Origin of the sequence: Methanoregula sp. UBA64, from assembly GCF_002502735.1 — an archaeon.
Classification (GTDB): Archaea; Halobacteriota; Methanomicrobia; order Methanomicrobiales; family Methanospirillaceae; genus Methanoregula.
In genome coordinates, this window is sequence record NZ_DAQC01000008.1 from 107381 (window position 1) to 221649 (window position 114269).

The 114269-nt window shown below is 57.3% G+C and carries 110 protein-coding genes and 2 tRNA genes (2 of these 112 running past the window's edge); 56 read left to right on the forward strand and 56 right to left on the reverse strand.

Translation table 11 applies throughout. The features are described 5' to 3' along the window. Together BP758_RS11065 and BP758_RS11070 are read left to right on the forward strand one after the other, a co-directional pair. On the forward strand, positions 1 to 868 hold the 3' portion of the coding sequence (locus BP758_RS11065; protein WP_292370943.1) for a nucleotide-binding protein. It extends 383 nt beyond the left edge of the window; only the last 868 of its 1251 coding nucleotides appear in the window; its start codon lies beyond the left edge, outside the window; it ends in the stop codon at positions 866 to 868. Next, the gene (locus tag BP758_RS11070) at positions 869 to 1474 is read left to right on the forward strand and encodes an RPA family protein (protein WP_292370944.1); all 606 of its coding nucleotides are present in this window, start codon (positions 869 to 871) and stop codon (positions 1472 to 1474) included. A gap of 135 nt (positions 1475 to 1609) precedes the next feature. Here the strand turns inward: BP758_RS11070 and BP758_RS11075 are convergent, their stop codons facing one another. After that, positions 1610 to 2362 carry a hypothetical protein gene (locus tag BP758_RS11075; protein ID WP_292370945.1) on the reverse strand — a complete coding sequence of 251 codons (753 nt, stop codon included), beginning with the start codon at positions 2360 to 2362 and terminating at the stop codon, positions 1610 to 1612. Positions 2363 to 2991: 629 nt separating this feature from the next. After that, positions 2992 to 3915: a hypothetical protein gene (locus tag BP758_RS11080; protein ID WP_292370946.1), complete on the reverse strand. Its 924-nt coding sequence runs from the start codon at positions 3913 to 3915 to the stop codon at positions 2992 to 2994. Between the two features lie 175 nt (positions 3916 to 4090). Here BP758_RS11080 and BP758_RS11085 point away from each other — a divergent pair, with 175 nt between their 5' ends. Both BP758_RS11085 and BP758_RS11090 read left to right on the forward strand, forming a co-directional pair. After that, positions 4091 to 5449 carry a hypothetical protein gene (locus BP758_RS11085; RefSeq protein ID WP_292370947.1) on the forward strand — a complete coding sequence of 453 codons (1359 nt, stop codon included), beginning with the start codon at positions 4091 to 4093 and terminating at the stop codon, positions 5447 to 5449. Between the two features lie 332 nt (positions 5450 to 5781). Further along, complete coding sequence (locus tag BP758_RS11090) at positions 5782 to 6621, forward strand: methyltransferase domain-containing protein (RefSeq protein WP_292370948.1); 840 nt, start codon at positions 5782 to 5784, stop codon at positions 6619 to 6621. A 950-nt stretch (positions 6622 to 7571) separates the two neighbouring features. On the opposite strand, the gene BP758_RS11095 is transcribed toward BP758_RS11090, so the two are convergent. Genes BP758_RS11095 through BP758_RS11110 form a run of 4 tightly spaced genes read right to left on the reverse strand, consistent with a single transcriptional unit; the run spans position 7572 to position 12219 of the window. Next, positions 7572 to 9011, reverse strand: a complete 1440-nt coding sequence (locus BP758_RS11095; RefSeq protein ID WP_292370949.1) for an MATE family efflux transporter — start codon at positions 9009 to 9011, stop codon at positions 7572 to 7574. A gap of 8 nt (positions 9012 to 9019) precedes the next feature. Next, positions 9020 to 10231 carry an ABC transporter permease gene (locus BP758_RS11100; protein ID WP_292370950.1) on the reverse strand — a complete coding sequence of 404 codons (1212 nt, stop codon included), beginning with the start codon at positions 10229 to 10231 and terminating at the stop codon, positions 9020 to 9022. Continuing rightward, positions 10228 to 10899 carry an ABC transporter ATP-binding protein gene (locus BP758_RS11105; RefSeq protein WP_292370951.1) on the reverse strand — a complete coding sequence of 224 codons (672 nt, stop codon included), beginning with the start codon at positions 10897 to 10899 and terminating at the stop codon, positions 10228 to 10230. The genes BP758_RS11100 and BP758_RS11105 overlap by 4 nt, the downstream gene beginning before the upstream one ends. 9 nt (positions 10900 to 10908) lie before the next feature. Further along, positions 10909 to 12219, reverse strand: coding sequence for a COG1361 S-layer family protein (locus tag BP758_RS11110; protein WP_292370952.1), 1311 nt, complete (start codon positions 12217 to 12219; stop codon positions 10909 to 10911). 125 nt (positions 12220 to 12344) lie between these two features. On the opposite strand from BP758_RS11110, the gene BP758_RS11115 reads away from it, so the two are divergent. Further along, entirely contained in the window at positions 12345 to 13226 is an 882-nt protein-coding gene (locus BP758_RS11115; protein WP_292370953.1) for a TrmB family transcriptional regulator, read from the forward strand. Between the two features lie 9 nt (positions 13227 to 13235). Here the strand turns inward: BP758_RS11115 and BP758_RS11120 are convergent, their stop codons facing one another. The 4 genes from BP758_RS11120 to BP758_RS11135 all read right to left on the reverse strand — a co-directional run bounded on the left by BP758_RS11120 (position 13236) and on the right by BP758_RS11135 (position 16702). Further along, entirely contained in the window at positions 13236 to 13739 is a 504-nt protein-coding gene (locus BP758_RS11120) for a hypothetical protein (RefSeq protein WP_292370954.1), read from the reverse strand. Between the two features lie 104 nt (positions 13740 to 13843). Next, a complete protein-coding gene (locus tag BP758_RS11125) occupies positions 13844 to 14422 on the reverse strand; it encodes a YIP1 family protein (protein ID WP_292370955.1) in 579 nt (192 codons plus the stop codon). Positions 14423 to 14756: 334 nt separating this feature from the next. Further along, positions 14757 to 15467: a sugar phosphate isomerase/epimerase family protein gene (locus BP758_RS11130; protein WP_292370956.1), complete on the reverse strand. Its 711-nt coding sequence runs from the start codon at positions 15465 to 15467 to the stop codon at positions 14757 to 14759. A 50-nt stretch (positions 15468 to 15517) separates the two neighbouring features. Continuing rightward, complete coding sequence (locus tag BP758_RS11135; protein WP_292370957.1) at positions 15518 to 16702, reverse strand: M24 family metallopeptidase; 1185 nt, start codon at positions 16700 to 16702, stop codon at positions 15518 to 15520. A gap of 157 nt (positions 16703 to 16859) precedes the next feature. Between BP758_RS11135 and BP758_RS11140 the strand changes: the two genes are divergently transcribed. The 5 genes from BP758_RS11140 (at position 16860) to BP758_RS11160 (ending at position 22376) form a co-directional block, all read left to right on the forward strand. After that, complete coding sequence (locus tag BP758_RS11140; RefSeq protein WP_292370958.1) at positions 16860 to 18074, forward strand: ABC transporter substrate-binding protein; 1215 nt, start codon at positions 16860 to 16862, stop codon at positions 18072 to 18074. Further along, positions 18043 to 18828: an ABC transporter permease gene (locus BP758_RS11145; RefSeq protein ID WP_292370959.1), complete on the forward strand. Its 786-nt coding sequence runs from the start codon at positions 18043 to 18045 to the stop codon at positions 18826 to 18828. Before BP758_RS11140 ends, BP758_RS11145 begins: the two co-directional genes overlap by 32 nt. A 3-nt stretch (positions 18829 to 18831) precedes the next feature. Further along, positions 18832 to 19590, forward strand: coding sequence for an ABC transporter ATP-binding protein (locus tag BP758_RS11150; RefSeq protein WP_292370960.1), 759 nt, complete (start codon positions 18832 to 18834; stop codon positions 19588 to 19590). Positions 19591 to 19844: 254 nt separating this feature from the next. Continuing rightward, a complete protein-coding gene (locus BP758_RS11155) occupies positions 19845 to 21068 on the forward strand; it encodes a response regulator (RefSeq protein ID WP_292370961.1) in 1224 nt (407 codons plus the stop codon). 60 nt (positions 21069 to 21128) lie between these two features. Further along, on the forward strand, positions 21129 to 22376 hold the full coding sequence (locus tag BP758_RS11160; RefSeq protein ID WP_292370962.1) for a sensor histidine kinase: 1248 nt from the start codon (positions 21129 to 21131) through the stop codon (positions 22374 to 22376). 5 nt (positions 22377 to 22381) lie between these two features. Here BP758_RS11160 and BP758_RS11165 read toward each other — a convergent pair whose 3' ends face one another. The 5 genes from BP758_RS11165 to BP758_RS11185 all read right to left on the reverse strand — a co-directional run bounded on the left by BP758_RS11165 (position 22382) and on the right by BP758_RS11185 (position 31038). Beyond that, the gene (locus BP758_RS11165) at positions 22382 to 25858 is read right to left on the reverse strand and encodes a hybrid sensor histidine kinase/response regulator (protein ID WP_292370963.1); all 3477 of its coding nucleotides are present in this window, start codon (positions 25856 to 25858) and stop codon (positions 22382 to 22384) included. Positions 25859 to 26076: 218 nt separating this feature from the next. Further along, entirely contained in the window at positions 26077 to 28767 is a 2691-nt protein-coding gene (locus BP758_RS11170; RefSeq protein WP_292370964.1) for a PAS domain S-box protein, read from the reverse strand. 178 nt (positions 28768 to 28945) lie between these two features. Further along, positions 28946 to 29623, reverse strand: coding sequence for a 3,4-dihydroxy-2-butanone-4-phosphate synthase (gene ribB, locus BP758_RS11175; RefSeq protein ID WP_292370965.1), 678 nt, complete (start codon positions 29621 to 29623; stop codon positions 28946 to 28948). Further along, positions 29616 to 30377, reverse strand: coding sequence for a 3,4-dihydroxy-2-butanone-4-phosphate synthase (gene ribB, locus BP758_RS11180; protein WP_292370966.1), 762 nt, complete (start codon positions 30375 to 30377; stop codon positions 29616 to 29618). Before ribB (BP758_RS11180) ends, ribB (BP758_RS11175) begins: the two co-directional genes overlap by 8 nt. Continuing rightward, entirely contained in the window at positions 30370 to 31038 is a 669-nt protein-coding gene (locus BP758_RS11185; protein WP_292370967.1) for a DUF120 domain-containing protein, read from the reverse strand. The genes ribB (BP758_RS11180) and BP758_RS11185 overlap by 8 nt, the downstream gene beginning before the upstream one ends. 136 nt (positions 31039 to 31174) lie before the next feature. Here BP758_RS11185 and BP758_RS11190 point away from each other — a divergent pair, with 136 nt between their 5' ends. The 5 genes from BP758_RS11190 (at position 31175) to BP758_RS11210 (ending at position 35310) form a co-directional block, all read left to right on the forward strand. Continuing rightward, positions 31175 to 31885 carry a helix-turn-helix domain-containing protein gene (locus BP758_RS11190; protein WP_292370968.1) on the forward strand — a complete coding sequence of 237 codons (711 nt, stop codon included), beginning with the start codon at positions 31175 to 31177 and terminating at the stop codon, positions 31883 to 31885. Beyond that, positions 31879 to 32931, forward strand: coding sequence for a hydroxymethylglutaryl-CoA synthase (locus tag BP758_RS11195; protein ID WP_292370969.1), 1053 nt, complete (start codon positions 31879 to 31881; stop codon positions 32929 to 32931). Before BP758_RS11190 ends, BP758_RS11195 begins: the two co-directional genes overlap by 7 nt. Next, entirely contained in the window at positions 32928 to 34094 is a 1167-nt protein-coding gene (locus tag BP758_RS11200; protein ID WP_292370970.1) for a thiolase domain-containing protein, read from the forward strand. The genes BP758_RS11195 and BP758_RS11200 overlap by 4 nt, the downstream gene beginning before the upstream one ends. A gap of 1 nt (position 34095) precedes the next feature. After that, on the forward strand, positions 34096 to 34488 hold the full coding sequence (locus tag BP758_RS11205; RefSeq protein WP_292370971.1) for a Zn-ribbon domain-containing OB-fold protein: 393 nt from the start codon (positions 34096 to 34098) through the stop codon (positions 34486 to 34488). A 135-nt stretch (positions 34489 to 34623) separates the two neighbouring features. Next, a complete protein-coding gene (locus BP758_RS11210) occupies positions 34624 to 35310 on the forward strand; it encodes a hypothetical protein (RefSeq protein ID WP_292370972.1) in 687 nt (228 codons plus the stop codon). Here the strand turns inward: BP758_RS11210 and BP758_RS11215 are convergent. Then, positions 35307 to 36038 (reverse strand): hypothetical protein, encoded by a 732-nt coding sequence (locus BP758_RS11215; RefSeq protein WP_292370973.1) that lies wholly within the window; start codon positions 36036 to 36038, stop codon positions 35307 to 35309. The two genes, BP758_RS11210 and BP758_RS11215, sit on opposite strands and share 4 nt — an antisense overlap. 280 nt (positions 36039 to 36318) lie before the next feature. On the opposite strand from BP758_RS11215, the gene BP758_RS11220 reads away from it, so the two are divergent. After that, positions 36319 to 36519, forward strand: coding sequence for a hypothetical protein (locus tag BP758_RS11220; protein WP_292370974.1), 201 nt, complete (start codon positions 36319 to 36321; stop codon positions 36517 to 36519). Between the two features lie 824 nt (positions 36520 to 37343). Then, positions 37344 to 37562 (forward strand): type II toxin-antitoxin system HicB family antitoxin, encoded by a 219-nt coding sequence (locus BP758_RS11225; protein ID WP_292370975.1) that lies wholly within the window; start codon positions 37344 to 37346, stop codon positions 37560 to 37562. Positions 37563 to 37731: 169 nt separating this feature from the next. Here BP758_RS11225 and BP758_RS11230 read toward each other — a convergent pair whose 3' ends face one another. The 4 genes from BP758_RS11230 to BP758_RS11245 form a co-directional block, all read right to left on the reverse strand. Further along, entirely contained in the window at positions 37732 to 38166 is a 435-nt protein-coding gene (locus BP758_RS11230; protein ID WP_292370976.1) for a hypothetical protein, read from the reverse strand. A gap of 696 nt (positions 38167 to 38862) precedes the next feature. After that, positions 38863 to 39150 (reverse strand): type II toxin-antitoxin system RelE family toxin, encoded by a 288-nt coding sequence (locus BP758_RS11235; protein WP_292370977.1) that lies wholly within the window; start codon positions 39148 to 39150, stop codon positions 38863 to 38865. Then, a complete protein-coding gene (locus BP758_RS11240; protein ID WP_292370978.1) occupies positions 39147 to 39344 on the reverse strand; it encodes a hypothetical protein in 198 nt (65 codons plus the stop codon). The genes BP758_RS11235 and BP758_RS11240 overlap by 4 nt, the downstream gene beginning before the upstream one ends. A 149-nt stretch (positions 39345 to 39493) precedes the next feature. Next, positions 39494 to 39778 (reverse strand): nucleotidyltransferase family protein, encoded by a 285-nt coding sequence (locus BP758_RS11245; RefSeq protein ID WP_292370979.1) that lies wholly within the window; start codon positions 39776 to 39778, stop codon positions 39494 to 39496. 319 nt (positions 39779 to 40097) lie between these two features. Between BP758_RS11245 and BP758_RS11250 the strand changes: the two genes are divergently transcribed. After that, a complete protein-coding gene (locus tag BP758_RS11250) occupies positions 40098 to 40514 on the forward strand; it encodes a hypothetical protein (protein WP_292370980.1) in 417 nt (138 codons plus the stop codon). A 209-nt stretch (positions 40515 to 40723) separates the two neighbouring features. On the opposite strand, the gene BP758_RS11255 is transcribed toward BP758_RS11250, so the two are convergent. Then, positions 40724 to 42190 carry an MDR family MFS transporter gene (locus BP758_RS11255; protein WP_292370981.1) on the reverse strand — a complete coding sequence of 489 codons (1467 nt, stop codon included), beginning with the start codon at positions 42188 to 42190 and terminating at the stop codon, positions 40724 to 40726. A 160-nt stretch (positions 42191 to 42350) separates the two neighbouring features. Here BP758_RS11255 and BP758_RS11260 point away from each other — a divergent pair, with 160 nt between their 5' ends. The 3 genes from BP758_RS11260 to BP758_RS11270 all read left to right on the forward strand — a co-directional run bounded on the left by BP758_RS11260 (position 42351) and on the right by BP758_RS11270 (position 44458). Continuing rightward, a complete protein-coding gene (locus BP758_RS11260; protein ID WP_292370982.1) occupies positions 42351 to 43007 on the forward strand; it encodes a TetR/AcrR family transcriptional regulator in 657 nt (218 codons plus the stop codon). 24 nt (positions 43008 to 43031) lie between these two features. After that, complete coding sequence (locus BP758_RS11265; RefSeq protein ID WP_292370983.1) at positions 43032 to 44264, forward strand: hypothetical protein; 1233 nt, start codon at positions 43032 to 43034, stop codon at positions 44262 to 44264. A gap of 71 nt (positions 44265 to 44335) precedes the next feature. Beyond that, complete coding sequence (locus tag BP758_RS11270; protein WP_292370984.1) at positions 44336 to 44458, forward strand: hypothetical protein; 123 nt, start codon at positions 44336 to 44338, stop codon at positions 44456 to 44458. A gap of 81 nt (positions 44459 to 44539) precedes the next feature. On the opposite strand, the gene BP758_RS11275 is transcribed toward BP758_RS11270, so the two are convergent. The 3 genes from BP758_RS11275 to BP758_RS11285 form a co-directional block, all read right to left on the reverse strand. Continuing rightward, the gene (locus tag BP758_RS11275) at positions 44540 to 46411 is read right to left on the reverse strand and encodes a PAS domain S-box protein (protein WP_292370985.1); all 1872 of its coding nucleotides are present in this window, start codon (positions 46409 to 46411) and stop codon (positions 44540 to 44542) included. A 68-nt stretch (positions 46412 to 46479) separates the two neighbouring features. Continuing rightward, on the reverse strand, positions 46480 to 46995 hold the full coding sequence (locus tag BP758_RS11280; protein ID WP_292370986.1) for a chemotaxis protein CheW: 516 nt from the start codon (positions 46993 to 46995) through the stop codon (positions 46480 to 46482). Between the two features lie 13 nt (positions 46996 to 47008). After that, complete coding sequence (locus BP758_RS11285; RefSeq protein WP_292370987.1) at positions 47009 to 48730, reverse strand: methyl-accepting chemotaxis protein; 1722 nt, start codon at positions 48728 to 48730, stop codon at positions 47009 to 47011. Between the two features lie 319 nt (positions 48731 to 49049). On the opposite strand from BP758_RS11285, the gene BP758_RS11290 reads away from it, so the two are divergent. Further along, positions 49050 to 50564, forward strand: a complete 1515-nt coding sequence (locus BP758_RS11290; RefSeq protein ID WP_292370988.1) for a PAS domain S-box protein — start codon at positions 49050 to 49052, stop codon at positions 50562 to 50564. 92 nt (positions 50565 to 50656) lie between these two features. Here the strand turns inward: BP758_RS11290 and BP758_RS11295 are convergent, their stop codons facing one another. Continuing rightward, positions 50657 to 51460: an alpha/beta fold hydrolase gene (locus BP758_RS11295; RefSeq protein ID WP_292370989.1), complete on the reverse strand. Its 804-nt coding sequence runs from the start codon at positions 51458 to 51460 to the stop codon at positions 50657 to 50659. 36 nt (positions 51461 to 51496) lie between these two features. Then, positions 51497 to 52192, reverse strand: coding sequence for an SOS response-associated peptidase (locus BP758_RS11300; RefSeq protein ID WP_292370990.1), 696 nt, complete (start codon positions 52190 to 52192; stop codon positions 51497 to 51499). A 73-nt stretch (positions 52193 to 52265) separates the two neighbouring features. Between BP758_RS11300 and BP758_RS11305 the strand changes: the two genes are divergently transcribed. Continuing rightward, the gene (locus BP758_RS11305) at positions 52266 to 52934 is read left to right on the forward strand and encodes a YczE/YyaS/YitT family protein (RefSeq protein ID WP_292370991.1); all 669 of its coding nucleotides are present in this window, start codon (positions 52266 to 52268) and stop codon (positions 52932 to 52934) included. Between the two features lie 10 nt (positions 52935 to 52944). Here the strand turns inward: BP758_RS11305 and BP758_RS11310 are convergent, their stop codons facing one another. The 4 genes from BP758_RS11310 to eif1A form a co-directional block, all read right to left on the reverse strand. Continuing rightward, positions 52945 to 53397, reverse strand: coding sequence for a hypothetical protein (locus BP758_RS11310; RefSeq protein WP_292370992.1), 453 nt, complete (start codon positions 53395 to 53397; stop codon positions 52945 to 52947). After that, the gene (locus tag BP758_RS11315) at positions 53394 to 54815 is read right to left on the reverse strand and encodes an amino acid permease (RefSeq protein ID WP_292370993.1); all 1422 of its coding nucleotides are present in this window, start codon (positions 54813 to 54815) and stop codon (positions 53394 to 53396) included. Before BP758_RS11315 ends, BP758_RS11310 begins: the two co-directional genes overlap by 4 nt. After that, entirely contained in the window at positions 54812 to 57136 is a 2325-nt protein-coding gene (locus BP758_RS11320; RefSeq protein ID WP_292370994.1) for an Orn/Lys/Arg decarboxylase N-terminal domain-containing protein, read from the reverse strand. Before BP758_RS11320 ends, BP758_RS11315 begins: the two co-directional genes overlap by 4 nt. A 272-nt stretch (positions 57137 to 57408) precedes the next feature. Further along, positions 57409 to 57750, reverse strand: coding sequence for a translation initiation factor eIF-1A (gene eif1A, locus BP758_RS11325; protein WP_292370995.1), 342 nt, complete (start codon positions 57748 to 57750; stop codon positions 57409 to 57411). A gap of 340 nt (positions 57751 to 58090) precedes the next feature. On the opposite strand from eif1A, the gene thsA reads away from it, so the two are divergent. Both thsA and BP758_RS11335 read left to right on the forward strand, forming a co-directional pair. Then, positions 58091 to 59722 (forward strand): thermosome subunit alpha, encoded by a 1632-nt coding sequence (thsA, locus tag BP758_RS11330; RefSeq protein WP_292370996.1) that lies wholly within the window; start codon positions 58091 to 58093, stop codon positions 59720 to 59722. Between the two features lie 37 nt (positions 59723 to 59759). Further along, entirely contained in the window at positions 59760 to 60053 is a 294-nt protein-coding gene (locus BP758_RS11335) for a hypothetical protein (RefSeq protein ID WP_292370997.1), read from the forward strand. 176 nt (positions 60054 to 60229) lie between these two features. On the opposite strand, the gene BP758_RS11340 is transcribed toward BP758_RS11335, so the two are convergent. Then, positions 60230 to 60385, reverse strand: a complete 156-nt coding sequence (locus BP758_RS11340; protein ID WP_292370998.1) for a hypothetical protein — start codon at positions 60383 to 60385, stop codon at positions 60230 to 60232. A gap of 120 nt (positions 60386 to 60505) precedes the next feature. After that, positions 60506 to 61423 carry a class I SAM-dependent methyltransferase gene (locus tag BP758_RS11345; protein ID WP_292370999.1) on the reverse strand — a complete coding sequence of 306 codons (918 nt, stop codon included), beginning with the start codon at positions 61421 to 61423 and terminating at the stop codon, positions 60506 to 60508. A gap of 48 nt (positions 61424 to 61471) precedes the next feature. On the opposite strand from BP758_RS11345, the gene hmgA reads away from it, so the two are divergent. Then, the gene (hmgA, locus tag BP758_RS11350; RefSeq protein WP_292371000.1) at positions 61472 to 62749 is read left to right on the forward strand and encodes a hydroxymethylglutaryl-CoA reductase (NADPH); all 1278 of its coding nucleotides are present in this window, start codon (positions 61472 to 61474) and stop codon (positions 62747 to 62749) included. 40 nt (positions 62750 to 62789) lie between these two features. Here hmgA and BP758_RS11355 read toward each other — a convergent pair whose 3' ends face one another. Next, positions 62790 to 63188 (reverse strand): carboxymuconolactone decarboxylase family protein, encoded by a 399-nt coding sequence (locus BP758_RS11355; protein ID WP_292371001.1) that lies wholly within the window; start codon positions 63186 to 63188, stop codon positions 62790 to 62792. 325 nt (positions 63189 to 63513) lie between these two features. Next, positions 63514 to 64176 carry a ribosomal protein S18-alanine N-acetyltransferase gene (gene rimI / locus BP758_RS11360; RefSeq protein WP_349680511.1) on the reverse strand — a complete coding sequence of 221 codons (663 nt, stop codon included), beginning with the start codon at positions 64174 to 64176 and terminating at the stop codon, positions 63514 to 63516. Between rimI and BP758_RS11365 the strand changes: the two genes are divergently transcribed. The 9 genes from BP758_RS11365 (at position 64175) to BP758_RS11405 (ending at position 73611) form a co-directional block, all read left to right on the forward strand. Continuing rightward, positions 64175 to 65440 carry a DUF1015 domain-containing protein gene (locus BP758_RS11365; RefSeq protein ID WP_292371002.1) on the forward strand — a complete coding sequence of 422 codons (1266 nt, stop codon included), beginning with the start codon at positions 64175 to 64177 and terminating at the stop codon, positions 65438 to 65440. The two genes, rimI and BP758_RS11365, sit on opposite strands and share 2 nt — an antisense overlap. Positions 65441 to 65495: 55 nt before the next feature. Continuing rightward, the gene (gene hisG, locus BP758_RS11370) at positions 65496 to 66368 is read left to right on the forward strand and encodes an ATP phosphoribosyltransferase (protein ID WP_292371003.1); all 873 of its coding nucleotides are present in this window, start codon (positions 65496 to 65498) and stop codon (positions 66366 to 66368) included. 130 nt (positions 66369 to 66498) lie between these two features. Next, positions 66499 to 67092 carry a PepSY domain-containing protein gene (locus BP758_RS11375; protein WP_292371004.1) on the forward strand — a complete coding sequence of 198 codons (594 nt, stop codon included), beginning with the start codon at positions 66499 to 66501 and terminating at the stop codon, positions 67090 to 67092. Then, positions 67085 to 68161 carry a hypothetical protein gene (locus BP758_RS11380; protein ID WP_292371005.1) on the forward strand — a complete coding sequence of 359 codons (1077 nt, stop codon included), beginning with the start codon at positions 67085 to 67087 and terminating at the stop codon, positions 68159 to 68161. The genes BP758_RS11375 and BP758_RS11380 overlap by 8 nt, the downstream gene beginning before the upstream one ends. After that, positions 68155 to 68694, forward strand: a complete 540-nt coding sequence (locus BP758_RS11385; protein WP_292371006.1) for a DUF7288 family protein — start codon at positions 68155 to 68157, stop codon at positions 68692 to 68694. Before BP758_RS11380 ends, BP758_RS11385 begins: the two co-directional genes overlap by 7 nt. Beyond that, a complete protein-coding gene (locus BP758_RS11390) occupies positions 68682 to 69059 on the forward strand; it encodes a hypothetical protein (RefSeq protein ID WP_292371007.1) in 378 nt (125 codons plus the stop codon). Before BP758_RS11385 ends, BP758_RS11390 begins: the two co-directional genes overlap by 13 nt. A 28-nt stretch (positions 69060 to 69087) precedes the next feature. After that, on the forward strand, positions 69088 to 69498 hold the full coding sequence (locus tag BP758_RS11395; protein WP_292371008.1) for a hypothetical protein: 411 nt from the start codon (positions 69088 to 69090) through the stop codon (positions 69496 to 69498). A 74-nt stretch (positions 69499 to 69572) separates the two neighbouring features. Beyond that, positions 69573 to 70391 carry a DUF7289 family protein gene (locus BP758_RS11400; RefSeq protein WP_292371009.1) on the forward strand — a complete coding sequence of 273 codons (819 nt, stop codon included), beginning with the start codon at positions 69573 to 69575 and terminating at the stop codon, positions 70389 to 70391. A 343-nt stretch (positions 70392 to 70734) separates the two neighbouring features. Further along, complete coding sequence (locus BP758_RS11405) at positions 70735 to 73611, forward strand: vWA domain-containing protein (RefSeq protein ID WP_292371010.1); 2877 nt, start codon at positions 70735 to 70737, stop codon at positions 73609 to 73611. 36 nt (positions 73612 to 73647) lie between these two features. Here the strand turns inward: BP758_RS11405 and BP758_RS11410 are convergent. Next, a tRNA-Leu gene (locus BP758_RS11410) sits at positions 73648 to 73730 on the reverse strand. Between the two features lie 113 nt (positions 73731 to 73843). Between BP758_RS11410 and BP758_RS11415 the strand changes: the two genes are divergently transcribed. Next, on the forward strand, positions 73844 to 75028 hold the full coding sequence (locus BP758_RS11415) for a CPBP family intramembrane glutamic endopeptidase (protein WP_292371011.1): 1185 nt from the start codon (positions 73844 to 73846) through the stop codon (positions 75026 to 75028). Positions 75029 to 75432: 404 nt separating this feature from the next. On the opposite strand, the gene BP758_RS11420 is transcribed toward BP758_RS11415, so the two are convergent. From BP758_RS11420 to BP758_RS11460, 9 genes are all read right to left on the reverse strand, one after another. Next, on the reverse strand, positions 75433 to 79359 hold the full coding sequence (locus BP758_RS11420; RefSeq protein WP_292371012.1) for a DNA-directed DNA polymerase II large subunit: 3927 nt from the start codon (positions 79357 to 79359) through the stop codon (positions 75433 to 75435). Positions 79360 to 79442: 83 nt separating this feature from the next. Then, a complete protein-coding gene (locus BP758_RS11425) occupies positions 79443 to 79979 on the reverse strand; it encodes a HEAT repeat domain-containing protein (RefSeq protein ID WP_292371013.1) in 537 nt (178 codons plus the stop codon). Between the two features lie 80 nt (positions 79980 to 80059). Further along, entirely contained in the window at positions 80060 to 81178 is a 1119-nt protein-coding gene (locus BP758_RS11430) for a DUF1646 family protein (protein ID WP_292371014.1), read from the reverse strand. A gap of 116 nt (positions 81179 to 81294) precedes the next feature. Then, on the reverse strand, positions 81295 to 82461 hold the full coding sequence (locus BP758_RS11435; RefSeq protein WP_292371015.1) for an aconitase X catalytic domain-containing protein: 1167 nt from the start codon (positions 82459 to 82461) through the stop codon (positions 81295 to 81297). Positions 82462 to 82468: 7 nt separating this feature from the next. Next, the gene (locus BP758_RS11440; protein WP_292371016.1) at positions 82469 to 83710 is read right to left on the reverse strand and encodes a UbiD family decarboxylase; all 1242 of its coding nucleotides are present in this window, start codon (positions 83708 to 83710) and stop codon (positions 82469 to 82471) included. After that, positions 83703 to 84260 (reverse strand): UbiX family flavin prenyltransferase, encoded by a 558-nt coding sequence (locus BP758_RS11445; RefSeq protein WP_292371017.1) that lies wholly within the window; start codon positions 84258 to 84260, stop codon positions 83703 to 83705. The genes BP758_RS11440 and BP758_RS11445 overlap by 8 nt, the downstream gene beginning before the upstream one ends. Before the next feature lie 84 nt (positions 84261 to 84344). Then, positions 84345 to 84797: a hypothetical protein gene (locus BP758_RS11450; RefSeq protein WP_292371018.1), complete on the reverse strand. Its 453-nt coding sequence runs from the start codon at positions 84795 to 84797 to the stop codon at positions 84345 to 84347. A gap of 14 nt (positions 84798 to 84811) precedes the next feature. Beyond that, positions 84812 to 85297 (reverse strand): hypothetical protein, encoded by a 486-nt coding sequence (locus BP758_RS11455; RefSeq protein WP_292371019.1) that lies wholly within the window; start codon positions 85295 to 85297, stop codon positions 84812 to 84814. A 76-nt stretch (positions 85298 to 85373) separates the two neighbouring features. Further along, complete coding sequence (locus BP758_RS11460) at positions 85374 to 86579, reverse strand: HD domain-containing protein (protein ID WP_292371020.1); 1206 nt, start codon at positions 86577 to 86579, stop codon at positions 85374 to 85376. A 46-nt stretch (positions 86580 to 86625) separates the two neighbouring features. Here BP758_RS11460 and cofD point away from each other — a divergent pair, with 46 nt between their 5' ends. From cofD to BP758_RS11475, 3 genes are all read left to right on the forward strand, one after another. Beyond that, positions 86626 to 87540 carry a 2-phospho-L-lactate transferase gene (cofD, locus tag BP758_RS11465; protein WP_292371021.1) on the forward strand — a complete coding sequence of 305 codons (915 nt, stop codon included), beginning with the start codon at positions 86626 to 86628 and terminating at the stop codon, positions 87538 to 87540. A gap of 82 nt (positions 87541 to 87622) precedes the next feature. Continuing rightward, positions 87623 to 88558 (forward strand): PEGA domain-containing protein, encoded by a 936-nt coding sequence (locus BP758_RS11470; protein ID WP_292371022.1) that lies wholly within the window; start codon positions 87623 to 87625, stop codon positions 88556 to 88558. A gap of 141 nt (positions 88559 to 88699) precedes the next feature. Next, on the forward strand, positions 88700 to 89887 hold the full coding sequence (locus tag BP758_RS11475) for a HEAT repeat domain-containing protein (protein ID WP_292371023.1): 1188 nt from the start codon (positions 88700 to 88702) through the stop codon (positions 89885 to 89887). A 98-nt stretch (positions 89888 to 89985) separates the two neighbouring features. On the opposite strand, the gene BP758_RS11480 is transcribed toward BP758_RS11475, so the two are convergent. Continuing rightward, positions 89986 to 90651 (reverse strand): flavodoxin family protein, encoded by a 666-nt coding sequence (locus BP758_RS11480; RefSeq protein ID WP_292371024.1) that lies wholly within the window; start codon positions 90649 to 90651, stop codon positions 89986 to 89988. A 103-nt stretch (positions 90652 to 90754) separates the two neighbouring features. Here BP758_RS11480 and BP758_RS11485 point away from each other — a divergent pair, with 103 nt between their 5' ends. Both BP758_RS11485 and BP758_RS11490 read left to right on the forward strand, forming a co-directional pair. Next, the gene (locus tag BP758_RS11485; RefSeq protein ID WP_292371025.1) at positions 90755 to 91129 is read left to right on the forward strand and encodes a cupin domain-containing protein; all 375 of its coding nucleotides are present in this window, start codon (positions 90755 to 90757) and stop codon (positions 91127 to 91129) included. 52 nt (positions 91130 to 91181) lie between these two features. Continuing rightward, positions 91182 to 91850, forward strand: a complete 669-nt coding sequence (locus BP758_RS11490; protein ID WP_292371026.1) for a TMEM175 family protein — start codon at positions 91182 to 91184, stop codon at positions 91848 to 91850. A gap of 71 nt (positions 91851 to 91921) precedes the next feature. On the opposite strand, the gene BP758_RS11495 is transcribed toward BP758_RS11490, so the two are convergent. Next, positions 91922 to 92515: a hypothetical protein gene (locus tag BP758_RS11495; RefSeq protein WP_292371027.1), complete on the reverse strand. Its 594-nt coding sequence runs from the start codon at positions 92513 to 92515 to the stop codon at positions 91922 to 91924. 170 nt (positions 92516 to 92685) lie between these two features. Here BP758_RS11495 and ruvC point away from each other — a divergent pair, with 170 nt between their 5' ends. From ruvC to BP758_RS11515, 4 genes are all read left to right on the forward strand, one after another. Beyond that, entirely contained in the window at positions 92686 to 93156 is a 471-nt protein-coding gene (ruvC, locus tag BP758_RS11500) for a crossover junction endodeoxyribonuclease RuvC (RefSeq protein ID WP_292371028.1), read from the forward strand. Between the two features lie 7 nt (positions 93157 to 93163). After that, positions 93164 to 93769 (forward strand): Holliday junction branch migration protein RuvA, encoded by a 606-nt coding sequence (ruvA, locus tag BP758_RS11505; RefSeq protein ID WP_292371029.1) that lies wholly within the window; start codon positions 93164 to 93166, stop codon positions 93767 to 93769. Further along, on the forward strand, positions 93766 to 94773 hold the full coding sequence (gene ruvB / locus BP758_RS11510) for a Holliday junction branch migration DNA helicase RuvB (protein WP_292371030.1): 1008 nt from the start codon (positions 93766 to 93768) through the stop codon (positions 94771 to 94773). Before ruvA ends, ruvB begins: the two co-directional genes overlap by 4 nt. A gap of 231 nt (positions 94774 to 95004) precedes the next feature. Then, positions 95005 to 96708 carry a histidine kinase N-terminal 7TM domain-containing protein gene (locus BP758_RS11515; protein ID WP_292371031.1) on the forward strand — a complete coding sequence of 568 codons (1704 nt, stop codon included), beginning with the start codon at positions 95005 to 95007 and terminating at the stop codon, positions 96706 to 96708. Positions 96709 to 96801: 93 nt separating this feature from the next. Here BP758_RS11515 and BP758_RS11520 read toward each other — a convergent pair whose 3' ends face one another. Further along, positions 96802 to 97311 (reverse strand): hypothetical protein, encoded by a 510-nt coding sequence (locus BP758_RS11520; RefSeq protein WP_292371032.1) that lies wholly within the window; start codon positions 97309 to 97311, stop codon positions 96802 to 96804. 103 nt (positions 97312 to 97414) lie between these two features. On the opposite strand from BP758_RS11520, the gene aspS reads away from it, so the two are divergent. Together aspS and BP758_RS11530 are read left to right on the forward strand one after the other, a co-directional pair. Further along, complete coding sequence (aspS, locus tag BP758_RS11525) at positions 97415 to 98707, forward strand: aspartate--tRNA(Asn) ligase (RefSeq protein ID WP_292371033.1); 1293 nt, start codon at positions 97415 to 97417, stop codon at positions 98705 to 98707. Next, on the forward strand, positions 98704 to 99606 hold the full coding sequence (locus BP758_RS11530; protein WP_292371034.1) for a methionine synthase: 903 nt from the start codon (positions 98704 to 98706) through the stop codon (positions 99604 to 99606). The genes aspS and BP758_RS11530 overlap by 4 nt, the downstream gene beginning before the upstream one ends. A gap of 721 nt (positions 99607 to 100327) precedes the next feature. Here BP758_RS11530 and BP758_RS11535 read toward each other — a convergent pair. After that, positions 100328 to 100948: an RAD55 family ATPase gene (locus BP758_RS11535; protein ID WP_292371035.1), complete on the reverse strand. Its 621-nt coding sequence runs from the start codon at positions 100946 to 100948 to the stop codon at positions 100328 to 100330. An 83-nt stretch (positions 100949 to 101031) separates the two neighbouring features. After that, the gene (locus BP758_RS11540) at positions 101032 to 102576 is read right to left on the reverse strand and encodes a class I adenylate-forming enzyme family protein (protein WP_292371036.1); all 1545 of its coding nucleotides are present in this window, start codon (positions 102574 to 102576) and stop codon (positions 101032 to 101034) included. Positions 102577 to 102732: 156 nt separating this feature from the next. Between BP758_RS11540 and BP758_RS11545 the strand changes: the two genes are divergently transcribed. Continuing rightward, positions 102733 to 103293 (forward strand): hypothetical protein, encoded by a 561-nt coding sequence (locus tag BP758_RS11545; protein ID WP_292371037.1) that lies wholly within the window; start codon positions 102733 to 102735, stop codon positions 103291 to 103293. A gap of 54 nt (positions 103294 to 103347) precedes the next feature. Then, positions 103348 to 103638 (forward strand): hypothetical protein, encoded by a 291-nt coding sequence (locus tag BP758_RS11550; protein ID WP_292371038.1) that lies wholly within the window; start codon positions 103348 to 103350, stop codon positions 103636 to 103638. A gap of 29 nt (positions 103639 to 103667) precedes the next feature. Here BP758_RS11550 and trxA read toward each other — a convergent pair whose 3' ends face one another. Next, complete coding sequence (gene trxA, locus BP758_RS11555; RefSeq protein WP_292371039.1) at positions 103668 to 104069, reverse strand: thioredoxin; 402 nt, start codon at positions 104067 to 104069, stop codon at positions 103668 to 103670. A 118-nt stretch (positions 104070 to 104187) separates the two neighbouring features. Here trxA and BP758_RS11560 point away from each other — a divergent pair. The 4 genes from BP758_RS11560 to BP758_RS11575 all read left to right on the forward strand — a co-directional run bounded on the left by BP758_RS11560 (position 104188) and on the right by BP758_RS11575 (position 107210). After that, positions 104188 to 104262: transfer RNA gene (locus tag BP758_RS11560), tRNA-Met, on the forward strand. A gap of 159 nt (positions 104263 to 104421) precedes the next feature. After that, positions 104422 to 105090: a YIP1 family protein gene (locus BP758_RS11565; protein ID WP_292371040.1), complete on the forward strand. Its 669-nt coding sequence runs from the start codon at positions 104422 to 104424 to the stop codon at positions 105088 to 105090. Beyond that, positions 105091 to 106242, forward strand: coding sequence for a COG1361 S-layer family protein (locus tag BP758_RS11570; protein ID WP_292371041.1), 1152 nt, complete (start codon positions 105091 to 105093; stop codon positions 106240 to 106242). Between the two features lie 95 nt (positions 106243 to 106337). Then, positions 106338 to 107210: a class I SAM-dependent methyltransferase gene (locus BP758_RS11575; protein ID WP_292371042.1), complete on the forward strand. Its 873-nt coding sequence runs from the start codon at positions 106338 to 106340 to the stop codon at positions 107208 to 107210. A gap of 1187 nt (positions 107211 to 108397) precedes the next feature. Here BP758_RS11575 and BP758_RS11580 read toward each other — a convergent pair. The 4 genes from BP758_RS11580 to BP758_RS11595 are packed head-to-tail and all read right to left on the reverse strand — an operon-like array spanning position 108398 to position 111587. Further along, entirely contained in the window at positions 108398 to 109537 is a 1140-nt protein-coding gene (locus BP758_RS11580; RefSeq protein ID WP_292371043.1) for a pyridoxal phosphate-dependent aminotransferase, read from the reverse strand. Continuing rightward, positions 109534 to 109953, reverse strand: a complete 420-nt coding sequence (gene ribH / locus BP758_RS11585) for a 6,7-dimethyl-8-ribityllumazine synthase (RefSeq protein ID WP_292371044.1) — start codon at positions 109951 to 109953, stop codon at positions 109534 to 109536. Before ribH ends, BP758_RS11580 begins: the two co-directional genes overlap by 4 nt. 45 nt (positions 109954 to 109998) lie before the next feature. Beyond that, positions 109999 to 110460: a riboflavin synthase gene (ribC, locus tag BP758_RS11590; protein WP_292371045.1), complete on the reverse strand. Its 462-nt coding sequence runs from the start codon at positions 110458 to 110460 to the stop codon at positions 109999 to 110001. After that, on the reverse strand, positions 110457 to 111587 hold the full coding sequence (locus BP758_RS11595) for a pyridoxal-phosphate-dependent aminotransferase family protein (protein ID WP_292371046.1): 1131 nt from the start codon (positions 111585 to 111587) through the stop codon (positions 110457 to 110459). The genes ribC and BP758_RS11595 overlap by 4 nt, the downstream gene beginning before the upstream one ends. 55 nt (positions 111588 to 111642) lie before the next feature. Between BP758_RS11595 and purE the strand changes: the two genes are divergently transcribed. After that, positions 111643 to 112035, forward strand: coding sequence for a 5-(carboxyamino)imidazole ribonucleotide mutase (purE, locus tag BP758_RS11600; protein ID WP_292371047.1), 393 nt, complete (start codon positions 111643 to 111645; stop codon positions 112033 to 112035). Between the two features lie 63 nt (positions 112036 to 112098). Here the strand turns inward: purE and BP758_RS11605 are convergent, their stop codons facing one another. Continuing rightward, a complete protein-coding gene (locus tag BP758_RS11605) occupies positions 112099 to 113160 on the reverse strand; it encodes a GNAT family N-acetyltransferase (RefSeq protein WP_292371048.1) in 1062 nt (353 codons plus the stop codon). A 2-nt stretch (positions 113161 to 113162) separates the two neighbouring features. Then, positions 113163 to 113501, reverse strand: coding sequence for an STAS domain-containing protein (locus BP758_RS11610; RefSeq protein ID WP_292371049.1), 339 nt, complete (start codon positions 113499 to 113501; stop codon positions 113163 to 113165). 215 nt (positions 113502 to 113716) lie between these two features. Between BP758_RS11610 and BP758_RS11615 the strand changes: the two genes are divergently transcribed. Together BP758_RS11615 and BP758_RS11620 are read left to right on the forward strand one after the other, a co-directional pair. Beyond that, positions 113717 to 114013 carry a DUF3795 domain-containing protein gene (locus BP758_RS11615; RefSeq protein ID WP_292371050.1) on the forward strand — a complete coding sequence of 99 codons (297 nt, stop codon included), beginning with the start codon at positions 113717 to 113719 and terminating at the stop codon, positions 114011 to 114013. After that, on the forward strand, positions 114010 to 114269 hold the 5' portion of the coding sequence (locus BP758_RS11620) for a TIGR04076 family protein (RefSeq protein ID WP_292371051.1). The gene runs 76 nt beyond the window's last position; 260 of the gene's 336 nt are visible here — the first part of the coding sequence; its start codon is at positions 114010 to 114012; its stop codon lies beyond the right edge, outside the window. Before BP758_RS11615 ends, BP758_RS11620 begins: the two co-directional genes overlap by 4 nt.

Sequence of the window (114269 nt, forward strand, 5' to 3'; positions counted from 1 at the left end):
CCCGAAGATGGAGGAGGGAAAGTGGTACAAACTCGAATCCGCGGTTGCGGACGAGTACAAGGGCGTCACCAACCTCAAGGTCCACTCGGGCACGACCATTACAGCAGTTGATACCACCGAACCGCTCATCCCGGCGCCGGTGCCGGTCAAGGACCTAAAGCCCGGCGTTGCGAGTGTCCGGGCAAAGGTGGTGCAGGAATGGGATACGACCCATGACCGGATGCTCCAGTCGGGGCTTCTGGGCGACGAGACCGGCACGATCAAGTTCGTGATCTGGAAGGAGCAGGGCAAGGAGAAACTCGTGCCCGGTTCGGTGTACTCGATCTTCTATGCACAGGCCGACGAGTTCAACGAGCGGCTCTCGCTCAACATCACCGGCGCAACGATCATGCAGGAGGAAGGCGATATCCAGACTGCGGGCGGGTCCGGCGATGCCGAGGTCCGCGGCGCTATCGTCCACATTGCGCCGGGCTCCGGCATCATCAAGCGCTGCCCGGTGGCGGGCTGCAACCGGGCCCTCTCCCGGCAGAACTACTGCCCGATCCACGAGATCCAGAACGATTTTGCCTACGATCTGCGGATCAAGGGCTGGCTGGATGACGGCGAGAAGACGCACAACCTGCTTTTGAAGCGCGATACGGTCGAGGCCCTCACGGGCATGACGCTCGACCAGGCAAAAGAGATCGCGGAGAACAATCCGCTCGGGATGGACGAAGTATTCCTCCAGATGCGGGAGAAAGTGCTCGGCCGGTACGTGACCTGCAAGGGCCGCGAGATCGAGAACCGGCTGCTCGCTAACTCCTGCGAGAAAGTAGCATTCGATTCATCGGAGCACACGAAGCTGCTCAACCGGGCCGGGGGTGCGTAAATGAGCGCGAACCCCTCGGAAATGGGCGGCGGCCGGCGCGAAGGCAGCTTCGAGCGCGAGCCCGCACGCCGGGTCTTTGCCGCAGAGCTCCGCGAGTGCCGGTACCAGTTCAAGGACGGCACCGATGAGAAGAGCCCGACGTTTGTGCTCTTACCCACGGGCGAGCGCAGTAACCGGATCTTCATTGTCGGGACGCTGACCGAGAAGACCCGGCAAGGCGAGCAGAACGTCTTTTACCGGGGCCGGGTGATCGACCCGACCGGTACGTTCTTTGTGATGGCGGGAAGCTACCAGCCCGAGGCCATGCAGCAACTGGCAAAGATCGAGGCCCCGGCCTTTGTCGCAGTCATAGGAAAGCCGAACCTGTACCAGAAGCCGGACGGTTCGTATCTCGTCTCCGTCCGGGTCGAATCGATCACGGTCGTGGACAAGGACACCCGGGATCTCTGGACGCTCGATGCGGCCGAAAGAACCCTCGACCGGCTCGATGCGCTCAGGGAGGGCACGAGCCCGGACATCGTCAAGGCAAAAGAGCAGTACCCCATTGTAGACCCGGTCGTGTACCGGAAGATGGTGTACGATGCGCTGGCGCAGATTAAGATGTAAAATTTTTTGAAGCAAACGTTTCTCATATTGACGGAGACAGATCTTTGTAAAAAAATAAAATCCCGATCAAAATATCCTGATTTTGATAGTTAAGTTTTTTTAAAGTCTTTGATCATTATAAAAAAATTGGATTAATCAATCTTTATTTTGTATATCCTGCTGTGCCAATTCGGTAAGCATTTGAGAATTAAATTGGATCCATTCTTCCGATTCATATTCGTTGTGTAACTGATCGGTAACAAATCCCTTTAATTCTAAAACTTCACCCACAAGATTTTTTTTGTTTAGAATTATTTTATCCCCAATAAGTTCGAGAACCTCCCAAAGCTCTTTACGATCATTTTGTGCATTTCCTGGATTTACAATGGATGCCATAAAGGGCTTTATTTTCGGCATTACTATCTCCGTAACGGGAAGATCTAGAGTATAACTCAAATTATTTAATGTAGGATTTTTATTTGCCGGTTTTTTTGGTTTGGGTGGAAGATCATATGGAGGTTCTTCATCAAAGTCAATAATAATCCCATTTTTTGTTTTTACACCACATTTATCCAAATAGATTGTCTTTCCACCGGTGTTTACAATTGATACCTCAAAAAAATGAAATTTGTCTTTTTCAATAAATTTCAAATCTACTATAGCGTCCGTTCGATTCTCATACCGACCAATAATAAAACTAATTACGACAAGAACAAGCGTAATCACAGAAATGCTTGCAACAATATTTCCAGTGTAGTAAAAAATGCATATAAAAAGAATAAGTGAGACAATAATCGAGCCTATTATTTGAAGCAGGTATTTTGGTATTGAATGCTTTCCATTTAGAGAGAAATTACAAATTTTCTTTCGTGCAACTTTCATATTTTCAGCAATACTTTTCAGATCCATAACCAACGAGAATTATGTGAGTCTCAATATAAATTCCGGTGGTCCCGGGGTGTGAAAGTAAAAACGATTCCTCCCGCCGCCCCCGAAGGGACGCCCCCGCGGCGGGCCGAACGGTGATCTCAGTAACTCCCCGCCCAGCGAGGCCCCGACGAGGCGGCCGAGCGACCCCCGTCAGGGGGTGGGATCCCTCGTTTTGATCCATGGATAGATAGACTCAGTACCTACTCTTTTCCCTCCCAATCCGGGTCCAATCCGGCCCCCGATTCCCCGTTTCCGGACAGTCAATACAGTCTCCAGTGGAAACCGTGTCCACGCTCATAGAAAAATCCAATATAATCGCGTATTTTCAAAAAATAGCCGTTTTAATCGGGATTAGACCGTGCAATTTAGCGGGCTTCCTGCGGCCGCGAAAACCGGGATCGATAGATTGGTCATCCGGCCCTGAGATCGGCCGCGGGAAGGGCATTATGGGCCGTTTCCCGGAAAAGCGACATTTGCGGTTTTCCGGGGAATCGGGACGCAGAATACGGCGCAATCCTGACCTCTCCCTTCTCCCCGGGAAAAGACCGGACCGGGACAAGCCCTGATAATCGGATTCCTCATCGGTTCCCGGGAAAATGAAGGTGTCTTCAGATCTCCCGGTCGCAGACCACAGCAGCCGCCCCGGTATCCGGGTACGTCATGATAACCATGAGCCGGACAGGAACCGTGCTGTTTCCCGCCGCATCGATCCCCGATATCGTTGCTGTTGCCCCTTCACGGTACGCGAGACCCGCCGGGGGATCGATCGTATCGGCCCGGCCCGATGCATTTATTGAATCCTGGCTTCCCACCTGAACTCCGCCAAGCGTTATGCGTTCAACGTACGGGGCGGTCACAAACGTTGCCCGCAGGTCCGGGTGCATAACAAGAGAGATTGAGTCCGGTCCCGTGCGGGTTGCGACCACGTTATCATTGAACAGATATCCTGCCGGCTGGCCCCAGACAAGACCGGCACTTGTCCCGGCATAGAGACCCAAAGGCGGCAGGATCACGATCGCAAGAAAAATGGCCGCCATGATCCCGTGGATTTTTAATTTTGCCGGATTCTTGTGCAGTCCACCGGCCGTTCCCGGGTCCGGCCCGTGCGCAGACCGGGGCTCGCGGAATTCCGCACAGACTGCCGGGAGGATCACCGATGCCCCGAAAATTCCCATCCATTGCGCAGAGCTCAGCAGGAATGCCGAGGTCCCGGTCAGGATCTCAAGGAACGTGATAATTCCAAAAAATACCAGAGCCGTCACAATCCCGGAGATCATGCCGGCAATCCAGAGCCATGAACGGTCTGCCGCACCGGACCGTTCGCCCACCAAAAGACCGGCAAGCGCTAGGGCCACGGAGAAGTACAGGATCAGATGAAGCCCGTAATACCCGGAAAACCAGCGGGCCTCCGGGAGCAGAACCTGCCACAGCCACGTGAGGAAAAGGTAGCCTGCCGCGAGAGCCGCACCGCTGATGCAGCCGAAGATGAGCGTTTGCCGTACGGGTAGCCGCAATTTTTGTTCCGTATCCATATGCCTCTTTAAAGATCCCGGGCGGGAGAGTGGAAATAATTACCGGCCTGTACCGGTGGCCCCTCCCGATACAGAATTCCGTCAAGCAGCCGCACCGGCCAATCCGTAAAGAACCGGCCCATAACGAATATAATATCCCGGGCCAACGTTAGCCTGACCACGTTTCACTCACGGGTTGGGACGGATAAACACGAAAAAAACCATAACCACCACGGGTATCCACCTCCTGCTTGCCGCACTCCTGGTAATTTTTGCCGGCTGCATCGCAGACAAGCCGCAGGCAAACATAACGCCGGCCTCGTCCGCAGCAAATACCACCACTTCCCAAACGCCGGGAACCGTAACAAGCCCGGTCCAGGCAACGATAACGCCAACGCTCACCGCAACGCCATCGCCAGCCGCCAACATCGCCTCGTTCTCGGACCACGGATCTTTTAACGTCCTGCGGGGCAAATCGTTCACGATCACCGGCACCATGCCCGATAAAACGATGACGACCGTGCAGGTCTGGCTGCTGAACGGCAGCATCTCCACCGTGCTCGTGCCGGTACAACCTGACGGGACCTTCTCGGTAACGCTCGATGCCGGCACAACCGCGGCCCTTGGCAGGAATTTTACTTCGGCAATCATCGCCCAGTACCCGGCCCCGCCCGATCGTTTCGCGGTAAACTACGACCCGGCCTCCGGGCAGATCACCGGGTCAGCGGTCCCGGACAGGATCCTCAAAGGAGTAAACGATAAACAGTACTATCCCACAACACAGCAGGATTACCTCTGCCAGGCGATCGACTCCCCTGGCACGAACAACTCGTGCACCGTGACATTCTTAAACGGAGTCGATGCCTGGCTCGACATTGCGCCCATCCTGCCGGGGCCGCCCGGGACCATGACCGTCTCCGGCACCACCAGCCTGCCGGCCGGGACACCGCTTTCCATCGATGTCATCACGGTCAACACGCACCCGACAACTCGGGAATATGACAGTTCTCACGAGATCGCAGGAGGGACCGCTGTCGTTACCGCGGGGACGGACGGGACCAACCATTATTCCGGCACGGTCAACACGTCCCTGCTTAACACCGGCAGGTATTCTGTCAGAGTATCGACGGGTGATGATAACCTTCAGGCCGATGCAAGCACGTATGCGGACATTATCGCACCCACTTCCACAACGTCCTGCACCAAAAACGAGATCAACTGGTCGGAGCTCGCCCTTCCCGCACTCCAGGTAAACGGGAGCCTCCAGCCGGTCCTCCTTGCCGGGGAAATCAAAATTGTTCCGCCCGGGAATTCGACGCAGAACAACGAGGTGCCGTACGGCACGATCATCGACTGCGGAGCGGGCGGGATCTGCCGGGTGTTCGATTCGTCCGGTATACAGTTCCTCACAGCATACGATTCAAACGAGATGCACCAGATGGAAGTCCCAAACGGCGCGATGATCGACTCTGCATCCGGGGGCAATGCTACCGTCATCAGCCTGAACGGGACCGTGGTTTTGACAAAGATCAATGAATGCGCAAACGGGAACTGACTTTTTTTACCGGTCGGGATCCTCTTTTCCCGGTGAAATTTTTATTTTTCGGCATTGAAAAAAAGTCACTTCATGGTGACCTGGCACTGCCGGCCCATAAAAACCCTGCCGTAAATGCAGGACCCCCCACAGGGTCGCATGGTGCATTTTTGTAAAACAGGCCCGGAAAATATCGCTGCCCGAGCCAGTTTTCCGACGTAAATTTCCCGGCCGCACCGGATCCATCAAAAACACTTTTGCACCATGCGGCCCTCTCATGCCACCCGGACCCGGGCACCGGGCAACAACCTCTTCACCTTGTACCACCCAATCAGAATTACCTGGAACCTGTCATGCCCCGCCAGAAAAAAGTCCCCGCCCCGTACCTCGCGACCGGCTTTCGCAATGTGGACGGCACGGGCGACAGCTCGGCCTGCACCCGCTGCCTCGACCTCCTCTCCGACATCCCGTTCTTTTCCTCAGTCAAGCAGGAGAGCTTCCGGATCGTTGCAGCAGGAAAGCCGCCGCTCGTGCTCGACGCCGGCTGCGGCGCGGGAAAAGATCTCGCGGCACTTGCCGGGCTCCTGCCAAAAAAAAGCCGGGTCGTGGGTTTTGACGCGAGCGAAGCGCTCCTTACAACCGCTGCGGAACGGACCGCACCCTGTCGGGACCGGTGCGATCTGGTCCGCGGCGATCTCCTCCGGCTCCCGTTTGCCACCGGCACGTTCGGCGCCTGCCGGATCGACCGGGTCCTCCAGCACATCCACAACCCGGCTCACGTGGTAGAAGAGCTCGTCAGGGTGCTCGCCCCGGGCGGCACGCTCGTTGCCTTCGACAATGACTGGGACACGCTCTCGATCAGCCTGGGAGATGAGGATAAATCGGCCCGGATCACCCGGTCGTGGAGCGACAGCTTCGCTTCGGGCCGGGTGGGAAAAGACCTTGCCGGGATCTTCCGGGACGCCGGCCTTGCCCGGGTTTCGGCCGAGCCGCGGACGCTTGACCTTCCCGACCTTTCGCTCGCGGAAAAAGTCTTCGATCTCCCGTCGCTCTTTTCCCGGATGCGGGATGCCGGGATCTTCTCCGACAAAAAGATCGCGGCAATCCGGGAGGAACTTTCCGGCCAGGCCCGGGCCGGCACGTTCACATCAGGTTATACCGGCTGGCTGGTCATGGGAAAGAAACCGGAGTAACCGGCGAGCCTGGTTTCCGTGAACCCTTTCGGGTATGCTGCTGCACGGGCGATAAAAAGAGAGTTATTGGATTTTTAAGGAATTTCGTCCCCGGGATCCGGTATGAGAGGATATTATCCACGGATCCTGATAGTACGGTCCTGTTGTCCCGCATGTCCTGTTGCTGGAGGAACCATCAACGGTAGTGACCACTGTGCATCGGGGTTTTTACGTAGGGGGTCATCGCCCGTCTGTTCCCGTATCAGTGTATCTTTTTCGTTAAAGCGCACTTGTTGCCTTTACCTATCTTCTATGACTTGCTTCAACCAAATCCCAGAATCTCCGGGTCTGACGTTCTCAAATCCATTAACCATTACCTCCCGTTCCTGCAAAGATTCGCCCTAAAAAAATTCGTCCCCGGTGCCTTTGTGAGGTAAAGACAGATATGCGTGGAATTACGGCAGTCCTGTCCGGATCATAATAGATCCTGCATGACACGGATACCTGGGGTGGGCAGGGATTATTGTATCACGTCGAAACTATAACCCGGGGGACTATCGTTTGTGGCTATCGGGGCCTCTGCCGGATAAATTTTCAGTGTGGCTGAATGAGATTCCCCCTCACTTTTTTCGGGTCTGGCGTTTTTTAGGGTTCTTTGTGCTTTTTGGAGATTATCAGCTACATTCCATCACCGCCCGTAGCCGGTCCCGCACGGGGAAATTCACGAATGCCGTAGCATCTGCTGAAAATTTTCATGATCCTGCCCTCCCGGTTTTTTTATACCATTTTGTCATGCCTGGCGTTCTTCAATGGTCTTTAGGATCCCTGCAATATCCCGGACATGGTTTTGACAATGCCTGCAATCAGGTTGTTTGAGGTACCCCAGATCCCGCTGGATCCTGGCGATCTCGTGTGAGGTGACAAGATACCACCTGGTAGGCAGAGTCCTGTCGGGCACTTCCCGGTTCGTATCATGACGGGTCATAGTTACCACCGTCCGAATTTTGTGCAACCAGCCGGGACAAATACCGGTACACCCAGGTAAAGGCAAAGAGTCCCCCGGCTATTTCCCCGGCCACCAGGCCCCACCAGATCCCGGTCTCGCCCATACCAAAGATGAACGTGAACAGGTATGCAAAGAGAATGGCAAACACCAGGCTTCGCAGGATCGTCAGGAACAGCGAGGTTGGCCCTTTTCCCACACCCTGGAGGACGGAAGACGAGATAAGTCCCAGCGGCACAAAGGGATAGAACAGGCACATCACCTGGATAAATGCAGCAATGGTCGGATAGAGATGCACCCCTTCCTGAGAATACGAGAATATCGCAGCGATCTGGTAGGCAAATACCCAGGTGATCGCGCTTACGCAGAGTGCCATCAGGACCCCGAACAGGATCGCGAACCGGTGAGTTTCCCGGATCCGGTCAATATGCCGGGCCCCGTACGCTGCACCGACTACCGAAACAACTGCGGTTCCGGTCGCAACGACCGGGACGATCCCAAACGATACGACCCGAAAGCCGACCGAAAAGACTGCAACCGCATCGGTGTTTGCTACGAGAACCAGCATCAGGTTAAGGACAATGCTTAAGATCGACAACGCAAGATATTCGACACTGGCCGGAATCCCGACGGTCAGGATGTCCTGTGCCGCACTCCGGCACGGTGCAAAGATCCGCCAGGAGAGGCAGACGTACAGGTTTCTTTTGACAAAGAACCAGTACAGGAGAACCACGGTAACGGCTGCAAGGGAGATGACCGTTCCCCAGGCAGCGCCTGCAATCCCGAGGCCCAGGCCGTAGATGAGGATCGGGTCGAGGATAATATTCAGGATGGATGCTGCGATCATGGCGTACATCGTCCTTCTGGCATCGCCCTCCGCCCGCAGGATCCCATACGCAGCGTTGACAAAGATGATAAAAAACGTGCCGCCGAAGATGACCTGCCCGTACGATGCAGCAAGACCCGCAGTTGTCCCGGCACCAAACAGGATCGCGATGGGCTCTGCAAAAATAACAAGGGGGATCGTGAGGACGAGGGAAATAAAGACCGCAATAACAATCCCGTGAAGGGCAGTATTGCTCGCACCGTTCCGATCGCCGGCACCGATCTTCCGGGCAATCGCCGAAGTCGCACCTGCCCCTATACCTGTGCCCAGGCCGAGAAGGATCATAAACATGGGGCTTATGAACCCGACTGCTGCAAGAGCATCGGAGCCAAGCCCTGCAACCCAGATTGCGTTTACCACGTTGTAACTGGACATCAGGAGCATGGCGATGATCAGCGGTGCTGACAGGCTGATGATCGCTTTTTTCGGATTGCCGGTCAGGATCCCGACGCCTTCGGTCGTGCCCGTGGCGCATCCCGTGACGGGATCGTTTTTTTTATGTTGAAAAAAGGAGGTGAACATAGGGATGTTCACTCGTGCCTCAGCGCGTCGATCGGGTTGAGGTTTGCTGCCTGCCAGGCCGGGTACACTGCACAGACAATGCAGATGAGGATCCCAAAGCTGACGCCCTCGACCACGTAGTAGAGGCTTGCAAGGGTGAAGATGTACTCCGTGGTGCCAAGCATCATGGCACTTACCACGTACCCTCCGCCAAAACTGAGCAGACCCCCGATCAGGCTCCCGGTAACCCCGATGATTGCAGCTTCATAGATGAACATGCTCATCACCTCTTTTTTCTGGGTACCGATGCTGCGCATGATCCCGATCTCTTTTATCCGCTCATTCACGGACATCATCATGATGTTGAAGATCGAGACACCGGCAACGAGCATTGAGATCCCGCCGATCGCAGTCACGAATGTTGTCACCGTCCCAAACGTCGCGTAGATGGTTGAGAGCGTTGCCTTGCTGTCGGTTACTGAAACGGTCTTGTCTTTCGTGTTCCGGTTGAGCTGTTTTTCGATCGTGGTCTTGACATCGGCGGTATCGCCGTCGCTGACCTTGACGACAACCTCGTTGAGCTCGTCATCGGTCGTACCGAAGGCATTCTCGAACCAGTCCTTGGTTACCACAAGGGCACTGTCGGTGCTGATATCGAAGCTCATGCCCCGTTCCTTGATGATCCCGGATACCCTGAGCGTGCCGTACTCGCCATCCTTACCAATGGTGATCCGCGACCCCACTTTGACATCATGGTCCTTTGCAAACGTCGATCCAACAAGGCAGGCTGAATTTCCGCTCGGGTAATCCCCGGCTTCAAGATCCTTGAGCAGGTCTTTTATATCGTCCTGGGGCAGTCCGTACATGCTCGCAACGATATCGTCGCTGCCCACCCCCACTTTCATGTGGGCGGATTTTTGCATGACCGGAATCGCCACGTTCGGGGCGACTGCCCGTTTGATCTTCTGGTAGTTCTGATCGGTCAGGTACAGATCGGAGGATGATCCGCCACCTCCCCCGCCTCCCGGACCCATGCCCCCGCTGCCAGCGTAGGGAGTTACAATCACGCTGTCCCCGACCGAAGACAGACTCGAACTGATAGATTGCGACATGCTGTTTCCCAGGATTCCCATGGACGCGATGGCGACGACACCAATAAGGATCCCGAGCATCGCAAGGGTCGACCGGAGCATATGGAGCCGGATGTTCCGTTTTGAGATCTCCCAGAATATCCCGCTCATGATACAATTCTCCCGTCAACGATCCGGATCGTCCGCTCGGTGTACTCCGCGACATGGGGATCGTGGGTAACGACAATGATCGTTGACCCGTTTTTGTGCAGATCCGTCATGAGATCCATGATGCTTGCCCCGGTCTTTGAATCGAGATTGCCGGTCGGTTCGTCGCAGAGCAGGATATCCGGCTCGTTGATGAGCGCCCGGGCGATTGCAACCCGCTGCTGCTGGCCGCCCGAGAGTTCGAGCGGCGTGTGGGTGTAGAGGTGCTCGTCCAGCTGGACCGCATGCAGGACCTCGATTGCCTTTTTTTCGTCCACCTGTGCCTGGCTCTTGAGCATCTGGGGGAAACTGACGTTCTCGATGATGTTCAGGAGCGGGAAGAGGTTGAAGTACTGGAAGATGAACCCGATCCGGTCCCGCCGCAGGTTGGTGAGTTCGGTATCGCTCATGTCGCGGGTGCGGAGGCCGGAGATGAATATATCCCCGCTCGTAGGCGTATCAAGGCAACCCATCATGGTCAGAAGGGTGGACTTGCCGGAACCGGAGGGTCCCATGATCGAGATGAACTCCCCGTGGTCTACTTCAAAGGAGATGTGATCGAGTGCCGTCACATCCCCGGACTTGAGCGGGTAGATCTTTACGACATCCTTAAACTGGATGACCGGTGCCATGAAGGGGCCTCACTGCTTCCGGATCTTTCTGGTGTAGACATACCAGCCGCCGGCTCCCAGTACAATCAGGAGGATGATGCCCGGGATGACAAACGATGTGCCTCCCTGCTGGTTCTTTGAATTGGTTACGGTCGCCTGGCTCAGGCTCACCATCTGTCCGGATGAGAGGAGGTTCCCGTCGGAGTCCTTGTAGGAGACCTGAAGCGGAACACTGGACTCTCCGCTGGCGGCAAACGTTACTTCGAAGCTGCCGAAATCGTCAGGCTTTAAAGCACCGATCACGTAGGTTTTGTACGGGTCCTGGGGGACTGCCGGTGAGAGAGATGTTACGGTTACGCCGTTTGCTGTGGTAAGGCCGGCATTGGTCACATCACCGGTGACATGGTAGACACCATCCGTAAGTTTCACTTCGATATTGCTGATCTCGGGACTTGCCTGTTTCTTGTCGGTCCCGAAGATTATCGGAAGAGTCTGGGTCACCGAGTGGTGGTTGTCCCCGTTATCGTAGGTAACCTTCAGGGTAAGTGTAGTCTCTTTATCCGGAGTAACCGCGATTGTCACGTTGGTCGCGGTGTTGGCAGCCAGCCACCCGATGTACTGCTCGGAGGGGGTGACGGTCGCGCCGTCGCCGGTAACATCAAGAACGACATTTTTTACCGAGTTTCCGCGGGGGTTTGCAATCTGGACATTGATCGAGTCCTTCTTGCCCTGCGTGAACGTATCCGGCTGGTTAATGACACTCACGATGAGGGGGGAATTATCCACCTTGACCGGTGTCCGGTAATACAGGCTGCCGGCATCCCGGAAGTCAACCGAGAAGGTTGGGTAGTACGTTCCGTCATTTTCCGTGGTTACAACATCGAACACGTACGTCCGGGTCTGGAGCGGACCGATATTTGACGAGGTGTCGTACGTCCCGCTCGTGAGCTGGATCTCCTTGTTCCCAAAAGATGCATGGTTGACCATGATCCCCTGCTGGGAAGCATCCGATGACGTGGTATTACTGCTGCCACTGTTCGCATTGCCGTTAGTGACCGAAAAGGTCACGGTAGCCTTGTCCCCGGTGAAGAGGGTTCCCGGATCTATAGTGACATTCGATATATAGACTTTGCCCGCCGCGGTAAGCGAATCCGATGTGGTGTACCCGCTTACCGGCAGCACAAGGGCACAGGCGGCAAACAGCACGCACAGGATAACTACGGAGCCGATCCGGAATGTGGTGCGGGAAGGGAGACCGCCCTTCTTCTGGTTACTGTTCAAGAGATCGGCAGGCAGTACCGGTAGAGCCGTTCCTGCCTTGGAGATGTGACATATTCTCATTCGCACTTCCTCAATTGAGTAGTTAATTTTTTTACTACTTTTCCTGTTAAGTGTACCTTACATTGTTATAAATTTTATTGCGCAAGTAGTAAAATTATTAACAACACGGGGATCATAACTAGTTCATGGGCGGCATCTCCTCGGCTCTGGTTAAATCGCTTGGCGAACTCGGGCTTTCTACGTATGAAGCAAGTGTCTATGCGGCACTGGTGATGTTCGACAATGCAGAGGCAAAAGATCTTGTCGAGTACCTCGCTATCTCAAAGCCAAGCGTGTACGAGGCACTGGATCGCCTGGCCGAGAGGGGACTTGCCGTAAAACGGGTTACAAAGCCGGCACGGTACAGCGCCATCTCCCCGCAGATGGCTGTTGACCTGCTCATGGACAACCACAGGAAATCCGCTGACCGGGCGCGGGCGGAGCTGGAAAAACTGGAAAAAGAGACCGCGAGAAGCGAGAAAGAAGATGCACTCTGGACCATCTACGGCGAGAAAAATATCGAGTACAAGATCCGCGATCTCTTCGGGAAGGCAACAAAACAGATCCGGTGCATGATCGGGGAGCGGTATCTTCCCGTCATTGAGACCATCCGGATAGATGATATTTCCCTTCATCTCATGGTGGTATCCGACGCACCGGGGCTCGAAAAGAGACTGCGCAAACAGTTCCCGGGCAGGAATGCAGAAATTTATGTGATCAGCCCGGAACGGTTTGCAATTTCTCCAAAGGATGCATCGCCGGAATTCGAGGAGATCCATAAACTCATGAAAGTCGAAAACCTTCTCGAACTGATCGTTGACGATGAGGAACTCCTGATGGTACCGCCGTTTTTTTCCGGCACGGTATCTGTCCTGAATACCAAAAACAAGGGTGCGGTCTTCCACATGAAAACCATGAGCCGGATCATGTGGAAACGGCTGCTGGAAGGCGAGGGTGAGGGTGCGTTTCCCTTTCCCCCGCCACCATTCTCTCACCGGAAAGACAGGCCGAAAACCACCAAAAAATAACGTTCCGGTTTACAACGCCGCGTTCTGGTACATGATCTTCTCGGCGCCGCTTGCGAATTTTGCCGTAACAATCACGTTGTTCGTGCCCGATGTCCCAGCATAGGTCCCGCTCGCTCCCGCACCGGTACCAAGCGTGCCGGCAGCCGCACCGTTGACCGCGACCGCAAGCGACGATACGTCTCCCGCACTGCAGGTACTGGTCATGACCTGGAGACGGATGGACGAGCCCGCCCGGCTCCCGGTAATTGCAATGGTACAGGTCGGCTGGGTGGGAGCTGCGACCGCGGTGCCTGAAGACGATGAGGATATCGCGGCACTCTCCGGAAGACCCGGGGTCTCCACCGGGGTGGTGAGGACGACTGCGACCAGGATAACGACAACAACAACCAGGACCCCGATGACAAGATACGGGACAAGGGGATTTTTCTTTTTTAGTAGAGCCCGGCAGGTCGGGCAGACCGTACGGGCGGCGTCAAAAGAGGCACCGCAGTGAGGACAGGTTTTCTGTGTCATTTGTCAATCGGTTATATTTCATGATTAATACGGATTGCTGCATGCATCCCGGATGCCGGGCGGCAGGGATGACAGGAAAGCCGAACCATAAAAAAAGAAAATTTTTAGAGGACCGGGCTGACGGACGGGACCTGTGTCATCGTCACGTACGAAGTCAGCAGGTAGGCCGCAAGGATCAGGATGATGACGAGCGGGATGAGGATTGCTATTACAACCGCGGCAATCGCTTTACCCGTGCTGAGCTCGTGGAGGTCGCGGACGCCAAGCGCCCAGAGCACGACCGACCAGAGGCCAAAGAGGATGCTGATAACCGGGATCCAGCCGAGGAGCAGGCTCGGGGTGCTCCCGTAGATGACCGCGTTCATGGTCTGGCCGATTCCTTTCCTGCCGCCAAAGAGATAGACCCAGAGGTGGAGCCAGGCCGCAAAGATGAGCGTGAAGATAAACTCGGCAACGAGCACGATAAAGAAGACGAGGATGGGCAGGGAGACCCCGGCGGGCATGCCGGTATACATCGGGAGGGGCAGGATCGCAGCGACAATCGCAGAAAGGATGGCATTGATCAGAACGAGGATGGCAAAATACGGCAGGGATGTCTCCATGTCGTCTGCCTTCGACTTCTGGAATGTCTCGCCCGGATTCAGGATGAACCCTTTGACTTTCTCCACAAACGAATCTAACATACGTTCCGGGTACAGCACGAATTTATTTAAAATGCGGCGATCCGCGAAAAATCCGTAAACAACGGCAGACATTTTGCCGGGTGGAGGGCGTGTCGAAACCAGAATTTATCCCCATTGAATCCTGCCATCTGTTTTAAAAAAACGCAGAAGAGTCCCAGGAGCCATCATCTACGCGGGGCGGTCCCCCGCTCATGTGCTCCCCCTAGCGAAACGGGTGCAGCCGTGCCACCCGTTGAGCGCGAGGGGGCCGGGGGGCGAGTGCTCGCGTTTGTCAGGACTGTGCGGTTCTTTCTTCGTGAACGAGGGGCCCGGACTTCCCCGGCAAAAACGTCGCTCACATCCGTTCGAGCGCCCGCATGCTTGCGACCGCCCCGTCAAACGTGCTGACCTCCACGACCGCGCTCGCGTTCCTCTCCTTCATTGCGGCAAGCACCGGGAGAAAATCGATCGTCCCCTCCCCCACCGGGCTGTGGCTGTCGGTCTTCCCGTTGTTGTCGTGGAGGTGCAGGTGACAGAACGGGGCCGCGAGAAATGCCGGCAGGCAGCCGTTGAGATACGCATGGCCTACATCGAGCGTGAGCCCGAAATCGCCGGCACCTGCGAGATCGTCCGGTGTCCGGAGCAGAAAGAAGTTCATGCCCGCCATGTTCTCGAACGAGAACGCTGCCGAATATTCCCGGGCGGCAGCGGCAAGGTCTTTGCAGGACTGCCGGAACTGCCGCAGGGCAGCCTCACGCTCGTTTGCCCACGCAAAGTAGCCCGGGTGGATGACAACCGGCGCATCGATCGCAGCGGCAGCGGACAGGCAGTCGGAAAGAATCCCGATGCTTGCCCGCCGGATCGGCTCGAAGACCGAGGCGATATTGAGGCCGTGGAACGGGGCGTGGACGGAGTAGTGCGCCGGGTAACTTTCCAGCAGATCCGTACCGGGGAGAACGTGGAGGCCCTCGTCCATGATCTCGATCCTTTCGTTAACCTCGAGCAGCCGCACCAGGGCCGCATCGAGCGGCGTGTCGCTGAGGCAAAAAGTCGAGATCCCGATCATTACGGTGAACGGTAGCGCCGCGAATACAAAAACATATGGTTCCTGCCCGGTCAGGGAACGAGAAGAAGACCGGGGTGGCGGCCGGTGAGCGAGCGTCCGCCGCCGGGCGTTACGGCAAAGGTGTTCTCGATCCCGACCAGGCCCACGTCCTTTATCCCCTTCTTTGGCTCGACTGCAAAGACCATCCCTTCTTCGAGCGGCTCGTCAAAACCTTTCGCAATGACCGGCGCCTCGTCGATCAAAAGCCCGATCCCGTGGCCGAGGAACTTTACCGTGTCCCTGCCATAGCCCATGAAATTTTCTAAAAATGCCGGTTCGAGGCCGCTTACGATCTCTTCGTAGATCGCGGACGGGACCGCGCCGGGCCGGAGGCGTTGTGCCACCTCGTTCTGGATCTCCACGCACTGCTCGTGAACTTTTATTGCCGCATCCGGGATCGGTTCCCTGAACATGTACGAGAGGGTCTTGTCGGTCTGGTAGCCCTCGACCCCGCAGCCAATATCGATCACCACCAGGTCGCCGGGTTTAAGTTTCCGGTTCCGGCTCCCGGACATCGGCACGGAAGGGTGCAACCCCGCGATCCCGCCGGGCGTGTCCACGCAGGTCGGGCAGATCGAGCTCGTCCCGAAGTTGATCTGGCCAAGGAGCATCTCGTTCCACATCCCAAAGCGTATGATCCCCTGGTGGCCTTCCCGCACCATCACCGCGTAGAGCGCGGTACTGAGTTCCACTTCGTCCATTCCCTCGTGCATGAGGCCCGGTGCAAGGTCTTCGAGCACGCGGCGGTGGATCGCCCCGGCCCGCTCCATGAGCGCAAACTCGTACGGGCTCTTTTTCGCCCGGACCGCGGAGACCTGCATGTCGAGGCCGCGAAACCCTCCGCAGGCGAAATGCTTCTGCATCCGCTGGTACTGGACGAGCGTGACCGTGTCGAGTTCGAGGTGGACGGGTTTCTCCTTTTTACCGCCCGCCGCGGCAATGTCCCGGTAGCTCGTCATCGGCCGGATATCCGGGAATTCCGACTCGGATACTGCCCGCTCGAAACTCTTTCTTACCCAGAAGACCGCGTCGCCATTGCGCGGGATAACCAGAAGGCCGTCCTGGATCGTGCCGGTGAAATAGTAGAGGTTGATCTTTTCGGTGATCGCAGCCGTCTCCCAGTCGGGACAGTCGCTGTCCATCCGGTCCCGGAACCGGGCCATGCGGAGGGAAAGTTCGCTCTGCGGGACGCTCATGTGTGTCAATACTAGTGGCCGGCCGCGGTATTTAGTGGTGAGGGCGCACGGGAAACGGGGGGATAACGGCACGGTTTTCTTTTTCTAATCGTCCCCCGGATAAAAACAGCCGGAATAAATAGGGGAAAATACTTACCTTCCGGTTCGTTGTGCTGCAATGAAAAAATTCCGGTTGCTCGTTATCTGTGCCCTCGCGATCTGTCTCTTTCTTGTGGTTATTGCCCTGAATTTTCCTGACGCAGTCCCGGGCTTTGCCTCACATACAACCCCCGAGGTCTATCTTCTTTATGCCTCGTCGGGCTCCCTGCCCCAGCTGCTCAACACCGGCCAGATCGATGCGTTTTTGATCTGGGAACCAATTGTCTCAAACGCGGAGCTCTCGGGGATCGGAAAACGGATCGCGGTCCCGGCCGATCTTCCCCCGCCCGGGAAATGGAACAATGCCGCCATCAACGTCATGATCCTCAGAAAGGACACCATCGCAGAGTACCCCGATGCCACTTCGCTCCTCTCGGCTTTGACGATTGCAGCGATCAACCGCACACAGGAGGACCCGGCCCTTGCCGAGAACATCTCGGCCGCATGGGTCTTCGGGAACGCACCGATCCTCACCCCGGTCGGATCCCTTGAACCCCTCACGGTGGAACAGCACTCGTTTGAGAACATGGAGTTTACGGCAACCGCTGTTCCCGTGGAGTCCGGTGTTGTGGCAAGCGTGGCAGCGTCCGTGCCGGGGGCAAGTTACAACATGAAAAACATGGTCGATGAGTCCGTTGCCGGGCGGGGCCTTGCCTTCCTCAACGGCTCGGCGGTCCCCGCGATCCCAAAAAAAGTCCCGACCATCAGCCTCGGCTATCTCCCCTCGAGCGATAACTATGCGCCGGTGTACGTGATGGTCAAGGACTCGCAGTACTTCTGCGACCGGTACAACTTCTGCCTCGTGCCCGATACCCCGTCCGCAAGCCGGCCGGTCTCCTGCACGCTTCTGTACAACAACAGCCCGGTAGCCCACGTCAAGCTGATCCCGGGCCAGTCAGGCGGGGGCATCATGACCACGATCGGCCAGGAAGCCCTCCAGGGAGGATACCTGGGATCGGTCCCGGCCGAGCTCGAGATGAGCCTCGGGAACCCCACGGTCATTGTCCAGTCTATTAACACCGGGGGATCCGGGCTCGTGGTCTCCCCGAATGCGCCCTGCAACAACTGGCAGGAATTTGTTCGCTGGGCAAAGGCCCGTTCCGCTGCCGGCAGGCCGGTGGTGATCGCGACCGTGCAGAGCTCCATCCAGGAGGACATGGTGCGCGAGGCATGCAGCTACGAAAATATCACGGTGAAATTCTATGGTACTGATTTCGCGACAAACGCTTCGTGAGTACGGCAAGGGACTTATCGTCATCGTCCTCCTGCTCGTTCTCTGGGAGGTGGCGGCACTCGCCATCAACAACAACTACGTCCTTCCCCGTCTCGGCGAGATCGGGGCGGTGCTCCTTGCCCCGTTCACTCCGCTCCTCGGCGGGGAGAGCCTTGCGGCAGATACGCTGACCAGTCTCAAAGAAGTCCTGACCGGTTTTCTTATCGCTGCTGCGCTTGCTATCCCGCTTGGCCTTCTGATTGGCTGGTCAAAAGAGGTCAGGACCTACCTCAACCCGGTCATCCAGATCCTCCGGCCGGTACCGCCGATTGCCTGGATGCCGTTTGCGATCGCATGGTTCGGGATCGGTTTCCGGTCCATCCTCTTTATCATTGCCCTGGGCGCGTTCTTCCCGATCCTGATCAATACCGTGGACGGCGTGGAGGGGATCCGGAAACGCTGGATCGAGGTGGCGGAAGTCTTCCACGCAACGCTTGCGGAAAAGTTCCGGACCGTCGTGATACCCGGCGCCCTCCCCACGATCTGGACGGGCCTGCGGGTCTCCTTTGGCATTGCCTGGATGTGCGTGGTCGCGGCCGAGATGCTGCCCGGGACAACGGCCGGCCTCGGGTTTTTGATCATGTACGCGTACAACCTCGGGCAGCTCCAGGTGATCGGAGCGGGCATGATCATCATCGGGATCATCGGGCTTGGGGCCGATGCACTCTTCCGGGCCGGGCAGGCCCGGCTCTTCTTCTGGCAGGGGAGGGACTAAGCGATGGCTGACACGGTCCTTACCCTTGACGGGATCACGAAAACATTTGTCGAGAACGGGGCGTCCACCCCGGCACTCGCGAACGCTTCCCTTGAAATTTCGGCAAAGGAGATTGTCTGCATCATGGGCCCCTCCGGGTGCGGGAAGTCCACGCTGCTCCGGATTGTTGCCGGCCTGGAAAAGGCCGATGCAGGTACGGTGCACGGAGCGGGCGGCCATAACGGGGCCGGCCCGGTATCGATGGTCTTCCAGGACCATGCCCTCTTTCCCTGGCTCACGGTAGAAGAGAATATTGTGTACGGCCTCCGGCTTGCCGCACAGAAGGTGCCCGAAGACGAGATCCGGCAGCGTGCCGGCCGGCTCCTGGCGCTCACCCGGCTCGGCGCATTTGCGCAGTCGCTCCCCCACCAGCTCTCGGGCGGGATGAAACAGCGGGTCTCGGTGGCCCGGGCGCTCGCGGTAAAACCTCCCGTGCTCCTCATGGACGAGCCGTTCTCCGCGCTCGATCCCTTTTCCCGCCGGGAGCTGGAGGATGCGATCCTCGATATCCGGCGCGATCTCGAAACAACGATCCTGGTTGTCTCGCACGATCCCGAGGGATCGGTATACATTGCCGACCGGATCGCGATCCTCTCGGAACGGCCGGGAACGGTTGCCGAGATAATCCCGGTCGATCTCCCGCACCCGCGGGACCCGGCAGACCCCGCGTTTATCCGGCTCCGCGAGCTGGTGACAAGAAAAGTGCTCGGGAAGACCGGGTAACGGCCCGGCAGGATCGGCCTCGGCCTCCCGCACCAGTCTCTTTTTTCTCCCGCAAAAGGAATCCGCCCGGCGCCTCCACAGCGTGGCGAACGGATATGGGATATGTCCGTATCAGAAAATATAGAGTTTTACGATTCGGCTATATTCTCAATAATAAAAATATATGACCACGGAAGCACCATCTCTTCTCCAGGCCAGAGCAGCCCATCCATCACCATCGTCCGGCCGCACCGGGGATTCGTACCCGGCGGAGAATGACCATGTTTCCCCAGGCGCTCCTTACCCCCGATGCTTTCGAGAGAGGAAGAATCGCGGGCACTCCCGATACCCGCATCCCGTCCGAACGCAATGGCGCTGCGGTCATCCGCCCCCCGGCTGATACGGACCTGCAAAAAAAAGAGTCCCCGGCCATCTCGCTGCTTCTCGTGGATGACGAACCGGCACTCCTCGATCTTGCCAAGGCATTCCTGGAACGGACGCCCGGCATAACCGTCACGACAAAAGAGTCCGCACACGATGCGCTCGCGTCCCTCGACCAGAGCGCGTTCGATGCGATTGTATCGGATTACCAGATGCCGAAAATGGACGGGATTGCATTTTTAAAAACGGTCCGGACCCGGACGCATACGATTCCGTTTATCCTCTTTACCGGCAAGGGCCGCGAGGACGTAGTGATCGATGCGCTGAACTCGGGGGCGGACTACTATGTCCAGAAAGGGTGCGATACCCGGTCCCAGTTTGCAGAGCTCGCCCACAAGATCCGGCGCGCCGTGGAACAGCGCCGGGTCGAATCGGCGCTGGCACAGAAAAACGCCGTTCTCCAGGCAGTCCTCGCGGCATCCCCGTACGGCGTTGCCTTCACCTGCAACCGGACGCTCCAGTGGGTAAACGCCTCGTTTGCCCGGATGCTCGGGTACGCGATCCAGGACCTCACCGGGAAAAAACTCCTGGACCTGTACGAGAACGCCGGGATCTGCGAGCAGATGGGAAAGCGCATTACCGAAGACCTGAAAACCGCGGGGATCTCGCGGATCATCACCCGGTTCCGCCATGCCGGGGGATTTTTTATCGATGCCGAGATCCATATTGCCCCGCTTTTAGTTGGCGGCCGGCATTTCGGCCACGTGATCCTGATGGCCGATATCTCAAGAAAAGTTGCCGCAGCGGGCGGGATGGCGCCGCCCGCCGGGCTCCCCCATCTCGAACTGGCACCGGTGATCGAGGTGGAGCGTACCGGGAAGATCCGGTATTACAACGAGGCGGCGATCGATGCCATGGCGCGGTACGGGACGAACGGGTCATTAGAGGAATTTTTCCCGGACGATCTTTTCGAGATCCTCGCCCTGATGGACCGGGACACGGTAACATCGGTGACCCGCGAGATCCGGATCGGCAGCACGGCCTTCCGGCTCAATATCACCGTAAGCGCACCGTTCGGGATTGCCCGCATCTCGGCGGTCAGGATCCCGGGGCCCTGACGCTGCCGGGAGACGCCGGGGATTTGCACCAAATTTAAAAAAAAAATACGGGAGGGAATCATGTCGGAAACCAATGATTCGGGGGCGCTCGTCCGGGACCTTGTCCTGATCTTTTTTGCCATGCTTACCGTGATGTTCCTCTTTGAGATGGCAAAACAGGCGCTTTACCCTCAGGCGACCCTCTGGCAGTCCCACACCCTTACGATCCTCTTTACCGGTCTCCTTGCAGTCTTTGTCATGTACTTCCCGCTCCGGGCCCGGCAGTTATCCGAAGAAAAACTCCGCAGGTCCGAGATCCAGTACCGCTCGTTTGTGGAATCGGTCGAAGACTCCATTTATACCGTCGACTGTTCCTGCCGGTACCTGCTGGTCAACCGGCGCCGGGCTCCCTGCCCGGGGAGCGGACAGGTTGCCGAGCTCGGGAAACGCTACCGGGATTTCCATTCGCCGGAGGAGACCCGGGTCTTCGAGGCGCAGGTGCAGCGGGTGGTAAAAAGCATGAGCGTTGTCCAGCGGGAATTCGAGAAGGACGGCCGGTATTTTTTACGGAAATTCAACCCGGTCATCGACCCGGCAACAAACGAAGTGATTGCCATTACCGTGATCTCGTCGGACATTACCGAACAGAAGCGGACAGAACATGCGCTGGCGCTCGCCAACAAAAAACTCTGCCTCCTCTCGGGGATCACCCGCCACGATATCAAGAACCAGCTTCTGGTGCTCTCGGGGTACCTCGAAATCTCCCGGGAATCGCTGCCGGACACGGACCGGACCGGGAGCTTCATTGCAAAGGAACAGAAGATCGTGGATACGATCGCCCAGCAGATCAGTTTCACCCGGGACTACGAGGAGCTCGGGGCAAATGCCCCGGTCTGGCAGAATGTCGGCGCTCTCATGTCCCAGGCCGCGGCCCGGCTCCCGGTCCGGGACGTGACGGTGGACGGCGGCTATCCTTCCCTCGAGATCTTTGCCGACCCGCTGCTCGGGACCGTGTTCTATAACCTCATCGACAATGCCCTGCGGTACGGCGGGCCCGGCATGACCGCGATCCGGGTCGTGTCGCAAAAAACAGACGGGGGGCTGGTCCTGGTCTTCGAAGATAACGGCGCCGGCATCTCCGCGGACGACCGCGAGCGGATCTTTGACCGGGGGTTCGGGAAGAGCACGGGCCTCGGGCTGTTTTTAGTCCGGGAGATCCTTTCCCTCACCGGGATCGGTATTACTGAGAACGGGACACCGGGTACAGGGGGACGTTTCGAGATGACCGTCCCGGAAGGGGGATACCGGTTTGTCCCGGCCCCGGATTGATCAAATTATCCCCGGTCGGCGATGCGGTACGTTCCTTCCGGCACCAGGATCTCGAACCGGACGCCGCTGCCCGGTTGCCCGGTCTCATGGATGGTAATCCCGGTCAGATCGAGGATCTCGCGGACCAGAAACAGGCCAAGACCGGTATTTTTCCCGTACCCGCGCCGGAAGATCAGCTCCTTTTCCGCAGCCGGGATCCCGATCCCGTTGTCCTCCCAGACCACGGCGAGATTGTTGCCTTCCTTTTGGGAGAACACCCGGATCTCCGTCACCTTCCCGCCGTGCCGGAGCGAGTTGTCGGCAAGGTTCGAGAATACTTTTGCAAGCAGCGCATCGGCGTACACGCTGATCCCGGCGACATTGCAGGAGAAGGCAACGGAAGACGGGACCTGCGACCGGGGCATGATGGCATCGAGATCCTCCCAGAGCGGTTCCTGGGACCCGAGGTCCTGGTAGACCCGGGTAAACTCCATGAGCGAGCGCAGGGTCACCACGGTGGCCACGGCCCGGGTCAGGACCTCCTTTGCTTCCGAATCATTGCATTTCAGCGTGATGAGCTTGAGATACCCGAGGATGGCGGTGATCTTGTTGAGCGCATCGTGCCGGGTGGCGCTGCCAAGCAGGGTGAGCTGCCGGTTCGCCCGCTTTATCGCCTCTTCTGCCCGGATCCGGTCCGTGATGTCGCGGGCAACCCCCCGGAACCCGGTGATCCGGCCATGGTGGTCGGTCACCCGGGACGCCCGGATATCGACAGTCATATCGTGGCCGTCCCGGTCGCGGGCAGGGACGGTAAAGGACTGTACCGCCTCGCGCGAGGTGAGGTGCCGGTGCAGTTCCCGTGCCGCCAGCTCCCGGCCCTGTTCGGCAACAAGGGTGGTGATGGGTTTTCCGATCACGTCTTCGGGGAAATATCCCATGAGCGGGGTGACCATGGGGCTGATATACCGGAAATTCCCGGCACGATCGATCTCCCAGATCATATCCGGCGAGGTCTCCACCAGGGCCCGGTACCGTTCCTCGCTCTCGCGGAGCTCGCGCTCGATGCGGGACCGCTCGATCTCCGCCGTGGCCTTGACCGCGATCACCTCCATGATCTCGCACATGGCAGGGACCGGCGGAAGCGGCCGGCGCGACATCACGCAGAAGATCCCGATCACTTCTCCGGAAGAGTTCCGCAGCACCGTGCCGGCATATCCCCGGATATTCAGGTCGGCGAGATCTTTAGCTTCAGGGAAAAACTCCCGGACATGGTCCGGGTACAGGCAGAACCCCTTCTCCCGGATATTCTCGCAGGGGGTGCCTTTGAGCGTGTAGGTAAAGTCCGTGACCTCTTTGTGATCGAGGAGCATGGCAAGGACGTTTACGCTCGCATGGTCCGGCTGGATCTCCCCGATCATGACGCAGTCGGCCCCAAGCCAGGCGCTGACATGTTCCGTGATCTTTTTTAACGCATCGAGACCGGTCGAACCGACCATGCTCGCGACCATGGTACTGAGCGCAGACTCCAATGCCTTCTGGCCGGTGATGTCGCGGACGATCGAGAACATGGTTGCCCGGCCGTCGAGGGTAAAGGTGCTCACGCTGATATCGAGGGTCTTCTCCCCGCCGTTTTTGGGCCGGTAGGGGATCTGGAAGACCGCGTGCCGGTTCTTTTTGAGCTCGTCCATAAACCCGGGCGCCCGGTCCCGGGTCTCGGGGGTATCGAGGTCCGTAAGGGAGATGCTCTGGAGCTCGTCCCGGGTCATCCCGAGGATCCGGCAGGCGGTATCGTTGACCTCGATAAAGGGCCCCGGGCCGGTTTTGGTAAATTCATTGACCAGGATCCCGTCCTTTGCATTCATCAGCATGAGGCGGTAGCGCTCCCGGCTCTCGTCAAGGGCTTTCTCTGTACGGATGCGGTCGGTCACATCGAGATCGGTGCCCCGGTAGCCAAGGAACGTGCCGTCCTCGGCAAGGATGGGGGAGCCGCTTGTCTCGAGCATCACGATATGGCCGTCCTTGTGCACGTTGGGGTTGGAAAAATGCCGGACCGCTTTTTTCTCCGTAAATGCCGCACGCACTGCTTTTTTAAGTGCCGCTCTTGCGCCGGGCTCGAAATAATCGTAGAAGTGCGTCCCGATCATCTCTTCCGGGGTATACCCGAGGATCTTCTCCACGACCGGGCTTGCGTAGGTGTAGCGTCCTTTTGAATCCACTTCCCAGATCCATTCCCCGGCAGATTCGGCAACCTGGGCAAACCGGCGGTTGCTCTCAACGAGAGCCTTCTGAGCTTGTATGCGTTCGGTGACGTCCTCGACGGTGGAGAGGACATACCGCGAGCCATTCATCAGGATACTGCGCGAGAAGAACCGGCAGATCCGGATCTCCCCGGACTTTCTTTTGCAGGCGATCTCCTGCCCGGCTTCCTCCCGATCGCTCAGGCGGTCGGCGACTCTCTTTGGATACCCGGCAGGATCGGCAACAAGCCCGGCAGCCAGTGCCGTCTTCCCGATCACCTCGCTGCGGGTAAACCCGGTGCTTTTGACAAACGCATCGTTGACATCGGCAATCGTCCCGTCGGCAACCGAGACGAGCGTGAGCGCTACCGGGCTGATTTTAAAGAGCTGCGCAAATTTGTTCTCCGATTCGCTGAGCTGCTTGTAGGCTTTCCTGCGGTCCGTGATGTCCATGAACGAGGCAACGCTCCGCAGGGTGCCGGGGATAATCCCGACAAACAGGAGGATCTCCCGGACTTCGCCAGATTTTGTCCGGAACCGGAACTCGTACCGACTCTTCGCGCTCTTTGGATCCGTGCGCCGGAGCCGGTGCTGTTCCTCCATCATGGGGAGATCTTCGGGCATCGCAAACTCGTGCCAGCTCTTTTTCCCCTCGATCTCGGCGGCCGTATATCCCGAGAGTTCCGCAAACCGGGAGTTGACCAGGCTTATGGTGCTGTCCTCTTCGATGATGGAAAGGGCAGTCCCGGTATTCTCAAAAACGGTCCGGTACCGTTCTTCGCTCTCGCGGAGGGCATTTTCGGCTGCGGATAGTTCGTCGAACTTCTCCCGGAGCTCTTCTTCGGATGCCGAGAGTTGTTCGTACGCGGCGCGGAGCTCGGACCGGGTCTGGTGCCGTTCGATGGCAAGCCCGATCTTGTGGGAAAGATCGGTAAACTGCGCCACCGGGTCGCCGCCTTTCTGGACATAGTAGTCCGCCCCCGAGTTCAGCGCATCGATCACCACGTCCTCGCGGCCCCGGCCGGTGAAGATGACAAACGGGAGATCGCCGTATTTTTCCCGGACGATCTTCAAAAACGCGATCCCGTCCATGCCAGCCATCTGGTAATCGGCAACAATGGCATCAAAAGAGGATAATGCCGGGGATGCGAGCGCCTCCTCTGCCGATTTCATCGTCGTTACGCTGAATATCCCCGACAGTTCGAGAAAATATTTCGCCACGTCAAGAAGTGCTGGCTCGTCGTCAACATAGAGTACAGAATACATTGGCGTGTTCCGGGGCGTATGGATAGTGAAAAGAGGAGTATATTCCTAGAAAAAGATTCGCATACGCAGTCCGGCAGAGATTATCACCATACCGGGGCCGGAGTATACGGGAAAGACCGGTTAACTACCGGGCGTTTCCTCATGGTAGTCCGCCGGACCCCGTTTTTCATGGTAACGGGCGAAAACAGGATCGCCTGCTTCGGGGTTATGCGATTTTCCTACGAAAAGCGGTATGCACCCTCCGGCACAATAATCTCGAACCGGGCGCCGGTGCCCGGTACGCCGGTCTCCCGTATCGAGATCCCGGTCAGCCCGAGGATCTCCCTGACCAGAAACAGGCCAAAGCCGGTGTTTCTCCCGTACCCGCGGTCAAAGATCCGCTCCTTGTCGGCTACCGGAATACCGGTCCCGTTATCTTCATAGATCACTGCCAGTACCGGACCCTCTTTTTTTATAGAGATCCGGATTGCCGTGACATGCTTTCCGTGCCGGATCGAGTTGTCGACGAGGTTCGCAAACACGGTTTTAATCATCGGATCGGCACGCAACAGGACCCCGTTTGCTTCCGCAACAAAAGAGATCTGTGCCGGGATCGGCAGGGCAGACAGGCAGATCTCAAGTGCTATCCACTGCGGTTCACGGGACCCGAGGTTCTGGTACAGTCGGGTGAACTCGATCTGCGAGCGCATCGCAACAATGACAGAACGCATTTTTTCGAGGATTTCGTTACTCTCCGGTTCGGAACATCTCTTTGATGCAACCTTCAGGTAGCCGAGGAGCACCGTGATCTTGTTGAGGGTGTCGTGCCGGGTGACACTGCCAAGCAGGGTGAGCTGGATGTTTGCCCGTCGCAGGGCCTCCTCTGCTTTTTTTTGCTCCGTGATGTCGCGGGCCACTCCCCGGAACCCGGTAACGGTTCCCCCGCTGTCGGTAACCGGGAACGACCGGATCTCGACGACCAGATCGTGCCCGTCGCGATGGCGGGCGGGGACTTCGAAGGGCGCAATGGATTGTTCTGCGGCCAAAAATTTCCCAAGCTCCCGTTGTGCCAGCGCCATTCCCTGTTCCGGCACAAGACAGGTCACGGGTTTCCCGACAAGCTCTTCGGGCATGTATCCCAGGATCGTCTGGACGGTAGGGCTGATATACCGGAATACTCCCTCCTTGTCGATCTCCCAGATCATATCCGGGGACGTCTCCACAAGGGCACGGAACTTTGCCGCACTCTCATGGAACCTGGCATCGGCCTGCTTCTTTTCCGTGATATCTTCAAAGATCGTGACAAAACGGTTTTTTTCGGGCGAATAAACCGAGATGGTGAAATATTTTTTCAGGGGCGCAAACCAGGTCTCGAAGGTCTTTGGCCTGCCGGTCAGGGCTACCCGGGCATAGATATCGAAATACGGAGGTTCGCTGACGCCGTACGCCTCCCGGCTGGTCTTTCCCAGGACCGATTCCCGGGAGATGCCAAGCTGCTGCTCGAATGCAGGATTTGCCGCAAGGATGACATAGTCCTCCGGCTCCCCTTTTTCGTTAAAGACCAGCTTATGGAGGGCGGCGCCTTCCCTCATGTTCGAGTAGAGGGCAGCAAACCGGCCTTCGGTCTTCTGGAGATCCTCTTTTGCCCGCAGGTGCTCCGTGATATCCTGGACGATCCCGACAATACGTACCGGGTTTCCTGCGGGATCCTTTTCGAGCCGGGCAACAGAATGCACTACCCGGAGTGCTGACCCGTCGGCCGGGTTGAGGGCATATTCAAGATCGTATTCCTTCCCCACCGTAACCAGATCGACCAGGGCCTGGTGGACCCGCATGCGTTCCGGGATACATGATTCAATGTTCTCCAGAGGAACATCCCGGGCAACCGCGGGATATCCAAAGATGCGGAAGCCCTCGGCAGATCCCCAGATCGTATCGGTCCCGACATTATACTCCCAGCTCCCGGACCGGCCGACCGACTGGGCCATGGCAAGACGGTCCACCTGCCGGCGGAGTTCATCCTTTGCCGCGGCGAGCTGCTCGTTTGTCGCCCGCAGATCGTCGAACTGTGACCGCAGCTCTTCTTCGGTCATCGTGACCTGTTCGTACGCGGCCCGGAGATCCTGCTCGGTCTCTTTTAGTCCCGTGATATCCCGTACGATCTCGATGGCGCCGGTGACCTCCCCCTTCTGGTTGTAGAGCGGGCTTGCCTTTATCATGATATGGATCTGCCGGCCCCGGGGAGCTGCGAGATCGGACTCTGCGCTGATCGCCCGGCCGTCATGCACGATATTGGTGTAATAGTGCCGGATCTTTTCGTTTGGCCACGAGAGCATGTCGAGGAGGAGCGGGCGCCGCTCCCCGTACGGGGAAAGGGCGTATTCGTAGTTGGTCTTCCCAAGCATCATGGACGCGGGAACACCGGTCAGATCCTCGTTTGCCCGGTTCCATGCAATAACGCGGCCCTCCCGGTCTACCGCAAGCATGGCATCGGGAAGAAAATCGATGATATCGGCAAGGCGCCGTTCGGATTCCTGTCGGGAACGCTCGGCTTCATTCCTCCGCACGGTCTGCCGGATCTTGTGCGCAAGTTCGGCAAACTGGGCGGTCGGGTCGCCGCCTTTCTGGACGTAAAAGTCCGCCCCGTTGTTGATCGCCTCGATAACGACCTCTTCCCGGCCCCGGCCGGTAAAGACAAGAAAGGGGATCTCCCCGTACCGTTCCCGGACGGCTTTTAAGAATTCGATCCCGTTCATCCCCGGCATCTGGTAATCGGAGACGATCGCATCGTAGGTGCCAAGGTCCGGCGAGTCCAGCGCCTCCTGTGCCGATGCCATAACGACAACACGGAAATCCCCGGACTGTTCGAGGAAAAATTTGCCGATCTCAAGAAGTGCCGGCTCGTCGTCAACGTAAAGTAGGGAGTACATCGGTTCGGCTCCGGGCCGGTGAATAGTCAAAAGAAGAGTATGAACCTAGAAAAAGATTCACATCTGTCGTTACGAGGGGGAGGGTCACGGGGGCGTTCTCCCGCCACAAGGAGGTGCCCTCAGGGGAGTGTGAAAGGATGCAACAAAAAAAGTGTAGGGAAGGAAAGGGATTTTTGTATTATTGTTTGCCCTTCTCTTGTTCCCACCGGTCGAGCACGTCCTTTCCCTCGACAAAGACAAGGCCGTGCTTTTTTGCGTACGCTTTTGCGCCGGCTTTGGGGAGTGCATACCCGGACTCGTCGTCCAGCATCTCGCAGATGGTGACGGCGGGCGTGATAGTGGCCATCCGGGCCATTGCAACCGAAAGCTCGGTCTGGCCGTGGCGCACATCGAGCAGCGAATCAGCGGCCCGGAGAATGGCGCAGTGGCCGGGGGTCCGGAAATTCTCGGAGAAGTGCGACCCGCCGCCATTTAAGGACTTTTTGACCTCGTCCGCGATTGCCGTGATGGTGAGGGCGCGGTCGTTGTCGGTGATGCCGGTGAACGTTTTCTTGTGGTTGACCCAGAGCGAGAACGAGGAATGGTTCTTTTTGTCGTACGGGATGTCGCCCTGCCGCTCGGCAAAGTGCGTGGATTCGAGCACGTCGCTTGCAAACGGGAGGCCGAGTTTTTCCGCTGCCACCGGGTCGATCGCGGTGCAGATGAGCCCGCCGCCGTCCTTTCTCATGGTGAGGATATCCTTTGGCGTCACCGCATCGGACCGGATCGCAAAATCGGTCTCGCCCTCGCGGTCGTCGAAATCGTAGAGCAGGATCATCTTCCCGTCGCGGAGCGCAGTAAGGGCATCGTCAATCATTGCGGCCCTCCGCATGGACTGCCCGGGCGCGGGCCAGGGGAGCCGAACCTTCCGCGTGGCCGTGGGCCGGGGCGGATGCGAGCGTGCCGGCCCGGCCGTCCCAGGCTTCGAGCACGTCGTTTCCGCCCACAAAGGCAAAGCCGTGCTTCTGTGCGTAGCGTTTTGCGTCGTCGTGCCGGAGAGCTTTTCCCGTCCGGTCGTCCAGGAGCTCGCAGATGGTGACGGCCGGGGTCACGCCGGCCATTGCCGCAAGCGCAACCGAGAGCTCGGTCTGGCCCCGGCGCTGGTGGAGGAGATCGTCGGCTGCCCGGAGGATCGGGCAGTGGCCCGGTGTCCTGAACTGTGCGGAGAAACTCGTGTGCCGGCCGGCCATGGCATCGTTTACCGTGTGGCCGATCTCCGTGATGGTGAGGGTCCGGTCCCGGTCGGTGATGCCGGTAAACGTGTTCTTGTGGTTGACCCAGAGCGAGAACGAGGAGTGGTTCTTGCGGTCGTACGGGATATCGCCGATCTCTTCGGTAAGCTGCGTCTTTGCGAACACATCGCTTGCAAACGGCAGGCCGAGCCGGTGCGCTGCTGCCGGGTGGATCGCGGTGCAGATCAGGCCGCCGCCGTCTTTTCTCATCGTAAGGATGTCTTTTGGCGTCACCGCATCCGAGCGGATCGCGAGATCGGTCTCGCCCTCGCGGTCGTCGAAATCATAGATCAAAAAGAACTTCCCGTCACGTAATGCCTGCAATGCCTGATCAATCATATGCCACCTCAATTACTGCCCTGTCGCCTTCTTTTACGCCTAACGCATCGCGGAGGCCGACCGGTGCTATCACTTCGACAATATCTTCCGGATAATGACTCCGGCCGGGTACCACGATCCCGCAGGGGATGTCGTTGATCCGGCAGGGAAGGCAGCGGACTGCGCCAAACGTCCGGCCGTCCGCGGAGAAACCATGGATCACGACCCAGGTCAGGGCATCGAGTTTCTTTCTCGTGGGAATGTCGGTGCCCGAGAGCCGGAGGTTAAGCGTGCCCGGGTACGGCTCGAAGCCTAAGTGCCGGAGGAACTGTTTTTTGTACGGCTCGAGGCTCATGTAGTACCGGCCCTCGCCAAGGCCGCTGATGACGGTGCCGGGCAGGGAATAGTGGCCGCCGACATGCCCGAAGAGCCGGCAGTACTCCTCGTACTCGCGCCGGAGTTCGTCCTCGCCATCCTTGGTCACGGTGATGTGCTGGCCGTCCGGGTTGATCGCCCGGGTGATGAGCCGCTGGCCTTCGAGACTTTTGAGCCGGCGCGACGCGGTCTGTGGGCTCGTTTCGAGCACTTCGCCAAGCGTCTGCGACGAGATGAACACCGGTTCCCGGATCCCGCCCATGAGCGCGATCGCCCTGAGGCAGTCCCTGTCTTCAGCCAGTACCATGCTCATCAAAATTGAGATGCTTACTATTTATGGATTGCTTTCCTGCGCATTTATTGTAGAGCTCACGTCGGAGATTCGCTTTTTGTCGAATCCGCATTCGTTAGGTATATAATGGGGCGGGTCAACTTAGCTGAGCATGAAATCCGGTCTGCGAAACCAGCTCGCCGAGAAGATGGCGGGCGAGATTACGCTGTCGGACTCACCGGGGCTGGCGCTCAAGAAGTGGCGCCAGAACTTCGAGATACCGCCGGGCATCCTCTCGGACCGCCTGGGGGTATCGCCCTCCGTGATCAGCGATTACGAGAGCGGCAGAAGAAAAAGCCCCGGAACTGCCGTGGTCGGCAAGATTGTCGACACGATCCTCAATATCGATGAGGAATCGGACGGCAGACACATTCACAAATTTTCCTCCATGCTCTTTAGCGGCGTTGCCGATGACGTGATCCTCGACATCCACGAGTACACGAACCCGATTGCATTACAGGAGCTCACCGATGCTATCGGCTGCTCGCTGCTCTGCGGGTCAATGGACCAGACCATCTTCGGTTATACCGTGGTCAATAGCCTCAATGCGATCCTCCAGCTCTCAAGCGAGGAGTTCAACCGCATCTACGGCTGGAGCACGGAACGGGCGCTCATCTTCACAAACGTCTCGACCGGCAAATCCCCGATGGTTGCGATCCGGGTCACGGCCTTCAAACCGCGGTCCGTGATCCTCCAGGGGATCAGTGCCGAGAACGTCCACCCGTTTGTGGCAAAACTTGCGGACCGGGACCACATCACGGTGCTCTGCACAGAGATGGAGATTGACAAAATCGTGAGTACACTGAGGGAGAAAGAATGGTAGGCATCATTACATACGGTGCGTATATTCCGCGATACCGGATCAAGGTTGAGGAGATCACCAAAGTCTGGGGCGCAAATGCCGCAGATATTACCGGGGGACTGGGCGTTTTTGAAAAGTCCGTCCCGGATCTCGATGAGGATGCTGCAACGATTGCGGTCGAAGCGGCACGGAATGCGCTAAAAAGGCGCTACGTTGACCCGGCAGAGATCCGGGCCGTATACGTGGGCAGCGAGTCGCACCCGTACGCGGTCAAGCCCACGGCCTGCACGGTCGGGGAAGCAATCGGCGCAACGCCGGTCATGACCGCCGCGGACTACGAGTTTGCCTGCAAAGCGGGAACCGCCGGTATCCAGACCTGCATGGGTCTCGTGAAAAGCGGGATGATCCCGTACGGCCTTGCGATCGGTTCGGATGTCTCGCAGGGTGCGCCCAGCGATGCCCTCGAATACACGGCAGCGGCCGGCGGGGCGGCGTTTGTGATCGGAAACGACAACCCGATCGCAACGCTCAACCACACCTGCTCGTTTACGAGCGACACGCCGGACTTCTGGCGCCGCGAGGGCCAGGACTATCCCCGGCACGGCGGCCGGTTCACGGGAGATCCCGGCTACTTCAAGCACGTCAAGGGCGCAAGCAACCTGCTCTTTAAGGAGATCGGGACGTCCCCGAAGGACTACACCTACGCGGTCTTCCACCAGCCCAATGCGAAATTCCCGCAGAAGGTGGCAAAGGACCTCGGCTTCAAGCCGGAGCAGATCAAGCCCGGTCTCGTTGTCCCGTGGCTCGGGAACACCTACTCGGGCGCATCGCCCATCGGCCTTGCGGCAACGCTCGATATCGCAAAACCCGGCGACCGGATCTTTGTCTGTTCGTTCGGGTCCGGCGCAGGCAGCGATGCGTTCGATATCACGGTGACCGACGCGATCACCGGAAAAGACTTCCACCGCGATGCAGCCCCAGGGGTCATGCAGCTCTTAAAAGACCCCATCTACCTGGACTATGCACGGTACGCAAAACACAAGGGAAAGATCGTGATGCAATCATGAGAGACGTAGCAGTTATCGGGATCGGGTGCACGAAGTTCGGCGAGAAGTGGGAGAGCTCCTTCCGTGACATCTTTGTCGAGGCAGGCGCCCTTGCACTCGCCGACGCCGGGCTCTCGGGCGAGCAGATCGATGCCATGTATGTCGGGAACATGAGCGCCGGCCGGTTCATCGGCCAGGAGCACATCGGTGCGCTCATTGCCGACTACGCGGGCATGACCGGCAAGCACATCCCCTCGACCCGTGTCGAGGCGGCCTGTGCCTCGGGCGGTCTTGCCTTCCGGCAGGCCGTGATCGCGGTCGCGAGCGGGATGGAGGACATCGTGGTTGCAGCGGGCGTCGAGAAGATGACCGATGTCGGGTCGGACGAGAGTACCGACACTTTGACCGGTGCCGCCGACCGCGAGTGGGAAGGCTTCATGGGCGCAACGTTCCCGGGCCTGTACGCGATGATAGCAAACGACTACATCCACAAGTACGGTATGACCCGCGAGCAGCTGGCGCAGGTTGCGGTCAAAAACCACTACAACGGCGCGAGGAACCCCATCGCCCAGTTCCAGAGCGAGATTTCGCTCGATACCGTGACAAAATCCACGATGGTCGCTGAGCCGCTCCGGCTCTTTGACTGCTCGCCCGTAACGGACGGGGCAGCGGCAGTGATCGTCGCCCCGCTCGAACGGGCAAAGGAGTTCACGGACACCCCCATCAAGGTGCTCGCAACTGCGCAGGCAAGCGACACGATCGCGCTGCACGACCGGCGCGACATCTCGACGCTGGACGCAACGGTCGCGGCCGGCCAGCGGGCGTTTAAGATGGCGCACCTGACCACCAAGGATATCGACATGGTCGAGGTGCACGACTGCTTCTCGATCGCAGAGATCTGCGCCATCGAGGACCTCGGGTTCTGCAAGAAAGGAACGGCCGGCAAGTTCACCGCCGATGGCGAGACTGCCCTTGGCGGGAAGATCCCGGTGAACACGAGCGGCGGCCTCAAGGCCTGCGGCCACCCGGTCGGGGCGACCGGGATCAAGCAGGTCTGCGAGATCGTCCAGCAGCTCCGGGGCACGGCCGGCAAGCGCCAGGTTGACGGCGCGAAGATCGGGATGACGCACAACGTGGGCGGGACGGGCGCGACGGTCGCGGTCCACATCCTCGGGAGGGTCTAAGATGACGGTTGCACGGTTCTGGCGGCACCTGCCCCAGCGCTACAACATGGTGGGAACGAAATGCGAGACGTGCGGCAGGCACTTTTTCCCGCCAAGGACCTTCTGCCCGGACTGCCGCAGGGCAGGCAAGATTGTCGAGCACAAGTTCAAGGGCGAGGGCACGGTTGTCACGTTCACCGTGATCCACACGGCGGCCGAGCAGTATTCGATGCTCACCCCGTACGTGCTCGCGATCGTGAAGCTCGAAGAAGGCCCGCAGATCACGACCCAGATCGTGATGGACCCGGCAAAGGCGAAGATCGGGATGAAGGTCAAGAGCGTCTTCCGCAAGATCGCCACCGATGGCGAGAGCGGGATTATCCACTACGGCACGAAGTTCGTGCCGGTGGAGTGAAGTTTTTTACTTTTTTATTACAAACAATACATTTTTCCGATTCAAGGTTTGATTTAGAATCTAAATAGAACAAAGAAATGCTCCATTAATTAAAGAGATGTTTGTGACAAAACACAATGAATTCAGGAGGAATGGATGACTGAAATTGAACTTCTCGGAATCCTCCTTGCGGTTGTGGGGATAATCCTAACTATTATCTTTGGTCTTCCCGCGCTCCTCCCATGGATTTCTGATAAAATTCCTGAAATCAAAAAGATTAATTATTGGTTAATCAACAAAAAAATTAAAATTAAAATTAATTCTGTTAAAAAATATCCCATTTTCTCCTTTAGTATGCCTGATTTACTACAAGCGATAAATCAAAAAATAATCAGTTCTGATAAACGAATAGAAAACTCCATTTCAGGAAATAACTATATTGAATTATTACTTGCAGGCACTCAAGCGCCATTTCGAATAATTTTGACTCCGGATATTTCAGATGTATCTACTTCTGAAAAAGTGAGTGAACAACTAGAAGTATCGATACGCCTCGTAGGGACTATTAATTTTTATTATAGAGATGACAAAGAGAATCGAGAATATATCAACATAATTGATGATATGTACCAGACAATTGAACAAAAATATAGCGTGAAACCGACTTTCGAAAATCATTCAATAAAATCCACAATTACCGATTTTATAGAATCATGGGATGTGTGTTCAACAAAACAAGAGAACGGGACAATAATACGTATCGGGAAAAAAATACTAGATGTAAATGCGAAACAGCTAATTCGCCTATATGACACATATAAAAAAAATATCCCCTATATTTAGTCAATGATTTGTGCGTACTGTTCAAATCCTTCAATTATATTAAATAAATCAAGCAATTGGGCAGGATCTTCTAAATCGGAAAAGATTGTAATCGATCCTCCTCTATATATCGCAACTTTTGCAATTTCATTGCCAATAGAGCATTCTACGCCGATAAAATTTCTTGGAGCTCCTATTGTTTGACTATACATGGGATCTTGGTTTACATCATTCCCATAAGCATTTCCACTATGAATATTTCCTTGTCGATTTTTGTAACTAAACGTCCACATTCCTTGAAGGGTTCCATTATTAATTGAATTTTCAATTTGCTCAATATTAAATTCTAAACTTTTAATTTTACCACTATCCTCGAATATAATTTCTGATAGGATTTCACGACCATGTATTACAGTATCATCCTTGTGTCTAAATAAAAATAGACCGGGATTTGAAGAGAACCAAAAATCAATAGATTCAGTAATACGTTGAATATGTGGTATTTGGTGGATTTCTCTTGATGCGGTTATGTTGAAATCTGAATACCCTACTTCTCGTTGGAAGTATAATTTCCCATTTAGAGAGGTCGTTCGATCAGCGGCCACAATTTCTGGTTCTAATTCGATCATGCTAACTAATTCATATTCTTCACCAGTCTCTGTAGCGTAATAATTTTGCAATGTTCTACGAACTCTTTCTATATCAAAATCTTCAACAGTTTTACATACCCACCGATTGGTAAATACCATAGATGATCAAATCAGAATACATTGTCTTAATATAAAATACTGTTAGGAACGAATTGTAGGTATTGCGGTTTTTCTTATAGTTTCCATAAGAATAATGCTAGATCTGGATTTAGGCCGGCTTATTTAATTTATAATTTTGATTTATAGAAAAAATCACTGCGCGCCTCCCTTGTTTTGTTTATCCTATTGCATAAAACTGGAAAAAACTGAAAATTTTCGGATAGATATATAATGAGGATTTTTCTGACTTAAGATCTAGCGAAGTTAAAACCGCCAGGAGGTGATAGACACGAGCAGACATATCGACAATATTACAGAATACCGGTGCCCCGAGTGCGGCAGTACCAATACTATTGTTGACGAATATAATCCAGAAGATTGGGAAGGTGCAGGCGATGCTGAGTTGGCTGAAAGGGAACTCGGCAATCATGGAACATTTACTTGCCTAGATTGCGGAACCGTAAGCGAATATGACAACTAACCTTTTTTCCGCATGATTTGCATAGCCTTCAGAATGAATCATACTGAATAAGAATCTCGACATTTGTCGATAATCTATTTCGCATTATTTTAGAGTCCCATCTTCTATCGCATTCTTCTAGATCGGGCATATCTCTTCCACAAATATGTTGCAATAATTCCTCCGACAATCAGAGTAACCTCCAGCAAGAAAAAGTGAATTATCACTTCGTAGATCATCCAAATTAAAAGATAAAATACCGCAAACCAATCCGAAATACTCGGGATAACAATTCCCCCATGAGCGTATTACTGAAAATATACAACAAACGGAGAGAGAAAAAGATAGCAGCACAGAGCGTGAATGTGTTCGATCCATAGCACCCTATCAGATTCCAACCATTTCTCCCAGCACTCGGTACCCCATTCCTAGCACCATCCCCCGGCCGCCCATCTTCCCAACTACCGCCCCGAGCAAGATCATCCCCCACGACCCACACTCCCCAACCCCCCATTCCGGGCCCGTAACTGCCCCGGATTGCCTGCTCTGCCCGAAACCCGACCGGCCGGTTTCGGCATATTTTCAGGGGAGTTTTACGAAAATCCCGGTATCTTCGCAATTCCTGCAGAAACCGGCATATTACGGGGCGGAAAACCGGCCTGTTTAAACCTGTTTGGACGGTCAAGCCCCACATATACGGACGCCTGCACGCAAAAGAAAATGAAGCCCTGTTTTAGGAGAGGGGATCCGGGGAGAATAACAATCGCCGGGCATCTCACGGATGATCTCGCACCCGGCACCCAGAACAGTATCTTTAAGCAGGCACAATTCAAGGAGTAAGTGACATGCACAGGTTCCTGATCGTCATCGAAAAAGCAGGAAAAAATTATTCGGCATATTCCCCGGATCTCCCGGGCTGTGTCGCAACCGGAAAGACCCGTGAGGAGACAGAAGAGCGGATGCATGAAGCAATCGAGATGCACATCCGCGGACTTCTCGAAGACGGGATGCCGGTCCCGAAATCCCATTCATCTGCAACATTTGTTGCGGTCCAGGCAGAGTAAGTGCCAGATCTTTTGCCCACAGTTTCTTTTTTTTCTTGAAGCCACTCTTCCCAATGCCTCCCCCTCCCCCCACATACACAGGCCCACACTCCACCACCCCTTATTCCGGGCCCGTACCATGGAGTGCCATCCAATCTGATACCAGCAGGCGGGTTTCCCAAAGAGGGAGTCATGAGGGGCAGGAGGATTTCGATGTCAGATCGATGACCGAATACGAGATCCACCCGGATTGATTATCTGACGTTATCTCAATGATCGCAATATTTGTCGGGCCGAGCGTTAATCGGGTTTCTGATACCTTTCCGCTACCTGAACTAATCCTGAATGAGTATTCTTCCGGTGTATCTCCCGTTGGAATTTCCGATTCAATCCTCTCAATGGGAGAGAGGGTATAATTATTTGCGAAAATGATCTGACGACTTGAATTGGAAATAATGACTGTCACATTAGATGTCTGGGAATTGTCCTTGTTAAAAATTAAAAAAAACGGGTGTGGCTTACATTCTGTTACGGGTATCCCTCCAAAGAACGGGGAGGCTGTGAGGACTATAAGGATTATAATAAGACCCATACAAATGGCGATAACAAACCCGTTTTTTTTCATTCCATCACCGGTCGAGCTTATTGATTGCTGGGTTTTCAATACGGATATACCGTTGTGCCAATGATTTACTAGGGATTAAGAGAGTGGATATCTCCCGGGCGATCATGTGCCGGACGGGCTCTGGCACGTTGGGGGGAAAAGATGGGCGGGTTTTGAGAAGTGTAATCCGGGCCGGTAACGTACGATCCGACATACCCGGTTCTCCGACGGAGACCTCTTATCGGAAGGTGGCATTTTCCCACAACAGGGGGCCGAAATCCCGAAAACGGGGGTCCAATTCGGGTTCCCGGGGGCATTTTCACGCCGGAGAAAAAAGGGCCTAATTAGGCCCAATTGGAGGGGCGATCGTTTCTTGGATGGGCCTTGGTACACGGAAATGAAATGATGGGCGGTTTTGGGGGGTGCGATCCGGGCATCGGGACATACGATTCGGTGTACCGGTTTCTCCGACGGAGGAGTTCCCGGGAAAGGGTGCCTGGCGATCAAAAATATGCAAAAAATGCTGCACTTTTACACACTTTTTTGAAATGTGCCCTATAAGCAGCCCGATTGCCGAAATACGCCAGAATTGCGGCGCTGTAAAACCCTAATGTACGCTTTTGGGAGGCGGATCTCTGCTCAGATGGGCTTTGGTATGCGGGAAATGAAAAGAAGGGCGGTTTTGGGGGTCGGAATGATCCCGGTCTAAAAACAGGATTATAGCATCTTGTATTTCTTGTGAGCTTCCCTTATGGTCATGACTTCCGTGATATAGACGGTATCGTCTTTGACCCGGTAAAACGCGGTAAACTGGCGGGATATATGGAGGCGGTAGATCCGGATCCCCCGCCGGATAACCAGGAGTTCCTTATCGCCGCCTTTGCCGGGAAACGGATCCTCGGCAAGGATGCTGATCTTTGCATCAACGATACGTTTGCTTTTTTCCGGGAGGTGCTGGATAAAAGGGAGTGCGTCTTCTTCATCTATAAGAAGACGGAAAGTCACAGCTTGTACTCCGCGAATTTTCCCCGCTTGCAGATCCGTTTGGTTTCCCGGACCAGAAGATCCTCGGAATTTTTACGGACAAGATCCCGGATCACGTCATCGTAGGTCTGCCCGGGTTTCTTGAGCTGATGCACGGACTGCCACGTGCTGGAACTCACCGGGATTCTTTTGGTTACGGATCCCTGATCGGTCATATCCGGATCTTCACTTCACGGATATATAATCCTGTTTCTGGTAAACGCATCACCGAAAATAGTATTTGCTTTTTTTGGACGCAATGATCCCTTGATCTGGCTTATACTTGCTTATCGGATCAGAAAGTCAGGCCGCGTTGCGGACGGCCCTACGCATACACGACCTCGCCAAGAATATAGGGCTTAAGCCGCTTCTTTATCGCGCCCTTCATGACGAGATCGACCGGGCGGCCAAAGAGATCTTCAAGATAGAACTTGCAGTCCATGTAGTGATCGAACGTCTCCTCGCCTTTCCTGAAACTCACGAGCACGTCCACATCACTGTCCGGCCGCTCCTCTCCGCGGATATACGAGCCGAAAATGCCAATCGTCGCAACACCGAACCGTTTTTTGATCTCCGGTTCGTGCCTGCGGAGGAGGGTCAGAGGATCCATGCTGATATTTTCCTATATGAACGGACTGACTAAAAACATGTGGGTGGGAGAGGACGCATAAACGCCCCCCTTCTCCATAGCCCCCGGCAGGGCCATACCCGGTAGTACGCCGGACCCACGATTCGGTACGGTCACACCGCCCGGCAAAAAACTATATAAAAAATATAGAGGCATGTTGAAAAATATAAAAACTATAAGAAAACTATATGTTTCTCGATCGCCATAAGATTCCGTGGGCATACGGGCAATGGCATTTGAGATGGCGGGCACACAGGTACCGGCAGTATATTATTCCCCGGGAAAAACACGGTTTTTCCGGTTGCAAACAGTAGGATATGCGCAGCGGGCCGGGCGCCGGGCCGTGGACAGCCGGGGGTTCGAATACGAAGTCCTTGACCTGTACATCCTGGGCACGCGGTACGCAATACGCCTCGAAGATCTCGCCCGGGCAATTGCAGGACACGGGGCGGTCCGGATCGAAGAGATCACCCGGGAATGGAAAAATTTCCTCGGCGCCACGTGCGGTCTCGCACAGGTCTCGGTCTCTAAAAAAGGGCTCAACATCGAAATCTTCGATGGCGGGCAGTACACAACGCCGCTTGCCGCCCTGTGCCGGGTCATCGAAAACCGGGAGCGCTCTGCCCCGGTTGCAAAGATCCCCGGGCCTTCATTGCTTTTGGGAGAGAAGGATCGCAGGATCTTTCCCGAACAGCAGAGGCTTTCCGCATTTGCCTGAACAACCGGGCAGACACCTTATGAGCCGATCCTGTCCCGATGCAGAGAGCAGGCAGCCCGGCACAGTTCATTTTTCAGGTAGACCACCGGCCCGCCTCTGGTAAAACGCCCGAGGCAACCCCCGGGCATCCGGCAGATGAGCAGTATCCCGGGACGTATCGGGGCAAAAAAACAATTTTTCCTCTTCACCATGATCCGGAACCGCCATGCTCATTTTGTCCCGGCAGTCCCGGGCGCATCCGGCCTTGCACGGGACCGGAGCGGAATCTCTTCTAACATCAGCATCAGGAGAATGGCGGCCGCGGCAATCACCACACAGAAGACAAACACCAGCTGGATCCCGTGGGCGATCGTATCCGGGGGGAGGAGCAGGAGGTTGCTCTTGTCGGTGCCGGTCCCGAGCCCGAGATACATCACAAAACCAAAGACCGGGGTCAGGATGGTAGCGCCCATGTTCCGGAAGAACTGCTGCGATGACGTAACAATCCCCAGGTCCTGCGGGGGCAGGGCGTTCTGGGCCGCAATCGCAAGCACGGGAAAGAGTATCCCGGTCCCTGCCCCGACCAGGATCGTTGCAACGACAATAAATGCAAGGGATGAAGTGGCCGACAGGGTCGCCAGCATGAGAACACCCGTGCCCACGATCGCAAAACCCCCCACGGCAACCGGCTTGTACTTCCGGATCGCCGCAATAATCCGGCCGGTCACCACCGAGGCAAGGATTAGGGAGACTATCATCGGCGTCACCAGGATCCCGGCCCCGCCGGCATTTGTCTGTTTAATGTCCTGCATGTACAGCGGCAGGTAGATGATCCCGGCGTACATCAGGGCGTTTGCAAGAAACGAAGCTGCCGCAGTAAACGTGTACACACGGTTGGCAAAGAGCGAAAGCGGCAGGAGCGGATGTGCCGCGGACCGCTCGGTCCTGACAAAGAGAATAATCAGCACCGCAGAAAGGATCAAAAGCCCGGTCACCTGCGGCGAATTCCAGGCAAGCAGGGTACCCCCGCAGGAGATAGCGACAAAGAGCGGCCCCATTGCTGCGGTAAAGAGGGCGATCCCGGCGTAATCGATCGCACAGCGTTCCGGCACTGTTGCGGTCTCGGGAACTTTTGCGAGAACCAGAAACGCGGCGAGCGCCCCGAGCGGGACATTGATGAAAAATACCCAGCGCCAGCCGATCGTGTCCGTGATAATGCCGCCAAGGAGCGGCCCGGCAATACTCGCAATGCCAAAGGCCGAGACAAGGATGCCGATGTACTTCCCCCGTTCCCAGACCGGGAAAAGTTCGGCAACGATGATGAAGGCAAGCGAGGTCAGGATACCGCCGCCGATCCCCTGCAGGCCGCGGAAGACCACGAGCCAGATCATCCCCGGGGAGATCCCGCAGAGCACGGACCCGGCAACAAAGACCACGATGCCGGCAACAAAGATCCTTTTCCGGCCGTACATGTCGGAGCACCGGCCAAAGACCACGGTTGCGATGGTGGCGGTAAGGAGGTAGACCGCAAACGGCCAGACGTAATATTCCATACCCTGGAGATCGTGAATGACCGTGGGCATGACGGTGCTGACGATCGTGCCGTCAAGGGCAGCGACAAGGAGGCCGAGCATCACCCCGGCCATGACAAGGGGGATCTGTTTTGGATCGAGCGTGGGTTGTGTGACGGGTTCCATCGGGTATCACCGGAGAGGAGTCATGAAAGGGAACGGCAGGGCCTGCTCCCGTGCGTTGTTAAAAAATACGCGTTAGTCATTATTAAAACTTACCAGTCAGTCATTTTTATTACGAAAGGGTCAGATTTATATTTCCGGGAACACAAGGTCTGTCAGCAGCATGCCCAAAGTCGTACCGGAATACAAAGAAGAGGCAAGAAAGAAGATCATCGAGGCCGGCCTTTTGGTCCTGTGCCGCAAGGGGTATGCCGGTACCACCATGGACGATATCGCCGCCCACATAGGCGTGAGCAAGGGCGTCCTCTATCTCTACTTCAAAAACAAGGACGACCTTATCGTGGAGATTGTAAAAGCAGCCCATGCACAGACCCACGAGCTGGCAAAAGAGATCTTCCCCAACTCCGCCCCGCTCGATGCGTGGACGACAATCTTTGACAAGAACATCTCGGCCGAACCGGAATACAATGCCCTCTTTTTCGAGATCGCAGCGCTGGCCGTACGGAACGAGAAGATCCGTGCGAGTTATTACGATTCGATGGTGACCGGTATCGATATGGCCGCCCACGGGATCTCGTACCAGCAGCGCGACGGGCTCATCCGGGCCGACGTGGACCCGCGGACCCTTGCCGTAACCATCATCGCCATCTTCTCCGGCATGCGCAGCATGGCAATCTCGGGAGTACCCCGCGACGAACTCAAAAAGCAGTGGATCGACATCGGGCATCTCCTCCTTGGCATTGAAAAAAGTCCCGGCAGTGACCCGGCCCGTTTCCGCGTAAACCCGCTCACCTCCGCCCCCCGCGCTAAACATTTTTAGCCGAGAAAAAACCTGTATTCTGACATGCAGACCCGCGGGGCTTCGGCCCTTGACCTTTTCGTGGACTCGACCCGGCTCATGGGCGATGCCACCATCTGCGGGGTTATGGAATTTTCTGTACGGCTCGACCCGGACCGGCTCGGCCGGGCCGCCCATGCCTGCATCCTTGCCCACCCGGTCCTCCACAGCCGGCTCGTGCGGGGATGCGGCCCGGCCTGCTGGACGATGGAAGAGCCGGGGCCGGCCGCGCCGGTTCCCGTGGAGGAATGCGGAAAAGATTACCGGGCCCGGGTTGCCGGGCCGGTGGATCCGTACGGGCCGGTGCAGGTCCGGGCACGGATCCTGCGGAGACCTTCGGGCGATGTCATTGTCGTCAACCTCGCCCATGCAGCAGCCGATGCCGCCGGCCTCATGGCGTTCATGGGCCAGCTCCTTACAGAATACGAAACGCCCGGCACCATCCGCCCGGCCGCCGGGGGAATCCCGGAACGCGACACCCTCTGGACCCGGCAGCTGCTCACAGGAGCCGCACCGCAGCCGGAAGAGATGGCTGTGATCGACCCGATGTGGCCGGACCCGTTCGGCAGATCGGACGCCCCGCCCGGGTTCCACCGCGAATGCATCGGCGCACCGGAGCTCGCCGCCATCAATGCCTGCACAAAAAACCGCGGGGGCACCATCAACGACGCGATCCTGGCCGCGTACTTCCTCGCGATAAGCGACATTACCGGCTGCAACGGGCCGCTCCCCCTCTTCTTCCCGGTCAACCTCCGCCGCCACCTTGCGGACGGCTCCCGGGTCATGAGCAACCAGGCCGCAAACGTCAGCATCATGGTGGAGCGAAACCCCGGCGAAGGCATGGCAGGGCTCCTCCCCCGGATCGTCCGTGAGACCCGACGCCTTAAAGAGGGATACATCGGCGTCCCTGAGCAGGCCCGGATGGATGCGGCCTGCGACCCGGAGGGCCGGGCCGTGCAGGAGATGGTGGAGAGGATGGCGGCGCTCGAAGAGAGAGGCTTTGCCGACATCTTCATCTCGAATCCCGGGGTGCTTTCCCTCCCGGAGGTCCCGGGCCTTGCCGATGCGTACGTCTGTTACCCGGGAGTCAAAATGCCCACAACCTGTTTTGTCACGAGCACGTTTGCCGGGCACATGACGGTGACCATGGGCTGCCAGGACAGCGAACGGGCACGCGAGGGAACAAAAAAAGCGCTCGGGTTGTTCTGCGGATATCTTCGCGGGCTGGCGGAACCGTAAAACCTCCCCCTCCATACAACCCAGAAACGCTTTAACACGCCGGCCACCATATTTCCCGTGACAGAAGTATCATGACCATCTTTTCCATCATCCAGTCGCAGATCATGCAGAAGAAAAAGCCGGGAAAGAAAAAGGCGCCGGTGACTCCCCCGGAAAACCCGGAAAATAAAAAAGACGACACGCCGGAACCGTAACCGGTAACGATCCTTTTTCTCGTTATCCCTTTAAAAAAAACCCGCTCACGGTCTCACAAAACCGGCCCGGGCACTGGTACATCAGCCCGTGGCAGGTACTTTTGCTCCGGAGAGATGGATTTGGTACCACCCTTCCGGCACGAAAAGCTCAAACCGCACACCTTCACCGGATTTACCCGTCTCGCGGATGGCGATCCCGGTGATCGCAAGGATCTCCCGGACCAGGAAAAGGCCGAGGCCGGTATTTTTGCCGTACCCTTCACGGAATACGGATTCTTTCTCCTTTTCCAGGAGCCCTGTACCATTATCCTCATACACGATCACGACCCCGTTACCCTGTTTCTTGTACGAGCACGAGATCGCGGTCACTCCCTCGCCATGCATCAGTGAATTCTCGATAAGGTTTGCAAAGACCTGATCGAGCAGAGGATCGGCAAAGACGTCAAGGCCTTCCAGATTATTCGTGCACCGAATGTTTTTCAGATTTCCGTCGCAGTGGGAAACCGCGGTCTCGAAACAATCGGAGACATTGCACCAGAGCGGGGACTTCACGCCCATATCCTGGTACTGCCGGGTGGCATCGATCTGCCGCCGGATCGCTTCGGCCGTGGTTTCGATCCGGTCGATACGCTGCATAACCGTCGGCGTCGGCGTTTCGGTTTTGATCAGGTCGAGATACCCGTTCAGGGCGGTCAGCTTGTTGAGGATACCGTGCCGGGTCACCGCACTCATCAGGTTGAGTTTCCGGTTCACCTGCGTCAGCGCTGTCTCAAGGTGCTTATAGGCAGACACATCGTGAATAACGGCAAGTGCACCGGAAATTTTCCCGTCGTGATCGTACAGCGGCGAGGCCTTGATCCAGATATCCATGCATCTCCCGTCAAAAAAGACAACATGCGATTCACTGAGCCGGGTCACTCCCTCGGTCATCTGTACATGTTCGTAGGGAGACAGCTCGGAACTATCAGGATGGAGGACAATATCGACAAGCGTGGGAATCCGTTTGCCATAAAACGGCACTGCGTATTCGCGATCCGATTTGCCGAGCATCCGTTCCGCAGGAACACCGGTCATAAGTACTGCGGCTTTGTTCCAGACGATCACCCGGCCAGAGAGATCGATCGCGTACATCGCGTCGGGCAGGAAATCGATGATGTACTGGAGGGTTTTCTGGGAATCGTGCAGTGCATCCTCGGCGTTTTTCTGCTCGGTGATATCCCGCGCAACCGACTGGTACTCGGTCACCTTCCCGGTTTTATCGAAAATGGCCCGGTCGTTGCACATCACCCAGTGTACCGATCCGTCCGGCATAATCAGGCGCTCGGTCATGCTCCCCCGGGGATTTTCAGGGGAAAGGCTGCACAGGTGCCGTTTGGTGGCTTCGAGATCTTCCCGGGAACCGTTCGGAACAAATTTCCTGCCAATCAGCTCCTCCCGGGTCTTCCCGACAAGAGCGCAGTACGCGGTATTGACAAAGACATGGGTCCGGTCGGGTTTGAACCGGCAGATCGCTTCGGTCTGGTCCTCGACAACGTTCCGGTACCGCTCCTCGCTCTGTTTGAGTTCGGCCTCGATCCTGCGCCGCCCGACCGCCTGGATTAACATATTCCTGAGCTCGGCAAACTGCGCACAGGTGTTGCCACCCTTCTGGATATAATAATCGGCACCGTTGTTGAGCGCTTCGATGACCACTTCTTCCCTGCCCCTCCCGGTAAAAAGGATAAAGGGTATCCTCTGCCCGCTGCTGCGGATCTGTTTGAGGAGTGCTATCCCGTTCATCTCGGGCATCTGGTAATCGGAGATGATCGCATCGTACCGGCCAATCCGGGCCCGGGCGAGCGCGTCTTTTGCCGAGAGATCCGTGTCGATGGCGATATCGTGGGATCGTTCAAGAAAGAGTTTCCCGACTTCAAGAAGTTCTGGTTCATCATCGACATACAATGCGTGGATCATACGGTAACACTTCTTTTTTTTTTGGATCGTGCCCGATCGCAGAGGGTACCGGGCCGGCACTTCTGATTTTATGATTTTATGCAGCCGGCGTCCCTGAGGATCCGGCTGATTCCAATCCAGACAATAAGGTCCGAAATCTCCTGGTCCCGGACCCGGACTTTTTTCCGGATGATGCCTATAACCGCTGCATCGTCGTTGTACAGAGATGCCGACGACCGGTCGACATCAGCCTGATCGAACGTTGAAACGGAGAGAACGTCATCGACAATGACCCCCATTTTGACCCCGGTCAGTTTCTCATCGAGAACGATGATTCGCTGGTTGTCGTCGCCATCATGGTTTTTTTCAGCGGCAACATTGAGCCGTTCCCTGAGATCGATAAGGGTCGTGATCTCCCCTCTCAGGTCCATGATGCCCTTGATGTAGGTAGGGGTATCCGGCAGCCGGGTAATTGTTGTGTAATCCACCACTTCCTTGACATCGTAGAGATCGATCGCATAATGTTCCTTTCCCAGGAGAAATTCGACAACCTGGATCTTTTCCGGCAGATCGGCCGGATCTTCGTGGCGGTTTTCTGCGGGCATGCAGCATTCCACCTTACACGGCAAACTTGGTCATTTCCGTGGTGAGGCTGGAAACAACCCTGCTCACATCGCCCATTGCGGTGTTGATCTCTTCGATAGATGCAAGGGACTCTTCTGTTGCCGCAGCAGTGTCGGATGATTCTTTTTCGGTCTCTTCAAACAGCTTTGTCACTTCGTTGACGCTCGCCGTGATCTCTTCGGTGGTTGCGGCCTGCTCCTGTGTTGCCGCAGCTACTTCCTCGGTATTCCGGGAGACCTGTTCGATCGATTCGACAATCTGGCCAAACACCTTGATCGTGTCCTCGACATCCCTGCTCCCGGTGCTGACTTCCTTTGTTGCAACGGTCACGGCTTCGGCGGCATGGTTCGAGCGTTTCTGGAGATCGCCGATCATGGTCTCAATGTTTTCTGCCGAGGTCCGGGATTCCTGCGCAAGCGATTTGACTTCGGCAGCAACAACCGCAAAGCCGCGGCCTGCGTCACCGGCCCGGGCCGCTTCGATTGCAGCATTGAGGGCGAGCAGGTTTGTCTGGTTGGCAAGATCGCGGATAATTCCGACGATCTTCCCGATCTCGTCCATCTTGGCGCTGATCTCCGTGATGCTTGCGTTTACCACAGACGTTGCATCGTTGATCCGGCCCATGCTGTCGTTTGCCTTCCTCGAAAGGTCGACACCGTTTGTACTGAGGTCCTTGGTCTTTTTTGCAAGGGTCGAGACATTTTCCATGTTTGTGGTGATCTCTTCAACAGCTGCTGCAAGATCTTCCATTGCTTTTGAGATCTGGGAGATCCCATCGTGCCCCTTCTCCATGTTCTCATGGACATGGGTCGTATTTTTGGCGATCTCCTCAGAACCTGCCGATATCTGGGAAAGCCCGGCAGAGGTTTCCCCGGCTTCTTTTGTCAGGTTCTGGACCTGGACATTGACAAGTGCGATCGCCTCGGAGACTTCAGAGCCGATCTTGTCAAGGGAGGTCAGCAGTTCGACAAAATCCCCGGAAAGATTCGCACTGCGGTCGATACGGGCGGTAAAATCGTACTTCGCGTACGCATCCGCAACCCTTGTTATCTCGGAAATTGCTGCCGAGACATTGCTGCCGATTCCGTCCAGTGCGTCACGGAATTTTGCAAGATCGCCGGAAATGTGGATATTCTGGTTCATGCGTGCGGAGAAATTTCCCCGGGAAAATTCATGGGAGACACGCAGGGCCTCGTTTAAGGGGATCGTGATTGCGTCGAGGGTTGCATTGACTCCTTCGATAATGGTCCTGAATTCCCCCTGGTGCCGGGCCACATCGGCACGGACCGAGAGCCCACCTTCCTTTGCAGCGGCTGAAAGACGGTTCACGTCTGCGATCATAGAAGAGATGGATGCCATCATTCGGGTAAACGCCGGGACCATTTCATCGTTGTCGGATCGTTTGCCGATCTTTTTGAATTCCTCAAGGTCCCCGATGTTGCCATCTGCGATATGGGTTGCCGTAGCCGTTAGGTGGAGGAGGCGCTCCTGCACGGTGTTTACTTCACGAGCCGTATCGGCAAGCGAGCCGGAATACTTTCCCGTTACCGTTGCAGTAAAATCGTTTACTGACATCTTTGCAAGAACTGCCTGTATCTCGGAAAGGCCGCGGTCTGTCTCGTTTTGCCGGAGGAACTGCTCGTGTATCCGGTTCAGTGACGAAATGTCGCCACGTTCAGCGTTTTTAAAGAGGGTTTCAATCTCCTGTGTATCCATACCGATCGCCTGATCCTGGGGGCCTGCACTATCCACGATCTGCCAGGCACAAAGGGAATATGCCTTTGTACCGGCACGGTGGCTGCAACCTCATGCGGATGTACCGGGATGCCGATCATTGCAGAGTTTCGTTTGCCGATTCCCTGGATTGTGTATTCCGGTACTCTGGAATGTTATAAACAGGCAAAAAGCAAGAAGGGGAGATCTGGCGCGGTATATACCCATTACGGTCTGCTGTGCATAGGATTGGCAGGCACCGGGCACAATGTTCATGAAGGCTCCCGGGCAAAACTTTTTATAAAAACTTCCGGGAGGTCTTATGAAAAAAAGGGATGACGAGATCGGATATCTTAAAGAGCTCCTCAAAGATCATCCCAAGGGTTTGACCATCGGCGAGGTTGCCGGTGCCCTTTCCCTCAACCGGGCTTCTGCGGCGAGGTACCTCGACACTCTCCTGTTCTCCGGGCAGGCCGAGATGCGGCGGTTCGGCCAGGCAAAGATCTACACGCCCGCAACAAGACTCCCCCTCTCCTCTTTTTTAAACCTCTTTTCTACACCCATGCTGATTGTCGATCAGGATCTCTTTATCCGGGAGGCAAACGATGCGCTTCTCGGGATTTTTTCCTTAACACGCGGGGATGTGCTTGGCCACAGCATCCTCCATTCAAAATTATCTGCAAGTTACTCCGGTACCTTTGAAAAAACCATTAAATCGGTCATGAATGGGAAGGCGCATACTGAGGAGAAATCCTTCGAGCGCGGCGGGAAACGGTACAGTTTCATTGTCAGGATGGTCCCGGTCGTTGACGAGAACGGCGAATCCTGTGCAACGATCGTTCTTGAAGATATTTCAGAACTGAAAAAATACCAGCAACACCTCGAAACGATGGTGGAACAGCGGACAAAAGAATTAGAGGAGATAAACTGCCGGCTGAAAACAGAGAGTGAGGGGCATCGGAGAGCAAAAGAGGCGATCCAGATCAGCAGGCAGAAATACCGTACCGTTGTCGAGGATATGCCGGCATATGTCTGCAATTACGAGCCGGACGGAACGTTTGCTTTCGCCAATGAAAATGCCTGCACGTTTATCGGGAAAGACGCCGGGGATCTCATCGGATTAAACGTATTTTCATTCCTTTCCCCAAAAAACGAGACCCTTATCCGGGAGGCACTAAAAAAGATCAGCCATGATAATTCCGCCGAGACCCTGACACTCGAATTTACCGGAGACGACGGGACGCCGATCTGGCAGCAGTGGACTATCCGGGCATTCTTTGACCGGCGGGGAAAGATCACAGAGTACCAGTCGATCGGCATCGATATCACGGACCGGATCCGTACCGAGGCAAAACTGGAGGAAGAAGAGAGGAAACTCGATGCAATTATCCGGGGGTCCCCGCTGCCCCAGCTGGTGATCGACAGGGATCACCGTATCGTTTCATGGAATACTGCAATGGAACATTTCTCGGGACTTCCTGCCGACAGTATGATCGGCACGACAACGTTTGGCAATATCTTTTACGATCGCGACCGCCCGCTGCTCGCGGATCTGATAATCGAGGGAAAATTCAACCGGATCCCGGAGTATTTCCCGCAAAACTGCCGGAGATCCTCGTACCTCGAAGACACCTGGGAGGGCATCACCTTTTCACGGATCCATCCCGGCGACGGGAGCTGGGTGTTTTTTACGGCTGCGGCAATCCGCAATGAGGATGGCGTCATAACCCAGGTGGTGGAGACCATGGAAGACCTCGTCGGATACCGGACAAAAGACGGGACATCGTTTGTTCTCCGATCGCTCTTCCCGATGATCGATAAAGAAGCGCTCGAATAAAAGACAAAACCGGATCTGGTGAGTTCCCCTAAAATATAACCGGAAATTTTTACCGGATCGCTTAGGGACATTGCCCGAAAGATTGTTTTTCGTCACGTTCGTAAAAACCCGCTCACGGTCTCACAAAACCGGTCCGGGCACTGGTACATCATCCCGTGGCCGGCGCCCGGGAACACGACGAGTTCTGCCCCCGGGATCTGCCCGGCAAGGATCCGGGAATTTTCATACGGGACCACCGCGTCCAAATCGCCGGCGATCACCAGCGTCTTTGCCCGGACCCGGTAAAGCCGGGAGAACGACCCGGGCCATGAGAGGAACGCTTCAAGCTGCCGGGCTGCCGCCTCGTCCCCGGTCGTCTCCATGACCTCGGGGCAGTACGCAAACGGGTTGTGGCCGGCAAGCCACGCAGCCGGAAAAAGAAGGGAAAACATGCGCCGGGCGATCTCAAGCAGCGTCCCGCTCCTGTCGATAAGCCGGGCAAAAACCTCCCCGGACGAACGCACCGCTTCGCTTCCCCCGCAGTCGCCCCCGACAAGAACAAGACGGTCCACTTTTTCCGGGAAGGCAAGCGCCAGTTCCTGCGCAATGCAGGCACCCATGGAAAACCCGAGCACGTGCGCCCGGGCAATGCCGAGCCCCTCCATAAGCCGGGCCGTGTCCTCGCAAAAGAGCGGGATCGAGAACGGCTCGCCCGAATAACCCGAGCAGCCGGTCCCCCGGTTGTCAAAGACAATCACCCGGAAGTGCCGGGCCAGTGCTTCAATGACCGGCGGGTTCCACGTGTCCATGGCGGACACAAGGCCGTTGACGAGAACGAGCGGTTCCCCCGCCCCGTACTCGCGACACGCAAGCGTCACGTCGCCGACAGGAACAGTCCTGATGGGAGGCAGGGCCATGAAACGAACTGGAACGCCCGGCCATATTAGTGTTGTTCACTCCTGCAGGAGCCGGCTCACCGGCCGGATCGCCTGTTCGTCATCGCAGGCCGGGTCGTTAGCCCGGTCCGAAACCGGGTATGCCTCCATCGCCCCGGCAGGAAACGGCGCAACGATCCGGCGCCGGTCCGCATCGGCAAGGGCAGACCCCGAAAGCCAGCAGGCCTCGTCCTCCCGCGACAGGATCACCGGCATCCTCTTGTGGATCGCGGCAACGAGCGGGTTTGGTTCCGTGGTAAGAATCGCAAACGTGGCGAGCGTTGCTCCCGCCGGGCCCTGCCAGCGGTCGTACAGCCCGGCAAATGCAAACGGTGAACCGTCCTGCATCCGGAAGTACCACGGCGATCGCCGGGGAGCCTTCCACTCGAAAAAACCGGTTGCCGGCACAAGGCAGCGCCGGGACTGCACCAGATCGCGGAACAGCGGTTTTTCGTACAGGCTTTCGGCCCGGGCATTGATCGGCCGCGTTCCTTTTGCCGGGTCCGCTGCAGCGTGCGGCACAAGGCCCCACTGCATCATCACCGCCTCACGCGGCCCGCTCCCCATAACCACCAGCGCCCGGTCTCCCGGCGCAATAGAAAAATGCGGCAGGAGATCCGCGGGCAGGATCCGCACGCCAAAGCGGGTGCAGAGATCGTCCTCCCCCCAGGCAAGCGAGAACTGGTGGCACATACCCGGTCTCTCTCGTGCCATGCATCATCAAGCTTATGCACCGGGCTTCCGCTATCCTTAATGTGTTGCGCGGCGCCGGTACTGGGGGAGATTCGTGGTATCCACCGGTCTTGTCAAGCGCTGCCTGGTCCTTCTTTGTGGCCTCTTTTTCATGGGCCTCGGGATCAGTCTTGTCACCCGGTCGGCGCTTGGCACCTCGCCGATCTCGAGCGTCCCGTACGTGCTCTGCCTCGCGTTCCCGGTAACTTTCGGCGAGTTCACCATCATCCTGACCCTGATCTTCTTTGCTGCCGAAGTCTTCATCATCGGGCGGTCGTTCCCGAAACGCCAGTACCTCCAGATCCTCGTTGCCTTTTCCCTGGGATTCTTTGTCGATCTGGGCATGTACCTCTCGGCCGGCGTCCGGCCGGACTTCTACCCGGAACAGATCGCGGTCGTGCTTGCCGGCTCCGCGGTCCTTGCGTTTGGGATCTTCTTACAGGTCACGGCAAACGTTATCTTAAACCCGGGCGAGGGACTGGTCCGGGCCATTGCGGAGAAAACCCACAAGCGGTTCGGGATCGTAAAAGTCTTCTTCGACACCTCGCTTGTTGCGGCCGCAGCGCTCATCTCGCTTGCCGCGTTCGGGACAATCGAAGGGTTCCGGGAAGGCACCGTCATCTCCGCGATCCTGGTCGGGTACATCATCCTCGGCATCGCGTTTGTGTACGCGCGCTACGGTTGCGAGAAGTGGCTCGCGGATGAACCCGGAAGAGACCGGTAAAAAAAGAGAGTTAAGTGGTTGTTTTTGCTGCCTGCTGCAATGCGGGCACGAGTTTTGCAAAGATCGGGCTGTTTGCCGGTGTTGCGTAGATGAGGTACTGGCCGGCCACGATCATGTTCCCTACATGTTTTCCCTTGCCCGGGGCATGGGCATTGTAGAGCCGGACCGCTGCATCGCGGGACTCTGCGCTGTTAAATGCCTGTATTGCAACATACGCAATGTCGCCCTCGGGGTCGGTGAGCGTGTAGGTCTTGCCACCGGTTGCCCCGGCCATATTCCAGAGCGTGCCTTTCACATCGACAACGGAGATGCCCGCGGCATCCGCAGCCGCCTTGACCGGTTCGCCCGGGATTACATGGTACGGTTCCGATTCGTAGATCAGGCCGAGCATCAGGCACGGCAGGATAAACATCACGGCAACGATGAGCACAAGGCAGATCTCGCCGTTCTTGCTTAACGTCATGGCTGTTCACCACTCTTTTGCTTTTTGAGCCATCCGGGATGTTTGAATTTTAAGAAGATCAGGGGAGGCACGGCCAAAAGGAACGTACCGAGCAGCACCGAACCGACATAGACCGCCCAGTTCGTGAAGTACATCGGGGGCATGAGCCCGACGATAAAGGAGAGGACCGTGCCAAAGAGGCCAAGGCCTCCCACAATCCAGACCCCGATCATTCCGCCGGGGATCTTAAAGGGCCGGGGCGTGTCGGGCTTGCTGTACCGCAGCTTGATGAGCGCGGCAAAGACGAGAATGTACACGATACAGAGCAACTCGACGGTCATTGCCGAGAGGATCCAGTAGGCCTGGTTCACGGACGGGAGGAACACGTAGAGCAGCGAGACTACCGAACCGATCAGCGCCTGGATGAGAAGCACCGCGACCGGCGCACCGTACTTGTTGGTGCGGTCGAAGATCGGGGGCATGTTGCCTTCCTCCGCAACGATCCCAAGACCTTTTGCCGGGCCAATCAGCCACGCGGCAAGGTTCACTACACCGCCCAGCGTGATGAGAAGGGCCATGGGGCCGACGAGCCACGCGATCCCGGCCGCATCGAAGAAGTACTGGATCGCCTGCATGACGCCCGAGGCGAGGTTGAGCTGGGACGCGGGGATCACGATCGCAATCGCGAGCGTTGCAAGGACGGTGCAGATCACGATGATAACGGCCGAGAGCGCCATTGCCCGGGGGAAGTCCCGCTGCGGGTTTTTGGTCTCAAGGGCATGGAAGCCGGCCATCTCCATCCCGGCAAACAACAGGACGATCGTTGCAAAGAACGGGAGCGTGGAGAGATTGATGGTCGGCACGGTCTGCGCAAGCGTGAAATGCGGGATCACGATCTTCTGTCCCGAGCCCAGCCACCAGAGGCCGAGACCGATGATCAACAGCGAGGGGACGATGCTCCCGAGGATCACGCCAATGTTCGAGAACTTTGTCGATGTCTCTTCGCCGAAGTAGGCAATCGCGGTGGTGCCCCAGAACACGATCATCATGACCGAGAACATGAACCAGGGGTTGGCCGCAAGGTCCGGCGTGAGCGCGAACGCGAGCGTTGAAGCGGTAAAGGAGAGAACGGTCGGGAACCAGACGAGATTGTTCGACCATTCGCAGAAGAGGGCGACAAACCCGCCCTTCTCGCCGAATGCCTGCTTGACCCAGGCGTACACCCCGCCGCCTTCGGGCCAGCCGGTTGCAAGTTCCGCTCCCGCAAGGGAGATCGGGATCAAAAAGACGATGGCCCCGATGATGTACCAGCCGATACACGACCAGCCGTACACGGCCATCGAGGGGAAATTCCTGATACTCAGCACCGCTGCCACGTTGATCATGGCAAGCGCAAAGAGCCCGAGCACTTTTTTGTTGACTACCGGTGCATCGCTCATCGTTTCTTCTCCTTTGTGTTCTTCTCCTTTAAGCAGATCATCATGTACTCACCTTTGATGCTCTCGATCCCGTGCGTGTCGTGCTCGAAGCCCGGGAACGCCCGGTCAAAGTCCTGCAGCGAGAGCAGGTACTGGATAATGGGGCCGTTCTTTGGCCCGGTCTTCTCGCCCGGCGCAAGGAGCGGGATGCCCGGCGGGTAGGGCACGATCCCGGTGGCAACGATGCGGTTTGCAGCCTGCGAGACCGGGATCTGTTCTACATTGTCCTTCACCAGTTTCGAGAAGGTCTCCGCGTAGGTGACCTTTGGTTCGGGTAAGATCGAGAAGGCCTTCTGGAGCAGGCCGCACATGTCGTGGTCCCGCTTGAACGCGTGCATCCTGGCCACGAGCTCCTGGAGCTTCATGCCGCCATACCGGTCCGGCCATTTCTCCACAAGATCCGGGAAGATATCTTCGACCGGGGCGTTCTCGTCGTACTGGCGTTTGAACTCGAAGAGCTCGGTAATAAGCGTGCCCCACTTGCCCTTGGTCATGCCCATCGAGAACAAGAAGAGGATCGAGTAGTCCCCGCTCTTTTCGTTGATGATGCCTTTCGTGTCCAGGTACTTGACCACGATTGCCGCCGGGATGCCCCATGCCGCAAGCGTGCCGTCTTCGTTCACGCCCGGGGTGAGCACGGTGACCTTGATGGGGTCGAGCATGCAGTAGTTGTCGGGGAACCCGGTAAAGCCGTGCCAGGCTTCGCCCGGGTGGAGCACCCAGCACGAAGGCGTGGAGCGGAGGGTTTCGAGGGGCACGGATTCGAACGGGACCTTCTTTTTTGTCTTCGGGTCCACCACCGTTGCCGGCTGCCACATCGGGAACCACCAGTCGCCCTTCTTTTTGCCGCCCGCAATCTCTTTTGCGATCCGGGCCATGGTGCGCCGGAACCGGATCGCCTCTTCGATCGATTCGGTCGTGAGCACCCGGCCCGATGCACCGTCCATCATTTTCGAGGAAACGTCCAGCGACGCGATGATCGTGTAGAGCGGCGAGGTGGAGCTGTGCATCATGAACCCCTCGTTGAACCGGGCGTGCTCGATGGGCACCCGGCCGTTTCTCACGTGGACCATGGAGGCCTGCGAGAGTGCCGCGAGGAGCTTGTGCGTGGACTGCGTGGCAAAGACGGTCGGGCCTTTTGGATCCTTTGCCCCGTCCCGCATGGCAAACCGGTCCACATAGAGCGGGTTGAACCGGGCGTAGCCGTACCAGGCTTCATCGAAGTGTATGCTGTCCACGCTTTTTCCCAGTTCCTTTTCCACATCGGCTGCAAGATAACAGAGGCCGTCGTAGGTCGAGTTCGTGATGATGGCGTGGACCGGGGTCTTGTCCTTGAGATCTTTCGCCAGCGGGCAGGCAGCGATCTTCTTCTTTATCGCTGCGGGCGTCATGTCGGCCGGCGGGATCGGGCCGATGATCCCGTACCGGTTCCGGGTCGGGATCAGGTACACGGCCACGGAATGCGTCATGGTGAGCGCGTGCTCGGCGGACTTGTGGCAGTTCCGGTCCACGAGCACCACATCGTCTTTGGTGACCCGGCCAAAGAAGACGATCTTGTTTGCCGTGGAGGTGCCGTTTGTCACAAAATAGGTCATATCGGCGCCGAATACTTTTGCCGCGTACCGCTCGGCCTCGCCCACCGGGCCGGAGTGGTCGAGGAGCGAGCCGAGTTCGCCGACCGAGATCGAGAGGTCGGAGCGGAAGAGCTGTTCCCCGAAGAAATTAAAGAACTGCCGGCCGGCCGGGGTCTTGCGGAATGCCGTGCCGCCGGCATGGCCGGGCGTGTGCCAGGAGTACTCGAAGTCTTTGGAGAACTTCACGAGTTCGCCAAAGAACGGGGGCAGCAGCTTGTCCTGGTAGCGTTTGGCCGCAGCGGTGATACGCCCGGCAATAAAGTCGGGGGTATCGTCCATCACGTAGAGGTACTCGTTGACCTCTTTTAAGACATCGACCGTCAGGCCGATGGGGGGATCGTTCATCGGTTCGGCCATTAAAAAGATCGGGATGTCCTCGTTCACGCTGCGGATCTGGCGGATCAGGGTAAGCGTGTCCTGCTGCTTCTTACCCGTTTTGTCGCCGAGGTTCCAGTTGATCAGGATACAGCTGACCGCAGGAAGATTGGCGTATGCGTTCCGGGCATCGGCGGGAGAGGCAACGTCGGCAACAAAGATATCGTATGCCTCGAGATCGCGGACGATCCGCTGCAGGGCCCTGCCGTGAGGGGTTTCGGTGTGGATCGCATCGTCCACGATCCCGACCACCAGGCGTTCCTCGGGTTTCATGGGACGCTCCCGTGCAGCCGGGAGACCGGCATCAGTACATTTCCGGGGTTCAGACTCCTGTTCATGAGTCTGGCTATGATGATACTGGCATTTAAATAATTCGGGATTATGTATTCCGGGCAAAAGAATCCGGTGGATTGCCGGGACAACCGGGAAGAGAACAGCGGCACCTTGCGGATGAATGCGGTACGCAGGTGAGATGCAGCCATGCTCCTGCTCTCAGGTGCGGTTATCGCATACACCCTGCGGGTTACCCCGGAAAGAAAAAAGGATTAAATGTACCGGTTCTTCCGCAGCCAGTCGGTCTGCGGCTTGAGGTACCGGTAAATAATATCGCACTTGTCGTCCTGGATGCTCCAGGGAACGATAATGACCGTGTCGCCTTCGCGGATCCACTGTCTTTTCTTGATCTTGCCCTTGATCCGGCCCATCCGGGAAACCCCGTCGATGCACTGGACGCGGATATGATTTGCCCCCATCATGGTCTCGGCCCGGGCAAACTGCTCGTTATTCCATTTTTTGGGCAGACGTACACGACATACCGGCGTACCGTCCGGGTTTAGTGCATTCGGATCTGCCTCACCTGTATCTACTCGTTTGTGATAACCAGCCATTCAACCAACTACGTTCGCACTATAAATGACTGCTGACCTGTTGAAGGTATGTATTGGAGGATAATTACGCACATGACAGATACACCTTTCAGGTCGCACGCCAATTGAACACTTATCACAGCAGAGCGATGATGGCATAACGGATCAGCTTGTTCACACGCTGGTGGCGCCCCGCAACGGATCATGACGGGGCGGCATTATCCCGGATATCGAACTTTTCTGTCATGGTCGAAACGATCCACGTGCGGCCGTTGTAATAACCGGCACAGATCAGGACCCGGTTTTTCCCGGGAAAAAACGGGAAAAACGACCGGTAACTGTTAAAAAAACGAGGAAGAATATGTCACAACAGCTTGGCGGGCAGCCAATTATTATCTTACGACAGGGAACAACGCGGAACAGGGGCGAGGAAGCCCAGAGCAGTAATATCACTGCCGCCATGGCGGTAGGAACTGCGGTCCGCTCGACGCTCGGTCCAAAAGGCATGGACAAGATGCTCATCGACGGCATGGGCGACGTAGTGATCACAAACGACGGCGCAACGATCCTAAAAGAGATGGACATCCAGCACCCGGCCGCAAAGATGATGGTCGAGATCGCAAAGACCCAGGACGACGAAGTCGGGGACGGCACGACCTCGGCCGTGGTCCTTGCCGGGGAACTCTTGAAAAACGCACAGGATCTGCTCGAACAGCGTGTCCACCCGACCGTAATCGCGGAAGGGTACCGGCAGGCCGCGACAAAGTCGCTTGAGATCCTCGCAAAGATCGCAATTGCGGTAAAGCCGGAAGATCACGCGATGCTTGAAAAAGTCGCGGAGACCGCGATCAGCGGCAAAGGGGCGGAAGCGTACAAGAAACTGCTCTGCAATATCGTTGTCAAAGCGGTCACGAGCGTTGCCGATCCCGACGGCACGGTCGATATCAAGCACGTGAACGTGCAGAAAAAGACCGGGGGCGCAGTCGAGGATACCGTGCTTATCGAGGGCATGGTCATCGACAAGGAACGGGCAAACCCGGGGATGCCAAAGTCTGTAAAAAACGCGAAAATTTTGCTCCTGAACGCTGCGCTCGAATACAAAAAGACCGAGGTCTCGGCAAAGATCAACATCTCCCGGCCCGATCAGGTGCAGGCATTCCTTGACGAAGACGAGCAGATGGTTCACGCTCTGGCAGAGAAAGTGATCCGTAGCGGGGCAAACGTGGTGTTCTGCGGGAAAGGCATCGACGATGTCGCCCAGCACTACCTGACAAAAGCCGGGATCTTTGCCGTGCGCCGGGTAAAAAAGAGCGACCTTGAAAATCTCTCCCGCGCCACCGGGGCTGCGATCCTCACCAGCATCGATACCGTCACACCGGCCGATCTCGGGTCTGCCGGCCTTGTGGAGGAGACGAAGTTCTCCGGAGATGAGATGATCACGATCGCGAAATGCAAAAACCCCAAAGCCGTCTCCATCATTATCCGGGGCGGGTCCGATCATATCATCGATGAGATCGAACGCGCCCTCCACGATGCGCTCATGGTCGTCGGCGTTGTCGTGCAGGACAAAAAGGTCGTTGCCGGCGGCGGGGCGCCCGAGATCGAGCTCTCGCTCCAGCTGCACCGGTACGCGGCAACGGTCGGCGGCCGCAACCAGCTCGCGATCGAGGCATTCGCACAGGCGCTTGAGATCATCCCGCGGTCGCTGGCCGAGAACGCCGGCCTTGACGCCATCGATATGGTCGTTGCGATCCGGGCTGCGCACGAGGCGGGAAAGAGAACCTTCGGCCTCGATGTGTACGAGGCAAAACCGGTCGACATGCAGAAAGCCGGCGTCATCGAGCCCTTAAAGGTAAAGACGCAGGCCATTTCAAGCGCCACAGAAGCGGCGGTCATGATCCTGCGCATCGACGATGTCATCGCATCGTCGCAGTCCGGCAGCCCGGGCGGGATGCCCCGGGGTGGCATGCCGCCGGGAATGGGGGATGACTAGGAATGCCGTATGCATACACCCGCGGACGGGGAGCATAATGAGCGTTATGGTGAAATTCCATCATGTCGGGGTGTTTCACTCCGGCGACTCCCTTTCTATCGACCTTAGCAAGATTACGGAGTTCAAAATTACCCGGCAGCGCAATACCTGCGACCTCCTTGCCATCACCCCGGAAAACCAGCAGCCCGACCGGCCGTACGCGATCGCGACACGGGACCGGGAGTTCCAGCTGCAGGAGATCATCGCCGATCTCAAGAAATTAAAAACCGAGCGTCGGAATCTCGTGTACGAGATCACCGATACCGAAGTCCGCAGGGAGATAACCGGATAACTTTTTTTTAATTTTTCTGCCGGTTCCGGTGGCGTGCCGGTGCGATCTTTTCGGCCGGCAGCCCGATACGCAAGGTTTCTTAAAAACAGTTCCCGCCGGGGAGACGGGGGCAGTGCTTCAGGGCGGATCCGGGCGATGCCCCCGGTCTCGCGTTTTTCATCTGCCCGGATACCGGTTCATGGCAAAAAATACCACAAAAGAACTACGCACACGACCGCAATGCCGCCCCAGAACCACCAGGTCTTCCAGACCGGCTGGGCCTCGGTAAAATTGTACCAGCCCAGGTCGTCGGCGTCCCTTCCCATGAACCATTCCGTGAAGGCGTTTGTCATGACCTGTCCTTTGCATTACTCATGCCTCATTAGGCCTTCAGGAGAAATAGTTTCCCGCTATCGGGAGATAGGAAAAAAAGGAGATTTGCCCGGAATTGTATGGGGCGGGATAGTCGTCCCTTATCCCACGGCGATATCGTACACCGCGTGCCACTGGCCGGGCGAGTAGGACCGGACCTCGCGTTCGGTAACCGTAACACCGGCCCCGCCCAGCTCCCGGATCCGGGCAAGGTGCTCGCCCGTTTCGGATACCAGCGAATAGAAATGGATCGTGCCCCCGGGCCGGACGAGCCGGAAGGCTTCCGGTAAAAATTCCGTGCCGGCCAGCGGGAGGTTCATGACGATCCGGTCGAACTTCCACGACAGGATCTTTTCCAGGTGCCGGGCATCGGCAAGCACCGGGATCACGTTTGCCGCCCGGTTCTTCCGGATATTTTCCATCATGAGCCGGACGGCCTGCGGGTTTAGATCGGCCGCGACAACCACACCCGCCCGGGCGGCAAGCGTGATGGCAAACGGCCCGACCCCGGCGAACATATCGAGCACGAGCTCGCCGTCATTGACCTGATCGAGGATCCGGTGGCGTTCGGTCGAGAGCCGGGCGGAGAAGTAGGCGCCGGCAAGATCGACCACGAACCGGCGCCCGTGTTCGGTCACCTCCGTCCGGGTCGTGTCGGTGCCGGCAAGGACACGGTAGTCCCGGGTCCGGTACTCGCCCGAGACCTCGCTTGTCGGGAAAAGCACCGTGTGGAGCGAGGGCCGGTTTGCAAGGATCTTCTCCGCCCCCGCGGGATCGTTCTCCTGCATGATCGCGATCCCGCCCACGAGCTCGTGGCGGGGAAGTGCCTCGCGGCCGGGCTGCTCCCCGAACTCGTACCACCCGGCGCCGTCACGCTCCGCGAGCACGGCAAAGATCAGGAACGGCCCGTCGTGCAGGACCTTGAGCGTCACATCGAGCGCCCCCTCGCCGATGAGCGCCTGCCGTGTTGCTTCGCCCTCCTGTGCCGGTACCCGTATGCCCCACTGCCCGGTTGTCATTTTTAAAAGACCACTGCGCTCATAATAGTATACAACCAACAGGTATTCATGGCTGGTGATGACGGACACCACAATGCAGAGGGGCAGGGCGGCCCCGGCTGCACAAACGAAGCAGAGATCCGGACCCGGATCAAGACGGGCGAGGTCAGGCTCTACGAACTCGAAAAGATGATGCCGCCGGTCGATGCGGTGCGGGTGCGCCGGGGGTACATCGAGCAGGAGACCGGGACCACCTTAGAGAACATCGGGATCTTCTCCCTCGACGTGGACCGGGCCGCGACCCGGAACTGCGAGAACATGATCGGCGCCGTGCAGGTGCCGGTCGGGGTTGCCGGGCCGGTGCTCGTAAACGGCGAATACGCGAAGGGGAAGTTCTGGCTGCCCCTTGCAACAACCGAAGGGGCGCTTATTGCCTCGGTGAACCGGGGCGCAGGCGCAATAACAAAAGCCGGCGGGGCGGAAGTACGCGTCCTGCACGACGTGATGACCCGGGCGCCGGTCTTTGCGGCAAAAAGCGTGGCGCACGCAAAAGAGATAGCGGACTGGGCCGCCGCCCACGAGAAGGAGTTTGCCGCGATTGCTGCAACGACCACCTCGCACGGGCAGATGACCGGGCTTACCACCTACGTTGCGGGCACGAGCGTCTTTGTCCGGCTCGAATTCGATACGAAAGACGCGATGGGCATGAACATGGTCACCATCGCGAGCGCGAAGATTGCCGACGAGATAGCAAAAGCCACCGGCGCCCGGCTCATCGCCCTCTCGGGGAACATGTGCGCCGACAAGAAGCCGGCGGCTATCAATGCAATCATGGGCCGGGGCCGGAGCGTTGTCGCCGGCATCGCGCTCTCCCACGAGCTCATCGAAAAGATCTTCAAGACCGATGCAAAATCGATGTTCGAGGTCAACTACCGGAAAAACCTCGTCGGCTCGGCCCGGGCCGGGGCCATGGGCTTCAACGCCCATGCGGCAAACGTGGTCGCGGCGATGTTCATTGCCTGCGGGCAGGACGCGGCCCATGCCATTGACGGCAGCACCTGCATGACCACGATCGACCCGACCGACGACGGGGTGTACGTATCCGTCACGCTCCCCTCGCTCCCGGTCGGCACGGTCGGCGGCGGGACAGGAGTGGACACTCAAGCAGAGTGCCTGAAGATCCTCGGCGTTGCCGGTGGCGGGACGCCCCCGGGCGCGAACGCCAAAAAGCTTGCCGAGATCATCGCGGCCGGCGTTCTTGCCGGGGAACTCTCGCTGATCGGCGCACTTGCCGCCCAGCACCTTGCCCGGGCCCACCAGGAACTGGGCCGGGGCGTGAAACGGTAAGCGATAAAAAAAGTATTTTCTCTTTTTCTTTCGGGTTTTTTCAGGGGTATGCTTCGCTAAAATCGCGGAGCGCCGATGCAAGGATCTTAGTCTTTCCCACGAGCGCCGCGATCATGATCGTATCGAAGATCTCGCCTCTGGTGGCTCCCTCTTTTGCCGCGGCCTGGATATGGAACTTCAGGCACGGGCCGGCCCCTGCCGCTGCCGCCGCCGCAAGGGTGACGAGCTCGGCGGTCTTTGCCGAAAGGTTCGGGGGCCGGCAGAGCATATCGTCCGCAATGCACATGAGCGCGAAGTAGTCCGGCCGCTCGTTCTTCTGGACGGGCAGGATAAACGGCATGCTCCCGAGCATCTTCTGTGTGTCTTCGAGCATGTCGTCGCCGATGGAGTCCGCGTGTTTCAAAAATTCGCTGATTGCCTCTTTGTTTGCCTCTTTCATTTCCCAGGCCTCGAAACTGTGATTTTCCCGTTAGTCTGGCGGGGCGATAAACGATCCGAAACAATCTGCCCGGGCGGGGGTTCCTGATCCATCCGCACACTGGAAGGTACGTACGGAAACGGCCACCCCCGATGGGGGTCACAAGGTGCAAAAGTGATCTCCGGGATCCGGGAAGACCGCGGATTTTCACGTCAGAAAAACAAACAATCGTACCGTGGCCCTGTACAAAAATGCACCATGCGATCCTTCGGGGGGTCCCGTATTTTTGCCCGGGATTTGTAAGCAGTGAACCGGGAGCAGGAGTGCCAAAGAGAGCGTTTGTGCCCTAGAACCGGAACCACTTCATCATCACAAGGGCGTCCTCGCCGTTTGCATAATAGCCGCCGACAAAAAAGACATCCTGGTACCCGAGCCGGCGGTAGAACTTCTGGGCGGGGACATTGGATTCCCGGACTTCGAGCTGGGAGCCGGTGGCAAGCTGGAGCGCGAACTGGTGCTCGGTCCGGTGCATCAGCTGGCGCCCGATCCCCCGGCCACGGAACTGCGAGGATACCGCGAAGTTGCAGATGTGGCCGTAGATATTCTCGCCCGTATCCTCGATGGCCCCGATGATGAACCCCGCGATCTGTCCCTCGCAGATCGCGACAAAGAACGTGGTCGGGTAATACGCGAGCGCCTCGGCAAACGTCTGTTTATCCCATGCCTCGACAAATGCCTCGACCTCGATGGCATAGATCGCATCGACATCGGCCGGGCCTGCCCGCCGGATCTGGGCAGGGGTCTTTACCGGGATAGCGTCACGGGATTTTATCATGGGGAAGAGCTCGTTTTTGCAGGTTATCCTGTTGCCCTTCGCGTACAATAAGGCTTTTGCGCCAACAAGCCCGCTTTCGAGCGGGCTTTCGCCGGGGTCTGTGGGTATATATGTGATATCGCCAAACGTATGAGAAAGAACGCCCTGTTTTAATAGGGCGCCGGTTGGTACCATGGTAACGATCTGCCGATTCCCCGCGGTGCGTCCCGCACCCGGCGAGGCCCAGGCCATCGCAGCGGTCCCGTACGATGTCGTGACTGCCGAAGAGGCGCGGGCGATCATCAAAAAGAACCCGGACAGTTTTTTAACCGTCAGCCGTTCTGACGCCGAACTCCCGGACCTGCCCGCAAACGACGACAAAGTCTACGAGCGGGCGAAGACGAACTTTACTGCGCTGATCGCGAGCGGCCGGCTGAAAAAGGATGCACAGCCCGGGATGTACGTGTACCGGATCCGGCAGGACGGGGACACGTTTTTAGGGCTCTGCTGCTGCCTTGAGACGGAAGATTACCGTACCAATAAAATCCGGCGCCACGAGCTGACCCGGTACGACAAGGAAGAGGACCGGACCCGGCACATCGATGCGGTACAGGCCCACAACGGCCCGGTCGTGCTGTTGTACCGGGACAAGGACAGCCTTTTCTCCTACATCGAATCGCTCATTGCGGGAAGCAGAAAACCGGATGCCGAGGTTACGACCCCGCAGGGCGGCATCCACCAGATCTTTGCCGTCACCGATCCTAAGGCACTCGACGAACTGGAGCGCCGGTTTGTTGGTGTTGCAAACCTCTACATCGCCGACGGCCACCACCGGGCAAAGGCCGCGGTGAACCTTGCTGACCGGAAGAAAGCAGCAGGCGAGAAAAGCGATGGCGAGATCGGGCGGTTCATGGGCGTGCTCTTTGCCGAGAACCGGGTGAAGATCCACGGGTACAGCCGGCTGTTGACCGATCTCGGGAAGTACACGCCCGGATCGTTCCTCGCAGAGCTCAAAAAACACTATGCGGTCACCCCGTACGGGACGGTGGACGGGCGCGGGTACAACATAAAACCGCAGATCGCCCGGCCGGAACAGTACCACGTGATGCACCTGTACCTCGGCGGGACGTGGTACGAGTGCACGAAACCCATTGACCAGAACGCCGGGCCCATCGATGTGCTCGATGTCTCGGTGCTCCAGAAGACCGTGCTCGAAGAGATGCTCGGCATCACGGATCCCCGGGGCGATGCCCGGCTCCAGTACCTGGGCGGTGCCCGGCCGGTGGCAGATCTCGAAAAACTGGTGGACGAGAAAAAGTTCCAGCTCGCGTTTGCCATGCAGCCGGTCCGGGTGGGAACGGTCCTTTCCATTGCCGATGCCGGCGGGATCATGCCGCCCAAGTCCACGTGGTTCGAGCCAAAGCTCTTGAGCGGGCTTGTCATCCACTCGTTCGCATAAGCGGACGATCCAAACCGTATCCATTTATCATTTTTGCAGGCGGAGGGGATATGATATGATCACCCTCGCACTCCCCAAGGGCAGCCTCGAAGCGCAGACACTCCAGCTTTTCAAGGAGGCCGATCTCGAAGTCAGGCGCACCGACCGCGACTATAACCCGGCAATAGCCGATTCCCGGATCGGGAAGGTAAAGATCCTCCGCCCGCAGGAGATCCCGACCTACGTGGACAAGGGCTACTTCGATCTCGGGATCTCGGGCCTCGACTGGGTCCGCGAGACGAAATCGGACGTGGTCGAAGTCGCGGCCCTTACGTACAGCAAGACCGGCGAGGGCAACGTGAAGATCGTGATCGCGGTCCACCGCGACGAGCCGATCAATGATGCTTCAGAGATCCGGCCCGGGAGCAAAGTGACGACCGAGTATCCCGAGCTCACGAAGCAGTTCTTTGAGGAAAAAAAGATCCCGGTGCAGCTCTTCCACTCGTTTGGGGCATCGGAGGCAAAGGTGCCGGACCTCATGGACGTGGTCGTGGACTTAACCGAGACGGGGACAACGCTCCGGAAGAACGGCCTTAAGATCATCGGCCAGATCATGGAGTCGCACACGGTGATCATTGCAAACAGGGCGGCGTGGGCAGACCCGGAGAAGCGCCGCGAGATCGAGGAGATAAAATCCCTGCTCTTTGGCGTGCTCGAAGCCCGGCACAAGGTGCTCCTTACCATGAACGTCCCGACCGCGGCGCTCGAAAAGATCGTTGCCGCCCTTCCCGCCATGAAGAAGCCGACCGTGAGCCGGCTCCACGGGATCGAGTACTACAGCGTCCAGACGGTCGTGCAGAAGGGTTCGGTAAACGAGCTGATCCCGAAGCTCAAGCGGTGCGGGGCTGAGGATATCTTAGAGATTCCGATAGCAAAGATTGTGGCGTGAGGGGGACCGGCGGAATATTCCCTGCCGGTTATCGATAAAAAAAATCCCCTCCCCCGGTGCGGTAGATCCTCCGGGTACGTAAAAGAACAATTATATCCATTTACCCGTCTATAGGCCAATAATGAAAAGAATGCACCTTGCAATCCTGGTTGTAGCGGTAGTCAGCCTTGCCGTAACAGGAGGAATTGGTGTACTCTGGCTGCTGAACCCGTCAGGCCAGCCTCATACCGTTGATGTAAACGGCACCGGGCCCGTTAATGAAGGATTCAGACAGGTGTTCACGAGTCCCGGGGAGGATCACTTCTCGCTCGAAGAAGCGGACTCTGTCGTTGCCGTTAGCCCGGAGCAGGCCAATGCCAGCCGGCAGCACTATCCGGTCTATTACGTCAGGGGGCGGAACGTAAATAATTCCGGATACGCAGAGCAGTGGATCCTTGGAATCCGCGAGGGACAGAACGTGACCCTGATGACCTACGATCGTACCGGAGCCGGCTCAGTCCCCTGGCAGGGGGACAAGCTGCCGGATCAGGAGATCGATCTCGCCGGCATCGTGTCGCCCGGGGATGTTATGAAGATCGTACACTCAGGAAACCAGACCCTGACAGGAGACGCCGAACTTGAGATTTCCCGGGGGATATACACGGTTACGGGGCCATCCGGTTCGCACCCCCGGGAATATAGTATCAACGCAACCACGGGGGATGTGATCGCCACCCATGACTGACGATGCCGGTAACCTCTCGATCGATTTCCTGGCCGGTTTTACCATCTTTCTCATTGCATTCATCTATATCGCGACCCTGATCCCGGGCCTTTTTATTGGTCTCCAGAGCCGGACTGTCGATTACGATGCGGTGGCCTACCGGACGGGCGTTATTCTCGTGGAAGATCCCGGGATGCCGTACAATCCCGCATGGGAGACGCTCGCGGATTCCCATAAGGGGGACATGTTAAGGTTCGGCCTTGCCGTATCCAAAGACTCCCCCAACATCCTTTCGTCGCAGAAAGTGGATCGATTCTTCTGCAGGACCTGGTCCTACCCGGACGATTACCGGTCGCGGGTAATTTTCGGGGATTATCCGTATCTGTTCAATATCTCTTTCCAGCAGGCGGGATCGAATCTCACGCGATCGATTGGCGACAACCCGCCGGACGAGTACGGGTACATCCGAAGGGTGGTGAAAGTGAAAGGGAACAGCAATGCCTCGATAGATGACTCCAAAATCAGGGCATATATGTTCAATTCAAGCGATAACGTCACGACCGATGTTTTCTCTATCCACCTGAACTTCACGAACCTGCTGGGGGATGAACCAGACCCGGCGTACCAGATTAATCCTTACAACGATCAGATCATGGTCAACATCAGCGGCATGAATGTCAGTGTTGTGAATAAGTCCCTCGGAGCTGAAGCACAACATACTACCTTAGAGGCCATCCAGATCTGCCGGTCCAAGCCAATCTCGACTAATCCCCATCCGCCTGTTGTCTGTTTCGCAAATTTCACCTCGCCGATTGTAGATAATAAGCAGGTGGACCTCCCATATCCTATCGAGGATAACCTCTCCCTGATTATCCCGCCGGGATTCATTACAACCGACCTTGCCGATGCCAATACCCAGTTGTATTTCAACCTGACATTCAATCATTACGACACAGATAACGTGACTTTATTCCCGGAGAATGGGTATCTGAATAATACAGGGAGCGGGCCGTTTGAATATACGTATGACCCGAAAAACATCACCCTGCCAAAACTGCAGGATGGCGTGCTGGAGGTGTCGGTATGGTAAACGAGCACGGCCAGCTCTACACGATCGAGGGTGTTGCCGCAGCACTCATCATGCTCTTCTCGGCATATCTCGTTCTCGGGGCAACTTCCGTTTACACGCCCGGGGACACCCATATCAGCGATATGCAGCTCGAACAGCTGGGAACCGATGCGTTAAGGATGATGAATACGCCGGTGAACGGTTCGTCTTCCACGAGTCCGCTTCAGGACATCCTTTATTATAACGGGGTGCAGGGACAGTTCGACGGTACCGGATTTAACACGCTTTTTTTAAATTACGTGAATAACCAGACCGGCTCGAAGATCGATAATGCCCCAAACGGGCTTCACTACAATGCAACGGTTTCGTATTACAATATCGCGAACAAGACAACCGGGACTCTCCCGCTCTCTACAAACCGTAATCTCACCGGGGGGGAGCATCCCGTGAGGGTAACCGAATGGGTGATAGTGAATAAAACATTTCCGGGGGGCGGGGGAACCGATTTCAAACCCCGTGCCGTTTTGGTGGAGGTACTCTTATGGCGGGATTAAACGATGATGCACAGTGGATCGTCCTGATGGGATTTGTCGTGAGTTTCAGCCTGTTTTTCCTTGCGATGCTCCTCAACCAGTCGACCCTGGTCGGCCAGACAACAGCGGAAGGTGTGCTGGATTTCCCAAAAAACGATATCCGGGATGTAAAGAATGTCATTACAGAGTCCTCACAGTATTCTAGTGATCCATCCAAAATTGCCATCCTTCAAGAGGACATTAAATCATTGGCACTCAGTCGGAAAGGGGCTGTGGTAACGTATACTATAATTCCCACATCCAACTCAACCGATTCACATAAGCATATTTCAATCCACTACAACAACGGGGTGACGGAGTACAATGAGTACTGGACATCGCTCTGAAGATTGCCGTGAGAACGGAGTGACGGGGATGATCGAATACGTGATCGTGAGCGGCATCCTTCTCCTGCTCTTCATGGTCATGCTCCTTATGGTAAATGCAAACTTCATGCAGGGACCGTCAGAGACGCTCCAGTATACTGCCTTTACCGATATCGGCAACGGGATCTCGACACGGATTGTCGATATCTATAGTATCGCCCCGACAAACGGAACCATATCCACTGCATTCGATATCCCGGACGAAGTCGCACAGCAGGATTATACCGTGGAGATCCACCAGGGTGCGACCGCTGCGGATCAGTACGCCAGGGTTTACCGTGGCATCATCGCGAGCAACATCAGTCTTGGCGGGATCAGCGCAACGCGGAGTGTATCCGGGAACACGACAGGACAGGGTATGAACAGAATACGTTACGATTCTACGGGATTCGGGACGTGAGAATGAACAACATTGCGTGGAATTGTGAGGGGGATTAACGTGATCATGTACCATCCGGGGGAGTGCTAAAAACCATGCAGGCGGTCAGGACTACCAAAAGAAGGAACGAGCATGCAGTATCCGAGGCCATCGGGTTTATTCTCATTTTTGGGATTATCATTTCAGGGATCGGACTGGTAACTCTGTACGGGTACCCGATACTGATCCAGCAGCAGACAAATGCAGACGAGCAGATCATGGAAAAAAACCTGATCGTGCTGCAGAACGATGTCAAGAGCCTGGCGTACAAGACGGTCCCCTATAAGGAGACGTCACTGAAGATAGGGGGCGGGACAATGGTCGTCCATAATACAACGGAGGGCTCCGGCAATGCACATTTTGAGATTACCGATACGAATAATCTGATCAAAAATGATGACGGGAGTCCATACACATTCTATCCCGGGGATCTTCGCTACGAGTCTGCAAGCGCCCAGACCGGCATGTCACTTGAAAACGGTGCCGTGGTAAAACGGATGCTCGCACAGGAAGGATCGGCCATGCTCGCAGAGCCCCGGTGGTTTGTGGACGACCAGACCAATACTGCCGTGATCTACCTGATCGGATTCAATTCGACCGATGCAATGTCCCGGGCCGGTGTTGGAACGGTGAAAATGGCGCTGGACCAGACAAAGACCAGTTCGACATCATATGAGATTCCGGCAGATGACCGGATCTATGTGAAGTATATCCCAAATTCAGATGCTGATTATTCAACCGCATGGGATAATTATTTTGAAAATACGCTGAAGATGACCGGCAATCCTGTCGCAGGATATATGGTTCCCACAGATCCCAAAAAAACTGCAAGACTGGTGATCAACCGGTACGATATTATCATCAAATCGGTGTAATACCAGAAGATCCCCGGGGGATTCCGACATAAGGAACTCTGGGAAATTGATTATTTTTTTAATCCTTCGCGATACGGGGATATCCGGGATACGCAGCAGTTAAATAGCAGGTATATATACGGCACCTGTCAATATCACTACGTACGTGAAGGGTATGCACATACACCGGATTTTAATCGTACTTCTTGGCTTTCTCCTGCTCATAGGACTGTGCGGTGCTGATCCTGTACCCGATCAATCGTCATCTCTGTCTACCAGTGCAACCTGGATAGTGGTGAATCATCCTTCAACAATCACCGTCATTGCACACAACACAACATCCGGTTCACTGGCGGGCGCAACCGTGAATCTCGCACTTGACAACCCGGCGCTCGGATCGCTTGTCATGACAAGCCCCACGACAGACGCATCCGGTATTGCGACCGGAACATTTACGGCCGGTACCAAATCCGGGGCCGTAAATATTACCGCCACCATCTCCAAAGACGGGTATAGTGTCACCAAAACCATACCCCAGTACATCGATCACGACGTTCCGTATACCGTTCGGTTCGATTATGACGGCGAGGTGACGGTAGACACGGAGACGCCGTTTTCGATGAGTTTTGCCGATTACTGGGGAAATCCCATCGACAATAAAAACCCGGCCGCTACACACACCGTCTCTCTTCACATCGGTTCGGTCAACAACACAGCAGCGTTCGATAAGAGCGGAACGTTCGTGCAGGATATCACCACGAACACGGATGCAAAGGGTAATGCTTCAGTAACCGTCAGAACCTCCATTGCTGGCGGGGAGAACATCATCTGGATGAAACCGTTCGGGAATATCGGCGATCAGTACAAAACGATTACCAGCCTGACGGACGCTGTCCCCTTTAGTATTACCCAGGATGTATCTCCATCTCCCGCAATGCAGCCCTGCGACGGCGCAGCGGACCATACCTTCTCGTTTATCTATACACTCTACGATAAGCATGGCAACATCGCAGAAAACCAGTCGCTATTGCTGCACACCAGCTGGGCGGGAGACAAGGATACCACATTTACCTCAAACGATCTCGGCCAGGTCTGGCTGACCTATGGCCCCCACCAGACCGCAGCCAACATTTCTGTTACAGCAACATCGCTTACGAATTCATCGGTGACGGCGACCAGGTTTGTGGAGTTTTACAGCACGGCCCCGGTCAATATGCAGCTGACCGCAAGCCCCCAGACGATGGGGAGCCTTGATGCAGGGAGTTCTCTGCGGGCCAATGTCTCGGCTGAAGTGACCGACATTATGGGAAATCCCGTTAAAAACGAGTCTGTCACCTTTACCATCGGAACGCCATGGTACGACGGCACGTATAATGTCACTGCCGGACCGGTATGGGAAAGTACACATTCGGCAACGGTGACGGGGACTACCAACGATGATGGTTTTGCCACCGTTAAATTCATGCCCGGGGCATTCAGCCGGAATAAGAAAGATCTCAATTACAACCAGCAGGCAACCGGGCATGTAACGGTGACCGCTAAATGGGTAAATGCCAATGGCACCGAGGTCATACAAAATCTCCAGCTGAACTGGAAGAACTATCCTTACCTCAGCGTCGATACGAGCGTGAACCCCCTTACGGTCGGCGTTAACGATACCGTGGATCTCACGATTAAACTGAAGGGGGACGGGTGGGCGCTCCAGCCAAGTCCCATTGATGTCAATCTTGTAATAGACCGGTCAGGAAGTATGGGGAATAATCTAGCCGGGAAAAGCGGTACACCTACTAGAATATCTATTGCCAAATCCGCTGCGACCACGTTCATCAATAATATGACAGAGGGACAGGACAGGGTGGGTCTGTTTTCTTTTGCATCAGATGTGTCTCACGATGCAGCATTACAAACCACATTTAGTCCGGTAAAAACTGCTGTTTCAAACCTGAACTCAAACGGTGCCACAGCAACACGGGACGCAATAAAAAAAGCCATTGATGACATGGTCGCGCACCCGAATACAGATGCGAATGCAATACGGGCGATCATTGTTATGACCGATGGAGACTGGAACTATTATGGTGCACCAAATGGAAAAGGAAACGGATTCTCTTCATGGGATTATACTTTAAATAATAATGTTGCATCTTGGTCCGGTGGCGTTACGGATTATAATACTTATTATTATTATACCGACCTTAATGGGGGATATAACCATTACGCTAAAGTCAATGTACCTAATAATGACCCCAACTATGGGGAAACTACCCTATATTACTATTATACAAATGCCAATTATTATGATAACGCGGAACTTACAAACCAAAATTTATCCATTTACGCCAAAAACCATAATATCCGTCTCTATTTTATATTCTTTGCCAGTTCACCTGCTGCCATGTCGCAGAGTACACTGCAATCAATGGCAAATGCTACAGGGGGGTTCTATCAGCAGGCATTGACGGCAACCGCACTGAACGATGCATATAAAAAGATCGCTGGCGATCTCCAGGAACAGGCCGGCGTTAACACTACGATGCAGGTTGCCTTTGACAATGTCAATGTGTCCGGCGTCACCCTCCCGGGAGCAGATGTCTACCAGTATGTGTACGATCCGACTGCATCCTCCAAAATCACCTGGCAGGACGGGAATACGAATGTCACGGACCAGACTGCCGACTGGAACGACGATCACAACCTGAATTTCAACATCGGCACAATCACCCTTAACCAGGTCTGGCAGGCAGACATGAGATTCAGAATTTTAAAGCCGGGGAATATCGAAGTGTTTTCAGGTTCATCGGTCATCTTCAACAATGGTACCGACAGAATGGACCTGCCGACAAAATACGTGAACGTGATCCCCAATCTCACCAACCCCGGATGGTCGATGCAGGCAATCAGACTGACCGATCTTGCAGCAAACACGGGTGGCGGCAAAATTGTAGATACCCTCCCGGTAACATGGAATCTCACCTACCCGGGGAATATCACTAAAAGCGCAACCGAACAGGTGTTCTGGTCAAACGACAATAAGCAGAGCTGGCACCAGTTCGATACGGAATTCAGTGGTCCCTGCGTCAACTCAATACAGGGTTCGACCCTGGACGTAAGAAACCTCCCGTCAGGAACCTATTGGATCCGCGTGAAAGCGAGCGCCGACGATGCAGTAGGTGATGAAGCGATAACTGCAACGGGAATCGATATAGGAATGGAAGGAAAATCCTATATCAAACTCGAATAATCTTCCCTAATAACCACCAATTTTGTCAAAACAGTATGCGAGAAGCAGGAGTCGAACCTGCGAACCCCTTCGGGAACGGATCTTGAGTCCGCCTCTGTTGGCCACTTAGATATTCTCGCGTGTGTGCGGGATAATGTTGGCGACCGGAATACATAAGGAAATTGATTGGCAAAAGGGGATGTCTGCCCCGCAAGGATAATCTTTGTTCCGTGCCCAGTACACCAGACAACCAATGTCGATCCCTCCCGTGCTTTCCCGCTTTTGTGAATCGGTCCGGCAGAGCAGGTACCGCGACGCTCTTGTCACCATCCCGGTTATCGCTGCATTCCTCGTCCTGATGATCCTCTCGCTTGTCATGGGGGATCAGGGAATCGTCGGGGAGTTCGTTTCAGCCGGGGGAATGGTTGCCCCGTTCGTGATCCTTGCCCTCCTTGCATACCTCGGGGAGACTACCCGGTGGGTCCGGTACATCGCCATCCTCTGGCTCCTTGGCCTGCTTGCCTGTACCGTCATTGTTACGTTCCTGTTTACCCTCGGGCCGGCCGGGGCGTTTTCTCCTGATCCCGAGGTAATGAATGCATGGATCGCATCGCTATCAGCGGGAAAAGTTGCTGTTGCCCTGCTTGTGCCGCTGTGTGCCGGGCTGGTCTGCCTTTTCGGGTTCTGGCGCCGGTTCAGGGTACTGCTCGCCCGTGTCCTCCCCATCGATCCTGACTCTTTTGTCCAGACGATCGGTCTTGTTACGGTCACGGCCCTCATCCTTTTACCCATTGTCCCGCTTGCAGTTACCGGCAACGCCCCGTTCCTTGACGCAAACCTCCAGAACGTGCTCGGGATCGGGACGGAAGTGCCCGGATCCTCCGTCAACACGGACACCTTCACCCTCATCTGGACCATTATCGGCTCGTTTTTCCTGGTCGGGCTCTGGGTTCGCCGGGATATTCGGGGAACGCTCGACCGGCTCGGCCTTGTCCGGCCCACGCTCCGCCAGGTACTCCTGGCAATCACCCTGGGTATCCTGCTGGTCGGCATCTTCACGGTGCTCGATAATCTGCTTGCCGGACTCTTTGCGGCCACGGGGATTACGATAACGGACGAGACCCTGGTCAACAACCTCTTTGCCTCGTCATTCACCCCGCTTGCCGCAGTTGTCGCCGCGGTTGCTGCCGGCCTTGGCGAGGAACTTGCGATCCGCGGGGTCATCCAGCCGCGTTTCGGGATCCTGCTCTCGGCACTTGTCTTTGCCTCGCTCCATGCGTACCAGTATGCATGGGACGGCGTGATCGGCGTGCTCCTTGCCGGCCTCTGTTTTGGCGTGTTACGGAAATATACGAATACCTCGACGAGCGCCATCTGCCACGGTACCTACGATCTTGTGCTGTTTGCCCTCCTTATGGTAGGGTTTACTTCGATCTGATCCAAAAACGGGGGGAGCAGTACGCCGCCCCGTACTGCATCTCCGGCCCGGCTCCTTTTCCCGCGTGAACCGGGAAAAACCGGAATTTTTTTGGAACAAAAAAAAGTTGCGGACCCGGGCGATCCGGTTTTTTTCCTGAAAAACCGGAACCACCAAAAAAATTCACGCCGGAGCCGGAAACAGCGAGTCAGATGTACATCCGATTATCGGATACGTATCCGATAATCGGCTTGCTAACTTACTCCCTTTTTTGGCCGGAAAAATATTTTGCCGGCATTTTCCCGGCACGGAACGGTATCTGCGACCATAACCCGGGCAAACCTTCCGGGCGAATATTCAGAACCAGGCCGGGGACGGAACAAGTGAAGAGGGCCCGGTACCGGGATGCTTATCGCAACACCGGGTCACATGAAATCGGCAAGGCCCAGCTGTTCCTGCTTCTCCTCGCCAAACGTGGACTCGATATTCAGGTCGAGCACCTCGACCCGCTGCCGGCAGTATTCCGACACCTTGTATTTTTTCACCATCGCCCGGGACACTTCGAGGTACTTCTTGACCGAGCCCTCGTGCACGGTCGGGATGATGTTGCCGTTGCAGATACCTTTTCCCTTAAACTTCGTGCACTTGCCGGCAAGCGGCATCCGGCGGTAGCTCGTGTTGCACTTGGTGCACCGGAACTTCTGCTTGGAGAACGCGGAGAGGTTGCCCATCAGGTCGCGGATGAAGTGGGTGTTTAAGACCCGTTCTGCCACATCATCCGCATCGACCGCCCGGATCTTCTCTGCGAGATCCAGTTCGGCATCGAGTTTCTCGGCCATGGTCTTGAGCTGCGTGTAGGTGGACTCCAGCGGGCCTGACGATATGTCGGAGGTGTCGTGGGTGAAGAAGAACCCTTCCAGCTGCTGCGGGGTCCCGAGCCTGCGTTCCACCCGGTCGATGAGGGGCTCGACATCCTTTGCTTTCGCGTACGCGAGGCCGGCCTCGTAGAGTTCGCGCGGGTATCCCTTCCCGACATCCACGTTTAAGGACTCCTTGTCGATCTCCGCCGGGTCGATCCGGCTGGTGAGCACGAGCGGGGCGTCCATGGTCCCGCCCCGGTTCTGGGGCAAAAACGATTTGGAGAAGTTTAAGAGGCCGTCCATGAGGAGCATGACGCAGTCCTCATCGCCATCGCACTGGCCGGTGAAGATGCCGTTTGCAACGAGCGTGTGGTCTTCAGCCACCGTCAGGCAGTACACCCGGTCTTCGAGCGTGGCAACCGTCTCGACGCTGGTGATCCGGTCGGTAATAACGGCGTTTCCTTCAAAGACCGGCACGGGATCGCCGGCCTTGACCTCCATTGCCCGGATCTTCCTGAGGTACCCGACATCCCAGACAATCATCGCGTGGTCCGGGGTGACCGTGAGCTGCCGGCTGCGGGCGGTGGTAAACCGGAGGAGGTTTGGAGGCGCCCGGTGGATGGAGACCGAGGTAATTTTACGGATGTGCAGGGTCCCGGCGGTATCCACGGTCCGGGTGTAATAGGGCCGGACCGGGTCGGAGTAATAGGTACCCAGCCGGTCGATGCCGGGCTGGCTGATGTCGAAGTTCTCCATCACGAATTTGCGGATGGGGATCTTCGTCCAGTTCTTCCCGTCCATCACCTCGATCTCGGTATCGCCGAAGAAACAGTTCCGCCTCTTAGCCGCATGGAAGAACGGGTGGGCGTAACCAACGTTTGCCCGGGTAAACCCGACAACCCGGGCAAGCACGCCGGCGCTCGTATGCGGTGCAAGGCCGATCATGAGCTGCCCGACAAGATCGTCCCGGGTCTTTACGTTATAAAATGCCGGAAGTCCGTAGAACTTCGTGAGCTCATCGTCGATGAACTGCGCGATCTTGATCATATACAAGGCACAGGAGTCGGAGAGCAGGATGTCCTGCGGGTGCAGTTCTACGACCTGTTTCCCGTTCTGGAGATCGTAGCCGTTGATATCTTTGAGGTACCCGAGCTCTCGCATCTTTTCCACGCTCACGCATATCTCGTCCGGCCGGATATGGGTGAGCGGGAGATCGATCATATCGAAGCGCGTGGTGCCGTCCTTGAAGACGTAGATGTCCTGGAGGGCACGGAGAATGCCTTTTTCCATCGCCTCGACCGTTCTCTCCTGGGAGATCACGCCCTTTACGCCTTTCACGAGCGCGATACTGTCTTTTTTTATCCCGAGGCGCCCCATTGCCTGCGCGTATTCCTCCTTTACGTTTAAGGCGATCCGCTGGCTGCACTTAGTGGGGACATCACAGTTCGGGCAGCGCGGTGTCATCATCTCATGCCCGCACTTCGGGCAGGTGTAGACCGGGGTCGTGTGCGTTTTGCACTTCTGGCACCGGTTCAGGTACGTGATCTCACCGCAATCGGGACAGCGCCGGCGGCCGACTTCAATCTCGATCATACCGCCCTCTTTCTGGAAATCGATCTCGGTCGCGCTGGCATCGGATTCCTCGGCATGGCTCGATGCTTCCTGGAACGAGCGCCGTGCTCCCCCGGACTCCCCAAGCGGGAAGAGGGCGTGGGGCGGCGGGCTCATCTTCCGGGGCTTGGACTTGCCGGGCCGTCCCATCCTCCCGCCGATCCGGATCCCGGACCGGGACCGGAGTTTCAAGCCACTCAGGTGCATGACAAGGTCGAGCTGTGCTGCATCGGCCGGCACCGTGTTCCAGGTATCGCGTTTTTTCAGGTGCTCGTCGAGGCCGAGGCAGGCTGTAAAGGCGCGGTATGCCCGGATCCGGATCGTTCCGCCGCTCACCTTGTGCGGGATGAGCAGGATCTCAAGCGGGTCTTTGACCTCCGCGGTGAGCGGGATGACAAGGGCATCCTCCTCGATCTTTCCCTCCCGTGCAACCGTATCTGCGAGGAGCCGGATCTGGTCGCAGGTGATATCGTCCCAGAACCACGTCCATGAGGGGTGGAGGTACCTGCCGGTGGTGTGTGCGAGCGCCAGGGCCTCGGTCTCGTCCTTTGGCAGTTTTGTTCCCGGTTCCTGATCGAGCAGCCACCACTCCTCGCAGTAGCCGGCCGGGACGAGCGGGTGGTTGTTTTCCAGGAAATCCCCGTACGCGATCAGGATCTCGCCGACGTCAAGGATCCGTTCCACCTTTCCCATGAGGGTAAGCGCGGTCTTTTCATCGTCCACCCGGACCACGTCGCCCCCCTTGAGCCGGATCGTGGGCCCGTCGATCGTATCGACCGGTACAACCCCGCAGGCCTTGCCGGGCCGTTCGAGTTTCATCTGGGTGCCGACCGCAAGGAACCCGCCCAGCAGGTACAGGGTTGCCGGGTTAAACCCGGCGGTGGCAAACCCGGTGTTCCGCGACCGCCCGTACCGGAGCCGGAAACCCCCTTTCCGCATCGGGTAGGAAAAGACCGGCCGGCCGCCGATGAGATCGCGGAGGTACTTGTCGAGCGGCTTGATACCCGGGGCATGGGACTCGGTCTCGGCTGCCGGTTTTCCCGCGCCGGCGATCAGCTTGTCCAGCCAGTCCCAGCCCTGCATGTTCATCTTCTCGACCTTGCTCTTGAGCTTGCGGGCCTTTCCCGCTATGCCCTCGGCAAGGACGAGCGCCATCCCGCCCCGGACGGCGTTTGTCTCGACCCGGGAGAGGTTCCGGTGCCCCGAGACCTCTTCCTTTTCCGTTGCTTCTCCGTCGATACAGACCGGGCAGTTCTCCACGATCAGCCGGATCTCGGCCTCGCTCGGGAGGTACTGGAGGCTCATGATCGTGTTGTACTGCCGGATCTCCTCGATGTACCGCTCGATCTCTTCCTGCCGGGGACGGTACCTCCCGATCCCGAGCTTTGCCCGCACATAGTCCCCGACGAGCACGGAGAGTGCCTGCGCCGTCCCGCCGGCGCTCCGGATCGGACCGGCATAATAGATCATGAGATAGGTGCTGCCGTCGTCGTTTTTCCCGAGACCCACTTTTGCTATCCCTTCGGTCGGGGCCGAGACTACCCCTTCCGTGAGCAGGGCCATCGCGGTCCGGATGGAATGGTCGAGGATCTCGTCGTTGTTCTTCTCCCCGAACATCTTTGCGACAAAGTCGTCGCCGATCTTGAGAGCCGCCTCTTCACGGGACATCTGCGATTCAAGCTCGCGGATCCGGGCCGCCACCCCTTTGATCCCCACGAGCACTTCGACCCGGTCGGCAAGGTCGCTTGCAATCGGGATCTCGACTGCCATGCTGGGGTCGAGCCCCTGGCGCCGCGCCTCCTCTGCGATGGCGATTGCGCGGGACAGCCCTGCCATGAGGGTATTCCCGTACGCTTCCATCACCGGGGAGAGCTTGAGCATACTGCTAGATTTGGCGGGACGAAAATTAATACTGTGGGATCAGGGGGTATCCCGTCTGAAAAAGGGGAGTAATGATCGGGGGATTATTCTTTTTTGTCGTCATGGAGTTTTTCGATCATGGGGGTCAGGCCGGACTCTCCCATCTGCCAGAGCGTGAGGGTTGCACACGACCGGAGGATCTCGTCTTCGTCGGAGATGTGCCGGGTGAGCGGGACTATCGCGGGTTTTCCTATCCGGCAGAGCGCTTTTGAGAAAAAGCCCCGCAGTTCCTTGTCGTCGCTTCCCATTGCCTCGATGAGAGGCTCGACTGCCGCCTCCCCGAGTTCCCCGAGAGCCGCTGCCGCGTAGCGCCGGAACTCGAAGTCGCGGTTCTCCTTCATGGCCGCAATGAGCGGCGCAATAATGGGTGTGCCCACCTTGGCGAGAGCCACTGACCGGTACCAGCGGGGTTCGTCTCCCGTTGCCCCGGCAAGCGATTGGATCAGGGGCAGTACGGCGTCGGGGCCGGTCCGTGCGAGCGCGAGGACCGCCTCGTGCCGGTTGTCGATCGCGGGGTCGTCGAGCTGGCCGATGAGCGCGGCAATGCTCTCCTTGTCGGGGGCAGGGGTATCGGACGTCATGGCTTAGTAATCCTGTCCTGATGTTTGCATGTATCCGTTCATCTTCTTTGTCATCCCGCAGGTGGTCCGATCCTCTGCGCCTATACCAGCCCGAGCCACCCCGGGACAAAGAGGATGCAGAAGAACCCGGCCATTAACGCCAGACCGAGCGGGAGACCGACTTTCGCCCACTCCTTGCTCGTGATTCCCATCTTCCCGGCCGCGATGATGTTGGGGATGTTCCCCTGGATGAGCATACCCCCGGAGATGAGGAGTCCCATCAGTGCGCAGGTGATCTGGGAGAGCGAGAGCGAGGGGTTGATCTCGGCGGCGGCAAGGGTCGCGTTGTCGAGCACTGCCGAGACCATGTTGACCCAGTAGAGCCCTGCGGAAGGGATCATGTCGATGTAGCCGGCAACGAGGGGCTTGAACCCGCTCCCGAGAAACGTCAGCGCCATGATAAAGAGGTAAACTTTGCCGGCCCGGATGACGACCTCGCTTAGGTTTTCGCGCTCGACCGTGCATTTCAGGTTCGTCTCGTCAGTCTTACGCTTCTTGAGCGCAATAAGGCCGAGAATTCCCAAAAGTATCACGGCAGGGACAAGGTAGATCCCGATCGTATCGATCAAAAACGAAAACCCGGCATGGTACGGGTCGCCCGACAGCTTGGAGATCACGATGGTAGTGAGAGGTTCCCCAAGGGGCGTGAGCCCGGCGCCAAGGCCGATCGCAAAACAGGCGATTACCGTGATCTCGATCTTGCCTTCCCTTGGGAGGGGAAGGGAGTTGATAATCTCGATAAGGATGATCGCGGCAAGGATGGCAGAGATGATACTTGCGACAAGGCCCAGGACAATGATAAGCAGGGGGACGATCACCTTGAGGGAGAACGACCCGACCATTTTGTTGATCGCCCGCTCCATCTGGTGGTGGAAGCAGTAGATCAGGATGCCCACGACAAGGACGATCTGGACAATCCCGATAGGGATGCCGCCGATCGAGGCAATGTTGAGCGGGCTCGTCAGCGCCTCGATGACGATAGCGGCAGTCCAGCCGGTGGTCTCCCCGTCTATCGTGGCAAATCCGGCAAGGGTCAGTGCCGCGACACCGCAGACAAACAAGAAGATCTCGAGGTTCTCTTCGATCTTTTTATTTACGAACGGAAGGACAAGGACGAGACAGAAGATAACAAACAGGCCCAGCGTTACGAAAAGTTCCACGCGATCACTCCGTAATTATCAGTTTATTAAAAAACAGGAAACCCCTGTATGGTGTACATGTCGGCAGCATGGAGGATAAGCCCTTTCTTGAGGGGGTCATTTCCGGGATAAAAATTTTAGAATTCCGTTGCAACTGCAATGCAGTCGGCAAGCGTCCCGATCCGGGCCTTTCCCCCGCACATGTTGGGGACATAGGCAAGGGCTTTGCCGGAGTTTACCATGACCGAAGCGTACTGCTCCATGACCGGGGAGACAACCATGCAGGTGTCGGCAAAGACCCGGGCGCCGGTCTTTTCGATGGAATCGACCAGCCGTGAGTTCTTGTCGATGACGCCCTGCGATGCAAAGATATAGAGGGGTTTTGCCACGACTTTCCCGGCAAGGAGCTTTGCAATCTCGGCAAGTTCGGCCGGCGAGCAGTGCGGGCAGCCGAGGGCAACGGCATCGACCGGGATATCGGTAAAGACCGCTTCGATCTCCGCTCCTTCGACCGGAATTGTCTCGATCCCGGATACATCGTACCGGTGTTTCTGTGCATCGGGGGTAACGCCGTCCACATGGTAGAGCGCCACGGCCCCGGTCGCTGCCATCGCGGCCCCGAGTGCCTTGAGCTGGTCGGGTTCGGGCCGGATGCCCCGGAAGTACGGGATCCGGTTGCCGACCAGCTTTCCCGCATGGTACCCGAGCGCCCCGTACTCGGCAACACCCCAGTCTTTCGTATCTGCACGGACATCAAGCACGATCTGCGGCACCCGGTTCTTGTCGAGGTGCAGGCCGTAACAGGCGGTCTTTCCCACCAGCGCCGCGGCAAGCGCGGACGGGCCCCCCTCGCGGTTGGTCCGGGCGCCGATCACCGAGTTCGCGTAGCTGACCGCCGACGATTCAGACCAGGCGAGATGATCGCCATACCGGGTCTCGTACAGGTAGTACGGCGTGCAGGTGCATTCGAGCGTTATCCCGAGCCGTTCGTACGCAGTAACAACCTTCTCCTGGTTTTGTGCAAAGGCCGGGTCGATCCCCATCTCTTCCCACCGGCCCCGGGCCATGCCGATCGGGTTCAGGATCGCCGGGACAACCGCCTTTGCATCGAGGCTGTCGAGCCATTCAAGGCCGTACCTGCCGATCGTCTTATAGGACGCCCCGCTCACCTGTGCGCTTCTGATGGGAACGAGCCGTTCCGCCCCGAAGACCTTCCCGAGCGCCACTACGAGTTCGAGCATCTTCTGCCGGGTCTCGCCCTCTTCCCCGGCAAGGATCCGTTCGTCGTCCGCGTCAAGCATCATGGGAGGGTCACCACGTGGCGCGCCGGAACTCGTCTTCGTGGCCGAGCACCATGGTCGCATCGACCCCGATCTTCACGTTCGTGCCGTCCTCTTTCTGGCAGGGGTCGAGCGACGAACCGCGGACACCGGTAATCACCATGATATCCTTGTCCCCGCTCACCCGTGTCGCAATCGCGTACTCGACATCGTGCGGGTCGGACGGGTCGATGTCTTCGTCAACTACTACCACGTGCTTGAGCGAGGTATGGGCGGCAAAGGCCGCCATGATCGCGTTCTTGCCATCGCCCTGCGTGCTCTTTTTTATCTGGACAACCGCATGGAGATACCCGCAGCCGCCCTTGGTGAGGACAACGTTTCTCACTTCGGTGACCCCGGCAACCGCCTTGTAGATCTTGGGCTCGTACGGGCAGCCCATCAGGATCTTGTGCTCGTCCCCCCCGGGCAGGATGCTGTGGTAGATGAAGTCCGGCTTTGTGTACATGCCGGTAAATTCAATCACCGGCTGGCGCCGGACCGGGTCGTAGGTTCCCGTGATATCCACAAACGGGCCCTCGTCCGTCACATCAGGGCCGATGAACCCTTCGAGCACGATCTCGGCATCCGCCGGGACGAGCACCCCGTTGCTGCACTCCTTTACATGGATCGTGCCGCCCATGAGTTCGGCCGCATAGGCAAGTTCCTTTCCGGCCGGCACCCGGGTGCAGCTCGCAAAGGTTACGGCGGGGTGGACCCCGACGACTAGTGCGATCGGCAGGCGCTCACCGCAGGCCAGGGCTTTTTTGTGCATCACGTACGTGTGCCGGCCCTCGACCAGCCGGGCAGCGACCCGGTGGTCGTCAAGTACGAGCATCCGGTGGATGGATGCGTTCTCCACCCCGTCCCATTTCGAGAAGACGATCCCCGCCGTGAAATACTTCCCGGCGTCTTTGGGGAAGAAATGCATCACCGGGATCTTCGCGAGATCCGGTCTCTGCATGGCAAGTTTCCCGTCGTTTACGATCTTCCCGTCAAAGTTTGCTTCCGCGAGCTTTTTTACCAGGTTTTTCTCATCGATCCCGAGCGCGAGCGAGAGGGCCCGGCGATCCGCGGTCACGTTCATGACCGCCCGTGCGCCGCCGATACTATGGAAGAAGAGGAGATTATCGGTACCGGCTGCCTGCTGTGCAGCCTTCATATCATCAGGAGAGCACGGCTCGCGGACATCGATGACGCGACCGGCCTTTCGCATTGCTTCGATAAATTCACGCATCGTAACCACTCCAGCGCTTTGAGAGCGTATGTTCTACCTCAAGGTGATCGAGCACCCGCCCGACAACCATGTCCACGAGATCGCCGATCTTCTCCGGCTGCGAATAGAACCCCGGGCAGGCCGGCATGATCGTTGCTCCCGCATCGTGGGCGGTAAGCATGTTTGCGATATGGATCCGGGATAAGGGCATCTCGCGGGTGACAAGGATGCATTTCCGGCGCTCCTTTAAACAGACGTCCGCGGTCCGGGTGATCAGGTTGTCCGCATACCCGCTTGCAATGGCAGAAAGCGTCTTTGCACTGCACGGGACGATCACCATGCCGTTATAGCGGTGCGACCCGCTCGCGATCGCGGCGCTGATCTCGCCGATATCGTGGTAGGTTGCATCAAAGCCGGACAGGTCTACTCCCTCGTGGCGTGCTATCTCCTCTGCCACTTCAGAGATAATTACATGCACCCGGGCATCCCTGCAGAGCACCTCAAGCAGGCGCCGGGCATAACAGGCCCCGCTCGCCCCGGTCACGCCGACAACAAATTCCTTTTTTTCCATGCCGCCACACCCCTCTCGTGTGATACCAATGTCGGAGCCACAAAGTAAAAAGTGTTTATGCCGGATCCGGCTGTTAAAAAAAGATTATTTCCGGGACGGGGCAAAGAAGCGGTACCTGACCCGGGACTCCTCGACTTTCTGGGCGTGGGACGGGTTGAGGTCGCGGCGGGCCTCGATCACGATCGTGTTGAGGATATTGTGGAGCCGGAGTGTGTCGAATTCCTTGTCCTTGCTCTCGTTAAAGAGGTCCAGGAGATCGCTGACGCTTTTGAGCACGCCCGAGCTCGCGATAAGATTGAGCCGGTTGAGCGTCAGGGCAAGATCCTTCTTGGCGATATCCATCTTGTAACTGTCGCCGTAGGAGAGGTTGATCTCGGTAACAGCGTTTAACAGGTCGGTGTATACCCGGATCTTGTAACTGTTCTCGTGCATCCGGCGTTCTGCGGCCCGCAGCCTGTAAAATGCGGCCACAACAATCGCGATCGCGACCACGATCCCGATACTAAAGACCACGATATCGGAAATCACATCTGTCATCTCCGAATCACTTCCTATGGACGGCGCTCTGCCACATCGAGATCGATCTTGGTCAGGTTTCCCTTCATTGCGATCTGGTAGGACCCGGCCCCGTACATCGGGTACTGCTGGAGGGTGTCGCCGGCAAAGCTCCTGCCATAGCCAAAGGTCTGGCTCTTTTTCGAGTCCACGTTTGTTACGGTCATTTCGAACCACCCTGCCGACGGGTCGTCGCTGAGCGGCGTGACGGTGTACACTACGGCCCATGACTGGTTGTCGATCCTGAGCTGTTCGGTGTACTGGTCGTTCGTGTTGTGGAACGAATAGGACTTCTGGATATAATGGCCTCCCAGCGGGAGGGTCGGTGCAGCCGAAACGGCGGCTGTTGTCCCGGCCGGCGCTGCGGCAGCCGCTGTCGGGGTGGTCGCGGGGGCCGGGCCGGCAGGAGTGGTACTGGTACATCCGGCAACGATAACCCCGAGAAGGACGAGGGCAAGGCAGCAGACAAACGATCGTTTCATACGGTGAAATGTAGGAAAAGCCGCGTATTTATGTGTTGTTTCCTCGCTCCCGCCGAAATTCCGGTGCCGGGCAGGATCAAAAGAGGGTGCCCTGCCGGGTGGGCTTTTTTATATGGAGTACCTCTGCTGCGGCTTCGGCAACCGCATCGCGCAGCTCCGGAAGGGTATACACCCCGAGGCGCCACTGTTCCCGCCGGGTCTGGTTGAGGGTCCCCAGGCGGGGCGAGATCTCCGCAAATCCCATCGGGTCATGGCGGTTTTTTACCTGGACCTCCAGGGACATGTCGCCCGGAACCGGGGGAATATCGACAAGGATATCGTCTGCCCTGCACCCGGCAGCCCGGGCAATCTCGGCCGCCACCTCCCGGGTCCGTTCGAGCGGCCAGCCGGTCTGGAAGACCGCAGCATTGACCTGGTCCTGCCCGGCATAGACCGCACGCTTGTACAACCGCCGCTCGTAAAGGCGGGCGGCAAGGTCCCTCGCCCGGGGATCGGGCGAGTTCCTTAGTTCGTGCATACATTCGGCATCGTCGAGCATGCAGAGCCGTTCCCGGTCCGCACCAGAGAGATCCGCACCATGGCCGAGCATGGCGAGCTGGAACATGCACTCCCCGATCCGGCTCACGTGATGGTAGTACACCGTAGGACGCATCAGGGTCCGGGCGATAAGGAGGGACTCTGCCGCATTGATCCCGTTCTCGTCCAGCACCACCCCTTCCTCCGTCAGGTGGATGTTTCGTATCAGCCGGTGGGCATCGACCGTGCCGTACGGCGCGCCGGTGTAGTACGCATCGCGGAGCAGGTAGTCCATCCGGTCTACATCGAGATCGCCGTGGATGATCCCGGAGAGGGGGTGGTTTCCTTTCACGACAGCGCAGACATCTTCCGGGGCGACTCCGATCTGCTTAAGCGGAGAGGAAAACCGGGTGTTGACAATCCCTGCAATATCATCGTGGGTGCGCCCGAGCCAGGACTCCATGAGGGGCTCGCTTGCGTGCGAGAACGGCCCGTGGCCCACATCGTGGAGGAGCGCAGAGACCAAAATAAGCAGCCGGTCCTCGTTGGCAAGCCCGAACTGCCGGCATGCAACACCGGCAAGGTGCATCGTGCCGACCGAATGTTCGAACCGCGAATGGCTGGCACCGGGGTAGACAAGGAAAGAAAACCCGAGCTGCCGGACATAGCGCAGGCGCTGGATCGCCGGCGAGTCCAGGAGCGGCAGGATCGCTGCATCTACCTCCACATAGCCATGCACCGGGTCCTTGATGATCTTCGGGTTCACGCCAACCTAATAATCTTCATATACAGCGCATAAAAGTATTCTACGCATGATCACATTCCTGTCGGGCGGGACCGGCACGCCAAAACTGCTGCGGGGCGTGCAGAAGATAATGGACCGGCACGAGATCTCGGTCGTAGTCAATACCGCAGAAGACATCTGGATCTCCGGGAACCACATCTCCCCGGACGTTGACACGGTCATGTACCTCTTTGCCGGCGTCCTCAACACCGATACGTGGTGGGGGCTGCGGGACGACACGTTTACCACCCACGGGGAGATCCAGAAGATGGGCCTCGGGGAGTACATCGCAATCGGCGACCGGGACCGGGCAGTCCATATCGCGCGAGGGAACCTGCTCCGCGACGGCCAGCGGCTGACCAACATCACCCGGACCCTCTGCGACCGCTTCGGCGTGCGGGAGAATGTCCTCCCCATGACCGATACCGAGGTCACGACCCGGGTAAAGACCGAACTCGGTCTCATCCATTACCAGGAATACTGGGTCCGCTCCCGGGGACAGATCCCAATCGAGGATGTGGTGCGCTGCTCGAAAGTGCCGCCGGAGAGTACCGAAGAGGTTCTCCGGGCGATCGAGGCAAGCGAGGTTGTGGTGATCGGTCCCTCGAACCCGATAACAAGCATCACCCCCATCCTCGAATGCAAAGGGATCCGGGAGGCTATGGCCGATAGGTTTGTGATCGCGGTGAGCCCGTTTATCGGGGATGCTCCCGTGAGCGGCCCGGCTGCGGCCTTGATGAGGGCCTCGGGATACGAGGCTACCTCGGCCGGTACGGTGCAGTGCTATGGCGACCTTGTCGACCTCTTCGTGCAGGACGTGCGGGACCCGGTAGAGGTCCCCGGGGCAGTCAGGTTCGACACCTTAATGACCGGTGAGGAAAAAAGCCTCGAACTGGCAAAGAACATCCTGATGCTCGCAGAACAGCAGGGCCCGGCAGCCTGATGCGCGAAGGAATACCCCTTTCAAGCGTTCCATAAGTTTTTAATCGTTCATCGTGATACTTTCTCAACGGCAAGGGAGACGAATGAAAAACCTTCTTCTTATTTCTGCAGTCATAATCCTGGTTCTTGTGGCCGGGTGTACCTCGGTCACTCCTTCCACTACCGGCAAAACCACGCTCCAGTTCACCACTTCACCATCTGGTGCGGAAGTGTATCTCGATAACCAGTACGCGGGGACAACACCCAGTTCGCTCTCGGATGTATCGGTCGGCACGCACTCCCTCGAATACCGGCTCACCGGGTATTCCCCGTGGAAATCCACCATCACCGTACCAGCGGGCACTTCCAGCTATTATGCCTCCCTCACTCCGCTCGCATCCAAAACGGCAACAACCATACCCTCGGGCATAGCAACAACCGTCCAGCCCATCTCCGTAGTAGTCCAGCAGCCCACGGTGACGATCACGGAGAGTACGGATACCCTCGTTATCGGGGGCAAGCTCCTGTTCTCCGGCACCTGCAAGGGCAGCAACGGTGTGATCCTCATGCTGTACGGGCCGGGCATCTATACAAACGGCGTCAAGGTTGCCGAACCTTCGGTCGGGACGGATAATACGTGGTCGTACACGTGGAACCCGGGCACGAGCATCATGAACGGGGCGTATACCATGATCGCATACGACAAACAGAAACAGGCCTCGGACAAGGTCTCGTTCAATGCAGTCGGCGGCGGATCGATCACCATCAGTGCTGCCAGCGCCACCATCCCGCAGGGAAATACCGCCAGTTTCTCCGGGTTGTGCACGAGCGGGGCAAAGACCGTCCGGCTGACGCTGTACGGGCCCGGGCAGTACTCAAACGGGGTGGATGTTGTCACGCTTCCGTTGAATGCCGATAATACCTGGAACTACAAGTTCACCTTCGACCAGGCAAAACCGATGGGGATCTATACCATGTACGTGCACGATGCGCAGAATACCGGTTCCGCATCGGTGATCGTGAGCATTGTCTCCCCGTAAAACAGGGCATCCTTTTTTTATTGCTTTTTTCCGGGTACGGTTCTTTTGTTTTGGGAAGCGGACGGTTATTCAAAGAGTATTTTGCTCTCCGATAGCTATTTGAAGGATTTTATACAAACAGTGAACCAACAGGAGATTGTTATGGCAATTGTGAAAAAATTCCTCAATATCTTCAAATCGGGGAGCCAGGAGGACGAGGAAGCCCGGCTCAAGGCTCAGAAGGAGCGCTACGATACCTTCCTTAAGGCCCTTACGAGCGGGGACCTCGACACCCGCTGGAATGCAGTCCGGTCGGTAGGGGATCTGGGAGAGCCCTTTATCGAGCCGCTCATCAACGGCCTGCGGGACGAGTACTGGATCATCCGCCGCGGATCGGCAGATACGCTCGGAAAGATCGGCGCTCCGGCCATCGTCCCCCTGATCGGCGCCCTTGCCGACCCCGGAGAGGACGTCCGCCAGGAGACGATCCGGGCGCTCCAGCTCATTGGCGAGCCTTCGGTCACGCCGCTCATCCAGTCGCTCAAGCACACCCACCCGTTCATCCGCCGGGGCGCTGTCCAGGCACTCGGTGTCATGGGGGAAGGCCGTGCCGTCCCGAACATCATCGAGATGCTTAAGGATCCCGACCCGTGGGTTCGCCACGAAGCCGCCGTTGCACTCGGCCGTATCGGCGATGCCAGGGCAGTCGTCCCCCTGATCGAGAGCCTCAACGATCCGCTGGAACACGTGCGGATGGCCGCGATGGGGACCCTCTGCTCGCTCGGCGAGACCTCTATTGCCCCGCTCATTGCAGCCCTTGTCGACAAGAACGAGGACACTGCACGGAGAGCGGAACTTGCCCTCGTCACCATCGGCGAACCCTCGGTAGAACCGCTCATTGCAGCCCTCGCCAGCCAGAACCCGGCGCTCCGGAAGGAGGCGGCATCGGTTCTTGGCCAGATCGGGAACACCAAAGCCATCCCGGCCCTCATCGGCACCCTTGCCGATCCCGACCGGGCGGTCAGGATCGATGTGGTAAAAGCCCTTGCAGCTCTTGGCGTCCCCGCCATTGCCCCGCTCATGCAGGTCTTCCGCGAGGGGGATGTCCGGTCCCGGACGGCTGCCATGGAAGCGCTCTGGATGCTCGGCCAGCCGGCAACGACGCCGCTTATTATGGTCTTAAAAGACGACCAGAGCGATGTTCGGAAGCGTGCCGCTCTCCTGCTCGGCGAGATCGGCGACAATAAGGCAGCCGATCACCTCACCGGCCTCTTATCCGACGAGAATGTCTCGGTCCGGCGCGAAGCATTCGAAGCGCTGGAAATGATAAAAAAGCGCAATCCCCAGTAATCCCCATCTTTTTTGTTCCCGGCCCGGGAGAGTTGTTCTGATTAAAAGACCAGAACAGCCCGGCGGTTCTTTTAAAAAAAAGTGCCGGGGAAAAGCGTTCAGACCCAGCCCATTGCCTTCCAGTGATCGAACTCGTGGGCCCAGATATCCTTGTTCGCGAGAACCAGCTGCTTCATGTGCGCTTTCCTCTCGGCATAATATGCCTGCTGGGCAGGATCCTTGTAGCCGGTCCGGATCGCTTCGGCCAGCTTTCGCCCCAGCTCTTTTGCCTGCTTCTCCGCAGGAACGATCGCGTCGGGGTTTCCCATGAAGTTTACCCCGACCGTTCCAACCGTGGTTGCCCCGAGCATCCGCAGAGCACCGTTCATGTACTCCGCGGTCTCCTCGGCCATTGCCCCGCCGGCGGTCGAGACTGCACAGCCGTACTTGCCGGTAAAGTGCAGGCAGTGGACGCTGTCTGCCATCCGGTCCAGCATGGCTTTTAACTGGGCCGTGACCGAGTTGATGTACACCGGCGAACCGAGCACGACGCCGTCGCAGTCGAGCAGTTTCTCGTACAGGGCCGGCATATCGTCGTCATTGACGCACTCGCCCTTTGCATAGCAGGTCGAGCACGCTGTACAGTACTTTATCTTTAAGGCACAGACGTCGACAAAGGTCACGTCCGCACCGGCCGCCCGGGCCCCGTCGAGTACGCCCACGACAAGCCTCCGGGTCTGGCTCTTTTCTCCTTTCGGACTCCCGTTGATCCCGATGATCTTCATATTGTCTCACCAGTGAAGAGATAGGCACGGATCTTCATAAACATGTGCAAAACCAGTGCACAGGAGAGCAACCGCTAAACCCTAAGGAATGCGATCTCTGATCATGCTCATCCGTAACAGCGGTACCTGCCCCCATGCCCGGGTCATGGACCGGTCGGTCCTCTCCGAACTCCTCCACCCGGACAAAACACCGGGTGCCAGAGACCTTGCATGCAGCATCGCCCATGCCATTGTCCCTCCGGGAGAGACCACGCTCCCGCATGTTCTTAAAAACAGCACCGAGATCTATTACATCCTCGAAGGGACCGGGGCCATGACCATAGGTGAAGAGACCTCCCCGGTCCGGCCCGGTGACTGCATCCTGATCCCGCCGGGCTCGGTCCAGCAGATCAAAAACACCGGAGCCGGCGATCTCGTCTTTCTCTGTGTTGTCTCCCCGAAATGGCAGGCTTCTGATGAATCCCTGGTTCCCCGTTGAGACAGAAGGAAGAATAAAAGCGTGAAGGTAATACGTAATTCCGGTGTATCTTATGACCATGGAAGCGCAGGAATCTCCCGCGGAAAACAATATTATCTCGAAAAACCGGCTGGAGGCTCTCGTCGACGGCGTCTTTGCCTTTGCCATGACGCTGCTCGTGGTCGGCCTCTCCGTTCCCGACATCCCCAAGGCCGATGCCGCAGTCGAACTGCCAAAACACATCGCCACCATGTTCCCGGAGCTCCTCAGTTTTGTCATCGCGTTTTTAGTCCTCGCCAGCTTCTGGATCGTCCACCACGAGCACTTCCATTACCTCCGCTCGGTGAACGGCTGGGTGCTCTGGCTCAATATCTTCATTCTGATCTTTGTCGTACTGGTGCCGTTCTCCACCAACCTCTCCGGGGACTACCCGCACGTCCCGATCGCGCCGTTCATCTTCCACCTCAACATGCTCGCCCTCGGCACCCTCTTTTTACTCCAGTGGCAGTACATCATCCGCCGGCCGGCACTCCTTGTGGCGCCGGTCCACCCGGGCAGGGTGCAGGACGCGGTCATGGAACGGTTCAGCGTCATCCTGGCCGCAGTCTCCGGAATGATCTTACTCTATCTCGGCGTGAACTTCTCCACGATGTACATGTACGGGGTCTTTCCCTGCGCCATCAGGATACTGATATGGTACCTGCACAGGAAGCAGGCACCCCGCAGCGGGGCTGCTGCCTAAAGGCTCTTGTGAAAAATACAGAAGAATACCGTTTACCACGCAGGGAAAAAAAGAAAAAACCCGGTCTTTTTTTAGAACCAGAAGTCCCTTACAAAGACCTTCGATTTTGATACCCGGTCGGTAAACTGGCTGAGCGCCAGCGGGACGATCAGGAGAATGATCACAACGTTCCCGATAAACCAGGGAACAAACACCGAGCCGAACGCAGACCATGCGATAACGCCGCCAAGGGCAAGGGATGCAGCGCCCCATGCCGCAGAGACAAGATTATTGATAATTGTCCCGAAGAGCACGAGGTGGAAGAGGTCACGGCCGGATTCCATCCCGACATTGACCTTGAAGATGCGGAAGGTAAGAAGGGGGATGAGCACCATCCAGAGGTTTGCAAGCGAGAAATAGAGCGCCACCGATGCCGGCATACCGGAGAGGAGCCCTCCGCCGATGAGGCCGCCTACATAGGCGGAGATCGCCCCGTACATGCCAAACCAGAGGGTGAAGAGGAGCATGAACGCGGCCGCGATATAGATTATGGCGACACCCGTCGGAATCGTGGGACTGATCACCCGGGCGAGCAGGATGGACCCCCACGCAAGGAGCGTGTTGACGATGATGAGCCCGAGCACGAGGATGCAATACGAATAGGTCGGACATTTCTGGGTCTTCATACGAATTACCACTATCCCTATATTATCCGCCGCCATACATAGAATTTATCCCGTATCCTGCCTTTCAGGCGGCCCTCTGCACGTGGAAAAAGGGCCCCGGCAGGGAAAAAACCGAATGGCCGGCGCAGGGATTGTTCCCTGCACGGCACCGGGATGCGGCTGGTATGCACATGATCGTTACAGGCATCGATCCGGGTCTTGCCCGGTGCGGGTACGGCGTGATCCGGGTGGAACGCGGAGTCATCGCTCCTGTCTGCTACGGTTGCGTTGAAACGCCTGCCGGGAAAAGACCGGGGGAACGCCTGGTACAGATCCATGAAGAGATCACGTCCCTGTTTGCCCGGTTCCCGCCCGATGCCATTGCAATGGAGAAGCTCTTTTTCTCGAAAAACACGACCTCCGCGATGGGCGTGAGCGAGGTCCGGGGCGTGATCCTCCTTGCAGCAGAACAGCACCGGATCCCGGTCACGGAATACACGCCCAACCAGGTCAAGCAGGCAGTCACCGGGTCGGGCCGGGCCGACAAGGTCCAGATGCAGGCGATGATCACCCGGCTCCTGAAACTCGACGAGATCCCGCAGCCAGACGATGCCGCGGACGGGCTTTCGATTGCCTTATGTCATATCCACGTTATGAGATAGTGTACCAATGATCGCGTATCTGGACGGAAAGCCGGTCGCATCCGGCGAACGGTGGGTGGTGCTCGATGTCAACGGGATCGGTTACCGGGTCTTCGTGCCACAACAGGAGATTCGGGAGATCGCCCGGACAAAAGAGAAAGTAAAACTCCACACGTACATGGCCGTCCGCGAAGACGCGATTACACTCTACGGATTCCTGCGCCCAAGCGAACTCGAACTTTTTACCGTGCTCATCAGCGTCTCGGGGATCGGCCCGCAGATAGCGCTCAACATCCTCTCACAGGTAACACTCGAAGACTTTGTCCTTTCCATCCTTGACGAGGACGAGAAGAAGCTGACCCGGATCCCCGGCATCGGCCCAAAGAGCGCAAAACGCCTGATCCTCGAACTCCGGGACAAGATGAAAAAAGTGCAGGAGGCAATGGCGCTTTCCCGCGAAGGAACAGGCGATCTGCCGGCCCGGGACGCGGTAAGCGCTCTTGTCTCCCTCGGGTTTGCCGAGGAGGCATCGTACCGGGCGGTCCGGGCGGCCGGGGCAAACCTTTCCGCCCCCACGGTGCAGGGGCTCATCAAGGCAGCGCTTGCAATCCTCAAAGAGGGTGAACGGGCGTGAGCGAACGGATCATCTCCCCCGGGCCGGCCATTGAGGATCCCGAAGAGGTCACGCTCCGGCCGGCAACGCTCGATGCGTTTGTCGGGCAGGCGCCGGCAAAGGACGCGCTGCGGATCGCAATTGCGGCAGCACAGCAGCGGGGCGAGCCGGTGGACCACATCCTCTTTGCCGGCCCGCCGGGTCTCGGGAAGACCACGCTCGCCCATATTATTGCCCGCGAGATGGGGGCGGCAATCCGGACAACGAGCGGCCCGGTGCTTGAAAAGCCCGGCGATGCGGCGGCACTGCTCACCGCACTCCAGAAAGGCGACGTGCTCTTCATCGACGAAATCCACCGGATGAACCCGGTGGTCGAGGAGATCCTCTACCCGGCCATGGAGGACTACTGCATCGATGTGATGATCGGCGAGGGGCCGAGCGCCCGCTCGATCCGCTTAACCCTCGAACACTTCACGCTGATCGGGGCCACGACCCGGCAGGGCCTTCTCGGCTCCCCGTTCCGGGACCGGTTCGGGATCGTGGTGCGCCTGAACCTGTACGCGGCAGAAGACCTCGAAGAGATCGTGAAACGGAGCGCCGCGATCCTTAAGATCCCGATCACGCCCGGAGGGGCAGGGGCCATTGCCGCCCGGAGCCGGGGCACGCCCAGGATCGCAAACCGGCTCCTGCGCCGGGTGCGGGACTATGCAACGGTCAAAGGCAACGGGGAGATCACAAAAGAGATTGCAGAAGACGGCCTTGCCCTCCTGCGCATCGACGAGCTGGGCCTTGACGAGATCGACCGCAGGATCCTCACCGTCATCGCAGACGATTTCTCGGGCGGGCCGGTCGGGGCAAAGACCATTGCAATCTCGGTGGGAGAAGAGGTCCGGACCATCGAGGAGGTGTACGAACCCTACCTCATCCAGATCGGGTTTGTGAAACGCACCCCGCAGGGCCGGGAGACCACACCGGCTGCGCTTGCCCACCTCCGGCTCGAAACCCGGCAGAAGACGCTGTTTTAAAAACGGGCTGCACGTTCTCTCGTTTTGGTTTAGGTGAAGGAGCGCCGGTTTTTTTTGGTACGCCGCACGCGTGCAGGGGAACCCGGCCGGGAAAGAGCGGGGTATGGAGATCTATTGAGGAATTTTACCAGGCTGAACTTACCCTATTGAAAACTCTTAAACAGATCAGAAAAAATATGATATACTCGGAAAAAATTATTCCGGATCCGGAGTAATCAGGCCCGGTGAAGCGTGGAGATCCAGTTTTCTGTTATTGCAATCCTCTTTATCGTCTCCGCAGCAGCCACCGCGGTGCTTACCGTCGTATGCTGGCGCACCTGGAAATCCCCGGCAGCCCCGTACTTCACCCTCCTCTTTGCTGCCGCCACGATCTGGAACCTGGGGGACGCCGGGGAATTCTTAAGCATCACGCCCGCGGCAAAGTTCCTCTTTGTCTGCATGGAATACCCCGGGATGGTCACGGTACCCGTGGCATGGTTTTTGATCGTCCTCTACTACACCGGGAACACCCGGTTCCTTTCGAAAAAAAATATCGCACTGCTCTTTGTCATCCCCGTGCTCGCGGTAGCAGCAGTCTGGACCAATCCCCTGCACCACCTCTATTACACCGGCATCGCGTCGGTACTTGAACAGGGAACCTTTGTCGGGGTCTTCCTGCACGGCCCGCTCTTCTGGATCTTCATCACCTGGGCATACGGGTTGTCGGCGGTCGGCATCGTGATCGTGGCAACGCGTTTCTGGACCTCGCATGCCATCTACCAGTACCAGATCGCCCTCGTTTTAGCCGCGAGCCTGCTTCCTTTAGCAGCAAATATTGCCTATGTTGCCCGGTGGGGACCGGTACCGTTCGTGAATCTCTCGCCCCTCCTCTTTGCGTTCTCCGGCCTGCTTGCCGCATACGGGATCTCGCGGTTCCAGCTCCTCTCCCTCATGCCGGTGGCGCACGACCGGGTCTTCTCCACGATTGCCGACGGCATCATTGTGGTAGACGATCGTCTGGATATCTGCGACACCAACCCGGCCGCGGAAGAGATGCTCGGCGTTTCCTCGGACCGGCTGATCGGGCAGTCCGCCCGGACGGTGCTGCCCGGGGATATCGGGACGCTGCCTGCGGCCGGCCCGGAAAGCAGGCCCGTTATCCGGGAGGTCGTAATAGACCGCCCGGGCCAGCCGCAGTACTACGAGGCGTCCGTGATCCCGTTCGATCCCCAGATCCCGGGCAGGAGCTCCTATTACCTGATCGTGCTCCGCAATATCACCCGGAGAAAACTGGCCGAGTCCGCCCTTGCCGATGCCAGCAGGAAACTGGCCCTCCTAAACAACATCACCCGGCACGACATCCTCAACCAGATCACGGCCCTGGACTGTTATGTGGAACTGGGGTCCGGGATGGCACAGAGCAGGGAAGAAAAAGAGTTCATAAAAAAAGAGCGCGAGATTATCTCGAAGATCCATGAGCAGATCGAGTTTACCCGGGAGTACCAGAACCTGGGATCCGAAGCGGCAAAATGGCAGGATCTCCCGGCGGTCATTGCACTGGCAGCGGAACATGCCGGTAACGGGAAGGTGTCTGTTAAAAATACCGTGCCGGGAATAGAGGTCTTTGCCGACCCGATGCTCGGGAAAGTGTTCTCCAACCTCGTCGGGAATGCCGTCCAGTACGGGGAGACTATCACGAGCATCTCGTTTACCGGGGACGTGTATAATGACGAGTTTGTCGTTGTCTGCGAGGACAACGGCGTCGGGATCCCGGAAAACGACAAGCCCCGGCTCTTCACAAGAGGCTTTGGAAAACATACCGGCCTTGGCCTCTTTTTGTCCCGGGAGATCCTCTCAATCACCGGTTTTACCATCGAGGAGAACGGGACGCCGGGACGCGGAGCCCGGTTCGAGATCCGGATCCCCTCCGGAGCCTGGCGGTTCCGGAAGGACTGAGGGACACAGCAGGTATCCGGGAACAAGACCCGTTGTGTACGGGCAACAATGAAAAAAGGAGGGGGTACCCGGGGGGGTTCCCGAAGCGTGATATTATGCCGTTACCGCGTTTACCGAAGCCGGCATCAGCCGGTCGAGCAGGAATCCGGGCACCTGCTGCGAGGTCTTCACGGTAAGATCGAAGTTATCCTTTGTCCCGGCCTGGCCGAGATATGTTAAGGTGAACTGGAAATCGGCATTGTAGATCGGGATCCCGAGCGTGGTGATCTTCGCGTGCCGGGGGCTGATCACCCGGGTCTGGCCCACGACCAGCTGTTCGCGGTTGCCGTCCACATCGGTAATGACCGAACCATTGTACGCCATCACCGCGATCCGGCTGTTGCCTATCGTTACCGCTTCGCCATCCGGCAGTGCCACGGAATAGTGGGTCACGTACGGCAGGCTTTTTTCGGAGAGATCGGATGTTACCGAAACGGTCAGCGTTAAAAAGATCGCAGCAACGACCACGATAATGACTCCTGCAAGAATGCCAATCATCAGGTTCCTGCGGGAGGGAGTACCGCCATCGCCATGTGCAGCAGGGCGGGGTGGATGATCTGTCATATGATCACGTAAGCCTGCGTTTGGCCAAAAACATGTAGGGTGCCCGGGCCTAAAGGCCCCATAAACTCAATTATCCTTCCCGGCCCATTGTTATAGGATTTTAATGCGCGTTCCCATACAGAGCGTCACACCCGACGCCGGCCATGCAGAGATCTGCGGATGGGTCCACGAGGAACGGGACCTCGGCGGACTCGCGTTCTTTTTGATCCGCGACCGGACCGGGATCATCCAGGTGACCATCCCCAAAAAGAAAGTTTCCGAAGAGATTCTTCTTGCGGCAAAGAAAGTATCCAGGGAGTCCGTGGTCCGGATCGCCGGCACGGTAAAGGCCGTTGAAAAGGCACCGGGCGGCCGCGAGATCGTCCCGGACACCTTCGAGATCATCAACCTCGCAGAGACTCCGCTCCCGCTCGATGTCTCGGAAAAAGTCGGGGTCGAACTCGACACCCGGCTCGATGCCCGGTTCCTCGATGTGCGCCGGCCCCGGGTCGCCGCGGTCTTCCAGATAAGGAGCGCTGCGCTCTTTGCGGTCAACGAGTTCCTCCACAAGGAAGGGTTCATCAGCATCACGACCCCGAAGATCGTGGCCGCCGCAACCGAAGGCGGGACCGAGCTCTTCCCGATCGCCTACTTCGACAAGGAAGCGTTCCTCAACCAGAGCCCGCAGCTCTACAAGCAGATGATGATGGCGGGCGGCTTTGAGAAGGTGTATGAGATCGGGCCGATCTTCCGGGCCGAAGAGCACAATACCACGAAGCACTTAAACGAGGCAACGAGCATCGATATCGAGGTCTCGTACGCGGACCACAAGGACGTAATGAAGACGCTCGAAGACCTGATCGTCACTACCTACGAGTACGTGAACAAGACCTGCAGCACCCAGATCGCAAACCTCGAGATCGACAACTTCTGTGTGCCAAAGGCACCCTTCACCCGGCTGCCGTACTGCGAGGCAATCGAGATCGCGCAGAAGACCTGCAGCGAGCCGATCAAGTACGGCGACGATATCTCCGCCGCAGCCGAACACGCGATCGGCGACGAGATGGGCGCCCACTACTTCATCACCGACTGGCCCACCGAGATCCGGCCCTACTATGCGATGCCCTACGAGGACGACCCGTCCATCTGCAAGGCCTTCGACCTCATGCACCCGAGAATGGAACTCTCGAGCGGTGCACAGCGCATCCACCAGTACGACCTCCTCGTCCAGCAGATCAAGAAGAAGGGCCTCTCGCCCGACAGCTTCGAGTTCTACCTGCGCCCGTTCCGGTACGGGATGCCGCCGCACGCCGGTTGGGGCCTTGGCGCAGAAAGGCTTATCATGACAATGCTCGGACTCTCTAACGTCCGCGAAGCAGTCCTCTTCCCCAGAGACATGCACCGCCTCGTCCCATGAAAGCGTATTTCATCAACAAGGTATTGGCGACAACCGTGGTCGGGAGCTACCCCGTAGTGAAAGGCTCCGGCCTCAAGACCCTTTTTGATCCGTTCAAATCCGCGGTCGAGACCGCGGTCGCCGACCAGGTCAATGCCGGGATCGATATCATCTCGGACGGCCAGGTCCGGGGCGACATGATCCAGGCTTTTTCCGGCAAACTCCCGGGCATCAAGGGCCAGGACGTTGTCGGGAAGATCCAGCCGGCTTCAGGTGCAATCACCGCAGGCGACACCAAGTACGCGAAATCAAAATCGCTCTACGTCAAGGGGATCATCACCGGCCCCTCGACACTTGCCCACGGGCTCCATATCAGCACGCCGATGTACCGGAACAAGGAGGAACTGGCGCTCGATCTTGCCGCGGCCCTTGCCGTCGAGGCAAAATACCTTGAGGCTGCCGGGGTCACGCTCCTCCAGATCGACGAACCGATCTTCTCGACCGGTGTCGCCGATCTCGCTGTCGGGAAACAGGCCATCGATCTCATTACGGGAGGGGTAAAAGTCCCGACCTGTATGCATGTCTGCGGGAACATCGGAAATGTCCTCGACGACATCCTCAAAGTCAACGTGAACGTGCTGGACTTCGAGTTCTCGAAGAACCCGGAGAACCTCTCCCTCTTTGGGAGCAAGGATCTCTCGGGCCGGATGATCGGGTACGGCTGCGTTGATTCGACCGCAGAAGCAGTGGAGACCGTGGCAGAGATCAGAAAGCGGATAGAAAAGGGCGTCGAGGTCTTCGGCGCAAAGGCAATGCTTGTTGATCCCGACTGCGGCCTGCGGATGCGCTCACGGGAATCCGCGTTCTGGAAACTCAAGAATATGGCAGAAGCCGCAAAGGAAGTGCGGTTCGCGCTGTAAAACGCCGGGCCACTTTTTTTTAGGATTTTGTGACCACCCCCACTCAAACAGAGATCGGGTCGGGGCGAGGGTTTTTCAAATTTCTCTTTATACTCGTTGATCCAATGCGATAGGACGCCCACCAATCCCCCCACCAAGCCGAACGGGTGGCACGGCTACACCCGTTCTTTATTGGCGGGGGGTTCCGCTTCTTGGGTCGTATGAGATGAATCACCGTGCCACCTGTAACATATATATAACAAGGATAATAATGTCTGACCATGGTGGGAATCTTCGGTAAGAGGGGTCCAAAAACCCCTCGTGGAACAATGAACAAAATAGTTACTGGAGATGGGCGAAAATCGTATTCCGCCCAAATAGGAAATGACATTTTCAATATGTCTAGTGGGATTTTCGGTAAAAAAAGACGAAAATAGAAATTGTGGATCTTCAATTTTTGCTTTGTTCATCGATATTTGAATTAGTTTAGCAGAGAAAATCAATCGTGATTAATATCAAAGAACTATTTTTTCACTTCTTGGTAAATTACAATAATACCTTTGGAACTGCTGGTTGAGGAAAAGCAGGAGCCCGATCTTCCGGTTGTTCCCCCTAGCGAGACGGGTGTGGCCGGGCCACCCGTCGAGCGCGAGGGGGCGGAGGGGGCGAGTGCTCGTTTTGGTGAGGGTTGACCAACCTTCCGATATAGAACAATCTAAAAAAGAATGAATCCCCGAAGATCCTACACCACTCTCGACGTGGTCGATGCCTCGATCCCCCGCTCCGTAATAATAAACGGCAACAGGCGCTGGGGTGCCGGGGCATCCCGGATCTTGTGGACGATGAGCGTGCGCCCGATCTCGTTCTGCCCGATATCGGTCTTAAGCTCCATCACCAGGTCGGCGGCCCGCATGATCCGGGTCATCTCGACCGGCGAATGGACATCGGAGTACACGATAAACATCAGGTTCGCGTTGCGCTTGCGCACTTCCTTGCGGGCGAGACGCAGGAACTTGAGCGCATTGTCGATCCCGTACTTGATCACCAGCGTGGAGAACGAATCGATCACGATCCGGTGGCCGATCATCTGCGGGAGGTACATCTCCGGGTAGAGCTCGGTCGCATCAATCATGTCCGGCTCGGCATCCCCGTCGTTCATGAAGTACGTGCCTTCCTCGCCCTCGACCTTCCAGAACTGGAGTGCGGCAAGGTCAACACCGGCAAGTGGCGTCCCGTACACCATGATGACCGACCCCTGCGGGAACCCTCCGTCCAGCAGGAGGTTGAGGCCCACGATACCGGTGGATCTCTTATGCGCCATACCGGTGATCGGGATGTCCTTGATCCGGCTCTCCGTATCCATATTGCTCCGTTATAAAGAGTATTGACTTACCCTTAAAAAAGGTTCCTCAAGTCCCGGGCCTGCCCGGATACCGCGATGTGCGATCACTGCCCCTGTGAACCGAACGTTTCCCGGAGGGTCCGGCGCAGCAGCTTCCAGCCGTGCACACGGGGCAGGGCATCGACGATCAAAAGTTTCCGGGGCACCTTGTAGCCCGCAAGGTGCTTCCGGCAGAAAGCATCGAACTCCTCGCCCGAGAGCGCTGCGCCGGCTTTTAAGACCACTGCCGCGACCGGCATCTCGCCCCGGCGCTCGTCCGGGATCCCGAAGACCGCCACGTCCGCCACCGCCGGGTGCTGCACGATCACATTCTCGACCTCGGTCGGGTAGACTTTCCAGCCCGACATGATGATCATGTCCTTTTTCCGGTCGGTGATGTAGAGGATCCCGTCCGCATCCATGTATCCGATATCGCCGGTCAAAAACCAGCCGTCGTGACGGAAGACCGCGGCCGTTGCCTCGGGCAGGTTCCAGTAGCCCTTTGCAACCGACGGGCCGCGGAGCGCAATCTCCCCGGCCTCGCCCGGGGGCATCTCCTGCTCCGGGTTGTCGACCGAGACTACCCGGACCTCGGTGTAGCCGACCGCGACTCCCACGCTCCGGTAGTTCTTCGTGAGGTGCGGGTACTCGGGGAGCGTGGTCGTGCCGGACCCGATCACGATCGTCTCCGAAAGGCCGTACGAGTTTGCCACCGGGATATGGTAGCGCTGGTCGAACGCCTCCCAGACTACGGGCAGGAGGTTCCCCCCGCCCGAGATGATGAGCCGGGCGGTTTTAAGCCGGCCCTCGGTCCCGGGTGCTGCGTGGATGAGCGTGTGGATCACCGGCGGCATCCCGGCAAGGACCGTGACCCGGTAGTTTTCCGCAAGCGAGAGGTACTGCTCCGGCTCGAAACGTTCCATCATCACGAACGTCCCGCCGGCCCGGAGCACCGCGAGGCCCCAGGACAAACCAACATGGCCCATCGGGTAGATCCCGAGATACACATCGTCCGGCAGGAGCCGGAGCGCCTCGCGTTCCGCGTCGAGCGCCGTCATCCAGTTCCCGTGCGTGAGCATTGCCCCTTTGGGTTTGCCGGTCGTCCCGGCCGTGTACTGGAGATGGCAGAGATCGTCCATCCCGCAGCTGGCCGCACGCATCCCGGCCGGCGCCGGGGGAAACGACTCCCATGCCGCCGTGCAGGCCGCACCCTTTCCCCCGACACAGATCACGTGTACGAGGCCCGGGGCTTCCTTCTGCACCCCGGCAACCACGTCCGCCCGGTGCACGTCCGTGATGATCGCGCAGGCACCGGCGTCCGTTACCGCGTGGAGCAGCTCTTCTCCCTGGTACACGATATTGGTCGGGACCGCCACCGCCCCGATCCGCCAGATCGCAAAGTAGCTGATCAGGTACTCGGGCGAGCTGTCGAGATAGATGCAGACCCGGTCGCCTTTTTTTATCCCGAGTGAGAGAAGGCCGGCACCGATCCGGTTCATCTCGTCCCGGAGCTGCTTGTAGCTGTACGTCTCGTTTCTAGACGGGCAGACAAAGGCAGCCTTTGCCTCGGGAACGCTCTTTGCATCGAGCAGGGTGGTGACGTTGGACATGGGGGGGTAACGCCCGGTCTTTTTGTGATACAGTTTCAGACGCCAATGTATATACGTGTTCATTCCGGCGGGCGGCAGTACAGGAACCGGGGGCTGCAAACCAACCACAATTTTGTAATAATTGCAGGCCAAACGTATCCTTTACCGGGTGAGGACATGCCAGATATTCGGAATTTTGTGGGTTTTGCGCAGACCGAGACACTCGTCAAGGAGTACGACGGGCTGCGGATGTATTCCCCGGTCCGGGCCAAGATCGGGATCGCTGTGACCACCAAGCGCCTGATCGCGTACTCGAACGTCAGGAGTTTTTTCGACCAGCGGTCGGAGTCGCTCTACCAGCAGGTCAGCATTGCGGAGATCAAGGGAATCGGGGTAGTCCAGTCCTCGCGGTACCGGCCCGGCCTCATGGCCGGGGGGATCGTTCTTCTCATCATCGGGATCGCTCTTGCGGTCATCGGCCTTTCCGGGAAAGCGATCCTCCTCTTTGGCGGGATTGGCGTAGTAGTTCTCGGGATCGCCCTTGTGGTGACGGGCGCACTCTGGAAAAAGCCGGTCTTCCGGTTCGAAATTTGGGGAAGCTCCTGGGTGCATTCGCTTGGGGAATTCGAGAATACCCGGTCGTCCGTTGCCGCCGGCCCCGACCTGCTCAAGGTAGTTGAGGAACTCGGCGCCCTTGTCATAGAGGTCCAGGAAGGCACGCTCTATTCCGGGCAGTGACCTTCTTCATAACAAGGTATTTTTGGTCACGGGGCTGTATGATAACTGATATCTATGGCTGAAGAGACGCATCAGGAGCAGGCCCCGCCGCAACAGCAGCACCAGGAACGGGGCGCGTATCACCACCACCCGCGGGACCACCGGAACCGGCAGCCCCGGCCGGCGGAAGCAGAACCGCACCCGCCCGCAGAGGCTCCGGAGACCCCTGATACCGATCTTGATGCCGAGGACGACAAAGAGGAGATGCCCTCCCGCCAGCACCGGTCGCACGGGGGAGGCCGCAGGGGCGGACGGCCGCCAAAAAAGGTGTACGAAGAGTTCATCAACGACCCGTACTGCGAATAACAAAAACAAAAAAGATCTTTTTTTAGGATTTACGGGAAGTTTTTGAGAATCTTTTCCCGGATCGCTTCTTTCGGGTACGCCCCGATTACCCGGTCCACCAGCTGGCCGTTCGAGAAGAATACGATGTTCGGGATCGCCGAGATCGAGAGCTGCATGGCGAGCTGCTGGTTCTCGTCGGTATTACACTTCCCAAACGTCACCTTCCCGGCAAATTCCTGCGCGAGCTCCTCGATGATCGGGCCGATGCGCCGGCAGGGGCCGCACCATTCCGCCCAGAAATCGATAACAAGCGCCGGGTGTGCTTTTAAGAGTTCGCCGATATGCAGCTGGTCGACCGGGATCACGGCACCCGATACATCGGCAGATGCCATCTGTTCCTTAAGCGCGGCCATCCTCTTTTTCCGTATCTCTTCAAGCTCGGTATCGTCCATGTATGGTGTTTTGGAGGACTCCCCTAATTGAACCTAACGAATATGGCAGAAATGTGCCGTTTTTTAGTAAAGTATATGAGTGCCAGCCGGCTATATTATAGTCCTGATTAATCCGGGAAGCGAGGTAGGGTAGTCAGGATATCCCGACGGGCTCATAACCCGTAGACCGATGGTTCAAATCCATCCCTCGCTACTTTTCCTGATTTTTTTATTACAAAGACGACCGTCACGTACGGTTTCTCCGTCGATGATTCCGGGCGGGCATCCAACTAATAAACATGCAGCACAATACCGGAACATAGACAAACGCTGGCGAAATGCTTTTTGGCATTTTACCGGAGGGAAACCAACCATGAAATTTTCACTCTTCGACCTGTTATTCAATCCGAACCGCTTTTTCCAGGATACGCTCGGCGATACGGAACAGCTCAAGGTCCCGGCGCTGATCGTTTGTGTATGTGCCATCCTTGCAGCGGGCTACGGCTATCTTGCCGGGAGCCTTACCGCAAAACTGATGGACTCTGCCATGGGCGGCCTCGGCGCCGTGATGGTAGTCTTCATTATCCTTGCCGCATTTGCAGGGGTCTTTATCTTCTGGCTCATCTGGGCCGGGCTATTCTACCTGATATCGAAACTCTTCAAGGGCGAAGGAAGTTTCAACCGCTGCCTTGAAGTCGTCGGCTACGGCTACCTGCCCCAGATCTTCGGCGCGGTCATCACCCTGATCGCGGCATTCGAATATCTGCCCAAAGTCGTGGTCCCGCAGGTCACCTCCTCGGCATTGCAGGACCCGGGCGTCATGACATCGGCCACCACGGCCCTGATGCAGGATCCGTCCATGATGGCGTATACCGAGACCGCCGCGGTCGTCTCCGTTGTCTTCCTGCTCTGGAGCGCAAACACCTGGATCTTCGGGATAAAACAGGCTCGCAGGCTCTCCATGCGCGACGCGGCAATCTGCGTGGGAGCGCCTGTAATCATATTCATCGCCTACGTCGTCCTGACCATGGCAGGAGCCTGAATGAAGACACTGTACTTCACGGTCATCGCGATCGTTCTCCTGCTCGCCGGGATCGGCGGCGCATCTGCCTATACCACATCGGACTCCCTTGCAGCCGCAGGAAACGTGTACGTTTCGGGAGTCTCCTATGACCCGGGCGCGTTTTTTACCGGGGATAAGGGAACGGTCACCGTCTCGGTGACAAACGGGAACCGCAACCAGAGCGTGGTCATCGGACACGCCACGTTCGGCGACGAAAATATCAAGCTTCTGGGGTCTCCCTACGATATCGCATCCAATATCGGGCCGGCCCAGACCCGGGACTACACGTTCTCCGTGGGCGCGGATGTCCCTGACGGGCACTACTACCCGCGGCTCTCGTTAAGTTACCGCGATGCGGGCAGCCTGTACTACCCGGCGGCAGTCTGGGTGGATAATACGCCGCTCGTGCTCGCCGTCATCAACAGCCCCGACTCCTATTCATCCGGCAAGAAGGACACGATCTCCCTCCAGATCGCAAACCCGCGAAAGGCCGGGGTGAAAAATGCCGTCCTCAGTATCTCCGGGGACAATGCGGAGATCCTGCCGGCATCCACCTATATCGGCCCCCTTGCAGCGGGATCGAGCACGCTCGTGAACTTCACGGTGACACCGCACGCGGAGACGACCTTAAACGTTACCCTCAATTACGACAACGGGGACAATCACCACAGCGTCTCGCAGCAGATCCCGATACGGTTCTCGCCCGACAAGAAGGATGCTGACCCGGTGATGAGCAATATCGAGGTGAAGAACACCGCAGGGGCATTTGAGGTGACCGGCGATATCACCAATGCCGGCCTCTCCACGGCAAATGCCGTGACCATCACGGCGCTCTCCCCGGCCGTGCCCGCCGATCCCTACCGCTCGTACGTGATCGGGGCCCTCAAGCCCGACGATTTCGGGAGTTTCACGGTTACGTTTACTGCGGTAAACCAGACCGAGGTCCCCTTACTGGTGTCGTACAAGGACAGCCAGGGGAACCTGTTTACCTCGACAAAGAACGTGACCCTGCCCCGGTTTGGGGCACAGGGCCAGGCTAGCGGGTCAATGCTCCCGCAGATCATCGGGGCAATTGCACTCCTTGTCTTTATCGGCGGGTGGGCAGTCTACCTGATGAAGCGTAAAGAGTGAGATACCGGACCTGCTCCGGACTTTTTCTTTTTTTATTTGTTACAGGAATCTTCCAGCGAAACACTCTTATCCGGCAAGAGAGCCAGTACTTCTTCATGGCAGGGCAGGCACGTACTCCGGAAAAGAACCCGTGCGAAGCAAACGAGCGCTGGGCGCACCAGCAGCGCCTCCAGGAGTCCTCGAAGCATTTCGAGGATGCGTCGCACAACTGGGACGACCCGGCAAATGCGAAACGCTATGCGGAGAATTCCCGGGGCGAGTACGACGACCGGGTGCAGACAACAATCGCCGGTCTCGCGCTCAATAAAAATATGCGGGTGCTCGATATCGGCGCCGGGCCGGGAACGCTCGCGATCCCCATCGCACCGCGGGTAAAAGATGTGACCGCGATCGAGCCCGGGGCCGGGATGGCCGCCGTTCTCAGGGAGCAGTGCCGGGCAAAAGGGATCGCAAACGTATCCTGCATCAAAAAACTCTGGGAGGATATCGACCCGGCCCGGGACCTGGACGGGAAATACGATCTCGTGATCGCTTCGCTCTCCTTAACGATGCAGGACATCCGGGCTGCGCTCTTAAAGATGGACGCGGTGGCAAACGGTGAGGTCTGCCTGTACTGGTTCGTGGATATGCCGTTCTGGGAAAAGATGTACGTGGAGCTCTGGGAGCCGCTGCACGGGTGCACGTATTATCCCGGGCCAAAGACCGACTGCCTCTTTGAAGTGCTGTACAATGCCGGGATTTATGCGGACGTGAAGATGATGCCACTCAGTAAAGAGTACCGGTTTGGATCCCGGGACGAGATGACCGCATTCTTCCGGGGCCGGTTCAGGGTGACGACCGCAGCGCAGGAGAAGATCCTTGACGCGTACCTTGCGCGGCTCGTGCAGGAAAAGAATGGTGAGGTCGTGGTGTCCGGCCGTTCGACGTACGCGAAGGTCTCGTGGAAGGCGACGGGAAGATCGGGCTGACGGGTGTCTGACAGGGTGTGTTTTCCTTCTTCTTTGGGAGGGTAGGTTTCCGCAGATCCTTTCTCCGACGGAGGACCGGAACAGGGCGATCCCTCAAAACCGGTTTCCAGTGGAAGTTGTGGCCACGCCCATAGAAATTCCTGATTTAATCGCGTATTTCTAAAAATGCCACGATTTTAAGGCTTTTTAAACCTGCAATTTAGCGGGCTTCCTGCGGCAGGGTTTTTGGGATCGATGGAATGGTCATCTGAGCCTGATATCTGCCAACCGGTGCAATCTGTGAGCGTTTCTTGGATCTCCGACGGGGAAATTTATCATAATGATGCAGTATCGACGGTGACTCAATATAAGAAGACGCTCTTTGGGGCTGGCGCCCCCGCCGCTCGGGCATCCCCCCATTGCGATAGCTCTGTATTACCTGTACCGGGAGCAGTTCTGAATGCAGGTAAGTCAGAGTGTATCGTTCGCGCCCCCGCCCCCTCGGGGGCTGGGATGGCGCAAGGGGGGGCTGAGTGTAACGGTACGGTCTTGTCCCTGGCCGCTCCAAAATTTTTCCGGCAATTTTGATTTTCATCCGGAAAAATCCGGGCGTACGAACTTTCATCCGGAATTTTTTTGGAGCTTTCAGATTTCAAACCAAAAAAAATCCGGCCGGAGAAATTTCAGTCCAACTTTTTTTTCTTTTTTCAAATTTCGACCGGAAAATTTTTTGGTTTTTCAACTTTCGCGGCAAAAAAAAGTCCGGGTTTTTTTGATCCCGGTGCCGGGTCCGTATTGCTGGATTTACGCCGGAGAACTGAGTTAGTTGTATAACTAACACCTTTTTTTCCAACTTTCGCGCCAGATTTTTTTTCTTTTTTCAACTTTCAATCCAAAATTTTTTAGGATTTTCAACTTTCGAACCGAAAAAAATGTGCCGAAAAAACTTTCGCGCCAAAAAAATCCGGGCGTACCAACTTTCGAACCGGAAATTTTTACCCGGAAAAACTTTCAGGCCGTACTGGCGGGACGCGATCGGCCGGAACGGATTTTCCGGCCCGGGACGTCTCCGTCGTGGTATTTGCATCAATAGCCTGTTTTTCCCGTTTTCGCTGCGATCGTTTCAAAATTTTCTGGCGCGAAAGTTCGAACAAGCGCAAAGATTGCAGGAAAACAACCCAAAAAAGTATCTGGTTGGCCGGGCCCGGTTACTTCCCGCCAACCTTCTTGATCCGCTCCATCGCTTCATGGAGCCTCTCCATCGAAGCCGCATATGAAAGCCGGATCCATCCCGGGGCATAGAACGAGCTGCCCGGGGTTGCAGCCACATGGCCCTTTTCGAGCCAGTCGGTCGCGATCTTATTGTCGTCGCCGGTAACTTTCACGAATGCGTAGAAAGCGCCATCGGCCGGGGCGCAGGTGTAGCCCATCTTCCCGAGCTCGGCCACCATAAACTTCCGGCGCCTGTCGAACTCGCTGCGCATAGATTCAACGCATTTCTGGTCGCCTCTGAGCGCTGCAACCGCACCCCACATCGCAAAGGTCGTTGCCTGCGAGACCGAATGCTGCTGCACCCTGGACATCGCTTTGATGATCGGCTTTGGGGCCACCGCGTACCCGAGCCGCCACCCGGTCATCGCGTAGGCCTTGGAGAAGCCGTTGACCGTGATCGTGCGCTGCGCCATATCGCCGAGCGACGCAAGCGAGATGTGCTCTTTGCCGTAGATGAGCTTCTCGTAGATCTCGTCCGACATTGCGTACAGGTCGTGATCCTCGCAGAGATCGGCCACGAGCTTCATCGATTTCTTATCAAAGACCGCCCCGCTCGGGTTCGAGGGCGAGTTGATCGAGATCATCTTGGTCTTTGCATTGACCTTTTCGAGAATAGAATCGTCGAGCTGGAAGGTCTTCTGGTTCACCGGGTGGAATACCGTCTTCCCGCCCGCCATCTGGACGCAGGGTTCGTACGAGACCCAGGCCGGCGTGGGAAGGATGACCTCGTCGCCGGGGTTTAAAACCGCCTCCATCCCTTCGTAGATGGCGTCCTTTGCGCCGCAGGTCACGATCACCTGGTCGGGTTCGCAGGCAAATTTGTTCTCTTTTGCGATCTTTTCGCTGATCGCCGCGAGAAGCTCGGGGATGCCGTTACTGGGCGCATAGTGCGTCTCGCCCTTTTTGAGGGCGCCGATGCAGGCATCGGTGATATGTTTCGGGGTATCGAAATCAGGCTCGCCGATCGAGAGGCTGATGACATCGATGCCCTCCCGCTGCATCTTCTTTGCCTTGTTCGTGATCTCGATAGTAGCCGAGGGCGCGATCGCCGCAACCTTTGCCGAGAGCTGCTTCATTGTAATCTTTTGACAAGTTTTACGGCGGATTCAACGGCACGCTTTGCATAATCGATCCGCTCGTTTGCTTCGAGCCGGCTCATGCCGGGCCCGGAGATGCCGAGCGTGACCGGCTTGCCGAATTCAAGCGAGAGGTCGATGATCTTCCGTGCCGCGTGCTGCACGACAATCTCGTCGTGCTGGGTCGCGCCTTCGATCACGCAGCCGACCGTGACAACCGCGTCGACCTTTCCTGCGGCAAGCATCTTTTTTATGGCAAGGGGCATGTCGAATGCTCCCGGCACGTACAGGCACTCGGTCACTTCGGCGCCGAGGAATGCTGCGTGTTCCCGTGCCTCGATCTCCATCATGTAGGTGATGTCACGGTTGAACTCCGCAACAACGAATCCCAGTTTTACCGGTTTTGTATCGCACATATCAGATCATCTCGTTTGTTTGCACATAAACCTGTCAATGGGGCCCTACCGCCGGGCAGGGCCGGCGTCCTCGAACCCCTGGCGCTGGCCGGTGCCGGCGTTCCTTGTAAGGACCTCCGGGTGGAGGAGCAGGTTGACGGCATTTTCTGCATGTTCCCGGGTGCGCTGCTCGGCAAGCCATGCAAGCTCTGCATCGTCTTTGGCCTCGTCCTCGTGCACGAAGACCTCGATGATGTGATGGTTGGTCATGAGCTGGCACATGATGAGCCCCTGCGATGCCTCGTGGGCGCAGAGCTTGTCCTTGTCCTTGCCCCCGGGCATACCGAGCGCCATCACGATCTCGCACCGGCGTTCTTCAATCAGTTTCTTGCAGGCAACCGGCAGGTCTTTGACGCCCGGCACGGTCACCCGTTCGATCGCCACGCTCGCGTGCTTTTTGAGCTCGTCGATGGCGATCGCTCCCATATTGACGCGTGAGAAGGTGGTGTCTGCAACACCAACCTTCATCCCAGCACCTCGGCCGCGGCCTCGACACCGTTGCCCTTGATCTTCCAGCCGGCCTTTACCAGGCCGTGCTGGGTTGCGGCAAGGGTGGCGAGGATCTCGGGTGCGCTCACGGCGCCCATGGTCCCGATGCGGAAGATCTTGCCCTTGAGGTGGTCCTGGCCGCCGGCAATGGTGATGCCGAGCTTCTTTACCGCGCCGCGGACGTCATCGTCCTTGACGCCCTCGGGGTATGCTGCCGCGGTGACGGTGGTCGCGTACTCGTGCTTTGCATCGATCTTCGGGTAGAGCGAGAGGCCCCATGCCTGCACTGCGGCGCGGACTGCCTTTGCCATCTTCTGGTGCCGGGCGATCCGGTTTGCCATGCCTTCTTCTTCGATCATAAGGCAGGCCTCGCGGAGCGCAAGGAATAAGGGAACCGCCGGGGTGTACGGGGTCTCCATGGGTTTACCTGCAGCACTCTTCCTGTACGCCGCAAGGTCGAGGTAGTACGGCGGGTTTTTCGTGAGCCGCTCCCATGCCCGGCTGCTCACCGCAACTGCGGCAAGGCCGGCGGGGGCTGCGAGGCACTTCTGCGAGCCGACAATGGCGACATCGACGCCCCACTTGTCCATCTCGACGAGATCGCCGCCGACCGAAGTGACGCCGTCCATGATAAAGAGCGCGTCGTGCTTGTGCGCGAGCTTCCCGACTTCCGCTGCCGGGTTCTTGATACCGGCCGAGGTCTCGTTGTGGACCATGGTGACGACCTGTGCGCCGGCTTCGAGCTGCTTTTCGAGACCTGCGAGGTCGAGCGGGGTGCCCCATTCGGATGGAAGCTCGTGGGCCTTTCCGTAGCGCTGGCTGATCTTATAGAGGCGTTCGCCGAACTTACCGTTCACAAAACAGGCGATATCCTTGTCGCGGCCGAAGTTTGCGACCGCGGCTTCCATGCCGGCCGTGCCGGACCCGCTGATGATGACAACATCGTTTGCGGTCCCAAAAGCGGTCTTTAAGACCCGCACGCAGTCAGCGTATACGGCGCCGAACTCGGCGCTGCGGTGGTTGATTGCCTGGCGGGCCATCGCGAACCTGACCCGTTCAGGCATCGGTACCGGGCCCGGTAACATAAGGAGGGTTTCTTTTTCCATGTGGATCTGCCAATAATATATTTATAAATACGGGATATAAGTTTGGATGGCTCTTATGGCAGACGTAAGTATCATCTGCGGATCTGCATCCGATTCCGTAATTGCCGACAAGGCAAAGAAGGTCCTTGACGAGCACAAGATCGCCTGGGACTACCAGGTTATCTCTGCCCACCGGGACCCGGACAAGCTGGATGCGTATGTGAAGGGTGCCCCAAGCAAAGTCTTCATCGCGATCGCCGGCCTCTCGGCCGCGCTCCCCGGGGTCATCGCGTCAAAGACCGACAAGCCGGTGATCGGGGTTCCGGTCAGCGGGACGTTGAACGGCCTCGATGCCCTGCTCTCGATCGTCCAGATGCCAAAGGGCGTGCCGGTTGCCTGTGTCGGGATCGACAATGGCGACAATGCGGCGCACCTGGCGATCCGGATCTTAAAGCTGGCAAAGAAGTAAAAAGGATTGTTCCCCGTATCGGGAACCCCTACCGGTTTTCCCCGGCTCTTTTTTTACCGGGCTTTATACACCCTGCGGATCCTCCCCTGCCCCACACCCGGTCTTTTCGATCTGCGAGCCGATGTAGTCGAGCAGCCGACGGCCTGCCGGGTTTTCGCCGATGCAGAGTTTTTCCGGATCGATCGCGATCCCCTGGAGGTCCTGCATGAGAAGCACGAGCCCGTCCTTTGCGGGCAGGATACCGGCAAAGACAAAGCCGAGCGCCTCTGCTGCGGTGACTACGGAGGGCGAGCCGGGATCGTTTAAGTTCAGGTGCAGCCGCAGGACCTTTGCCCCTGCCGAGCGGAGCATCCGGACCGCCATGGCAAGAACCTCGTGGTAATCGTATCCTGCTTTCCGTATCCAGATCAGCCCGGCGCCGCTTTCCTGGTTGAACATGTACTCGATGGCCGACGGCCCGCCCACGGGATAATAGCCGGTCTCCGTGGCGGAGATATGGACCCCGAGATCCCGGCAGAGAGCGCAGATAACCGGGCGGTGGCGATCGGGAATATACTGGTACCCGTACTCCCCGGGGGCGAGGATTCGGGTGTAGAAGACCACGCTCTCGCGCTGGCCGGAGGTTTCGACAATTCCCGGAAACGAGATCCCCTGCGGCTGCGACCCGAGGAGGATCGCGGTAGAGGTAAATCCCTCCCGCTCGATTGCCTGCCGGGCGTACGGGTGGGACGTGAATGTCCCGGCCGTGAGGGCAACATACCCGGCCTGCCTGCCAAACGAGACCAGGTGCCGCGTGAGCCTCCCGCCGATCCCCCGGCCCCGGCGGGCAGGGGAGACTGCAAGGGAGCCCAAAAGACCGATCTCGGGATAGCCGTAATACCCGGAAAGCGAGCCATAGCCGACGACCGTCCCGCCCGGTCCCTCTGCGATGGCGGATCGGAGCTCGCCGCACATCACCCGTTTCCGGAGCAGGACCGGGTCGTAGACCGACCGCCTCGGGCAGGTCTCGCCGTACACTTCCCGCATCAGCCCGGTAACGCTTCCCGCGTCCTCCGGCTGCATGGGACGGATCCGGATCTCTTCTTCTGCCGCACCGGATTCGGATTCCCCAAGCGTGGCGATCATGATCATGCACCCCCGCAGGAGATCGCTTTTGCCGCGTCCGCTACTGTGGGGTACGTGACAAAGACCTCTGCAAAGCCGCTCACCGTAAGGATCCTGCTGACAAATCCCGTGCTGCCGGCGATGACGACCGGCACACCCTGCCGGGAAAAGTCGCGCCTGAGCGCCAGGAGTTCCCGGAGGCCCGAACTGCTCAGGTAGGTAAGGCCGCTCAGGTCAAGGACGGTCGGGGCGACCGGCCATGATTCGCGGGCGGATTTGAATTCCGGCACGGCGTCGTTATCGAACCGGCCGCTGATGGCTGCGACCAGCATCCCGTCCATTCCGGTGTATCTGATATCCATGGATGTTCACCTGCACGTTTGTATAAGGGCTCGTTTGGCCGGTGCGCCATATATACGGCAGGATTTTGGAAAGATCCGTGATTTTTTTTTCCAGGGATCGGGGTGCTGCGGCCGGAGAATTATGGGAAAGAGCGGCCCGGGGATCCCAAAGACCGGCCCGCTACTTTCACAGTGCGGGGCCCGGAGTTTATCATCCCCTGCTGCAACCGGGATCCATGGCAGAGAAGATCGAGACCGTCTGCGGGTACTCGTGCAGCGGCTGCGACCATTACAAAAACGAGTGCCCGGGGTGCGGGGCAACGAACGGAAAGCCGTTCTGGACCGCGTACGCCGGCGTTGAATGCTGCCCGGTGTACGACTGCTGCGTCAGCGACCGGAAATTACCGCACTGCGGGAAGTGCCCGGATCTCGTATGCGAACGGTTCACCCGGTTTAAGGATCCGGATATGACGGACGCGGAGGCGGCGGCCTGCCTTGCGGAGATGGCGCGGGAGCTGCGGAGCCGCAAATGACTCCCGAAGACACAACACGACCCCGTTGTAACATTACGGTGGTCAAACGGTCGCTCAACCCCGAACTCGCAGAAGAATACTGCCAGAGCGAGGTCGCGCCCTGCCCGTGTTTTACGGAAGGGCAGGAGTTCGTGTGCGGCCTTGACAAGCCCGAAGGTTTCTGCGACTGGGCATGGCGGGACATCCATCCCATGGTCGCCGTGCTGCTCGCAGGAGGGAATTTCTCGCACGGGATTTTTGCGGGCTGGATGAAGAA

Excerpts from the sequence above, each read along its gene's own strand:
- BP758_RS11070 (WP_292370944.1), top strand. The coding sequence starts at position 869 with ATGAGCGCGAACCCCTCGGAAATGGGCGGCGGCCGGCGCGAAGGCAGC.
- BP758_RS11075 (WP_292370945.1), bottom strand. The coding sequence starts at position 2,362 with ATGGATCTGAAAAGTATTGCTGAAAATATGAAAGTTGCACGAAAGAAA.
- BP758_RS11080 (WP_292370946.1), bottom strand. The coding sequence starts at position 3,915 with ATGGATACGGAACAAAAATTGCGGCTACCCGTACGGCAAACGCTCATC.
- BP758_RS11090 (WP_292370948.1), top strand. The coding sequence starts at position 5,782 with ATGCCCCGCCAGAAAAAAGTCCCCGCCCCGTACCTCGCGACCGGCTTT.
- BP758_RS11095 (WP_292370949.1), bottom strand. The coding sequence starts at position 9,011 with ATGTTCACCTCCTTTTTTCAACATAAAAAAAACGATCCCGTCACGGGA.
- BP758_RS11100 (WP_292370950.1), bottom strand. The coding sequence starts at position 10,231 with ATGAGCGGGATATTCTGGGAGATCTCAAAACGGAACATCCGGCTCCAT.
- BP758_RS11105 (WP_292370951.1), bottom strand. The coding sequence starts at position 10,899 with ATGGCACCGGTCATCCAGTTTAAGGATGTCGTAAAGATCTACCCGCTC.
- BP758_RS11110 (WP_292370952.1), bottom strand. The coding sequence starts at position 12,219 with ATGAGAATATGTCACATCTCCAAGGCAGGAACGGCTCTACCGGTACTG.
- BP758_RS11115 (WP_292370953.1), top strand. The coding sequence starts at position 12,345 with ATGGGCGGCATCTCCTCGGCTCTGGTTAAATCGCTTGGCGAACTCGGG.
- BP758_RS11120 (WP_292370954.1), bottom strand. The coding sequence starts at position 13,739 with ATGACACAGAAAACCTGTCCTCACTGCGGTGCCTCTTTTGACGCCGCC.
- BP758_RS11125 (WP_292370955.1), bottom strand. The coding sequence starts at position 14,422 with ATGTTAGATTCGTTTGTGGAGAAAGTCAAAGGGTTCATCCTGAATCCG.
- BP758_RS11130 (WP_292370956.1), bottom strand. The coding sequence starts at position 15,467 with ATGATCGGGATCTCGACTTTTTGCCTCAGCGACACGCCGCTCGATGCG.
- BP758_RS11135 (WP_292370957.1), bottom strand. The coding sequence starts at position 16,702 with ATGAGCGTCCCGCAGAGCGAACTTTCCCTCCGCATGGCCCGGTTCCGG.
- BP758_RS11140 (WP_292370958.1), top strand. The coding sequence starts at position 16,860 with ATGAAAAAATTCCGGTTGCTCGTTATCTGTGCCCTCGCGATCTGTCTC.
- BP758_RS11145 (WP_292370959.1), top strand. The coding sequence starts at position 18,043 with ATGGTACTGATTTCGCGACAAACGCTTCGTGAGTACGGCAAGGGACTT.
- BP758_RS11150 (WP_292370960.1), top strand. The coding sequence starts at position 18,832 with ATGGCTGACACGGTCCTTACCCTTGACGGGATCACGAAAACATTTGTC.
- BP758_RS11155 (WP_292370961.1), top strand. The coding sequence starts at position 19,845 with ATGACCATGTTTCCCCAGGCGCTCCTTACCCCCGATGCTTTCGAGAGA.
- BP758_RS11160 (WP_292370962.1), top strand. The coding sequence starts at position 21,129 with ATGTCGGAAACCAATGATTCGGGGGCGCTCGTCCGGGACCTTGTCCTG.
- BP758_RS11165 (WP_292370963.1), bottom strand. The coding sequence starts at position 25,858 with ATGTATTCTGTACTCTATGTTGACGACGAGCCAGCACTTCTTGACGTG.
- BP758_RS11170 (WP_292370964.1), bottom strand. The coding sequence starts at position 28,767 with ATGTACTCCCTACTTTACGTTGACGACGAGCCGGCACTTCTTGAGATC.
- ribB (WP_292370965.1), bottom strand. The coding sequence starts at position 29,623 with ATGATTGACGATGCCCTTACTGCGCTCCGCGACGGGAAGATGATCCTG.
- ribB (WP_292370966.1), bottom strand. The coding sequence starts at position 30,377 with ATGATTGATCAGGCATTGCAGGCATTACGTGACGGGAAGTTCTTTTTG.
- BP758_RS11185 (WP_292370967.1), bottom strand. The coding sequence starts at position 31,038 with ATGGTACTGGCTGAAGACAGGGACTGCCTCAGGGCGATCGCGCTCATG.
- BP758_RS11190 (WP_292370968.1), top strand. The coding sequence starts at position 31,175 with ATGAAATCCGGTCTGCGAAACCAGCTCGCCGAGAAGATGGCGGGCGAG.
- BP758_RS11195 (WP_292370969.1), top strand. The coding sequence starts at position 31,879 with ATGGTAGGCATCATTACATACGGTGCGTATATTCCGCGATACCGGATC.
- BP758_RS11200 (WP_292370970.1), top strand. The coding sequence starts at position 32,928 with ATGAGAGACGTAGCAGTTATCGGGATCGGGTGCACGAAGTTCGGCGAG.
- BP758_RS11205 (WP_292370971.1), top strand. The coding sequence starts at position 34,096 with ATGACGGTTGCACGGTTCTGGCGGCACCTGCCCCAGCGCTACAACATG.
- BP758_RS11210 (WP_292370972.1), top strand. The coding sequence starts at position 34,624 with ATGACTGAAATTGAACTTCTCGGAATCCTCCTTGCGGTTGTGGGGATA.
- BP758_RS11215 (WP_292370973.1), bottom strand. The coding sequence starts at position 36,038 with ATGGTATTTACCAATCGGTGGGTATGTAAAACTGTTGAAGATTTTGAT.
- BP758_RS11225 (WP_292370975.1), top strand. The coding sequence starts at position 37,344 with ATGCACAGGTTCCTGATCGTCATCGAAAAAGCAGGAAAAAATTATTCG.
- BP758_RS11230 (WP_292370976.1), bottom strand. The coding sequence starts at position 38,166 with ATGAAAAAAAACGGGTTTGTTATCGCCATTTGTATGGGTCTTATTATA.
- BP758_RS11240 (WP_292370978.1), bottom strand. The coding sequence starts at position 39,344 with ATGACCGATCAGGGATCCGTAACCAAAAGAATCCCGGTGAGTTCCAGC.
- BP758_RS11245 (WP_292370979.1), bottom strand. The coding sequence starts at position 39,778 with ATGGATCCTCTGACCCTCCTCCGCAGGCACGAACCGGAGATCAAAAAA.
- BP758_RS11255 (WP_292370981.1), bottom strand. The coding sequence starts at position 42,190 with ATGGAACCCGTCACACAACCCACGCTCGATCCAAAACAGATCCCCCTT.
- BP758_RS11260 (WP_292370982.1), top strand. The coding sequence starts at position 42,351 with ATGCCCAAAGTCGTACCGGAATACAAAGAAGAGGCAAGAAAGAAGATC.
- BP758_RS11265 (WP_292370983.1), top strand. The coding sequence starts at position 43,032 with ATGCAGACCCGCGGGGCTTCGGCCCTTGACCTTTTCGTGGACTCGACC.
- BP758_RS11270 (WP_292370984.1), top strand. The coding sequence starts at position 44,336 with ATGACCATCTTTTCCATCATCCAGTCGCAGATCATGCAGAAGAAAAAG.
- BP758_RS11275 (WP_292370985.1), bottom strand. The coding sequence starts at position 46,411 with ATGATCCACGCATTGTATGTCGATGATGAACCAGAACTTCTTGAAGTC.
- BP758_RS11280 (WP_292370986.1), bottom strand. The coding sequence starts at position 46,995 with ATGCCCGCAGAAAACCGCCACGAAGATCCGGCCGATCTGCCGGAAAAG.
- BP758_RS11285 (WP_292370987.1), bottom strand. The coding sequence starts at position 48,730 with ATGGATACACAGGAGATTGAAACCCTCTTTAAAAACGCTGAACGTGGC.
- BP758_RS11290 (WP_292370988.1), top strand. The coding sequence starts at position 49,050 with ATGAAAAAAAGGGATGACGAGATCGGATATCTTAAAGAGCTCCTCAAA.
- BP758_RS11295 (WP_292370989.1), bottom strand. The coding sequence starts at position 51,460 with ATGGCCCTGCCTCCCATCAGGACTGTTCCTGTCGGCGACGTGACGCTT.
- BP758_RS11300 (WP_292370990.1), bottom strand. The coding sequence starts at position 52,192 with ATGGCACGAGAGAGACCGGGTATGTGCCACCAGTTCTCGCTTGCCTGG.
- BP758_RS11310 (WP_292370992.1), bottom strand. The coding sequence starts at position 53,397 with ATGACGTTAAGCAAGAACGGCGAGATCTGCCTTGTGCTCATCGTTGCC.
- BP758_RS11315 (WP_292370993.1), bottom strand. The coding sequence starts at position 54,815 with ATGAGCGATGCACCGGTAGTCAACAAAAAAGTGCTCGGGCTCTTTGCG.
- BP758_RS11320 (WP_292370994.1), bottom strand. The coding sequence starts at position 57,136 with ATGAAACCCGAGGAACGCCTGGTGGTCGGGATCGTGGACGATGCGATC.
- eif1A (WP_292370995.1), bottom strand. The coding sequence starts at position 57,750 with ATGGCTGGTTATCACAAACGAGTAGATACAGGTGAGGCAGATCCGAAT.
- thsA (WP_292370996.1), top strand. The coding sequence starts at position 58,091 with ATGTCACAACAGCTTGGCGGGCAGCCAATTATTATCTTACGACAGGGA.
- BP758_RS11335 (WP_292370997.1), top strand. The coding sequence starts at position 59,760 with ATGAGCGTTATGGTGAAATTCCATCATGTCGGGGTGTTTCACTCCGGC.
- BP758_RS11340 (WP_292370998.1), bottom strand. The coding sequence starts at position 60,385 with ATGACAAACGCCTTCACGGAATGGTTCATGGGAAGGGACGCCGACGAC.
- BP758_RS11345 (WP_292370999.1), bottom strand. The coding sequence starts at position 61,423 with ATGACAACCGGGCAGTGGGGCATACGGGTACCGGCACAGGAGGGCGAA.
- hmgA (WP_292371000.1), top strand. The coding sequence starts at position 61,472 with ATGGCTGGTGATGACGGACACCACAATGCAGAGGGGCAGGGCGGCCCC.
- BP758_RS11355 (WP_292371001.1), bottom strand. The coding sequence starts at position 63,188 with ATGAAAGAGGCAAACAAAGAGGCAATCAGCGAATTTTTGAAACACGCG.
- BP758_RS11365 (WP_292371002.1), top strand. The coding sequence starts at position 64,175 with ATGGTAACGATCTGCCGATTCCCCGCGGTGCGTCCCGCACCCGGCGAG.
- rimI (WP_349680511.1), bottom strand. The coding sequence starts at position 64,176 with ATGGTACCAACCGGCGCCCTATTAAAACAGGGCGTTCTTTCTCATACG.
- hisG (WP_292371003.1), top strand. The coding sequence starts at position 65,496 with ATGATCACCCTCGCACTCCCCAAGGGCAGCCTCGAAGCGCAGACACTC.
- BP758_RS11375 (WP_292371004.1), top strand. The coding sequence starts at position 66,499 with ATGCACCTTGCAATCCTGGTTGTAGCGGTAGTCAGCCTTGCCGTAACA.
- BP758_RS11380 (WP_292371005.1), top strand. The coding sequence starts at position 67,085 with ATGACTGACGATGCCGGTAACCTCTCGATCGATTTCCTGGCCGGTTTT.
- BP758_RS11385 (WP_292371006.1), top strand. The coding sequence starts at position 68,155 with ATGGTAAACGAGCACGGCCAGCTCTACACGATCGAGGGTGTTGCCGCA.
- BP758_RS11390 (WP_292371007.1), top strand. The coding sequence starts at position 68,682 with ATGGCGGGATTAAACGATGATGCACAGTGGATCGTCCTGATGGGATTT.
- BP758_RS11395 (WP_292371008.1), top strand. The coding sequence starts at position 69,088 with ATGATCGAATACGTGATCGTGAGCGGCATCCTTCTCCTGCTCTTCATG.
- BP758_RS11400 (WP_292371009.1), top strand. The coding sequence starts at position 69,573 with ATGCAGGCGGTCAGGACTACCAAAAGAAGGAACGAGCATGCAGTATCC.
- BP758_RS11415 (WP_292371011.1), top strand. The coding sequence starts at position 73,844 with ATGTCGATCCCTCCCGTGCTTTCCCGCTTTTGTGAATCGGTCCGGCAG.
- BP758_RS11420 (WP_292371012.1), bottom strand. The coding sequence starts at position 79,359 with ATGCTCAAGCTCTCCCCGGTGATGGAAGCGTACGGGAATACCCTCATG.
- BP758_RS11425 (WP_292371013.1), bottom strand. The coding sequence starts at position 79,979 with ATGACGTCCGATACCCCTGCCCCCGACAAGGAGAGCATTGCCGCGCTC.
- BP758_RS11435 (WP_292371015.1), bottom strand. The coding sequence starts at position 82,461 with ATGATGCTTGACGCGGACGACGAACGGATCCTTGCCGGGGAAGAGGGC.
- BP758_RS11440 (WP_292371016.1), bottom strand. The coding sequence starts at position 83,710 with ATGCGTGAATTTATCGAAGCAATGCGAAAGGCCGGTCGCGTCATCGAT.
- BP758_RS11445 (WP_292371017.1), bottom strand. The coding sequence starts at position 84,260 with ATGGAAAAAAAGGAATTTGTTGTCGGCGTGACCGGGGCGAGCGGGGCC.
- BP758_RS11450 (WP_292371018.1), bottom strand. The coding sequence starts at position 84,797 with ATGACAGATGTGATTTCCGATATCGTGGTCTTTAGTATCGGGATCGTG.
- BP758_RS11455 (WP_292371019.1), bottom strand. The coding sequence starts at position 85,297 with ATGAAACGATCGTTTGTCTGCTGCCTTGCCCTCGTCCTTCTCGGGGTT.
- cofD (WP_292371021.1), top strand. The coding sequence starts at position 86,626 with ATGATCACATTCCTGTCGGGCGGGACCGGCACGCCAAAACTGCTGCGG.
- BP758_RS11470 (WP_292371022.1), top strand. The coding sequence starts at position 87,623 with ATGAAAAACCTTCTTCTTATTTCTGCAGTCATAATCCTGGTTCTTGTG.
- BP758_RS11475 (WP_292371023.1), top strand. The coding sequence starts at position 88,700 with ATGGCAATTGTGAAAAAATTCCTCAATATCTTCAAATCGGGGAGCCAG.
- BP758_RS11480 (WP_292371024.1), bottom strand. The coding sequence starts at position 90,651 with ATGAAGATCATCGGGATCAACGGGAGTCCGAAAGGAGAAAAGAGCCAG.
- BP758_RS11485 (WP_292371025.1), top strand. The coding sequence starts at position 90,755 with ATGCTCATCCGTAACAGCGGTACCTGCCCCCATGCCCGGGTCATGGAC.
- BP758_RS11490 (WP_292371026.1), top strand. The coding sequence starts at position 91,182 with ATGACCATGGAAGCGCAGGAATCTCCCGCGGAAAACAATATTATCTCG.
- BP758_RS11495 (WP_292371027.1), bottom strand. The coding sequence starts at position 92,515 with ATGAAGACCCAGAAATGTCCGACCTATTCGTATTGCATCCTCGTGCTC.
- ruvC (WP_292371028.1), top strand. The coding sequence starts at position 92,686 with ATGATCGTTACAGGCATCGATCCGGGTCTTGCCCGGTGCGGGTACGGC.
- ruvA (WP_292371029.1), top strand. The coding sequence starts at position 93,164 with ATGATCGCGTATCTGGACGGAAAGCCGGTCGCATCCGGCGAACGGTGG.
- BP758_RS11520 (WP_292371032.1), bottom strand. The coding sequence starts at position 97,311 with ATGACAGATCATCCACCCCGCCCTGCTGCACATGGCGATGGCGGTACT.
- aspS (WP_292371033.1), top strand. The coding sequence starts at position 97,415 with ATGCGCGTTCCCATACAGAGCGTCACACCCGACGCCGGCCATGCAGAG.
- BP758_RS11530 (WP_292371034.1), top strand. The coding sequence starts at position 98,704 with ATGAAAGCGTATTTCATCAACAAGGTATTGGCGACAACCGTGGTCGGG.
- BP758_RS11535 (WP_292371035.1), bottom strand. The coding sequence starts at position 100,948 with ATGGATACGGAGAGCCGGATCAAGGACATCCCGATCACCGGTATGGCG.
- BP758_RS11540 (WP_292371036.1), bottom strand. The coding sequence starts at position 102,576 with ATGTCCAACGTCACCACCCTGCTCGATGCAAAGAGCGTTCCCGAGGCA.
- BP758_RS11545 (WP_292371037.1), top strand. The coding sequence starts at position 102,733 with ATGCCAGATATTCGGAATTTTGTGGGTTTTGCGCAGACCGAGACACTC.
- BP758_RS11550 (WP_292371038.1), top strand. The coding sequence starts at position 103,348 with ATGGCTGAAGAGACGCATCAGGAGCAGGCCCCGCCGCAACAGCAGCAC.
- trxA (WP_292371039.1), bottom strand. The coding sequence starts at position 104,069 with ATGGACGATACCGAGCTTGAAGAGATACGGAAAAAGAGGATGGCCGCG.
- BP758_RS11565 (WP_292371040.1), top strand. The coding sequence starts at position 104,422 with ATGAAATTTTCACTCTTCGACCTGTTATTCAATCCGAACCGCTTTTTC.
- BP758_RS11570 (WP_292371041.1), top strand. The coding sequence starts at position 105,091 with ATGAAGACACTGTACTTCACGGTCATCGCGATCGTTCTCCTGCTCGCC.
- BP758_RS11575 (WP_292371042.1), top strand. The coding sequence starts at position 106,338 with ATGGCAGGGCAGGCACGTACTCCGGAAAAGAACCCGTGCGAAGCAAAC.
- BP758_RS11580 (WP_292371043.1), bottom strand. The coding sequence starts at position 109,537 with ATGAAGCAGCTCTCGGCAAAGGTTGCGGCGATCGCGCCCTCGGCTACT.
- ribH (WP_292371044.1), bottom strand. The coding sequence starts at position 109,953 with ATGTGCGATACAAAACCGGTAAAACTGGGATTCGTTGTTGCGGAGTTC.
- ribC (WP_292371045.1), bottom strand. The coding sequence starts at position 110,460 with ATGAAGGTTGGTGTTGCAGACACCACCTTCTCACGCGTCAATATGGGA.
- BP758_RS11595 (WP_292371046.1), bottom strand. The coding sequence starts at position 111,587 with ATGGAAAAAGAAACCCTCCTTATGTTACCGGGCCCGGTACCGATGCCT.
- purE (WP_292371047.1), top strand. The coding sequence starts at position 111,643 with ATGGCAGACGTAAGTATCATCTGCGGATCTGCATCCGATTCCGTAATT.
- BP758_RS11605 (WP_292371048.1), bottom strand. The coding sequence starts at position 113,160 with ATGATCGCCACGCTTGGGGAATCCGAATCCGGTGCGGCAGAAGAAGAG.
- BP758_RS11610 (WP_292371049.1), bottom strand. The coding sequence starts at position 113,501 with ATGGATATCAGATACACCGGAATGGACGGGATGCTGGTCGCAGCCATC.
- BP758_RS11615 (WP_292371050.1), top strand. The coding sequence starts at position 113,717 with ATGGCAGAGAAGATCGAGACCGTCTGCGGGTACTCGTGCAGCGGCTGC.